Source organism: Streptococcus sp. A11 (assembly GCF_043674225.1).
Taxonomy (GTDB): Bacteria; Bacillota; Bacilli; order Lactobacillales; family Streptococcaceae; genus Streptococcus; species Streptococcus suis_V.
Map to the genome: position 1 here is coordinate 1 of NZ_JBIMJS010000010.1, position 91,003 is coordinate 91,003.

At 42.1% G+C, this 91,003-nt stretch carries 96 protein-coding genes, 1 other RNA gene and 4 pseudogenes; 18 read left to right on the forward strand and 83 right to left on the reverse strand.

The genetic code is table 11. The features are described from left to right. Nucleotides 1–30 precede the first annotated feature (30 nt). Both ACHBIF_RS06750 and ACHBIF_RS06755 read right to left on the reverse strand, forming a co-directional pair. Nucleotides 31–255, reverse strand: coding sequence for a PTS transporter subunit EIIB (locus tag ACHBIF_RS06750; RefSeq protein WP_394719455.1), 225 nt, complete (start codon nt 253–255; stop codon nt 31–33). 19 nt (nt 256–274) lie between these two features. Beyond that, complete coding sequence (locus ACHBIF_RS06755) at nt 275–1,390, reverse strand: vitamin B12 independent methionine synthase (RefSeq protein WP_394719457.1); 1,116 nt, start codon at nt 1,388–1,390, stop codon at nt 275–277. Nucleotides 1,391–1,655: 265 nt separating this feature from the next. On the opposite strand from ACHBIF_RS06755, the gene rpmF reads away from it, so the two are divergent. Together rpmF and rpmG are read left to right on the forward strand one after the other, a co-directional pair. Continuing rightward, the gene (gene rpmF / locus ACHBIF_RS06760) at nt 1,656–1,838 is read left to right on the forward strand and encodes a 50S ribosomal protein L32 (protein WP_002937589.1); all 183 of its coding nucleotides are present in this window, start codon (nt 1,656–1,658) and stop codon (nt 1,836–1,838) included. A gap of 15 nt (nt 1,839–1,853) precedes the next feature. Then, nucleotides 1,854–2,003: a 50S ribosomal protein L33 gene (rpmG, locus tag ACHBIF_RS06765; RefSeq protein ID WP_002262412.1), complete on the forward strand. Its 150-nt coding sequence runs from the start codon at nt 1,854–1,856 to the stop codon at nt 2,001–2,003. A 39-nt stretch (nt 2,004–2,042) separates the two neighbouring features. Here the strand turns inward: rpmG and ACHBIF_RS06770 are convergent. Continuing rightward, nucleotides 2,043–2,267, reverse strand: a pseudogene (locus tag ACHBIF_RS06770) (FanG protein). A gap of 28 nt (nt 2,268–2,295) precedes the next feature. Between ACHBIF_RS06770 and ACHBIF_RS06775 the strand changes: the two are divergent. Both ACHBIF_RS06775 and cadX read left to right on the forward strand, forming a co-directional pair. Then, nucleotides 2,296–2,910, forward strand: a complete 615-nt coding sequence (locus ACHBIF_RS06775) for a CadD family cadmium resistance transporter (RefSeq protein ID WP_330847470.1) — start codon at nt 2,296–2,298, stop codon at nt 2,908–2,910. A gap of 11 nt (nt 2,911–2,921) precedes the next feature. Continuing rightward, nucleotides 2,922–3,260 carry a Cd(II)/Zn(II)-sensing metalloregulatory transcriptional regulator CadX gene (gene cadX / locus ACHBIF_RS06780; RefSeq protein WP_000711078.1) on the forward strand — a complete coding sequence of 113 codons (339 nt, stop codon included), beginning with the start codon at nt 2,922–2,924 and terminating at the stop codon, nt 3,258–3,260. A 406-nt stretch (nt 3,261–3,666) separates the two neighbouring features. Here cadX and ACHBIF_RS06785 read toward each other — a convergent pair whose 3' ends face one another. The 14 genes from ACHBIF_RS06785 to ACHBIF_RS06850 all read right to left on the reverse strand — a co-directional run bounded on the left by ACHBIF_RS06785 (nt 3,667) and on the right by ACHBIF_RS06850 (nt 16,911). Beyond that, on the reverse strand, nt 3,667–4,506 hold the full coding sequence (locus ACHBIF_RS06785; protein ID WP_394719463.1) for a metallophosphoesterase: 840 nt from the start codon (nt 4,504–4,506) through the stop codon (nt 3,667–3,669). 51 nt (nt 4,507–4,557) lie between these two features. Continuing rightward, nucleotides 4,558–5,451, reverse strand: a complete 894-nt coding sequence (locus tag ACHBIF_RS06790; RefSeq protein WP_394719465.1) for an aldose 1-epimerase family protein — start codon at nt 5,449–5,451, stop codon at nt 4,558–4,560. A 64-nt stretch (nt 5,452–5,515) separates the two neighbouring features. Beyond that, nucleotides 5,516–6,922 (reverse strand): 6-phospho-beta-galactosidase, encoded by a 1,407-nt coding sequence (lacG, locus tag ACHBIF_RS06795; protein WP_027973567.1) that lies wholly within the window; start codon nt 6,920–6,922, stop codon nt 5,516–5,518. A 235-nt stretch (nt 6,923–7,157) separates the two neighbouring features. Continuing rightward, nucleotides 7,158–8,837 carry a lactose-specific PTS transporter subunit EIIC gene (locus tag ACHBIF_RS06800; protein WP_394719468.1) on the reverse strand — a complete coding sequence of 560 codons (1,680 nt, stop codon included), beginning with the start codon at nt 8,835–8,837 and terminating at the stop codon, nt 7,158–7,160. Further along, nucleotides 8,837–9,154 (reverse strand): PTS lactose/cellobiose transporter subunit IIA, encoded by a 318-nt coding sequence (locus ACHBIF_RS06805; protein WP_003048451.1) that lies wholly within the window; start codon nt 9,152–9,154, stop codon nt 8,837–8,839. Before ACHBIF_RS06805 ends, ACHBIF_RS06800 begins: the two co-directional genes overlap by 1 nt. Before the next feature lie 31 nt (nt 9,155–9,185). After that, complete coding sequence (locus ACHBIF_RS06810) at nt 9,186–10,019, reverse strand: PRD domain-containing protein (RefSeq protein WP_394719472.1); 834 nt, start codon at nt 10,017–10,019, stop codon at nt 9,186–9,188. A gap of 188 nt (nt 10,020–10,207) precedes the next feature. Then, complete coding sequence (gene lacD / locus ACHBIF_RS06815; RefSeq protein ID WP_125266185.1) at nt 10,208–11,185, reverse strand: tagatose-bisphosphate aldolase; 978 nt, start codon at nt 11,183–11,185, stop codon at nt 10,208–10,210. A 1-nt stretch (nt 11,186) separates the two neighbouring features. Beyond that, nucleotides 11,187–12,119 carry a tagatose-6-phosphate kinase gene (locus ACHBIF_RS06820; RefSeq protein ID WP_394719474.1) on the reverse strand — a complete coding sequence of 311 codons (933 nt, stop codon included), beginning with the start codon at nt 12,117–12,119 and terminating at the stop codon, nt 11,187–11,189. A 9-nt stretch (nt 12,120–12,128) separates the two neighbouring features. Further along, a complete protein-coding gene (lacB, locus tag ACHBIF_RS06825) occupies nt 12,129–12,644 on the reverse strand; it encodes a galactose-6-phosphate isomerase subunit LacB (protein ID WP_002941130.1) in 516 nt (171 codons plus the stop codon). A gap of 26 nt (nt 12,645–12,670) precedes the next feature. Beyond that, complete coding sequence (gene lacA, locus ACHBIF_RS06830) at nt 12,671–13,093, reverse strand: galactose-6-phosphate isomerase subunit LacA (protein WP_029180425.1); 423 nt, start codon at nt 13,091–13,093, stop codon at nt 12,671–12,673. A 204-nt stretch (nt 13,094–13,297) separates the two neighbouring features. After that, entirely contained in the window at nt 13,298–14,065 is a 768-nt protein-coding gene (locus tag ACHBIF_RS06835; protein WP_208546422.1) for a DeoR/GlpR family DNA-binding transcription regulator, read from the reverse strand. Between the two features lie 280 nt (nt 14,066–14,345). Beyond that, nucleotides 14,346–15,122: a type II toxin-antitoxin system toxin PezT gene (pezT, locus tag ACHBIF_RS06840; protein ID WP_172063017.1), complete on the reverse strand. Its 777-nt coding sequence runs from the start codon at nt 15,120–15,122 to the stop codon at nt 14,346–14,348. Continuing rightward, a complete protein-coding gene (gene pezA, locus ACHBIF_RS06845) occupies nt 15,122–15,598 on the reverse strand; it encodes a type II toxin-antitoxin system antitoxin PezA (RefSeq protein ID WP_105111094.1) in 477 nt (158 codons plus the stop codon). The genes pezT and pezA overlap by 1 nt, the downstream gene beginning before the upstream one ends. Nucleotides 15,599–15,714: 116 nt before the next feature. Beyond that, nucleotides 15,715–16,911: an iron-containing alcohol dehydrogenase gene (locus ACHBIF_RS06850; RefSeq protein ID WP_105111095.1), complete on the reverse strand. Its 1,197-nt coding sequence runs from the start codon at nt 16,909–16,911 to the stop codon at nt 15,715–15,717. A gap of 263 nt (nt 16,912–17,174) precedes the next feature. Here ACHBIF_RS06850 and ACHBIF_RS06855 point away from each other — a divergent pair, with 263 nt between their 5' ends. Then, a complete protein-coding gene (locus ACHBIF_RS06855; RefSeq protein WP_394719479.1) occupies nt 17,175–17,939 on the forward strand; it encodes an alpha/beta fold hydrolase in 765 nt (254 codons plus the stop codon). A gap of 103 nt (nt 17,940–18,042) precedes the next feature. Further along, nucleotides 18,043–19,194 (forward strand): glycerophosphodiester phosphodiesterase family protein, encoded by a 1,152-nt coding sequence (locus ACHBIF_RS06860; RefSeq protein ID WP_105111097.1) that lies wholly within the window; start codon nt 18,043–18,045, stop codon nt 19,192–19,194. Between the two features lie 97 nt (nt 19,195–19,291). On the opposite strand, the gene rpoC is transcribed toward ACHBIF_RS06860, so the two are convergent. From rpoC to pbp1b, 3 genes are all read right to left on the reverse strand, one after another. After that, entirely contained in the window at nt 19,292–22,939 is a 3,648-nt protein-coding gene (gene rpoC / locus ACHBIF_RS06865) for a DNA-directed RNA polymerase subunit beta' (RefSeq protein ID WP_394719482.1), read from the reverse strand. 177 nt (nt 22,940–23,116) lie between these two features. Then, a complete protein-coding gene (gene rpoB, locus ACHBIF_RS06870; protein ID WP_394719484.1) occupies nt 23,117–26,689 on the reverse strand; it encodes a DNA-directed RNA polymerase subunit beta in 3,573 nt (1,190 codons plus the stop codon). A 288-nt stretch (nt 26,690–26,977) separates the two neighbouring features. Further along, nucleotides 26,978–29,398 (reverse strand): penicillin-binding protein PBP1B, encoded by a 2,421-nt coding sequence (gene pbp1b / locus ACHBIF_RS06875; protein WP_394719486.1) that lies wholly within the window; start codon nt 29,396–29,398, stop codon nt 26,978–26,980. 95 nt (nt 29,399–29,493) lie between these two features. On the opposite strand from pbp1b, the gene tyrS reads away from it, so the two are divergent. The 3 genes from tyrS to ACHBIF_RS06890 all read left to right on the forward strand — a co-directional run bounded on the left by tyrS (nt 29,494) and on the right by ACHBIF_RS06890 (nt 32,012). Then, nucleotides 29,494–30,750: a tyrosine--tRNA ligase gene (gene tyrS, locus ACHBIF_RS06880; RefSeq protein WP_394719488.1), complete on the forward strand. Its 1,257-nt coding sequence runs from the start codon at nt 29,494–29,496 to the stop codon at nt 30,748–30,750. Nucleotides 30,751–30,806: 56 nt separating this feature from the next. Then, the gene (locus ACHBIF_RS06885; RefSeq protein ID WP_172074533.1) at nt 30,807–31,184 is read left to right on the forward strand and encodes an HIT domain-containing protein; all 378 of its coding nucleotides are present in this window, start codon (nt 30,807–30,809) and stop codon (nt 31,182–31,184) included. A gap of 111 nt (nt 31,185–31,295) precedes the next feature. Next, nucleotides 31,296–32,012: a PASTA domain-containing protein gene (locus ACHBIF_RS06890; protein WP_394719490.1), complete on the forward strand. Its 717-nt coding sequence runs from the start codon at nt 31,296–31,298 to the stop codon at nt 32,010–32,012. A gap of 48 nt (nt 32,013–32,060) precedes the next feature. Here the strand turns inward: ACHBIF_RS06890 and ACHBIF_RS06895 are convergent, their stop codons facing one another. From ACHBIF_RS06895 to ACHBIF_RS06965, 15 genes are all read right to left on the reverse strand, one after another. Further along, a complete protein-coding gene (locus ACHBIF_RS06895) occupies nt 32,061–32,270 on the reverse strand; it encodes a cation transporter (RefSeq protein ID WP_172020966.1) in 210 nt (69 codons plus the stop codon). Nucleotides 32,271–32,347: 77 nt separating this feature from the next. After that, on the reverse strand, nt 32,348–32,818 hold the full coding sequence (locus tag ACHBIF_RS06900) for a CopY/TcrY family copper transport repressor (RefSeq protein WP_172079886.1): 471 nt from the start codon (nt 32,816–32,818) through the stop codon (nt 32,348–32,350). Between the two features lie 102 nt (nt 32,819–32,920). Continuing rightward, nucleotides 32,921–34,429: a zinc ABC transporter substrate-binding protein AdcA gene (locus tag ACHBIF_RS06905; protein ID WP_394719494.1), complete on the reverse strand. Its 1,509-nt coding sequence runs from the start codon at nt 34,427–34,429 to the stop codon at nt 32,921–32,923. Between the two features lie 8 nt (nt 34,430–34,437). After that, nucleotides 34,438–35,250: a metal ABC transporter permease gene (locus ACHBIF_RS06910; RefSeq protein ID WP_394719496.1), complete on the reverse strand. Its 813-nt coding sequence runs from the start codon at nt 35,248–35,250 to the stop codon at nt 34,438–34,440. After that, the gene (locus ACHBIF_RS06915) at nt 35,243–35,947 is read right to left on the reverse strand and encodes an ATP-binding cassette domain-containing protein (RefSeq protein ID WP_172009769.1); all 705 of its coding nucleotides are present in this window, start codon (nt 35,945–35,947) and stop codon (nt 35,243–35,245) included. Before ACHBIF_RS06915 ends, ACHBIF_RS06910 begins: the two co-directional genes overlap by 8 nt. After that, complete coding sequence (locus ACHBIF_RS06920; RefSeq protein WP_125266202.1) at nt 35,947–36,390, reverse strand: zinc-dependent MarR family transcriptional regulator; 444 nt, start codon at nt 36,388–36,390, stop codon at nt 35,947–35,949. Before ACHBIF_RS06920 ends, ACHBIF_RS06915 begins: the two co-directional genes overlap by 1 nt. Before the next feature lie 229 nt (nt 36,391–36,619). Beyond that, on the reverse strand, nt 36,620–36,883 hold the full coding sequence (locus tag ACHBIF_RS06925; RefSeq protein ID WP_394719499.1) for a hypothetical protein: 264 nt from the start codon (nt 36,881–36,883) through the stop codon (nt 36,620–36,622). A gap of 73 nt (nt 36,884–36,956) precedes the next feature. Further along, nucleotides 36,957–37,991, reverse strand: a complete 1,035-nt coding sequence (locus tag ACHBIF_RS06930; protein ID WP_394719501.1) for an aldose epimerase family protein — start codon at nt 37,989–37,991, stop codon at nt 36,957–36,959. Nucleotides 37,992–38,017: 26 nt separating this feature from the next. Beyond that, nucleotides 38,018–39,442: an L-arabinose isomerase gene (gene araA, locus ACHBIF_RS06935; RefSeq protein WP_394719503.1), complete on the reverse strand. Its 1,425-nt coding sequence runs from the start codon at nt 39,440–39,442 to the stop codon at nt 38,018–38,020. Nucleotides 39,443–39,466: 24 nt separating this feature from the next. Further along, entirely contained in the window at nt 39,467–40,162 is a 696-nt protein-coding gene (locus tag ACHBIF_RS06940; RefSeq protein WP_318823935.1) for an L-ribulose-5-phosphate 4-epimerase, read from the reverse strand. 9 nt (nt 40,163–40,171) lie between these two features. Continuing rightward, complete coding sequence (locus ACHBIF_RS06945; RefSeq protein WP_318823936.1) at nt 40,172–41,761, reverse strand: FGGY-family carbohydrate kinase; 1,590 nt, start codon at nt 41,759–41,761, stop codon at nt 40,172–40,174. A gap of 195 nt (nt 41,762–41,956) precedes the next feature. Beyond that, nucleotides 41,957–42,178 (reverse strand): hypothetical protein, encoded by a 222-nt coding sequence (locus ACHBIF_RS06950; RefSeq protein WP_394719506.1) that lies wholly within the window; start codon nt 42,176–42,178, stop codon nt 41,957–41,959. A gap of 24 nt (nt 42,179–42,202) precedes the next feature. After that, complete coding sequence (gene mmsB / locus ACHBIF_RS06955) at nt 42,203–43,426, reverse strand: multiple monosaccharide ABC transporter permease (RefSeq protein ID WP_318823937.1); 1,224 nt, start codon at nt 43,424–43,426, stop codon at nt 42,203–42,205. Nucleotide 43,427: 1 nt separating this feature from the next. Further along, nucleotides 43,428–44,981, reverse strand: coding sequence for a sugar ABC transporter ATP-binding protein (locus ACHBIF_RS06960; protein WP_318823938.1), 1,554 nt, complete (start codon nt 44,979–44,981; stop codon nt 43,428–43,430). 122 nt (nt 44,982–45,103) lie between these two features. Beyond that, entirely contained in the window at nt 45,104–46,318 is a 1,215-nt protein-coding gene (locus ACHBIF_RS06965; protein ID WP_394719509.1) for a sugar-binding protein, read from the reverse strand. Between the two features lie 291 nt (nt 46,319–46,609). Between ACHBIF_RS06965 and ACHBIF_RS06970 the strand changes: the two genes are divergently transcribed. Beyond that, a complete protein-coding gene (locus ACHBIF_RS06970) occupies nt 46,610–47,692 on the forward strand; it encodes a GntR family transcriptional regulator (protein ID WP_318823940.1) in 1,083 nt (360 codons plus the stop codon). Nucleotides 47,693–47,837: 145 nt separating this feature from the next. Here the strand turns inward: ACHBIF_RS06970 and tkt are convergent, their stop codons facing one another. The 3 genes from tkt to ACHBIF_RS06985 form a co-directional block, all read right to left on the reverse strand. Next, nucleotides 47,838–49,808, reverse strand: coding sequence for a transketolase (gene tkt / locus ACHBIF_RS06975; RefSeq protein WP_394719511.1), 1,971 nt, complete (start codon nt 49,806–49,808; stop codon nt 47,838–47,840). Between the two features lie 305 nt (nt 49,809–50,113). Further along, on the reverse strand, nt 50,114–56,602 hold the full coding sequence (locus tag ACHBIF_RS06980) for a pullulanase (RefSeq protein ID WP_394719513.1): 6,489 nt from the start codon (nt 56,600–56,602) through the stop codon (nt 50,114–50,116). Nucleotides 56,603–56,795: 193 nt separating this feature from the next. Continuing rightward, nucleotides 56,796–57,743 carry a LacI family DNA-binding transcriptional regulator gene (locus ACHBIF_RS06985; protein WP_105111112.1) on the reverse strand — a complete coding sequence of 316 codons (948 nt, stop codon included), beginning with the start codon at nt 57,741–57,743 and terminating at the stop codon, nt 56,796–56,798. A 262-nt stretch (nt 57,744–58,005) separates the two neighbouring features. On the opposite strand from ACHBIF_RS06985, the pseudogene ACHBIF_RS06990 reads away from it, so the two are divergent. Further along, a pseudogene (locus tag ACHBIF_RS06990) lies at nt 58,006–58,251 on the forward strand (hypothetical protein); the annotation flags it as partial. Here ACHBIF_RS06990 and gap read toward each other — a convergent pair. Further along, nucleotides 58,197–59,207, reverse strand: coding sequence for a type I glyceraldehyde-3-phosphate dehydrogenase (gene gap / locus ACHBIF_RS06995; RefSeq protein WP_105123035.1), 1,011 nt, complete (start codon nt 59,205–59,207; stop codon nt 58,197–58,199). The pseudogene ACHBIF_RS06990 and the gene gap sit on opposite strands and share 55 nt — an antisense overlap. A 147-nt stretch (nt 59,208–59,354) precedes the next feature. On the opposite strand from gap, the gene ACHBIF_RS07000 reads away from it, so the two are divergent. Next, on the forward strand, nt 59,355–59,465 hold the full coding sequence (locus ACHBIF_RS07000; protein ID WP_238595493.1) for a helix-turn-helix domain-containing protein: 111 nt from the start codon (nt 59,355–59,357) through the stop codon (nt 59,463–59,465). A gap of 32 nt (nt 59,466–59,497) precedes the next feature. On the opposite strand, the gene ACHBIF_RS07005 is transcribed toward ACHBIF_RS07000, so the two are convergent. From ACHBIF_RS07005 to tsaB, 5 genes are read right to left on the reverse strand one after another with little or no spacing between them, the layout of a single operon-like run. Next, a complete protein-coding gene (locus ACHBIF_RS07005) occupies nt 59,498–59,824 on the reverse strand; it encodes an AzlD domain-containing protein (protein WP_105111114.1) in 327 nt (108 codons plus the stop codon). Further along, on the reverse strand, nt 59,814–60,512 hold the full coding sequence (locus tag ACHBIF_RS07010) for an AzlC family ABC transporter permease (protein ID WP_394719517.1): 699 nt from the start codon (nt 60,510–60,512) through the stop codon (nt 59,814–59,816). Before ACHBIF_RS07010 ends, ACHBIF_RS07005 begins: the two co-directional genes overlap by 11 nt. A gap of 56 nt (nt 60,513–60,568) precedes the next feature. Then, nucleotides 60,569–61,576: a tRNA (adenosine(37)-N6)-threonylcarbamoyltransferase complex transferase subunit TsaD gene (gene tsaD / locus ACHBIF_RS07015; protein WP_105111116.1), complete on the reverse strand. Its 1,008-nt coding sequence runs from the start codon at nt 61,574–61,576 to the stop codon at nt 60,569–60,571. After that, nucleotides 61,566–62,006 (reverse strand): ribosomal protein S18-alanine N-acetyltransferase, encoded by a 441-nt coding sequence (gene rimI / locus ACHBIF_RS07020; RefSeq protein ID WP_394719520.1) that lies wholly within the window; start codon nt 62,004–62,006, stop codon nt 61,566–61,568. Before rimI ends, tsaD begins: the two co-directional genes overlap by 11 nt. Further along, nucleotides 62,003–62,686, reverse strand: a complete 684-nt coding sequence (gene tsaB, locus ACHBIF_RS07025) for a tRNA (adenosine(37)-N6)-threonylcarbamoyltransferase complex dimerization subunit type 1 TsaB (protein ID WP_394719522.1) — start codon at nt 62,684–62,686, stop codon at nt 62,003–62,005. The genes rimI and tsaB overlap by 4 nt, the downstream gene beginning before the upstream one ends. Before the next feature lie 129 nt (nt 62,687–62,815). Here tsaB and ACHBIF_RS07030 point away from each other — a divergent pair. The 3 genes and pseudogenes from ACHBIF_RS07030 to rnjA form a co-directional block, all read left to right on the forward strand. Continuing rightward, nucleotides 62,816–63,196 (forward strand): annotated as a pseudogene (locus ACHBIF_RS07030) (IS30 family transposase); the annotation flags it as partial. Nucleotides 63,197–63,414: 218 nt separating this feature from the next. Continuing rightward, a complete protein-coding gene (locus ACHBIF_RS07035) occupies nt 63,415–63,645 on the forward strand; it encodes a DNA-dependent RNA polymerase subunit epsilon (protein WP_105111122.1) in 231 nt (76 codons plus the stop codon). A 3-nt stretch (nt 63,646–63,648) separates the two neighbouring features. Continuing rightward, nucleotides 63,649–65,328: a ribonuclease J1 gene (gene rnjA / locus ACHBIF_RS07040; RefSeq protein ID WP_394719525.1), complete on the forward strand. Its 1,680-nt coding sequence runs from the start codon at nt 63,649–63,651 to the stop codon at nt 65,326–65,328. A 391-nt stretch (nt 65,329–65,719) separates the two neighbouring features. Here the strand turns inward: rnjA and ACHBIF_RS07045 are convergent, their stop codons facing one another. The 8 genes from ACHBIF_RS07045 to gla all read right to left on the reverse strand — a co-directional run bounded on the left by ACHBIF_RS07045 (nt 65,720) and on the right by gla (nt 73,357). Further along, the gene (locus tag ACHBIF_RS07045) at nt 65,720–66,124 is read right to left on the reverse strand and encodes a GNAT family N-acetyltransferase (RefSeq protein ID WP_105111124.1); all 405 of its coding nucleotides are present in this window, start codon (nt 66,122–66,124) and stop codon (nt 65,720–65,722) included. 47 nt (nt 66,125–66,171) lie between these two features. Next, entirely contained in the window at nt 66,172–67,518 is a 1,347-nt protein-coding gene (gene glnA, locus ACHBIF_RS07050; RefSeq protein WP_105111125.1) for a type I glutamate--ammonia ligase, read from the reverse strand. A gap of 26 nt (nt 67,519–67,544) precedes the next feature. After that, the gene (locus tag ACHBIF_RS07055) at nt 67,545–67,916 is read right to left on the reverse strand and encodes a MerR family transcriptional regulator (RefSeq protein ID WP_105111126.1); all 372 of its coding nucleotides are present in this window, start codon (nt 67,914–67,916) and stop codon (nt 67,545–67,547) included. A gap of 79 nt (nt 67,917–67,995) precedes the next feature. Beyond that, a complete protein-coding gene (locus ACHBIF_RS07060; protein ID WP_105160182.1) occupies nt 67,996–68,511 on the reverse strand; it encodes an aromatic acid exporter family protein in 516 nt (171 codons plus the stop codon). Nucleotides 68,512–68,659: 148 nt separating this feature from the next. After that, complete coding sequence (locus ACHBIF_RS07065) at nt 68,660–69,859, reverse strand: phosphoglycerate kinase (RefSeq protein ID WP_394719529.1); 1,200 nt, start codon at nt 69,857–69,859, stop codon at nt 68,660–68,662. 244 nt (nt 69,860–70,103) lie between these two features. Further along, nucleotides 70,104–70,736: a CoA pyrophosphatase gene (locus tag ACHBIF_RS07070; RefSeq protein WP_105122151.1), complete on the reverse strand. Its 633-nt coding sequence runs from the start codon at nt 70,734–70,736 to the stop codon at nt 70,104–70,106. A 112-nt stretch (nt 70,737–70,848) separates the two neighbouring features. Beyond that, nucleotides 70,849–72,381: a helicase HerA-like domain-containing protein gene (locus ACHBIF_RS07075; protein ID WP_394719532.1), complete on the reverse strand. Its 1,533-nt coding sequence runs from the start codon at nt 72,379–72,381 to the stop codon at nt 70,849–70,851. 130 nt (nt 72,382–72,511) lie between these two features. Continuing rightward, nucleotides 72,512–73,357 (reverse strand): aquaglyceroporin Gla, encoded by an 846-nt coding sequence (gene gla / locus ACHBIF_RS07080; protein WP_170239530.1) that lies wholly within the window; start codon nt 73,355–73,357, stop codon nt 72,512–72,514. Between the two features lie 151 nt (nt 73,358–73,508). On the opposite strand from gla, the gene ACHBIF_RS07085 reads away from it, so the two are divergent. Then, nucleotides 73,509–74,315 (forward strand): formate/nitrite transporter family protein, encoded by an 807-nt coding sequence (locus ACHBIF_RS07085; RefSeq protein ID WP_125266214.1) that lies wholly within the window; start codon nt 73,509–73,511, stop codon nt 74,313–74,315. Between the two features lie 154 nt (nt 74,316–74,469). Here ACHBIF_RS07085 and ffs read toward each other — a convergent pair. Continuing rightward, nucleotides 74,470–74,559, reverse strand: an RNA gene (gene ffs / locus ACHBIF_RS07090) — signal recognition particle sRNA small type. A 315-nt stretch (nt 74,560–74,874) separates the two neighbouring features. On the opposite strand from ffs, the gene ACHBIF_RS07095 reads away from it, so the two are divergent. After that, entirely contained in the window at nt 74,875–75,054 is a 180-nt protein-coding gene (locus tag ACHBIF_RS07095; RefSeq protein WP_394719580.1) for a hypothetical protein, read from the forward strand. A gap of 203 nt (nt 75,055–75,257) precedes the next feature. On the opposite strand, the gene rplQ is transcribed toward ACHBIF_RS07095, so the two are convergent. The 29 genes from rplQ to rpsJ form a co-directional block, all read right to left on the reverse strand. Beyond that, complete coding sequence (gene rplQ, locus ACHBIF_RS07100) at nt 75,258–75,644, reverse strand: 50S ribosomal protein L17 (protein ID WP_024532345.1); 387 nt, start codon at nt 75,642–75,644, stop codon at nt 75,258–75,260. Nucleotides 75,645–75,659: 15 nt separating this feature from the next. Next, nucleotides 75,660–76,598: a DNA-directed RNA polymerase subunit alpha gene (locus ACHBIF_RS07105; RefSeq protein ID WP_105111778.1), complete on the reverse strand. Its 939-nt coding sequence runs from the start codon at nt 76,596–76,598 to the stop codon at nt 75,660–75,662. Nucleotides 76,599–76,642: 44 nt separating this feature from the next. After that, complete coding sequence (gene rpsK / locus ACHBIF_RS07110; RefSeq protein WP_004195509.1) at nt 76,643–77,026, reverse strand: 30S ribosomal protein S11; 384 nt, start codon at nt 77,024–77,026, stop codon at nt 76,643–76,645. 17 nt (nt 77,027–77,043) lie between these two features. Next, nucleotides 77,044–77,409: a 30S ribosomal protein S13 gene (rpsM, locus tag ACHBIF_RS07115; RefSeq protein ID WP_002936622.1), complete on the reverse strand. Its 366-nt coding sequence runs from the start codon at nt 77,407–77,409 to the stop codon at nt 77,044–77,046. Nucleotides 77,410–77,428: 19 nt separating this feature from the next. Next, entirely contained in the window at nt 77,429–77,545 is a 117-nt protein-coding gene (rpmJ, locus tag ACHBIF_RS07120; protein ID WP_001808836.1) for a 50S ribosomal protein L36, read from the reverse strand. A 24-nt stretch (nt 77,546–77,569) separates the two neighbouring features. After that, nucleotides 77,570–77,788, reverse strand: coding sequence for a translation initiation factor IF-1 (gene infA, locus ACHBIF_RS07125; protein WP_002936627.1), 219 nt, complete (start codon nt 77,786–77,788; stop codon nt 77,570–77,572). Nucleotides 77,789–77,909: 121 nt separating this feature from the next. Next, entirely contained in the window at nt 77,910–78,551 is a 642-nt protein-coding gene (locus ACHBIF_RS07130; protein WP_394719547.1) for an adenylate kinase, read from the reverse strand. Between the two features lie 93 nt (nt 78,552–78,644). Continuing rightward, nucleotides 78,645–79,955, reverse strand: a complete 1,311-nt coding sequence (gene secY / locus ACHBIF_RS07135) for a preprotein translocase subunit SecY (protein ID WP_105111776.1) — start codon at nt 79,953–79,955, stop codon at nt 78,645–78,647. 13 nt (nt 79,956–79,968) lie between these two features. Further along, nucleotides 79,969–80,409: a 50S ribosomal protein L15 gene (gene rplO, locus ACHBIF_RS07140; RefSeq protein ID WP_105107796.1), complete on the reverse strand. Its 441-nt coding sequence runs from the start codon at nt 80,407–80,409 to the stop codon at nt 79,969–79,971. Nucleotides 80,410–80,552: 143 nt separating this feature from the next. Continuing rightward, a complete protein-coding gene (rpmD, locus tag ACHBIF_RS07145; protein WP_002936638.1) occupies nt 80,553–80,735 on the reverse strand; it encodes a 50S ribosomal protein L30 in 183 nt (60 codons plus the stop codon). A 14-nt stretch (nt 80,736–80,749) separates the two neighbouring features. Beyond that, nucleotides 80,750–81,244: a 30S ribosomal protein S5 gene (rpsE, locus tag ACHBIF_RS07150; protein ID WP_105111775.1), complete on the reverse strand. Its 495-nt coding sequence runs from the start codon at nt 81,242–81,244 to the stop codon at nt 80,750–80,752. Nucleotides 81,245–81,262: 18 nt separating this feature from the next. Beyond that, the gene (gene rplR / locus ACHBIF_RS07155) at nt 81,263–81,619 is read right to left on the reverse strand and encodes a 50S ribosomal protein L18 (RefSeq protein ID WP_002936641.1); all 357 of its coding nucleotides are present in this window, start codon (nt 81,617–81,619) and stop codon (nt 81,263–81,265) included. Between the two features lie 88 nt (nt 81,620–81,707). Further along, nucleotides 81,708–82,244, reverse strand: a complete 537-nt coding sequence (rplF, locus tag ACHBIF_RS07160; protein ID WP_172074773.1) for a 50S ribosomal protein L6 — start codon at nt 82,242–82,244, stop codon at nt 81,708–81,710. 285 nt (nt 82,245–82,529) lie between these two features. After that, nucleotides 82,530–82,928, reverse strand: coding sequence for a 30S ribosomal protein S8 (rpsH, locus tag ACHBIF_RS07165; protein WP_024532337.1), 399 nt, complete (start codon nt 82,926–82,928; stop codon nt 82,530–82,532). 189 nt (nt 82,929–83,117) lie between these two features. Further along, nucleotides 83,118–83,303, reverse strand: coding sequence for a type Z 30S ribosomal protein S14 (locus ACHBIF_RS07170; protein WP_002936651.1), 186 nt, complete (start codon nt 83,301–83,303; stop codon nt 83,118–83,120). A 14-nt stretch (nt 83,304–83,317) separates the two neighbouring features. Next, a complete protein-coding gene (rplE, locus tag ACHBIF_RS07175; protein ID WP_002936653.1) occupies nt 83,318–83,860 on the reverse strand; it encodes a 50S ribosomal protein L5 in 543 nt (180 codons plus the stop codon). Nucleotides 83,861–83,883: 23 nt separating this feature from the next. Continuing rightward, nucleotides 83,884–84,189 (reverse strand): 50S ribosomal protein L24, encoded by a 306-nt coding sequence (gene rplX, locus ACHBIF_RS07180; RefSeq protein ID WP_002936656.1) that lies wholly within the window; start codon nt 84,187–84,189, stop codon nt 83,884–83,886. A gap of 84 nt (nt 84,190–84,273) precedes the next feature. Beyond that, on the reverse strand, nt 84,274–84,642 hold the full coding sequence (gene rplN, locus ACHBIF_RS07185) for a 50S ribosomal protein L14 (RefSeq protein ID WP_002936658.1): 369 nt from the start codon (nt 84,640–84,642) through the stop codon (nt 84,274–84,276). Nucleotides 84,643–84,666: 24 nt separating this feature from the next. Beyond that, complete coding sequence (gene rpsQ, locus ACHBIF_RS07190; RefSeq protein WP_000440801.1) at nt 84,667–84,927, reverse strand: 30S ribosomal protein S17; 261 nt, start codon at nt 84,925–84,927, stop codon at nt 84,667–84,669. Between the two features lie 23 nt (nt 84,928–84,950). Beyond that, entirely contained in the window at nt 84,951–85,157 is a 207-nt protein-coding gene (rpmC, locus tag ACHBIF_RS07195; protein ID WP_002936659.1) for a 50S ribosomal protein L29, read from the reverse strand. A 9-nt stretch (nt 85,158–85,166) separates the two neighbouring features. Next, nucleotides 85,167–85,580 (reverse strand): 50S ribosomal protein L16, encoded by a 414-nt coding sequence (rplP, locus tag ACHBIF_RS07200; RefSeq protein WP_002936660.1) that lies wholly within the window; start codon nt 85,578–85,580, stop codon nt 85,167–85,169. A gap of 3 nt (nt 85,581–85,583) precedes the next feature. After that, nucleotides 85,584–86,237: a 30S ribosomal protein S3 gene (rpsC, locus tag ACHBIF_RS07205; protein ID WP_002936661.1), complete on the reverse strand. Its 654-nt coding sequence runs from the start codon at nt 86,235–86,237 to the stop codon at nt 85,584–85,586. 12 nt (nt 86,238–86,249) lie between these two features. Continuing rightward, a complete protein-coding gene (gene rplV / locus ACHBIF_RS07210) occupies nt 86,250–86,594 on the reverse strand; it encodes a 50S ribosomal protein L22 (protein WP_002936662.1) in 345 nt (114 codons plus the stop codon). 17 nt (nt 86,595–86,611) lie between these two features. After that, on the reverse strand, nt 86,612–86,893 hold the full coding sequence (gene rpsS / locus ACHBIF_RS07215; protein WP_000533766.1) for a 30S ribosomal protein S19: 282 nt from the start codon (nt 86,891–86,893) through the stop codon (nt 86,612–86,614). Between the two features lie 101 nt (nt 86,894–86,994). Further along, entirely contained in the window at nt 86,995–87,828 is an 834-nt protein-coding gene (rplB, locus tag ACHBIF_RS07220) for a 50S ribosomal protein L2 (RefSeq protein ID WP_002936663.1), read from the reverse strand. Nucleotides 87,829–87,845: 17 nt separating this feature from the next. Next, nucleotides 87,846–88,145, reverse strand: coding sequence for a 50S ribosomal protein L23 (locus ACHBIF_RS07225; protein WP_004195491.1), 300 nt, complete (start codon nt 88,143–88,145; stop codon nt 87,846–87,848). Continuing rightward, on the reverse strand, nt 88,145–88,768 hold the full coding sequence (gene rplD, locus ACHBIF_RS07230; protein WP_004195490.1) for a 50S ribosomal protein L4: 624 nt from the start codon (nt 88,766–88,768) through the stop codon (nt 88,145–88,147). The genes ACHBIF_RS07225 and rplD overlap by 1 nt, the downstream gene beginning before the upstream one ends. Before the next feature lie 24 nt (nt 88,769–88,792). After that, on the reverse strand, nt 88,793–89,419 hold the full coding sequence (gene rplC / locus ACHBIF_RS07235) for a 50S ribosomal protein L3 (protein WP_011921686.1): 627 nt from the start codon (nt 89,417–89,419) through the stop codon (nt 88,793–88,795). Between the two features lie 79 nt (nt 89,420–89,498). Next, on the reverse strand, nt 89,499–89,807 hold the full coding sequence (rpsJ, locus tag ACHBIF_RS07240) for a 30S ribosomal protein S10 (RefSeq protein WP_002939332.1): 309 nt from the start codon (nt 89,805–89,807) through the stop codon (nt 89,499–89,501). Between the two features lie 292 nt (nt 89,808–90,099). On the opposite strand from rpsJ, the pseudogene ACHBIF_RS07245 reads away from it, so the two are divergent. Next, nucleotides 90,100–90,407 (forward strand): annotated as a pseudogene (locus tag ACHBIF_RS07245) (IS481 family transposase); the annotation flags it as partial. Here the strand turns inward: ACHBIF_RS07245 and ACHBIF_RS07250 are convergent. After that, nucleotides 90,367–90,738, reverse strand: coding sequence for a nucleotidyltransferase family protein (locus ACHBIF_RS07250; protein WP_394719578.1), 372 nt, complete (start codon nt 90,736–90,738; stop codon nt 90,367–90,369). The pseudogene ACHBIF_RS07245 and the gene ACHBIF_RS07250 sit on opposite strands and share 41 nt — an antisense overlap. Between the last annotated feature and the right edge of the window lie 265 nt (nt 90,739–91,003).

Here is a 91,003-nt window from a genome sequence, read left to right on the forward strand (position 1 = left end):
CATCGTCATTCCTCCTGCTATCTTTTTCTATTATTCTACCTTATTTGATAGTAGATTTAAAACTTTGCAACAGAACCGACCACCCTTATCAATCACACCCAAAACACCCTCTAACTGTTCCAGGCCAGCTTGGTCTGCCTTAGACTTATCCACCAAGGCAAAACGCAGGCGTGTCGCACAATGGGTCAGACTGGACACATTGGCCTTGCCTCCTACACCTTCTAAAATCGCTCTTCCTAAATCCCTATGACCCATCCTATCTCCTTTTTCTCTCCTAATTTCCCCAGACCTTGTCCGTAATCGTCTTAATCAATTGTAATTTTTTCCACTCGTCTTCCTCAGTCAGAATATTTCCTTCTTCCGTAGAAGCAAAGCCGCACTGGGTTGAGATGCCAATGTTCTTGAGTGGAATCAATTTCGCTGCTTCTTCAATACGGGCAACCACCGCATCAATATCCTCTAACTGAGGATCTTTAGATGTAATCACACCCAGCACCAATTCGACATTCTCACGGCCATTCCAGATGTCCACAATCGGTGAAAAATCGCCTGAACGCTCATCGTCATATTCTAAGAAGAAGATGTCATAGTTGAGTTGGCCTAGATACTTGGCAACCGTCTGGTAGCTTCCTTCAAAAAGGTAGGTTGACTTGAAGTTGCCTCGACAGATATGGGTCGCCACCGTCAAATCCTCTGGCAGGCCCTCCAAGGCCTTATTGATCACGTAGACATCATCTTCAGCAATCTGCTCAAATTCCGCCCGTTTTTCCTGTTGGTCATGATAGGTCTCCAATTGCTGAATCAAATAAGCCCAGGTTGTGTCGTCCAATTGAACATAGCGGGCACCCAGATCATAAAAATGCTGAATGGTATCATGATAGGCTTTTGCCAAACCGTCTAGGAAATCACTCCAATTTTCATAGTAATCCGCATAGAGATCGCTGCGATGGTCACGCTTGATAACCAGTGACGGGCTTGGAATAGTCACCTTTGGTGTAACTCCCTCAGGCACGATGGACTGAAGGTATTGGAAATCACGGTAAAACGGGTGGTCTGGATTTTCAGCTACCTTGCCATTGAGGCGGACATTGGTCGTGCGAGTCTTAGCCCCGTGAAACTTGTAAGAATCCTCCTGCAAGTAAGCTTCGAACCCTGTCAATTCCCAGAGGAAGTCCAGGTGCCACCAAGAACGGCCGAACTCGCCGTCAGAAACTACCTTGAGCCCATTGTCAACCTGGTGATGGACCAATTCAGCGACCAATTTGTCCTGAATAGCGAGCAGGGCTTCGTGGCTGATTTTGCCTTGGGCGAATTGCTCACGGGCATCCTTCAAAGCTTGTGGACGAAGATAAGAACCGACATGATCGAAATGGTAATGTGTTTTTGACATGATGAAAACTCCTTGAAAAATTTTGATAGTTTCATTTTATTCCCAAAAGCTATAATTGTAAAATATATATTTTCTATACATTTCGATAGTTTTTTGCTATATCTGACCATTCACCTTGCTTGATGGCAAAAAATAGAAAAAAATCTGTCAAGTAACTTTACTTTACAAAAAAGTTTTGATATACTGTTAAAGTTGGCGAAAGTCATACACTATATTTATGATAAGAGCCGAGCGTCAGCTCGCATTTTAATGGAGGAAAATCGAAATGGCAGTACCTGCACGTCGCACTTCAAAAGCGAAGAAAAACAAACGTCGTACTCACTATAAAGTAGCAGCTCCAACTGTGAAATTTGATGAAACTACTGGAGATTACTCACGTTCACACCGTGTATCTTTGAAAGGATACTATAAAGGACGTAAAATCGCTAAAGCTGCTTCAGCTGAATAATAGAAGGGAGATACCATGCGCGTAAATATTACACTTGAACACAAAGAATCTGGTGAGCGTTTGTACCTTACTTCAAAAAACAAACGTAACACTCCAGACCGTCTTCAATTGAAAAAATACTCACCAAAATTGCGTAAACACGTTATTTTTACTGAGGTTAAGTAAGGGGTTCACTACACGTCATTAGACGTCAAAACATTGATTTTAAGCGATTTTTGAATTTTTGAAGTTCATTACATTGCAATATAAATCAATAAGAACTCTACCTTTTACTCTACCTTTTTTAGATGAATATATCATTTGGATATTGAAGTTAAGCCCTGTTATCATTTGGATGGCAGGGCTTTTTTATATTTGGTACACTAACTTCTTATCTATATTTTGGTGGAGCTGAAGTTGACATCTACAAAGTTTAATGTTATAATTCATTCAAAAATATATTTGAATGAGGTGTTTTATGATTCAAAATGTTGTTACTTCAATAATCCTTTATTCTGGGACAGCCGTAGACTTACTTATTATCCTAATGTTATTTTTTGCCAAAAGAAAAAGCAGAAAAGACATTATTAACATCTATTTAGGACAATTTCTAGGCTCTGTTAGTCTAATATTGCTAAGTTTGCTTTTTGCATTTGTCTTAAATTATATTCCTAGTAAAGAGATTTTAGGTTTACTCGGTTTGATTCCAATTTTCCTAGGCCTCAAAGTTTTGCTTTTAGGAGATTCTGATGGAGAAGCTATTGCAAAAGATGGTTTGCGAAAAGACAATAAAAACCTGATTTTTCTAGTCGCTATGATTACTTTTGCAAGTTGTGGCGCTGACAATATTGGTGTCTTTGTCCCATATTTTACCACCTTAAATTTAGCGAATTTGATAGTGGCTTTACTTACCTTTCTAGTCATGATTTATCTCTTGGTTTTTTCTGCCCAAAAATTGGCACAAGTCCCTTCTGTTGGAGAAACTTTGGAAAAATATAGTAGATGGTTTATTGCCGTTGTCTATTTAGGATTGGGGATGTATATCCTGATTGAAAACAACAGCTTTGACATGCTATGGGCTGTGTTAGGCTAGGAGAAAAAATTATGAAAAAAGATAGTATCTGTCAAGTGGATGTTATTAATCAACAAAATGTTACAACCGCAACGAACTACCTTGAAAAGGAAAAAGTCCAAAAATCACTTCGCATTTTATCAAAATTTACCGATAATAAACAGATAAATATCATCTTTTATCTCCTTGCCGTCGAAGAACTCTGTGTCTGCGATATAGCCTGTTTACTAAATCTCAGTATGGCATCTGCCTCCCACCATCTTCGTAAACTAGCCAATCAAAACATCTTGGACACTAGAAGAGAGGGGAAAATTATATATTATTTTATAAAAGATGAGGAAATCAGAGATTTTTTTAATCAACTAGGATAACAATGGATACTTACGCTGAATTAGCACCTCAACGAATGTTAGAAGTTGTGGGTATTTATCTTGAAAAGATTGCTGAACTAACGCAATAACTACTCTACCATTCACTCTACCTTTTGCTAAGGAACATTACAAAAACGTTGATATATAAACGTTTCTAACAGCTAAAATAGACAATACTTAATCTTTACTGATGTGAAATAGGGATTCACTACACGTCAATTGGCGGTAGAAACCTTGATTTTAAGCGACTTTTGAAATTTTTATTTTCATTACATTGCAGTATAAATCAGTCGAATCACTATCTTTTTCTCTACCTTTTTTGAAATAAGTTTTTGATTCGGATAAGTAATAAAACCCACTGGCTAATTAAGTCAGTGGGTTTTTGAGTGATTTGAAAGAAGTGAAGTTACGGATTAACAAGATCTACAATGATAATTTCTGGGTGATTAAAGAATCTTGGTACTCGTGTAGATTCTTTGGCCAGACCCCTGCTTACAATAAAATGCGAATTTTCAACTTCATATAAACCACCTGCATATTTCGGAAGAAAACCTTGATTAGGCGCGAATACACCATTAATCAAATAAGGCACTCTCCATTGTCCTCCATGCGCATGACCAGATAACACTAAATCAAATCCATACTTTTGATATGTGTCAATTAGTTCTGGCCGGTGCGCTAGTAAAACTTGAAAGTCAGTGCTTATTTGCTTCCCTTTTATGTCTTCAAGTTGGTCTAGCAAATTCTCACTAGTATCATACTTTTGAAAATATTCAGGATCATCAATGCCTGAAATAGTGATGGACTGCCCCCTTACATCAACTCTACTACTATCTCCAGATAATACGACCACATTCTGTTGTCTTAGATGTTCCAGCATCTGATCATATCGATTACTCCATATTTCATGATTACCTGACACATAGTAAGTATGATTAAATTTTCCTATCCCGCTTAACAATTCTAGAGTTTTTCTGTCAGAAAGTTCATCATCAAAAATATCTCCACCCAATAAAATGATATCTGGCTTTTCTTTCTCTAATGTTTCCAAGATTTGTATCTGATTTTTACCGTAATTTGATGAGTGTAAATCAGTGATTAGAGCAAGTCTGATTGGCTGAGATATTTTGGGACTAGCAAGCCTGTAATGAGTTACTTGAAGCCGACTGTCAAAACCTAAAGCAAGAAAAATTAGGATACAAATAAAAACAAACCATCGTGGCTTAATATTTTTTAGTTTTTTCATTATTCGAACTATTTTAGCAAATTTCTGTAACGAACAAACATTTTCAAAAGGTTACTCAATAATAATATCAAAATATTTTGTATCAACCTCTTTTGGAGCAACGTAACTAATATTTCGTTTGGCATTGAAAATATCAGATTCATCCAATGAAGTAGAGAGTCCGCTCCATGGTTCTAATGCGATAAAGGGACTCTGATTTGTAGTTGACCAAATCACTAAATATGGAAAATCATCAAATGCAATCGAAAGTTTCTTCTGATGATTTTTTGATTTCAAGGTTACCTTTCGTGATGCTAATTGATCCAATGTTATCGCATCATGCTCAAACAGTTTATAGGACAAGTCCAAGGTCTTTTGATTTTCCAAGAATGGCCGGCGGTCTCGCAGATCAAGTAAGCCAGTTTCTGGAAAACTTCTAGGTACTGTACAAGATTCTACTTTTTCAAATTCTAAATAATAGTCTTCATAACTCTCACCATCCAACAAGGGACAATTAAAACCTGGGTGACCCCCAATAAAGTAAGGTAGCTTTCTATGTCCCTCAAGGTTTTTCACCCGATATTCAGTTCGAATTGTATTGCCAAGTAGTGAGTAAGTAATGGAAAGTTCAAATTCAAAAGGGTAATTTTTTACGGTTTCTTCGTTTGATGAAATAGAAAATTCCAAAGAGTTTTCAGTGCTATTTACATTTTTGAACAGCATTTTTCGCACAAGTCCATGCCTTGGAATTGTGCCTGTAAATGTCGGTCTTTCTGCAGGTTCATAGATAGCCCAGTCATTTCGTAAACTTCCACAAATCGGAAATAGAACTGGTGCTTGACCGCTCCAATAGGCCGGATCTCCTTGCCAAAGATATTCGATACCATCCTTGTCTTTAATAGAAATAATTTGACCACCTAATTCAGAAAATTGTACTGTTAAGTTCTCATTTTTTAATTCGAGCATAAAAACTGCCTCCCTTATATGAAAACAAGGATGCTAACTTGAGCTAGGCATCCTTGTATTAGTTTTATTCAATAACCTGTGTTTCCGCTACTTTTTTATACCAATAAGCACTTTTCTTTGGATAACGTTCTTGGGTCTCAAAGTCAACATAGAACAAACCATATCGTTTCTCGTATCCATTTGACCAAGAAAATACATCCATCAAGGACCAGATGAAATAACCTTTAACATTGGCACCATCTGAGATAGCATCTGAAATCACTTCTAAATGCTTTTTCACGTAATCGATTCGACCATCGTCATAGACTGTACCATCTACAAACTCATCTTTATAGCCTAGGCCGTTTTCAGTGATGTAGATTTTCTTATAGTTTGGATAGTCATTTTTCACACGCATGATTTGATCATAAAGGCCTTGCGGATAGATAATCCAATCCCAGTCCGTTTTTGGAATATCAACTGGGGACTCTCTACGACCAACTCCTTTGATTTGATATTTAGAACTTCCCTTTTCACCTTTACCATTATGGATAATTTCAGTCTCACCGTCATGAGCCCTCATCCAATCACTCATATAGTAATTGATGCCCAAGAAGTCGTTCAAATCTTTTGCGGCATCTAAGGCAGCGAAGTCTTCATCACGAAGGTCTAATTCCCCACCATTCACTTTCAGAATATGTCGAACACCTTCAAGCGTTTTTTCAGAATAGTAACCCAAGTATGTAGCATCGAGAATAAATTTATTATGGATAATATCTTCTAGTTCCGCTGCACGAACATCGTCAGGATTGCTTGGATCATAAGGATATTTCGTTGGCAATGCATGTACAACACCAATTTCTCCACTATAACCAGCATCCTTGTAGAGCTTAACTGCCTTGGCATGTGAAACCATCATATTGTGGTGAGATTGGAATACCTTAGCTAAGTCATACTGAATCCCTGGTGGGAACTTCCCAACTAGATATTGCCCATCACCAATTGGACCGATTTCATTAAAGGTTGTCCAGTAATTAACTTCGGGGAATTCTTTGAAGCAAAACGCTGCGTAATTGACGAAGTGCTCAATATTTTCTCGATTTAGAAAGTCACCATTAGAATGTAGCGTTTCTGGTGTATCAAAATGGTGAAGCGTTACAAATGGTTCTACATGACGTTTATGGCATTCCGCAAATAATTTATGGTAATACTCTACTCCTTTTGGATTCACTTCTCCAAAGCCTGTTGGGAAGATACGAGACCACGCAATCGAAATACGAATGCCATTCACACCAAACTGTTCACTTAGTTCTAAATCAACTGGATAACGATTATAAAAATCAGAAGCTGGTTCCGCAGTGTACCAGTAATTATCTTCTAGATACTTGTCCCACGCAACACGACCTTTTCCATCCGTCTGTGTAGCACCCTCTGCCTGATATGCAGCAGTTGCTCCACCAAATATAAAATCTTTCGGTAATGTTTTAACCATATGCCTACCTTCTTCTATCAAAAATAAATAAAGGGGTAGGAGTTGGAGATTTATTACTCCCTCCCCTTTTGATTAAGAACCTGTATTCACAAGTGAAGTGCTTGTATATAAGAGATAGTTTTTCGCTAATCAAGGCAGTTTTTTGAGGGAATACTGACTGTATTTTGAAAAAAACTAACGATGAGTAGCTGAAAAACTAGCCTTAGATGGGAGTGCTGAACTGTGAATACAGGTTCTAGAACTGTTGTTTGACAAAGTCAAGAGCACCTTGACCATCACGAGTGAGTTTAATGTATTGAGCCCCTTCAGTTTTGGCAAGTTTAATGCCCAATGCATCAGTTTCTTGTTTTATATCATCGTAGTTCGATGCCACTTGAGGTGCAAGGATAACTAATTGATATTCTGGCAAAATCTCACGGTGAGCACCATAGCTTCCTGCTGTCGCTGTGACTGGAACGCCGTATTCTTTGGCGGCTTTAGTTAGAGCGTTGGCAAGCAATCCACTTGTACCGCCCCCTGCACAAAGTACCAAAACATTTGTTTGTTCAGAAATTTCGGTATCGACTGCAGCTTTTTCAAGAATAGCATCCGCTTTGGCAGTATTAAAGTTAGCCGCCACTTTCTCTTTCAAGCTACTTTCAACTTTCCCTGATTGTTCTTCAGCGAGAATCTGCTCATCATAAACTTTCAAGAATGGATAATAGATAAGTACATCGACAACTACCAACAAGATAGCTAGTGCAAAGGCTAGTGGAGCAAAGTTTGTTCCCATTACAATCCCCAATGGTCCTGGAGTTGTCCATGGCAAGTTAACGCTGAAACTGTTCATTTTTAGCGTATCAACAAAGAATTTGAAAATCCATACGTTAGCAATTGGAGCTAAGATGAATGGAACAAAGAATACTGGGTTAAGTACAAGTGGTGCACCAAACAAGATTGGTTCGTTTACACCAAAGAATGTTGGAACAACTGAAGCACGTCCAATTGCTTTGTTTCGTTTAGACTTAGTCAACCACATAAACATGAATGGCACAACCAAGGTAGCACCAGTACCACCCATTGTCACGATAAACATTTGAGTACCTGAAGTCAGGATTTTATCCGCGTGTTGACCCGCCTGTAAAAGTTGGAAGTTGGTTTCAATATTGGCATAGGTAATGGCTGCAATTGCTGGTTCAACAATTGATGGACCATGAATCCCTACAAACCAGAACAAGGCATAGGCACCAAAGATAATGGTAATACCCACATAACCGTCTGCTGCTGTAAATAATGGCTCAAATAATTTTAGAATAGCCTCAGCAACGTTTGTTCCAAGGAATTGACGTGTTACAAGATCGATTCCATACAAGACAAAGATAGACAATGCATATGGAATCACATCTTTAAATGCCTGGGATACGTTCGGTGGAACTTCATCTGGCATACGAATGGTGACATTGTTTTTCACGCAGACCTTATAGATATTAACTGTAATGAAGGCGGCTAGAAAGGCTGTCAAAAGACCCTTAGTTCCCATGTAACCATTGGCAAACCCACCTTCAATACCGTCAGAAGCCAGTAATAGGAAACCTGAAATTGAGGCAATCATGGTTGAAATGAAGTTGATTTGATTGGTTTTTGGCAATTGACGGTTAAAAGCGTCTGTCAAAGATTTTGCAGTCGTTCCTGCAACTAGGACAGCTACAATCCCCATTGTGTAGCCGTAAGGTTTCATGATAGCCGCAACTGCTTCATCAGACCAAGTAAATCCAAAGATATTCGGCACGAAAGCTACCAATAGAAAGATACTTGAGAATAAGATAACTGGCATAGCTGCGATAAAACCATCACGGATAGCCCTTAAATAAGGGTTTCTCGAAATCTTTTCAAAGAAAGGCTTCCCTTTCTCAATAAATTCAATCAATTTATTCATTACTTATCACCTCGTTTGTACAGTTCAATCATATGACTCATCATGTCTTTCAATAACAATGTTGTCATGAGATGGTCTTGACCATGCATAAGTGTCACACTAAAGGCTAAATCCTCACCAGCCGCTTCTTTTTGCAACAAGCTAGTCTGAGCATGATGGGCTTCAACAATACAAGCATTGGCAGCTTCAACTAGTTCTTCTGCTTTTGCATAATCACCTTTTTGAGCAGCAGCCAGTGCCTCCATCAAACGAGAACGAGCATCACCAGCGAACGCAACAATCTCAAAACCTAATAACGTAATTTCTTCTCTGTTCATAATATGAACCTCCTTTTAAAATTGAATTGATTTACAATAACCGTTGAATATGTAACACAATATAGAACCTTTCACTGTCATTTACAGGTTCATCAACCAATGATGTAATCATCTCAAAAATCTGACTACCTATTTGATAAGCTCTTGGATTCTGGAGCTTGATATACTGTTCCAAACTAGCAATCGATTCATTTGACTGATGGGATCGATCTAAGTAATTCAGAAAATAGGACAAATGGATCATAAAACGATCATAAAAATTGCTATTTTCTTTTGTGCGTTTAATCCCATTCTCCGTTAGAATTTGTTCAACATCTGCTATCATTTTTTTGCTGATGTCCTGTTCTTCACTTGTGGGATGAATGGTTTCACCCTTTGCATTAATTAAGTGAAGTGCAATTCTACCAATCTCATCATTTGGAAAATCTTTTAGCAACTTTTCACGAAACATAGCTAAGGCTTCACGCGCCATTTTATATTCCAATGGATATTCGGCTGAAATATTGGGCAGTCTACTTTCTTGATAACTATTCTTTAAAACCGCCTGATATGCACAATAGATATGATCTGTCAGTGTCACATATAGATATTCTTGTACAGGATAATGATAAGTTTCTACCAGATGATTAATAACCGTGTAGGTTGCCGAAATAAAATCTAATGGTATATCTTTTAATAAGGTTAGAAAATTTTCTTTGGCCTCATCATTTTTTAGTGAAAAAATATTTTCTATCTTGTCCTTAACAATTAAATCCCCTTTTTTCTTTTGAAAGGTTATACCTAATCCCATCACGACTGCCTGTTCCCCATGTTCATTTTTCACCAGGGCAGCGTTATTATTTAGTGACTGTATAATCCTAAACATATATCCCTCCTATATTTTTAATCAAAAAAAGACTACAAACAAACCGAGAATATCCTACTCTCAAATCCATTTGTAGTCTTGCCTAATCGAATTAGTTACAATCCACTCTATTCTTGCTGATGAGATTATTATAGCATATTCTCAGAAAATGTAAACCCTTTCTTTTAAGAAAATGGTTATTTTTTCAATTATTTTTCTAGCCAAGAAGTTGCTGTTTGAGACAAGACTGCATCAAGTCCCTCAATATTTTCACGACCAACAGTACGTAACCATTCACGTGCAGCTTCTTCACCTTGTTCAATATAGACTGGCACAACACCTGCCCATGTTGCACGACCACAGAGAACACCGTTAAATTTAGCACCTGCTTCATGTGCAAACACCAAAGTATCTTGGAAAAGCTTAGCAGAAACACCTGCACTTAGATAAATGTATGGCAAATGAGTTGATGCTTCTTGTTGACGGAAATATTCAGCTGCTTCTTCTTTTGTATAGACGACTTCCCCTGTTCCAAAGCCTTCTACAAAATTCATGTTTACAGGTACTTCTACCTTGAGAACATCTACTCCAAAACGTTCATCCGAAAAGACTTTCATGGCTTCATTTACTTTTCGAGGTTTGACTTTTGCAAATTCCACACTGGCATTGTCTTCAATCGTTTCATCATAGCTCAAAATTTCCAAGAAGAATGGTAAACCTTCAGCCTGACATTCTGAACCCAAGCGTTCAATATAGGCATGTTTTTGAAGGTTGACATATGGATCACCATCAACGTCATAGTAGAGTAGAAACTTAATCGCATCTGCCCCTTCTTCTTTTAGTCGTTTTACAGACCACTCTACTAGGCAATCTGGTAATCGACTAGTAGAGCTGGTATCATAGCCAGTTTTTTCATAAGCCAAAAGCAAACCGCACTGTTCGTCACGGGCGCTTGATGCTGGCAAACCAAATTCAGGGTCTAACAGAATTGAGGAAGAAAACTGTGTTAATTCTTCTGAAACTAGTTTCTTTAGTTCTTCCATCTGCTCCACAGTAGGTTCTTCTGTCTGATGTTTTGCCATCATTTTTTTCAGGGCTCCACGTTGGTCAAAAGCTAAAGCTGAAATAATACCTGCTTCATTGCTTACCTTTTCCATGTATTTTCTTTTGTCTGCTGTTACTACCATATTATACCTCTTCGACTTCGATTTGAGAATACAACGATTCTGCATTATCTAAATTGACGTAACCTGTCTGTTCTTCCTGGGCATTTAACATGCCTAAAACATTAGCATTTTTTAATAATTCTGCATCAGGTAAAGCATGTACCAAACCTGCTGCAATACCTGCAACAGTTGAATCTCCTGATCCTACTGGATTGACGACTTTGATTTTTGGAATTCTGACACGATAGAACTTGTCATTGTGCTTAGCAAAAGCCCCCTTTGCTCCTAATGAGACGACTATCCACTCAATTCCTTGAAAAAGTTGACCAGACAAAACTGATTTCAACTCTTGAGTATCATCAGTAACTTCTTTACCAATCAGTTGTGATAACTCCTCTGTATTCGGCTTAATAACTGTCGGCTTCTGCTGGCTTTCTAAAACGTTTTTCAGCGCCTCACCAGAACAATCCAAAACAACAGCTACACCGTATTTTTTACAAAGTTCTACAATCTCGACATAATAATTGCTAGCAAGTCCCTTAGGCAAACTTCCTGAAATAACAACTACATCTACATTGTTCAGAATAATTTCGAGGTGTTCGATAAAATTCAAGGCTTCATGTTCTTGAATAGTTGGTCCTTGTTCTAAAATCTCCGTCTGTTGGCCATCATGAAGAACCGCAATGCAATTACGTGTCTCATTCCCAATTTCCACAAAGGAATTTTTAATATCATTTCGAGTGAGTTGTTTCTTTACATAATTTCCAAGTTCACCACCGATAAAGCCAGTTGCCACAACATCTTCACCGATTTGTTTCAAAACCCGTGTCACATTGAGCCCCTTGCCTCCAGCTGTTTTTTGGACTTTTTCTACTCTATTGACAGTATCCAAATGAAAGGTATCCAATTGATAGGCAATATCAACCGACGGATTTAATGTGATCGTCAAAATCATGTGAGCCTCCTAGTCGTGGTATTCTCCACGATCCCACTTTTCAAGAAATTCCGTAAAGAACTCTGGATTAGCCTGCTCTTGATTGAGCGTTTCAACTGCAGCAATCTTTTCGATTAAACGTTTGTTTGCTTCAGTTGGTTTGTATTCTGCTTTAATGAAGGCTTCAATGATGTCGCACATGAGCAACTCACCTGTAATCTTTCCTCCAAAACCAATGACGTTGGCGTTTAACTCTTCTTTTGCATAGAGTGCAGAGGTCATATCACGAACCAGGGCTGATCGAACACCAGGAACCTTGTTTACAGCATTGTTGATTCCAACACCTGTTCCACAAATACAAATTCCCAAATCTGCTTGTCCGCTTGCAACAGCTTCGCCAACTTTTTTACCAAAGATTGGGTAATGAGTACGAACATTGTCATAAGTCCCAAAGTCCAATACTTCATATCCTTGATTTTTCAAATAATCTACCACAGCGATTTTTTCATACGTTACAATGTGGTCACAACCGATTGCAATTTTCATCTCTTATTCTCCTTTATTTACAACAATTAGCACATTTTATTTAGCATATCAACACGAATTTGGTGACGGCCGCCATCATACTCACCTTCAACAAATCCTTTAACGATATTTTTGGCAATTCCTTCTCCTACAATCTCACTACCGATTGTAATAATACGCGAATTGTTGTGTCCTCTTGTCATATAGGCAGAACGTTCGTCTGAAACTTCTGCAGCGATCATGCCTTTGACTTTAGTTGCGGTCATAAATGGACCAACACCATAAGCATCAATCACAATACCAAGATTTCCTTCCTCTTGATTGACTGCTGCAACTACCGCCAAAGTAGTATCAACAAAATCACTTCCATCACTGACATCTTTAAAGTCATATGATTTTTCTTGTAAATAATCTTTAATAAGGTCTTTTAGTTTTGAGCCCGCTGGATCAGCACCGATAATGATTGTCATAACCTATCTCCTAACAAACATAGAAAGTTGTAGCCATATGTGGCAGAAAATCTTTGTTTTGCAAAACTTAGAAAAGCGTTTTCGCTTTTTATGTTTAAATTATACAACAAAACAAACATGAAGTCAACATATTTTGTTTAATTTTTGTTTATTTTTTTCGTATATAAACAAAAAACCAACATTTTACTGTTGGTTTTGATTATTTTATGATTTTGTAGAAATAATTTCAATGTGGTTATGTAATAATTGGTAATTTTCATCCTTTGCATTCATATCTGTCACTAGTGCAGTTACGTCATTCAAATCACAAAAGGAAGTAAAATCATCTTTTCCAATTTTCGAAGCATCTAGCAGTAGGTATTTTTCTAAAGAATGTTTAATGGCAATATTTTGCGTATAGGCTTCGGCTAGGGTAGAGGTCATGACATCAGTTCCCTTAAGTCCGTTACCTGAAAAGAAAATCTTGCTGAATCGCATTTTTTCTAAACTTGTATTGGTAATTTCTCCTACAAAAGATTCTGTCACTTGGCGATATTCTCCTCCTAAGAGAAAGACTTGAAAATCCTCTGTCTTCTTTTGAGATAAGATGGTAAAAACAGGCATACAGTTTGTGATGACAGTTAGACGAGGATTTTTAATGGCCTCAGCCAGAAAGGCCACTGTTGTTCCTGGACCTAAAAATACCGTGTCTCCATCTTCTATCAGTTGTGCTGCCCTTTCTGCTATCTCTTGCTTGGCTTCCTTATTTTGAATGTGTTTCTCAGAATGGGAAAATTCCCGGTATTGAAAAGCCTTATTACTTCTAGCACCGCCATGGATTTTGGTTAGAACTCCTTGCTCTTCCAATTCTATAAAATCACGTCGAACTGTCATATCAGTAACATTTAGCAATTCAACAATCTCAGAAATTCGTACCGTACCTTTTTTGTTTACCAAACGTGTAATTTCTTCTAGTCGTTCTCGTTTATTCATGTTTAATCCTTTGTTGTTTTTTTACATTATATCAAAAATCAACAAGAATATGTTGGAATTTTGAACATTTGTTCTAGGTGAATTGAAGCTTCTTATCAAAATCTCCGTTCAGAATTTTTTTACATCATTAAGATAGAGCCCAGCCATTCTTTGATAAAGGTTACTATTGATTAACAATTGATACATAGGGATTACCCGTTTTAGAAGCACCAACTATCTTTACTTTTAAAGCTTCGTATAAAGTAATCCTATGTTCTAGAATATAAGATACTGTATATAACTATACATCGTTTCCATTACTTTTACTCATCTCCCTCAACCGTTCCTGTCCAAACTTCATCATCTCTTCCTCTACCTTACTCCATTTTCCAAAGAGACACTCTTGTAACACTTCTGCTACGGAACCTTCATCTGATTCAGAATCATATATACAAGTTCTATCTCTTTGGTAAATTTGAATTCGTTCAAAGAGTTTCTCACTTTCTAACTCCCTCAAGTTATCCACCAAGTTCTCTACAATCCCATCATGGTGTTCTTTTGGTGTTGCTCTGGCCTGATTGGGATCGATGGCATAAAGTTCTTCGTAACGAATCAAGGTGCTGAGATAGGACAATTCTGGTTTGGTACCGATAATAGCTAAGGAAACTTGGTAGCCTTTTGATGCTAATAATTGAGCAGTCTGACGAGGAACTTGAGTAGTTCGCAAGGTTCCCTCAATCAGCAAATGATAGCCTTGCGTGCTGAGTTCATCAACCAACTGTTCTACCATTTTTCCTGCAAATCCCTTGGTATAGTCCACGCTGTCCTTGCCATACTCTTCTTGCAGGGCTAAGTAGTTGGGATGCTGAGAACGGCAGCTATCACCATCGATGATAATGATATTACCTTGAAATTCTTTTTGCTTGATACGATGAATAGTCGTCTTACCAGCCCCGCTTTGTCCTCCAAGCAAGATAGCTTTCGATCGATCTGGAATCATCTTTCCTCGGGTTAAAGCCCGAATGGTTCGCTGTAAAGCCTTCTGAAAGTCAGCCTCACTAAATTCTTCCAATCTCATTAAACCACCACCCGATGATGCACCATCTCTAACATCCGCTCAATACCATCTAAATAACCATTGTAACGCTCGATTTCATCGAAGGTATCGACAAGGTAAATTTTCGTATTGATCAATTCAGCCAAGTCATCACTCATCAAAATCCAAGGATTCGCTTCATCATCAAAAGCAATCTCTTGACTATCCTGGTATCTATAAAGCTGTGATAAAATGGCTGCTCCACGTTCTTTTATCACTTCTATTTTTAAAGTCAGTTGGTAATCTTCAACAGGTGTTAGCATCTTATCCTCCCCTACAATATCGACATAAGAGACGTTAAATTTCTGACAAATGCGGTCGATAAGCTCTGTTGATACGGTGCTGGTGCCATTTTCATAGCGACTCAGGCTATTGCGTGAAATCCCCACCATTTTCGCAAATTCTGGTTGTGTTAAATCGTGTGTATGGCGTAGTGATTTTATATTGTCTCCAATCATAGCCTTTCCCCCTATTCTTAGTTTTATTGTAACACAAAACGCACCAAATTTGGTGCGTTTTTAATCGATTTTTTTTCACAAAATAGCTCTCGTGCTCTTTTTAAACCTACTTAGGCCTAAAACTCCTCCATCTCCACAAAGGAGGCAAGAATAATCTCTTCCACATGGTCCACTGAAAGAGTCACAAAAACATTTCCATCCAAGCGACCATGCAACACAGCCTGCTCGCTCATTTCTCTCACCAAATCTTGGACTGGGATACCTACTTCAGGCAAGGTCATCGGAATTTCCATCTCATTTTTGAAGAAATGGTAGGTTTTCTCAATAGCCTGTCTAGCCAATTCTTCATCTGAACCGTCTGTCAGTCCCCAAACATTGCGGGCATAAGTTGCAAATTTCGCATGTGTCGTCGGATCAGTATCAACACAGAATTTCATCCAGCGCGGTGTCAAGACAGCCAAACCAATACCATGCGTAATATCATAATAGGCCGACAATTCATGCTCGATAGCATGGCAAGTCCAACCGCCCGCACGTCCACTAGCAACCAAGCCATTCAAAGCCAGGGTCGAGGTCCAAAGCAAGTTGGCACGCGCCTCATAATTTTCTGGTTCTGCAAGAGCCACCGGACCATGTTTGATGGCCGTCTTCAACAAGCCCTCTGCAATGCTATCCTGAACATCCACTCCAACTGTGCGATTAAAATATTGCTCAAAAAGATGGCTCATCATATCCGCCGTACCAGCTGCCGTCTGCCATTTTGAAACCGTGTAAGTCAAGGTCGGATCTAAGAAAGAGGCCCGCGGAATGAGCTCCCAGCCACCTGTACCCAATTTTTCATTGGTCTCCATATTGGAAATCACAGCCCCACGGTTCATTTCTGTACCAGTTGCCGCCAGCGTCAGAATATCTACAATCGGAACTGCCTGGCCAATCAGGCGAGGATTTTTGACCAAATCCCAGGCATCACCATCGTAATAAGCTGCCGCAGCCATAACCTTACTGGCATCAACGACTGAACCGCCACCGACAGCCAAAAGCATGTCTAGGCTATTTTCGCGAATCAACCTTCCACCTTCACGGACTGAATCAATCCGCGGATTGGGCTCGACACCTGCCAGCTCCACCCACTCAAAATCATTGTCTTTCAGCAAGGCCGTAACCTTATCATAGAGACCAGAGCGCTTGATGGAGCCACCACCGTAGACCAAAAGTACCTTCTTGCCGAATTGTTCCAAGACCTCTGGCAATTCAGCTAAGCGGTCACGTCCGAAACGGATGTCTGTCGGAATCTGTAAACGAAAATTATTCATCATGTCTCCTTTCAACGACGAGAAATGTATAAATTAGTGAAAACGCTACACTCTTAGTATATCATTCTTGGCTCCAAAAATCAGCTGCTGTAGATAGGAAAGCAAAAAGAGGCCAAGACCTCTTTCCTATCCCTTATCTAAGCATCCGCTGGTGGGTAGATATAGCTAACCGTACCTGCCCCGGTAGTCGTCGGGTTAAACCATCCACGGTAGTTTCCAATGACAAACATGTTATAATGGAAAAAATGATTGGAGGAAAGTCTATGAAACATATAATCTTGATTCACGGAACCTGGTGCGATGGGGCTGTCTGGGGAGAATTTGCCACAAAATTAGAAAAAATGGGAATCATTGTTCACACGCCTAGCCTGCGCTACCACGACTTACCCTTTGAGCAAGTGATGGAAAAGGTTGGTGCCGTCAGCCTGACTGACTACGCTGATGATTTGGTTGCCCTAGTCGAAAGTCTGGAAGAGCCTCCTCTACTACTAGGGCATTCTCTGGGCTGTCTCTTGGCACAAATGGTCGCCGAGCGCACAGAAATCGCCGGCATGATTCTCATGGGACCTGCCCCTACCGCCGACATCTTTGCCCTCTATCCAACCATGATTCGTTGTTTCATCCGCCACTTCCTGCGCTGGGGCTTCTGGAAAAAGCCCATGCCACCATACAAGGATGAGTTTTTCACCTATTGCCTCAACGTCCAGGACCCTAGCCTCAAGGAGGATATCTTCAAGACCCTGGTTCCTGAATCCGGCAAGGTTTACACTCAGATGGCCTTTCCTTTCTTTGACAAAAGCAGAGCAGGCTATGTGGATTTCAGCAAGATTTCGGGTCCAGTCCTGGTCATCACGGGCAGCGAAGACAAGATGACCGTATCCGCCATCGCCAGAAAAACAGCTCAGAACTACGCCGAATCAGTGCTCGTGTCCCTAACAGGAGCCGACCACATGTACGAATCCGGCAAATTCCAAGACAAAACCCTCTCTGTTATCCGCGCCTGGTTGACCGAGAAGAATTTCATCTGATTCCCCACACCAATTGCGCTTAGGTTTCTCAAAAATATAGTAGATTATTTGACGGTTTTAAAGTATAATAAGCTAGTACGTAAAATCAGAAAGTTCCGCAAGCATGAAGCAATCTATCAAATCAAACATCCGAAAACGAAAAATACAAAGACCCCTATGGAAAAAATTAGCCATTGGACTCCTGGTCCCCCTATTGGCCCTGGGACTTTGGTACTCTGTCAGTCTGGCCAATTACTATCTCCAAGCACATCTGACAGAAAGATTTCCCCAGCATGTGCAAGAAATTTACTTCATTCTCTTCGCCCTGCTCTATAGTGGCCTTGTTCTGGTCCTGTCTTTCTCGCTCTGGCTCTGGTGGAAAGTCATTTTTGACGAAAAATTCACCTGGTGGAAACCAGCTTCCTTACTGGTCGTCTGGCTACCCGTCTTTCCAGTCTTCTACCTTGTTAAACAAGAGGCCAGACAGATTATCCCAAAGTCTCCACAGGTCATTTCCCACCGGGCCCTCAACGGTCCTAGCGCAGTTGAAAATAGTCTCGAGGCCTTCCAAATTTCCAGCAAAAGCAAGTTTGACTACATTGAAATTGACATCTGGGAAACAGCAGATTTGGAATATGTGGTCTTTCACGACCCTAATCTATCCGGCTGGACAGGGCTCCACTATCGGCCACACGACCTGCCCTTAAGCACTCTAACCAACATTAGCTTGACCGATCAAGAGGGGCACACAGCCCATATCGCCAGCTTTGATCAGATTCTGACAGAGGCCGAAAAGTCTGGTCAAAAGCTCCTGATTGATTTCAAAACTTCTGAGCTAGACAGTCCACAGATTGTAGAAAACTTTCTAGGAAAATACCAACAGCGGTTAGAGCAAGGCCAGCATCAACTACAAACAGCTGACCAAGAATTTATGAAGAGAGTCCTCAGCCACTCACCTAAATTTGAAACAGTCTTGATTATGAATTCCATCCTTGAGGAGCAATTTCCAGGTCTGACTGGATTCAGCGTCCCTTTGAGCGACCTGTCTCCCGAATTACATGATTACATCAAAGCCTCCAAGAAATTTCTCTATGTATGGACAGTCAATGATGAAGCTGGCGTGACCCAGGCAGATGATTTAGCGGTTGATGGCATCATTTCAGACTTTCCTGGCAAGACCCAAGACCAACTAAACCACACCTTGGTGTATTCTAAGTACAAGGATTATTATCACAAGCAATTGGAGAACCTTCTCATCTTTCCAAGCTTAAAATAAAGACAGCATAGTAGCAATCAGGTGGACACCATCTGGTTGTTTTTTTTGAACAGGTTACACAAAAAGAGAAGACCAAACGGTCTTCCCTTAAAGCTTATTATTCAGTTACAGCTTCAAGCTCTGCTTCTGCTGCAAGTTCTTCAGCAACGGTGTCTTCAATGATTTCAACTTCATTGACTGCTTGTGGTTCAAGATTACGGTAGCGGGCCATACCAGTACCTGCTGGGATAATCTTACCGATAATAACGTTCTCTTTCAGACCGAGAAGGTTATCTCGTTTACCACGAATAGCAGCATCTGTAAGGACACGAGTTGTTTCTTGGAAGGATGCGGCAGACAAGAATGAGTTGGTTTCAAGGGAAGCCTTAGTGATACCCATTAGGACTGGACGAGCTGTTGCAGGAATGCCACCAGCAATAACCACGTCAGCATTGGCATCTGTAAAGTCAGTGATATCCATGAGGGTACCCATGAGAAGATCTGTGTCGCCTGGATCCATGACACGAACTTTACGAAGCATTTGACGAACCATTACCTCGATGTGCTTGTCGCCGATTTCTACACCCTGGCTACGGTAAACTTTTTGAACTTCAGAAAGAAGGTAAGTTTCAACCGCCAAGACATCACGGACTTCAAGCAAGCGTTTTGGTTGGATAGAACCTTCGGTAAGAGCTGCTCCACGTGCAACTTGGTCACCAACTTCAACCTTCATACGGGCTGTAAATGGAACCACATATTCGCCTTCGCCAGTTTTACCTTTAACAAAGACTTTCTTGGTACGAGTTGCTGCATCTTCTTGGATGTCAACAACCTCACCCTTAACCTCAGTGATGACCGCTTCCCCTTTCGGATTGCGGGCTTCAAAGATTTCTTGGACACGAGGAAGACCCTGCGTGATATCGCTGTTTGAGGCTACACCACCCGTGTGGAAGGTACGCATTGTAAGCTGTGTACCAGGCTCACCGATCGATTGGGCAGCGATTGTACCAACTGCTTCACCCACTTCAACCGCATCACCTGTTGCCAAGTTGATACCATAACAATGACGGCAGACACCGTGACGGGTGTTACATGTAAATACGCTACGGATAGTGACTTGTTCCACACCTGCATTGACAATTTCACGAGCAATGTCTTCGGTAATCAATTGGTTTGGACCAATGATAACGGCACCAGTTTCAGGGTGTTTAACAGTTTTCTTGCTGTAACGACCTTGTAAACGCTCTTCAAGTGGCTCGATCATTTCCTTGCCATCTGTGATTGAACGGATGTCAAGACCACGGTCTGTTCCACAGTCATCTTCACGAATGATGACATCTTGGGCAACGTCAACCAAACGACGAGTCAAGTAACCTGAATCGGCTGTCTTCAAGGCCGTATCCGTCATACCCTTACGGGCACCGTGAGTTGAGAAGAACATCTCGAGTACAGAGAGACCTTCACGGAAGTTAGACAAGATTGGCAATTCCATGATACGTCCGTTCGGAGCTGACATCAGACCACGCATACCGGCCAACTGGGAGAAGTTAGAGATGTTACCACGGGCACCAGAGTCCATCATCATAACGATTGGGTTCTTAGGATCTTGTTTTTCAACTAGGCGTTTCTCCAATTTTTCCTTAGCGGAACGCCACTCATCTGTAACAGCTGCGTAACGCTCATCATCGGTAATCATACCACGACGGAATTGTTTCTTGATTTGTTCGACACGCTCGTGAGATTCTTCAATGATTTCAGCCTTGTTGTCGATAACTGGGATATCGGCAATCCCCACTGTCAAACCAGCAAGTGTTGAGTGATAGTAACCCAAGTCTTTCAAACGGTCAAGGAGGGCTGATGTTTCAGTTGTACGGAAACGCTTGAAGATTTCAGCGATGATGTTACCAAGATTTTTCTTCTTGAATGGTGGGTTGATTGGCAATGCTGCAATGGCAGCCTTGATATCTGATCCTGGTTCCAAGAAGTATTTATCTGGAGTTCCTTCTGTCAAGTTTGCATTGTTTGGCTCTTGTAAGTATGGAAGACCTTCTGGCATAATCGCGTTAAACAAGATTTTTCCGACAGTTGTCATCATAATCTTGTGCTTTTGGTTGTCTTTCCATGGCTTGTCCAAGCTATCTGTTGCAATACCAACACGGGTATGCAAGTGAACATAGCCATTGCGGTAAGCCATAACCGCTTCATCCGCATCCTTGAAGACCATACCCTCGCCTTCGCGACCAGCATCTTCCATGGTCAAGTAGTAGTTACCCAAGACCATATCCTGAGACGGTGTTACGACTGGTTTACCATCTTTAGGGTTAAGGATGTGCTCAGCAGCCAGCATAAGGATACGCGCTTCTGCCTGCGCTTCTTCTGACAATGGAACGTGAATGGCCATCTGGTCACCGTCAAAGTCGGCGTTGTAGGCTTCACAGACAAGCGGGTGCAAGCGAAGAGCCTTACCGTCAATCAGAACTGGCTCAAAAGCCTGGATCCCCAAACGGTGAAGGGTAGGTGCGCGGTTCAAAAGAACTGGGTGTTCTTTGATCACTTCTTCCAAGATATCCCAAATACGGTCATCACCACGCTCAATCAAACGTTTTGCAGCTTTTACGTTACCAGCAATATCACGGGCAACGATTTCGCGCATGACAAACGGTTTGAAGAGCTCGATTGCCATTTCACGTGGCACACCACATTGGTACATTTTCAGCGTTGGACCAACAGCGATAACGGAACGTCCTGAGAAGTCAACACGCTTACCAAGCAAGTTTTGACGGAAACGTCCTTGCTTACCTTTAAGCATGTGGCTGAGTGATTTAAGTGGACGGCTACCTGGTCCAGTGATTGGACGACCACGGCGACCGTTGTCAATCAAAGCATCCACAGCTTCTTGGAGCATACGTTTTTCGTTTTGTACGATGATCCCTGGAGCATTGAGTTCCAAGAGGCGTGCCAAACGGTTGTTACGGTTGATAACACGTCGGTAGAGTTCGTTCAAGTCCGATGCGGCAAAACGGCCACCGTCCAACTGCACCATCGGACGTAAATCTGGTGGAATAACTGGAAGGATATTGAGAATCATCCACTCAGGCTTGTTACCAGATTTGTAGAAGGCATCGAGTACATCCAAGCGACGAACTGCTTTAATGCGTTTTTGACCAGAAGCTGTTTTCAATTCTTCTTTCAAGGCTGCAATTTCTTTTGGAAGATCGACTTGTTTCAAGAGGTCCTGGATTGCTTCTGCACCCATTTTGGCAACGAATGAACCATAGCCATATTCACGCAAGCGCTCACGGTACTCGCGCTCAGTCATGATGGACTTGTGCTCAAGCGGTGTATCTTTCGGATCGATGACCACATAAGCCGCGAAGTAGATAACTTCCTCAAGCGCACGTGGGCTCATATCCAAGGTCAAGCCCATACGACTTGGAATACCTTTGAAATACCAAATGTGTGAAATTGGTGCCTTCAACTCAATGTGTCCCATACGTTCACGACGTACTTTTGCACGAGTTACTTCAACACCACAGCGGTCACAAGTAATCCCTTTATAACGGATACGCTTGTATTTACCACATGAACACTCCCAGTCTTTTGTTGGACCGAAGATGACTTCGTCAAAGAGTCCATCACGTTCTGGTTTAAGTGTACGATAGTTGATTGTTTCAGGTTTTTTAACCTCACCGTAAGACCATGAACGAACCTTACTTGGTGAAGCTAACGTGATTTGCATACTTTTAAATCGATTTACGTCAACCACTAATAATCCCTTTCTTTTCTTGTGAGAGGCTGGATTCCCAGACCTCAAATTCTTGAACAATAATCAGCAGAATGGATAGCTAGTAAGCTATTTTTCTATAAATCAGATGGTGGAAGACCGTTGGTCCTTATCTCTTTCAGTTCTGAGATTTGGACCAACTTGTTCCATCCATTCTAATTATTCTTTGCCTTCTGCTTCTTCTGCTGCAAAGGCTGCAGCTGCGTCAGCTGCTGCTTTTGCACGTGCTTTTTCAAGATCATCTACGTGGATGATATCATCATCTTCACCTTCATCAAGGTCACGCAATTCTACTTCGTTATCATCTTCATCAAGGACACGCATATCCAAACCAAGTGATTGCAATTCTTTGACAAGAACGCGGAATGATTCTGGAACGCCTGGTTTTGGAATTGGTTTACCTTTGGTGATGGCTTCATAGGCTTTCAGACGGCCTGTCACATCATCTGACTTGTAGGTCAAGATTTCTTGTAGGACGTTTGAAGCACCGTAGGCTTCAAGGGCCCAAACCTCCATCTCACCGAAACGCTGACCACCAAACTGAGCCTTACCTCCGAGTGGCTGTTGGGTAACGAGTGAGTATGGTCCGACTGAGCGGGCATGAAGTTTATCATCAACCATGTGGTGAAGCTTGATCATGTACATGACACCGACAGACACACGGTTATCAAATGGCTCACCGGTACGTCCATCGTAAAGAATGGTCTTGGCATCTGAATCCATACCCGCTTCTTTAACGGTTGACCAAAGATCTTCTGAACTTGCACCATCGAAAACTGGTGTTGCAATATGGATACCCAAGTTACGAGCCGCCATACCCAAGTGGAGTTCCATAACCTGACCGATGTTCATACGAGATGGCACCCCGAGTGGGTTCAACATGATATCAACTGGCGTTCCATCTGGAAGATATGGCATATCTTCAACCGGTACAATACGTGAAACGACACCCTTGTTACCGTGACGACCGGCCATCTTATCTCCGACCTTGATCTTACGTTTTTGAGCGATGTAGACACGAACCAGCATGTTAACACCTGATTGCAATTCATCACCGTTGGCACGGGTAAAGATTTTCACATCACGAACGACACCATCGGCACCGTGAGGTACACGAAGAGAAGTATCACGTACTTCACGTGACTTGTCACCGAAGATTGCATGCAAGAGGCGCTCTTCAGCAGAAAGATCTTTTTCACCTTTTGGTGTGACTTTACCAACAAGAATGTCGCCTTCTTTAACTTCAGCACCGATACGGATAATCCCCATTTCATCCAAGTTGCGAAGAGCATCTTCACCAACGTTTGGAATTTCGCGAGTAATTTCTTCAGGGCCTAACTTAGTATCACGTGTTTCTGATTCGTATTCTTCCAAGTGAACAGATGTATAGACATCTTCTTTCACCAGACGCTCAGACATGATAACCGCATCCTCGAAGTTATAACCTTCCCACGTCATGTAGGCAACGATTGGGTTTTGACCGAGGGCCATTTCCCCACGTTCCATAGAAGGACCATCTGCGATGAAATCGCCTTTTTCAACGATATCACCTACTTTTACAAGGGTACGTTGGTTGTAGGCTGTACCAGAGTTTGAACGACGGAATTTCTGAATGCTGTAAACATCCAAGGAGCCATCTTCGCGACGAACTTCAACCTTATCCGCATCTGCGTAAACAACCTTACCATCATGTTGGGCAATAACTGCAGCTCCTGAGTCATGGGCAGCCTGGTATTCCATACCAGTACCAACGTAAGGTGCTTTTGGATCAATCAATGGAACAGCCTGACGTTGCATGTTGGCACCCATGAGGGCGCGGTTGGAGTCATCGTTTTCCAAGAAAGGAATACATGCTGTCGCAACAGCAACTACCTGTTTAGGAGAAACGTCCATGAAGTCCGCTGAATCTGCTGGGAACTCTTGGTTGTTACCTTGGTGACGTCCCATTACGATTTTATCAACGAAACGGTTGTTTTCATCAAGTGGTGAAGTTGATTGTGCTACGATGTAGGCATCTTCTTCATCCGCTGTCAACCAAACGATTTCGTTAGTAACTGTACCAGTTGCACGGTCAATCTTGCGGTATGGTGTTTGGATGAAACCATACTTGTTAAGGTGTCCGTAAGAAGACAAGTTGTTAATCAAACCGATGTTTGGTCCCTCAGGCGTTTCAATCGGACACATACGACCATAGTGAGTGTAGTGAACGTCTCGAACCTCATAACCAGCACGGTCACGAGTCAAACCACCAGGTCCCAAGGCTGATAAACGGCGTTTGTGAGACAACTCAGAAAGTGGGTTGTGTTGGTCCATGAACTGTGACAACTGAGATGAACCAAAGAATTCTTTGATGGCAGCTGTAACAGGACGGATATTGATGATTTGTTGTGGCGTCAATACTTCATTGTCTTGAACAGACATACGCTCACGCAAGTTACGTTCCATACGAGTCAAACCGATACGTACTTGGTTAGCAAGCAATTCACCAACGGCACGAATACGACGGTTCCCCAAGTGGTCAATATCGTCAACGCGACCAAGACCTTCTGCAAGGTTAAGGAAATAGCTCATCTCTGCCAAGATATCCGCTGGAGTGACAATACGCACATTTTCAGCTGGATTGGCATTACCAATCACCGTCACAACACGTTCTGGATCCTTAGGTGCCACAATCTTGAATTTCTGCAAGAGAACTGGCTCAAGAAGAACAGCATTGTCATTTGGAATATACTCTACCAAGTTGAGCTCATCGAATTGTGCTTCTACTTTTTCAAGCACATCGCGACTCAATACAGTACCAGCTTCCAAGACGATTTCGCCTGTCTCACCGTTAATCACATGCTCAGCAAGTGTTTGGTTGAGCAAACGAGTACGGAGGTTGAGTTTTTTATTAATCTTGTAACGACCAACAGGTGCTAGGTCGTAACGACGTGGGTCAAAGAAACGAGCTGTCAAAAGGCTACGAGAGCTTTCAGCTGTCTTTGGTTCTCCTGGACGAAGACGCTCATAGATTTCCTTGAGGGCTTCATCTGTACGTGAATCCGCTGGATTTTTATGAATATCTTTCTCAATAGTGTTGCGTACCAATTCGCTATCACCAAAAATATCGAAGATTTCATCATCACCTGAAAAACCAAGAGCACGCACAAGCGTTGTGAACGGAATCTTACGCGTACGGTCGATACGAGTATAAGCAATATCCTTAGAATCAGTTTCCAATTCTAACCAAGCTCCACGGTTAGGGATAACCGTTGAACCATAACCTACTTTACCGTTCTTATCTACTTTGTCATTAAAGTAAACACCCGGTGAACGCACCAACTGAGAAACGATAATCCGCTCTGCACCGTTGATGATGAAGGTACCCATTTCAGTCATGATTGGGAATTCGCCAAAGAAAACTTCCTGGGTCTTGATTTCACCCGTTTCCTTGTTGACCAAGCGGAAGGTCACATAGATAGGCGCAGAATAGTTGGCATCGTGCGAACGTGCCTCTTCCAAAGTGTATTTTGGAGTCTTCAATTCGTAGCCAACAAATTCCAATTCCATGGTATCTGTGAAGTTTGATACTGGAAGTACATCTTCAAAGACTTCCTTCAAACCAGAATCCAAGAAATCTTTGAAAGAATCTGTCTGGATTTCGATCAAATTTGGTAAATCAAGAACTTCCTTGATTCTTGAAAAACTACGACGGGTACGGTGCTTACCGTACTGAACTTCATGTCCTGCCAAAAGTTTTCTCCTTTGTAATAAGATACGAGACCGTCAAGCTACTCGCTATCTGGTCGAGTTTTATCTATCGCCAGCCCTAGCGAGCTAGCTTTTGTCCTTTTTCTGAATATTTAGAATCTTTAAGAATGGATAACAATCTTAAAAAATTCTGTCCATAGACACAAAAAGAGCAGCTAAATCTTCCTTTGAAAAGTGTGATTTAACTGCTGCAAGTCTTGTTTGGACAAGATTTCAAACAAGACAGACGACAAATTATTTATAAAATTATAACACAAGACCGCTTAAAAATCAAGGGTTATCTTCTTCACCAGAGTCCGAGCTTGGTTCGGAATCTCCGTCATTATTATTTGCTGAGGATGATGAGCTCGAACTGCTAGAAGAACCTGTCCTGCTGTTACTGCTTGAGGAGGTCGTCCTACGCTGCTGGTTGCCAAACAAACTATTCCAAGCTGTCTGATAATCAGCCTCTGTTCCACCTACCATAAATCGATAGTTGGTCACCGGCGCCCCATTCTTGGCCCAATAACTAGTCGTAGTAGCACCTGATACGTTAATCGTACGGCCATTGACCTGCACACTACCTGGCCGTTGCCCAGTAGAGGTGACTACATTAGATGCAATCACACTATCATCCAGTGTAAATCGTCCAGAGAATAATTCCGGTGCCACTTGATAGATGGCATTGGACAAATAAGCAACATAGTGAGAATTGTTATTCAAACCTGCATAAACACTCATGCTCCTATTATCATCATAGCCTGCCCAGGAGCCCAAGGTAACCTGAGGGGTCGAAAGCATGAGCCAAGCATCTGCAGCGTCATTACTCGTACCAGTCTTACCAGCTATATCTGTATTGGCCAATACTTGAGGGTTGATAGCCCTGATACGGTTTGCATAGGTTGTGGTCAAGCCAGAGGAAATAACCCCCTTGAGCAGGTTCATCATGATACTCGAAGTTGCCTTAGAGTAAACCTGAACAGGTGCCGCCTGGTGCTGGTAAACAACTGTCCCATCAGCCTTCTTGATATTCTCCACCATATAATGCTTGTTGTAGACGCCACCGTTTGCCAAGGTTTGATAGGCGTTGGTATTGGTAGCTACAGAAACATCAATCCCCCCTCCGAGAGGCAGACTTTCAATGTCATACATCGGAATGTGGTAGTCCATCTTCTCCATATAGGACTTGACATCCACACCAGACTGTTGCAGCATCTTATAGGTCCAAAAGACAGGTATATTGACCGAGCGATTGAGAGCAGTCTGCAAATCAATCATACCTGAACCTCGGTTATTGACGTGCATGATTTGCTCGCCACTGGAGAAACGAGCTGGGTAATCTGAGAAGATACTAGCCGATCCGATTAGGCCCTGGTCCATAGCAATACCGTAGGCCAAAATAGGCTTAATGGTTGATGCAGGAGAACGAACAGTATCGAAAGCATGATTGTTCTTGTTCTGTGAAAAATCACGGCCACCAACAAAGCCAAGCACTGCACCTGTCTTGTTATCTAGCAAGACCGAACCGGTCTCTACAACTCCGTTTCCTTCATCCAGCAAGTAGCCATTGTCACGCGCCACAGCATTCATGGCATTGTGAATAGCAGGATTGACCGTAGAAGTGATGGTATAGCCACCTTGGCTAATTTCTTGGGCAGCAAGCTCTCTGTATTCCTGAACGGTTTCATCATTTTTCAGCTTGGCATCTGAAACCTTATCCCGCTCCACCAGATAATCATACATGACGTCAATGGCTTCATCCAGAACAGCATAGTATAGAAAATCCTTGGTATCCTCTGTTACCGGACTAGGAGGAAGGAAGTCCTGGCGAATATCATAATCCTTATAGGTCTCGTACTCTTCCTTGGTCAGAAATTCTGCCCGGTACATATTATAGAGTACATCTTGGTGTCGAGCCAGGCCGTAAGACATATACTCATCCGACTTGAGACTACCGTCTGCCGCATAGGGCGAGTAGACAATGGGACTCTGTGGCAAACCTGCGATAAAGGCTGCCTGAGGAACTGTTAATTCCTTGGTTGATTTTCCGAAAATTCCCCGCGCCGCTTCTTCTACACCGGCAATATTTTTGCCCTGATTATTTCGACCAAAAGGCGAGACATTGAGATAAGTAGTCAAAATATCTTCCTTGGACATGTCCCGCTCCAGAGCCAAGGCTGTGATAATTTCATTGGCCTTACGTGTAAAAGTCGGAGCGTCGCCTACAATCTGCTGCTTAATCAACTGCTGAGTAATGGTCGAACCACCGCTGGAAGAACCAAAACCAACCGAACCCAGAGCCGCACGCAATACCGCCTTAGGCACAACACCATTGTGGCTTTCAAAGGTGACATCCTCCGTTGCAATCACAGCCTGCTTGATATAGTCAGAAATATCTGCATTTTCAATAGGGCTCCGCAACAAGTCTGAATTGATATCTGCTACAGGAGAACCATCCGAAAAGACAATATGAGAATTTCTACTAATATTGGTGATATTGGACAGCAGCTCTTCCTTACTAGGCGCCTCTACTTGGTCAAATAGGCTAAAGACATAGCCAACTCCAACCCCGGCACCCAGACTGCCCAAGACTAGGAAAATGACCGCCAAATAATCCACCAGTAATTTGATGCTTCTTAACAAGATGCCCAATCCATTGGTCAGACTAAAAGAAGCCAGCATCGTTTTGAATTTAGAATGTTTCGTCGTCATAGTAACTCCTTATTCCTTTTATTATACCAAACTTTGCCCACTTTCTACAATTTCATGGTATAATAGGGGGAAATTTTAAAAGGAGAAAGCCTCATATGAATATTTTTGAAGAACTAAAAGCTCGTGGCTTGGTCTTTCAAACGACAGACGAAGAAGCCTTGGTAAAAGCATTAACAGAAGGACAGGTTTCTTATTACACAGGCTACGATCCAACAGCAGATAGTTTACACTTGGGGCACTTGGTTGCGATTTTAACCAGCCGTCGCTTGCAGTTGGCAGGTCACAAGCCTTACGCCCTCGTTGGCGGTGCGACTGGTCTGATTGGCGACCCTTCCTTCAAGGATGCGGAGCGCAGCTTGCAGACAAAGGACACCGTGGACGGTTGGGTGACAAAAATCCAAGGTCAACTCTCTCGCTTCTTGGATTTTGAAAATGGTGACAACAAGGCCGAAATGGTCAACAACTACGACTGGTTCTCAGACATCAGCTTTATCGACTTCCTCCGTGATGTTGGTAAATACTACACGGTCAATTACATGATGAGCAAGGACTCTGTGAAAAAACGGATTGAAACAGGTATTTCCTACACCGAGTTTGCCTACCAAATCATGCAGGGCTATGACTTCTACGAGCTCAATGACAAGCACAATGTGACCCTACAAATCGGTGGTTCTGACCAGTGGGGTAACATGACAGCAGGTACCGAGTTGCTTCGCCGTAAGGCCGACAAGTCTGGTCACGTTATGACTGTACCACTTATCACTGACTCGACAGGTAAGAAGTTTGGTAAGTCAGAAGGCAACGCCGTTTGGTTGGATGCCGACAAGACTTCTCCGTATGAAATGTACCAATTCTGGCTCAATGTCATGGACGATGATGCCGTTCGTTTCTTGAAAATCTTTACCTTCTTGTCATTAGGTGAGATCGCTGAAATCGAGAAACAATTTGACGCTGCCCGTCACGAACGCCTAGCTCAGAAGATTTTGGCTAAGGAAGTCGTTACTTTGGTCCACGGTAAAGAAGCCTATAACCAAGCCCTTAACATTACCGAGCAATTGTTCGCTGGCAACATCAAAAACCTATCCGCAAATGAACTCAAGCAGGGCCTCAGCAACGTTCCAAACTACGCAGTCCAGACTGAAGACAACCTTAACATCGTTGAACTCTTGGTTACCTCTGGTATTGTCAACTCAAAACGCCAAGCTCGTGAAGACGTAGCAAATGGTGCGATTTATGTCAATGGTGAGCGTGTGCAAGACTTGGACTACACTCTTTCTGACAGCGACAAAATCGACGGCGAGTTGACCGTTATCCGTCGTGGTAAGAAAAAGTATTCTGTGTTGACGTATTAACATCTCCCAAGGAAATCCTATGTGATTTCCTTTTCTGCTAACCTAGGAGAAAAGACATGACCTGCATTTTTTGCCACCAGCTCAAAGAAGAAGATATTCTCTACCAGACGGAATATTTCAAGGTGGTCTGGGACATTGACCCTGTCCAAACGGGGCATCTACTGATTATCAGCAAAGACCACTATGACACGCTCAGCCAAGTCCCACCTGTTGTTCGCTATGAGCTATCGGACTTGGAAGTCTTTTTGACTGATAAACTCTGTCAAGCATTGATAATTGACGGTGTGACCATAGCTTGCAACGATCGCTTGTTTGATGTCGGCACCCATTTCCATGTCCACCTGATTCCACGCTTTCAAGAAGATGGCTTCTGGGATCAAATTAGGCTTAGGCAAGCCCAGATGGACCTGAACAAACTCCTCAAAGCATTATAAAAAGCAGCCCGACGAGGATATTATTCAGATAAAATATGTTGAGTTTATTGACAAAAAACTTAGTGATATTCTATAATAATGTATATATGGTATTAGACTGAGGAGAAAAAAATGGCGAAGAAAAAAAGTCCACTGGATAAATTCAATTTGAATAAGCTTGTTGATATTATCCCTGATACAACAAAAATAATCGGGGATACTGTACAAGCTGCCGCTCCTATTGTTGATAAAGCTTTGGACCGTCAACACGAAAAAAATTTAAGTCAAGTACAGGTTCCTAATGTTATTGACCTAGATGCCGAGGAAGCTAAACGCCATCTCGAAGAACTTGGGTTTCGGGTAACTCTTACTTTGGTAAAGCCAAATAAAAAATACCGTCAAGAGACAACCAGAGATAATGAAGTGGTTGATATGGTTCCAAAATCAGGAAAATTAGACAAAGGAAGTCTAATCAAGCTCTACTATATCAATCAAGAAATCATAGATGCAAGTAATCAAGAAGTTACAATTCCAAATCTCATCGGACTAACCATTCCTGAAGCGAGAGAACACTTGCAAGAACTAGGCTTCAAACCAGCAATGGAAATCCTCACGGCAGATGCAAAGTATGCTAAACAAAAAGTAAATGTTGTGATTGATATGGAACCTAAAGCAAACCTCTTTACAACAACTGCTGTGAAAGGTAGCCTCATCAAGTTAAAATATCTAGATGAAGAAACATTGGAACATAGCTTACAATTAGCTAGCCAAGCTGAAAAAAATCAATTAGATGTGGGACAATTATTCAAACAGCTGCCAAATATGTTTGGAAACAAGGATGTAGAATAAAGAATAAGGAGAGATCTTTTCAGAATCTCTCCTTATTTTTTATTTCATTTATATCAACTCTTCCACTTCATAGATTGTATCATCCAGCACCTCTTGGTACCGTTCCAAGTCATAGGCCACAGAGGTCTCCACCTCCGCCAACTGCTGATCCAGCTGGATGTTCACCTCTTCTACTCCGTCCAAATCCAAGAGGTGATTGGTCACGTGTTTGACACAGTTTTGGCACGATAAGTTTTTCAATTTCAAAGTTTGCTTCATGTTTTTTCTCCTTTTTTATACTCAATGAAAATCAGGTTCCGACTAGGCGACGCAGATGCAGATAGAACTGAAGTTCATCAAGTCAAGTCAACAACGTCTGAGGTTGATTTTCGAAGAGTATGATGATGCCCACAGGTACATTGACCTGCCAAGCATTGACAGGCGATTCGCTCAGGTGCAGTCTTTTGTAGTTGGGCTATTTTACTAGCTAGTTGTTCAAGGCTTTTTTGGGAAAATGTCCCTGTGTCTAGCAAGTTTTCAACTAACTGCCCCTGTTTTGTGGAACAGATGGTAGCTAGTAAGAGTTCCACCTGCGCCTGCAAATGTTCTTCCTCACTGATCAGCGGATAATAGTGATACTTGCTAGTTTCCTTAGCCATTCTCAGATAGTTTTTCTTCCGTAGCCGCCCCAAGAGTGTCTTAATGGTCGTCGCCTGCCAGTCAAAGCCTTCCTGCAAGGCCTGAATAATTTCCTGAGAAGTCGCACCAGGATGGGCCCACAGAACCCGCATGACCTGCCACTCCGCAGCAGAAATCATCTGCTCCATAAACTCACCTCCCGACAGTCATTTTCTAACATTAGTTTACATCTGTAGTCAAAAAATGTCAAGAAGAAAGACTGAACACCTTGCCCAGTCTTCTCATTTTTCTTAGTGAGCCAGCATTTCCTGACCAATTTCCAAACCAGTCAAACCAACTGGATAGTAGGTCGGCCAGTTTTCCAATTCTTCCAATAGTTTTTCTTGGCTCTCTCCACCAAAATAGATATGGAAATGACCTGTCTTAACAGGTGCGATATTGTGGTCGCTGAATTGTACATACTTGTAGTCGCCAGCATCGGCATCCGTTGCTTCAAATAAGAAACGAACACCACGGTTACCTTTTTTATAAGTCAAAATTTCATAACCCACGTACTTATAAGTATACTTGTAAGACTTGTCTCCCACTACAAACTCCATAGTATTGTCAGTAATGTTGATTTGATCAACGTCTGTCTTGTAACCTGTGTCGTAGTATGCCTTATACTCTTCAGCTGTCATATCACCTTTAATTTTCGCCTTGTAATCCCAAACTTGATTAAGCGTACCATCAAGCAAATATGGGTAAACAGACTGCCACTCCCCGGCATAATCTGACAAAGTGCGGTCTTTAACAGCAGCATCTTCAAAGTAGCCATTGTAAACCGTCTGAGCCGTCTCAGCACCCTCTTCTGGCAAGATTTCCACTCCTGCTTGACTGGTTGTTTTTTCCAAAGCCGCCAAGTTTGCTTCCATGATGGAAATATAATCCTCACCACTATCCATAGCTTCTGTCGTTACACTCTCAAGCGTATCCAAAACATCCAGTTCCACGCCAGTTTCTTTTGCCAAGGTTTCCGCTACTGCTGAAGACGCATTCTCTTCAAAATAGATATACTTGATGCCATAGGTCTTGATATACTCGGTCAATTCCGCCAAACGAGTTGCCGTAGGCTCTTGGTCTGCAGAGACACCTGTGATCGACACTTGGTGCAAACCATAATCCAAAGCCAAATAGGCAAAGGCAGTATGCTGGGTGACAAAATATTTTTGCTTAGCAGCTGACAAGGTTTCTGTATATTGAGAATGCAGAGCTTCTAACTTTTCAATGTAAGCAGCTGCATTTTCTTCAAAAACAGCTTTTTTATCAGGGTACTGGGCAATCAACCCATCCCGAATGGTTTCCACCAAGGTAATGGAACGTTCAGGTGACAACCATACGTGTGGGTCATAGGCGTGTTCGTGGTCTTCCCCTTCTTCGTGGTCATGTTCTTCTTCCTCACTACCAGGCAAGAGCAACATTCCCTCCGTCGCCTTGATAACACCGACCGCTTCAGTATCAATACTGTCTAAAACATCTGGCACCCAGGTTTCCATATTTTCATTTTCATAGACAAAGGTATCCGCTTCTTGAATCAAAGCGATATCTTTAGCAGACGGCTCAAAGTCATGAACTTCTGTTCCCGCTTCAATCAAAAGATCAACGGTTCCTTCCTCACCCACAACCTGCTTAGTAAACTCATATACTGGATAAAAAGTCGTCACAATGTTCAACTCATCATCCTGAGAAGCTGTGCTATTGCCGCAGGCCGACAAGGCTAAGAACGATAAACCCAAACCTAAAAGAGCTAATTTTTTCATAATTCCTCCTATTTTTTAAACTTGGTAACTAGATTCACCAATAAGAAAATACTAATAAAAATCAATGTAATGCTGGCACTTGCAGGTGTTTCAGCATAGTAAGATGTCAACAAACCAGTGACCATTCCAAAGAAGCCAATCAACATCCCGAACACAATCACCGACTTGAAATTTTTCCCAAGACGAAGCGCAATGGCTGCAGGCAAGACCATGATGGTCGATACCAAGAGGGCACCAGCCGCAGGAATCATCAGGGCAATGGCGACACCTGTCACCACATTAAATGCAATCGACATGGCACGTACTGGTAAACCGTCCACAAAAGCCGTATCCTCATCAAAAGTCAAGATATACATAGGACGTAGGAAGAGAAGGGTCGACAAGATAACCGCAACTGCAATGCCAAACAAAGCCCAGACCTGTTCCTGGCTAATAGTGACAATCGATCCAAATAGGTATTGATCTAAACTCAAACTCGACTTACCGCCAGACTTATTCATAACAATAAGGGAAATAGCCAGACCTGTAGACATCAAAATAGCCGTACCGATTTCCATAAAGTTTTTATAGATCGTACGCAAGTATTCAAGAAAGACTGCTGCAACAATCACAACAAGTAAGGTGGACACAGTCGGAGAAATCCCCAAAACCAAACCAAACGCCACACCTGCTAAGGAAACGTGACTAAGGGTATCTGACATCAAACTCTGTCTTCTGAGAATGAGAAAAACACCCAGGATTGGCGAAAACAAACTCATGGCAATAATTGCCAAAAAAGCCCGCTGCATGAAATCATACTGGAAAATAGACAGATCAAACATGGCCTACCTCCTCGTCGGGTTCGTGGACGTTGAAACAACGCCATGGTGACGCTTGGTCCCGCACCAGATGGATGTTACGGTCCGCATACTTGCTAAGCTCATCTGGATCATGGGTAATCATGAGGACTGACTTGCCGTGTTTCTTGGCCGCATGGTGCATAAGGCGGTAAAAATCGTCCTTGGTCCCACTATCCATTCCAGTGGTTGGCTCATCTAAGATGAAAATATCCGGATCAGATGCAAACATCCGAGCAATGACAGCCCGTTGCTTTTGTCCACCGCTCAGTGACCCCAGTTTTTTATCTCGATGCTCCCACATACCAACCGAATCCAAACTCTTCTTCACATGTTCCTCATCGTGAGCCGTCAACCGTCTAAACCACCCCTGTCTTGGATATCGACCAGAACGAACAAATTCTAAAACAGTACTTGGAAAACCAGCATTAAAGCTAGCAATCTGCTGCGGCAGATAAGCCATACGTAACTTTTTCCCCTTGGTGCTTTTTTCAGAAATAGTCACCTGACCAATTTTTGGTTTCAAAATCCCCAGGGTCGCCTTGATCAAGGTAGACTTGGCAGCCCCATTTTCACCCGTCAAGGTCACAAACTCCCCACTATCCAAGTGATAATGGATGTGCTCTAGGACCGGCTCCTTGTCATAATAGAAGGACAAATCCTCCACTGTGATGTATCTCATTATTTTTTAATCTTCTCCACTAAATCCTGCATAAATCGACCAATCAATTCTTGCTCATCAGTCGTGTAACCCTTTAGCAAGTCCTCGTAAGCCTCTAATGTGTGGACATGATGGTGGGCATGCTCCGCCGCAATGGGACGAGCCAGGTCCGTTAGACTAAAGCGAACAACACGGCCATCCTTGCTATCCCGCACTGCCTCCAAGAGGCCTTGCGCAACCAAAGACTTGGTGGCCTTAGTCACTGCAGCCTGACTGATATTGAGCTGCTTGGCAATCTCAGTATTGGTATAAGCATTCTTTTCAATCAACATAAGGATATGCTCCTGGGTATTGGTCAACTTGACCGAGCTCTGGCAATTACCAACTAGAATCTCCAGTTGATTTTCCGAACTCAGGACAATCTCATGCAAACATTTTTCAATTTCTAACGCAATCGGATTCATTTTATTTCCTTAACCTTTTAATTAACTCGTTAAGTATATCATATAAAAAAAGAAAAAACAAGAAAATGAGTCATATTTTCAGAAAAAGGCAAACCTCTGACTAAGAGCAGTTTGGACATAGGGCAACCAAGGTCCGTACCAACCTATGCCGTAAGGTATTTTTCTATTCAAATAGCAAAACAGGCACAACTGGCAACCTCGCACAGACATACCGAGATATTTACAAGATTCACTTTCTCAGCTTTAAGAGAAATACCAGAGGGGCAAAGAGATAGAGGGACGGGAAGGCGATTTTTTCTGCCAAGGCATTTTTAGGTATCTTTTCATACAAATCATCCGTGATAAACGAAAAGGCCAGCCAACAGAGAAATAAGTAGATGGCACCTAGAAAATTAGGCCAAGTAGGCAGACCATCCCAAAGTAAACTTAGGCCAACCCCAAACAACATCCCACCGACGACAAAGGCCAAAAAATCAAATTTCAAAGATTTCATAACAGCTCCTTTTGTTTATAGTATAACACAAAACAGCCCCTCGGCGAAGGGCTGCTTTGATAATCCGTTTAACTTATAGACTGGACACATATTCGTAGATAATGTGATAAGTCTGTTCTACGTTAGGAGCGAGAATAATGGAATCAAAATGTTCATGGTGAACTGCATCAGGAAGATTTTGCGGTTCAATTGCAATTCCTTCGTGAATGATACCCGCTTTTCCATCGTCACGCGCAAATGAAACTCCTTCTGTCAGCGAGTTCATGGTGTAGATAACTACCCCTTGACGCTCAGAATATACATTTAGCTGATCTCCACTCTCTCTATCACGCAAAACAACTATGGGCTGGTTCTCTGCTTGGTTGACAACAAATGCATCATCAAAGCCTACACTCTGCTCAATTGCTCGACTAAGATTAGTTAACTTTCTAAAATCGAATGGCGTATTATCGACCGGCAGAAATTGACCGGAGGGAATCAATTCGTCATCAGTCTCCAAAACATAATCTGCAGCAACCATCAATTCGTGTGTCTGTAGGTTTTGATAACGACTCAAATTAAAGTAGGGGTGGGTTGTAGGATTGAAAACTGTTGACTTAGTAGCATTTGCCCCTGAAAACTCAAATATAACCTGATTCTCATTTGTCAAACAAACAGCTACCGTTACATCCATATCAGCTGGAAATCCGTCATGTGCCTCTGTTATACTGTGTGAGAAAACCACCGTCACCCTATCCTCATCCTCGATTACTTGGTAATCCCAGTGTAGTTGATGAAAACCTTCTGGACCTCCGTGTAAGCAATTTTGATGATTATTTATTGGTAACTGGTAACTATTTCCACCTAGAATAAGCTCTCCTTTTGCAATACGACCGGCAACTCGTCCGATTGTTTGACCTGCAAAAAGATCATTTCGGTAATAGTCACTTGGCACATCAAAACCCAACAAAAGATTTTTATAAGAACCATCTGGTTGCGGAACTAAAAATTCTTGCCAAGTGGCCCCTAAAGTCAGAAAACTAACCACAAGACCATTCTTATTCTGTAGCCGAACCTGTGTGACTTCCTTATCATCTATCATCTCTAGTATTTTTGTTGTAACTGTCATCCTTGTCTCCTTAACAACTTAGAAAGCTACTTTATCAACACATACTCAAGCCCTACTAATTTAGCCCAATCAATAACCTGATCAGAGGTCGCATTCAACGAAACAACTGTATGGTGGCCTCCCCCAGCCTCAATCCAAGCTTTTACACCATCTTGGAAATTAGGTTTTACCTCCCAAAGTACACGTGCAACTGGTAAATGTGGAGCTAGCTCTGTTGGCTCAAACGCACTTACTTCATTGATAAGTAATTTGAAGTGTGTTCCAAAATCTGCTACTGATACGACGACACCTTCTCCCGCTTTTCCATCAAATACAAGACGAGCTGGATCTGCTTTTCCCCCAATTCCTAATGGAGAGACAAGTATTTTTGGTTTGTCTTTGGCCAGTGTAGGATCGACTTCAAGCATGTGAGATTGTAGGACAGATTCCTTACCGATAGCAAGTTCGTAAGTATAGTCTTCCATAAAACCAGTATTCTGATTATGTGCCATCACTTTCATAAAACGATCAAGGGCAGCAGTCTTCCAATCACCTTCCCCTGCAAAACCATAACCTTGCGCCATTAATCGTTGAACAGCTAAACCTGGCAACTGTTTCATGCCGTGCAAATCTTCAAAATTATCAGAGAAGGCCGTGTAGCCACCAGCATCAAGGAACCGTTTCAGTGCAATCTCATATTTAGCTTGTTCCTTCACGTGCTCTTCCCAGATTGCAACATCATAGTCACCATAGTCAAAGTCGTAAAGCTCCTTGTAATCTGCAAAGAGAGTATCTACCTCTTCATCAGTTACTTGATCAATTACTTCAACTAAATCACCTATTCCATAGTAATCAACAGTCCAACCTAACTGAATTTGTGCCTCAATCTTGTCACCATCAGTAACAGCAACATTACGCATGTTGTCCCCAAAACGAGCCACTTTTATATTAAACCCTTCATTGTAGGCAACTGCCACGTCCATCCATTGACCAATTTGGCTTTGAATAGATTCATTTTGCCAATAACCAACAACTACTTTGTTATTTTTCTTAAGACGAGCATTGATAAAACCATACTCTCTATCCCCATGAGCTGATTGATTGAGGTTCATAAAATCCATATCAATCGTCGACCACGGAATAGACTCATTATATTGGGTTGCTAAATGTAAGAGTGGTTTTTGTAACAATTTAGTGCCACGAATCCACATCTTAGCTGGCGAGAAAGTATGCATCCAAGTTACAACACCAGCGATCTCGTCTCGGTAATTAATTTCTTTCATCAACTTGGTAATAACATCAGCAGAAACAGCTAATTCTTCTTGAAATACTAATGGGTAAGGGAGTCGGCCACTTGCATTCAGACGATCTACCATCTCTCTCGCATGTTTTTTGACTTCCTCAAGCGTTTCTTCACCATATAAATGTTGTGATCCAACCACAAACCAAAATTCTTTTTTTGTTTCTAACATAATATAGCTCCTTTTAAATAGAAATTAATTCTGACCATAGTAAGCATTCTTACCATGTTTTCTTAAATAGTGTTTGTCTAAAATATATTGAGGCAACTCTGGTGCAAATGGATTTAGAAAACGAGTAATAGCATTCATTCGACAAACTTCTTCCAAAACCACGGCGTGCATAACAGCATCTTCTGCATTTTTTCCCCAAGTAAAAGGTCCATGTCCTTGGAGTAGAATACCTGGAACAGAGACTGGATCTAATCCGCGTTTTGTAAATGTCTCAACGATTACATTCCCTGTCTCATGTTCATAACCAGCATCAAGCTCTTCTTTCGTCAAAAATCGGGCACACGGAACTGTCCCGTAAAACGTATCTGCATGAGTTGTCCCCATTGCTGGCACATCTAGCCCAGATTGTGCCCAAGAAGCTGCCCAAGGCGAATGCGTGTGAACAACACCGCCTATTTCAGAATATGTCTTATATAATACTGCATGAGTTGGCATATCTGATGACGGACGAAGGTTGCCGTCAATTACATTACCATCAAAATCACAAACAACCATGTCATCAGCAGTCATCACATCATAATCAACACCTGACGGTTTAATAACAAAGAGACCGGATGCTCGATCAACTTGACTAACATTCCCCCAAGTATATTGAATTAAGTTACGTTTTGGCAATTCCAAATTTGCTTGGTATACAACTTTCTTTAGTTCTTCTAACATAGTATCTCCTTAAACTCTCTCGACTGCCACCTTTTCAATAGCTAGTCCTTTTTTATAATTTGCTAGAAATACCTTAAATCCCTCACTATCTTCTGAATTCGGCTCAATCGTCTCAACAGGAGCATCTACAAATACAATTTCTTCCAGATAGCTACTTAATGGTTGTTCAGTAGCATAATTCAAATAATCAGCCAAGAGTGCAATGCCCCAAGCACCTCCTTCTCCAGCCGTATCCATGACCGATACCGGTGTTTGAATAGCTGCAGCTAATAAACTTTGGGCAACTTGTGGAGTTTTAAAAATACCACCATGCCCTAAGATACTATCAATCTGAATTTGCTCTTCATCTACCAAAATTTCCATTCCAATTGCCAGGGTTGAAAATGCCGATAAAATATGACTCCGCATTAAGTTCGGTACTGAAAATCTACTTTCAGGAGTACGCACCAAGAGCGGCCTACCTTCGTTTATATTGGTGATACTTTCCCCAGAATAATAGCCATAGGATAACAAGCCACCACAATCTTTTTCACCCGATAAAGCCGCATTGAAAAGCAATGGGTAAATATCTGAACTGCTAATTGATTGACCAGACAAAACTGAAAACTCCTGAAATAGTTTGACCCAAGCATTTATGTCTGAACTGCAATTGTTCGCGTGTACCATTGCAACTGTATCACCAACCGGAGTTGTAACAATATCTATCTCTGAATGTCGGTGTTGCAAAGCGCGCTCTAAAACAATCATTGCAAAAATAGACGTTCCAGCTGAGACATTGCCTGTCCGTTGCGATACACTGTTTGTGGCTACCATTCCAGTTCCTGCATCCCCTTCTGGCGGACAGAGACGAGCTCCTGATTTTAACTGACCTGTTGGATCTAAACGATTAGCTCCTTCTGGCGTTAATACTCCAGCTAAACTTCCTGCCGGCAAAACCGCTGGTAAAATAGATCTTAAATTCCAAGAAAAATCATACTCCTTAATCAAGCTATCAAATGACGCAAGGAAATTTTCCTTATAATATCCAGTATCAGAGTCAATAGGGAACATGCCCGACGCATCTCCAACTCCCAAAACTTTTTGACCGGTCAACTGCCAATGAATGTATCCGGCTAAAGTGGTCAAAAATGAAATATTTGGTACATGTTCTTCCTTATTCAAAACCGCCTGATAAAGATGTGCTATGCTCCAACGTTCAGGAATGTTAAAATCGAACAGTTGGCTCAATTCTTCAGCAGCCTGTCCTGTAATTGTATTGCGCCATGTGCGAAAAGGGACTAATAGCTGATCTTTTTCATCAAAAGCCATATAGCCATGCATCATCGCACTAATACCGATTTGACCAATTTGGGTTAGATGAATACCATACTTAGATTGCACTTCCTCAACTAGCTGACGATAGGCAGACTGCAGACCAGTCCACACAGCATCCAATGAGTAGGTCCAAACACCATCTACCAATTGATTCTCCCAATCATAACTGCCCGAGACTATTGTTTGTTGATGACTATCAATTAAAATGGCCTTAATTCGTGTCGATCCAAATTCAATTCCTAAGGATGTACGTCCTTGAACTATGTCATCCATAATATGATGCATCTCATTTCCTCCTTTTTCTTACAGATACTCAATTACCACACTATCTAAACTTTATTGACTCTATAATTTATTATTAGAATTAAAAATTAAAAGTCATCATTAACCCGTCCAAAACTGGATTGATGATAACTTTCAAAATTCACAATCTGTAGGAGAATTTCCCTCCAATAATCAAGAAATGAATGGAAGCTATCACTACTTTTTCTTCTTAAGCGACTTTTTCATATCATATGCCGTATACGCGGTATAGACAATGACAAAAAGAAGTGATAGATAAAAAATAATATTCAATACTGTGAAGACAGCCTGCCCAGCCTGGAGAGTCTCATAGATACTTTGGACCAACCAAACGAAGCACACAAGTGCAGTCAAACCATACAGACGACACTTTGAAATATCATTTAATTCTTTGCCCATTTTCATTCCTCTTTTCAAAAAATATTAGTGTTTACGACGTTTTGAATAAATATCAATGGCTACTGCAAGCAACAGTACTAATCCTTTAATTGTTTGAATCAATGCCGAATCAACACCCATGATAGATAACCCTTGGTTAATAACCCCAATCACAGCTGCACCGACAACTACACCTGGAACTGTACCGATACCACCCGTTACTGCAGTACCACCAACAAAACAGGAGGCAATTGCATCCATTTCAAAGGAGTTACCTGTTGCTGCGGACGCCGAACTCAAGCGCGAAAGCATTGCAATAGCTGCAATCGCTGACAAGAATCCCATATGAACATACAACAGGAAATCTACTCGCTTAGTATTGATACCGGATAACATCGCAGCACGACGATTGCCTCCGACTGCATATACATGACGACCAAATACAGTTTTTGTCAAAATAAAGTTATATAGGGCAACCAAAACTCCGACAATGACTAACATGATAGGAATCCCACCTTGAACTGCATTACCAGAAGTTGCAAACAAATATGTTAATGCTCCTATGATAACTGCCGCTATCCCAATTTTAGTATAGGTAGCAGATAATGGTTCGACATCTAAACCTACTAAAAAGGCTTTCTTACGACTACGAAATTGACTATATGCAAAAAACAAAATCAATAGTAAACCAACTACTACTGTCAAACCATCAAATGGTCCCCAGAATCCTAAAACATTCGGAAGATAGTTTGCCGCAATGGCATTGAAAGATGAATCGTTTACTGGAATAGATGCATTAATCATGGTTGTTGCTAGACCACGAAATACTAACATTCCTGCTAACGTCGTGATGAAGCCTGGGATGCCAACATAAGCGACCCAAAATCCTTGCCAAATACCAATCAATAAGCCAATTAAAATACCAATAATAATTGATAAGAACCAATTAACATGCATATCTTGCATCAGCAACGCAACACATCCACCAATAAAACCAACTAGAGACCCTACTGATAAGTCGATATGAGTCGCGATAATGACCATTACCATACCAATAGCCAAGATAACAACATAAGCATTTTGTTGGATTAATTGCACAACTGTATTAGGCTGTAATAGTAATCCTCCTGTCAAAAATTGAAAGACTGCTATGATGACAATCAAGGCGCCGACAATCCCGTATTGACGACTATTTGCTAATAGTGACTCAAATAAGCCTTTTTCTTTTTGATTAGCTGATTTCACAGCTGTATTTGTTTGTGTACTCATTTTACGCATCCACCTTCGATTTTTCTTTTGTCATCCCTTTCATGAGATACTCTTGCGAGAATTTCTCTTTAGGCACATCTTCTGTGACAACACCTTGGCTTACTGTATAAATGCGATCACATATACCAATCAATTCAGGGAGCTCCGAAGAAATAACAATAATCGCTTTCCCTTCATTAGCCAATTTGTCGATGATTTCATAAATTTCATATTTTGCACCAACGTCAATTCCTCGTGTTGGTTCATCTAAAATCAAAATATCTGGATTTGAAATGACCCATTTGGCCAATACCACTTTTTGCTGATTCCCACCAGATAAATTTGAGACCTGCTCCTCAATAGAGGGAGTTTTTATATGAAATTCTTTCCGATAACGTTCAGCAACAACACGCTCAACATTTGAGTCCATAACGCCGTTTTTAGAATGTTCCCGTAGAGCAGCTAGCGAGGCATTCTCTCGAATACTTTGCAAAAGATTCAATCCGTAACCTTTCCTATCCTCTGTTGCATAGGCTAGTCCGGCAGCTATTGCTTTTTGAACAGTAGAAGTATCCGTCTCTTTTCCACGAATAAAAACTTTTCCAGAAATATTTGAACCATAGGATTGTCCAAAAATACTCATCGCTAACTCAGTTCGACCTGCCCCCATCAAACCTGCAATACCAACTATTTCTCCAGAACGTACTTCAATATTGGCATGATCAACTACGACACGTTGTTGATCTAATGGATGGTGAACTGTCCAATCCTCAATTCTCAAAATTTCATCACCTGGATGTGACTCATGTTCAGGATACAAATTGGTTAATTCACGTCCAACCATTGCTGCAATCAATCGATCTTGATTTAACGGTTCTTCTTCGGAGTTCGGCATATATCCAACTGTAGATCCATCACGAATAATAGTAACATTATCAGTGATCTCTTTAATCTCATTCAACTTGTGTGAGATAATAACAGATGTTACCCCTTGATTGTCACGTAAATCTCTAAGAATATCCAACAGATGAGCCGAATCTTCATCGTTCAACGCTGCTGTCGGTTCATCCAAAACTAATAACTTAACATTTTTGGATAGTGCTTTTGCAATTTCAACAAGTTGCTGTTTACCGACACCAATATCCATAATTTTGGTTTCTGGACTTTCCATCAATCCCACACGCCCCATAACTTTAATTGCATCCGAGCGTGTGCGCATCCAGTCTATCACCCCATTGTGTTGTTTTTCATTACCCATAAAAATATTTTCCGCAATAGACAGAAATGGGCTTAAAGCAAGCTCTTGTTGAATAACAACAATCCCTAACTCCTCCGAGTCAGAAATCTTTTTAAACTTACACTCTTTTCCATCATACAAAATCTTACCAGAATATGTCCCATGTGGGTAAACTCCCGAAAGTACATTCATTAGGGTGGATTTTCCAGCACCATTTTCCCCACAAATTCCATGAATTTCCCCACGTTTGATATTCAAATTTACATTAGACAGTGCTTTCACGGGACCAAATGTTTTGGTAATATCCTGCATCTGTAAAATCATTTCAGATTCATGCATACTATCTCCTTACTCATTCTATTCTATACTTTAGCTTTTCTGACAAATATTCTCTGCAAGGATATTTAAAATACCGGGCTAGTTCGCAATCCCAATCACAAACTAGCCCAACCTCTATGGTTTTATTCAATAATTGGAGCCTTAATATCTTTTTGATATTGGTCCTCAGTTATAAATCCTGTTTCCACTACATAATCGAGACCTTTTTGATCACCGGTAGGTTCTTTAACTAGCTCATCGGATTGCATCAACCATGTTGGCACATCCTTTTTGCCATTATTCATCGGTTTTTTATCAGAAGACGGTGTCTTCCCTTCTGAAATCTCTTTGATAAGAGTTGTAGTTTGTTTAGCGAGAAGTGAAACATCTTTAAAAACTGTTTGTTCTTGTGCACCATAGTAAATGTTTGTTATCGCAATATCCATACCATCTTGTCCTGTAATAATTGGCCAAGCAGATTTATTTGTTGGATTTTTTGCATCAAATGGAATAGACGGTGTCATATCTGGGCGGGCATTTTTGATTGATTTCATAACACCAAGCGAAATAGCATCATATGGTGAAAGAACAGCAGCCAGAGGTTGATCTCCTAATTTTGTCATAATTGCATCCATTTGTTTTTGAGCTTGAGATTGATCCCATGCATGGACAGATATTTTCTTCCAGTCTTCCACTGTAAAATCTTTTGTTACAATTCCAGATGGATCTACAAGTTGACCAGATTCAAAATACGGTTGGAGCAAGTCCCACGCTCCTTTGAAGAAGTACGGAGCATTGTTATCGTCATCAGATCCTGCAAATAACGCAATATTATAAGGTATATCTTTTCCTCCACCATTTTCTAAGTCCAACCTTCTGATAATCGTTTCAGCCTCCAAAATGCCCGTACGCTCCAGATCAAAAGTAACATAATAGTCAACCGCCTCAGTGTTCATGATAAGTCGGTCATAGGCAATAACCGTCGCACCACCGTCTTTCGCCTGCTGAACAGCTGGACCTACGGCTGTTCCATCTACAGAAGCCACAACCACAGCTTTCGCTCCAGCAGAAACTAAGTTATTAATATCTGTAGATTGTTGAGAAGGGGAGTTATTTGCATAAGCAAGTTTTGTTTTAAAACCAGCTGCTTCCAACTCTTTAACTAAGTTTCCACCATCGACATTCCAACGTTGATCAGCTTTCGTTGGCATCGAAATACCAATTAAATCTCCTTCTTGAAGAGCTCCTTCTGTGGTGCCTCCACCTCGTGTGGTTGAACTACACGCTGCTAAACCTGATAACAATGTAACTCCTGCGATCATAAATCCAGCTTTTTTTATTAACTTACTAATTTTCATTTTTGTAACACCTCTGTTTTTTCTGTATATAAGATATAGTTAGTCAAAATGTTAATTATGAGAACATTTTAATTTCTCCCTCACTTCTCCCTTCGTTAAGAATTTAATTATTAGAATATATTCTTCTTTGGTATGCGCTTACATTTAATATTATAACCTCTTCAAAAAATTTGTCAATACTTTTTTATTATTATTTTTATTTGTCTGCACAAAATTATGCAAATCTATTGAAAATTTGTACCAAATAATGTTATAATACAATAAATTAGTATAAAACAAGAGGTTCTTTATATGAAGCCTAAATATCAGATGATTGCTTCTGAAATCAGAGAAATGATTATTCACAAACAATTCGTTGAAGACCAACCATTACCTACAGAAATTGAATTGCAGAATACCTATAAAGTCAGTCGTCAAACAATTAGGAATGCACTGTCACTTCTAGTTTCCGAAGGATACCTATACAAAAAAAGAGGGTCTGGTACTTATATCAATACACAACGTTCTATACTCAATACACATAATACTCCAACTAAAACAATAGGAGTTATCACAACTTATATTTCAGACTATATCTTTCCGTCAATAATTCGTGGTATCGAAGAAGAATTGACGAAGCAAGGATATTCCCTAATATTATCTAGTACAAATAATAATGTTGAACAAGAACTTAAATGTCTTGAAAAAATGGTTACTCATAATGTAGATGGGCTTATTATTGAACCGACTAAAAGCAACTTGTACAACCCCAACATAGCAACTTATGTTACACTTAAAGAACTTGAAATTCCAATTCTGATGATCAATTCAACATACGAAGAATTAGAGGTTCCTTGCCTTCGAATTGATGATATAAAAATATGTTATGAGTCAACTAGTGAATTGATAAAAAATGGTCATAAAAACATCTTATTTATTACCAAAATTGATGACTTACAGGGTAAATATCGTATGAAAGGATTTATCAAGGCTTGTGAAGAAAACAAGTTAAATATAACCAATCATTCGATTATTACTTATACGACCGAAACTTCTGAGTCTATCTGTGAAATAGCTCTTAAGTCTATCCATGAAAATCCGGAAATAACTGGAATAGTTTGTTACAATGACGCTATTGCCAAAAAAATTATCGATATATTAATTAAAAATGGGTATTCCATTCCTAATGACCTTTCTATCGTAGGGCATGACAACTCGCATATCAACAATTTTGAGGAACTAACATTAACTACAATTGAACATCCTAAAGAATTACTTGGTATTGATGCAGCCAAAAGTATCATTTCAGCAATTGAGACCGGGAAACGACCAAAAGGAAAATTGTATCCTCCTCAGATTGTTAAAGGAAATACAGTGAAGCGCATACTACCTTAGCACTACAGTCTTGTACTCAAATTATGAGTAAACATAATTTAAAAGCACAATAGATAACAAACTGTTACTTATTGTGCTTTTTCATGTTTTCTGTCGATTCAAAAAAACAGCCCCGAAAACAAGGGCTGTTCCTAGTTAATCTGTTTTACAACTCATTAACCAATTTCACAACATTTTCTACTGTGAAGCCATAGTTGTCAATAACTGTTTGGGCTGGAGCGGATGCACCAAACGTATCGATACCAAGCACCTTACCGTCAAGGCCGACATACTTGTACCAGCCCTGAGTTGCACCCATTTCAATTGCCAAGCGACGACGAATGGCATTTGGAAGGATTTCTTCCTTGTAGGCAGCATCTTGTGCATCGAAGAGCTCAGTAGACGGTACAGAAACCACACGAACTTTAGTGCCTGCTGCTTCCAGTTCCTTAGCAGCTTTTACAGCCAAGTTCACTTCTGAACCAGATGCAAGAAGGATTGTATCAAAGCCTGCTGCTTCATAGACAACATAAGCCCCTTTTGCAACCTTATCAAAGTCTGTTCCTTCTTCAACTGTCAAGTTTTGACGAGTGAGAACAAGGGCTGATGGTGTTGATTTGCTGGTCAATGACAAGTACCAAGCCGCCTGTGTTTCACGCGCATCTGCTGGACGGAAAACGTTGAGGTTTGGCATTGCACGAAGACCAGCCAAATGCTCGATTGGTTCGTGGGTTGGTCCATCTTCACCAACTGCGATTGAGTCGTGGGTAAAGACGTAGGTCACTGGCAATCCTTGCAGAGCTGACAAGCGTACCGCCGCCTTGACGTAGTCTGAGAATACAAAGAATGTACCACCAAAGACACGAAGTCCACCATGAGCTGCCATACCGTTCAAGATCGTACCCATCGCAAATTCACGCACACCAAATTGGATGTTGCGATTGAGCGGATTTGCAGCATCTTGCAAGCCTTCGCCCTTGATGACGGTCATGTTTGAGTGAGCCAAGTCGGCTGAACCACCAAAGAAGTTTGGCAAAACAGCTGCTGCTGCGTTGATAGCGTCTTGTGATGAGTTACGAGTGGCTTGTGAAAATCCATTTTCATAAACTGGGAAGTCTTCTGGCTTGAGCTCTGCCAATTCACGGCCTTCCAAGATAGCTGTCACTTCATCTGCCAATTCTGGATAAGCAGCCTTGTAGTCTTCAACCAATTTAACCCAAGCGTCGTAAGCTGCTGCACCACGATCAGCCACATTTTCTTTGAAGTCAGCGTAGACTTCTTCTGGAATCTCAAATGGAGCATAGTTCCAATCCAAGGCCTTGCGAGTTGCTTCTGCTTCATCTGGTCCAAGTGGAGCACCATGAGCCGCATTGCTACCAGCCTTGTTTGGTGAACCATAACCAATCACTGTCTTGATTTCAATCAGAGATGGCTTTCCTGCTGTTTTTGCTTTTTCAATGGCCGCAAAAATCGCATCCACATCTGTACCATCGGTCACAAGGTCTGTATGCCAACCGTAGGCATCGTAGCGAGCACGGACATTTTCCGTAAAGGCATCCTTGGTCTCACCGTCCAAGTTAATATCGTTTGAATCGTAAAGAACGATGAGTTTTTCAAGCTTCTGAAGACCTGCGTATGACGCTGCCTCAGCTGAAACACCTTCCATGAGGTCGCCGTCTCCACAGATAACATAGGTATAGTGGTCAAAAATTGGGAAACCGTCGCGATTGTACTTAGCCGCCAAGTAACGCTCTGCCTGCGCAAAACCTGTTGCAGTTGAAATACCTTGTCCAAGCGGACCAGTTGTCGCATCGACACCTGCTGTATGACCGAATTCTGGGTGCCCTGGTGTTTTAGAACCCCATTGACGGAAATTCTTGATTTCATCTATTGTGACATCTTCAAATCCTGACAAATGAAGGAGGCCATAAAGAAGCATGGAGCCATGGCCAGCTGATAAGATGAAACGGTCGCGGTTAATCCAGTTTGGTTGCGCTGGATTGACACGAAGTTCCTTAGTAAAGAGGCTGTAAGCCATTGGGGCTGCACCCATAACGATGCCAGGGTGACCTGATTTCGATTTCTCAATGGCATCAATACCAAGGAAACGAATCGCATTGACTGAAAGATTTGACATGTTTTTCTCCTTTTATAAAGTCATGTTTTCATTATACCATAAAGCGTTTTCTATGTCTGTCACAATATTCTTGTTTCTATATAACGAAATTTTTTGAGAGGAGGGGAATCAATAAATGTATGAAAGAAATTACAATTTTTGAGATCTAAAATCCAAGTAAATTCTTCATTAAAAAACGCATAAAATCAGTATGTCACTTGAACCGTTGATTCTATGCGTTTTATAATGTGGTCTATCTCAATAATTTTGCTACATTTTTAGTTTTTACCAAAAACTGTAAAAACTATTGTTACGACCGAAGAATACTATTCTTCTGATTTTTTGTTTCTTCCTTGTGCAGCAACTGTCAAACCAAGTCCAGCAAGTCCGAGACCTAGAAGTGCCAAATCAGTTTGGCGGTCACCTGTAGCTGGTAGGCTTTCTTTGTTTGATGCACTTGTAGTTTGTTCAGACACTTGAGCTGTTGGAGTAGAAAAACTTGGTTTTAATTCTTCTTGCTTAACAATTGGATCTGACTTAGCTACCTCTTGTGTTATTTCCTTACTACCTTGGACAAGAATGCGTGCTTCACCATCTACAACTGTTTCTGATAACAAGTTAGTAGCGGTCACCTTGCCGTCAACCAAGACATCTTGATAAACCAAGACTCTCTTACCTGCCTTACCTTCTTGAAGCACATAAGATTGACCTTTTGCGAGAGTTGCATCATAGCGAACTTCCTCTGCAATCGGAAGGACAGATTCTTCTGTACGTTCTTTCGTAGTAAAGTCTAAGGTTGGTTTTTCTTCAGCAGTAGGTGCTGTATCTGGAACTTCTGTGATGATATAAGGCAAACGAATCACTGTTGCAGTCAAAGGTGCAAGTACAACTGCATCATCTGTCAATGTCACACCTACCAAATCAGTCAGCGCTGCTATTCCAGCCCGCTTACCATCGACCAGCACTTGACCCTTCAGCAATTCTTTGTAACTATCTGAAAGAACAAAGCTGCGCTCCTTGTTATCTGCGTTAACAAAGACAGCATAGCGGTCCCCATTGCTTGCTATGGTTTGATAGGCAATGACCACATCATTTTTGGCAATGCCATTTTGACCTGGAATTGAAATCAAGCTAACCTTCTGTTCAACTTCTTCTTTTGTTCCCAAACGGAAGGCATCTGTAGATTTGCGCAAGGCAATCAATCCTTTTGTAAAGGCCTGAGTACGGGTATTCTCTGGATAGAGCGCCTCATCTGTCGCTTTGGTCCAGTCAAACTTGTTGACGGCATCAGATGAATCGTAAGAATCATGAATGTAGTATGGATAGTCAAATGGCGTTCCATCTGCATTGGTCAACAAATGCGCCTTGTTTGGTAGCTTGTCCTCTGTAACTGGCTCCTTGTAATCAGGATGGCGGAACTGTTTGGTCCGTCCATACTCCTGACCAGAATGGATAAACGGTGTCCCTTGAGCAGTCAAAACTAGCAAGTTACCCAAACGTTGACGTTGGTGAATTTCCGTGTAATTTTCAGCGATTGATGGATCCTTCTTGATGGACTGAGCAATGATATCAAAGAGCGTCAAGTTATCATGCGCAGCAATATATTGGATCACATCACCTGGATCATCTGCCAAGAAGTTGCCTGGTTGTGCCTTGATGTTATTGAAGACAGATTCTACACTCTTAGCACCGCCTGTGATAAAGGCTGGCTGACCTTCGTTTGGATAACCAGATTTGAGTGTGTTACGAATCTCATCTGAGAATACCGCAACCGTATCTGTTGAACTCATCCAGTCTTGGTCCGCTGGCTGAACAGGCTGATTGGCATCACCTGTAAAGGTTCTCCATCCTTCACCAAGCATAATAATGTTTGGATTGAGTTTTTGAGCCTCTGTAAAGGCCAGCTCAATTGCTTCGGCATCATGATCCCCCATCATATCGAAACGGAAACCATCTACCTTAAACTCGTCCACAAGATACTTGATGGAATCGACTAAGACACGACGGCTCATGTAGTGAGTGGTTCCCAGACGACCACCACCAAAGCTTGATTTAGCCGTACCATCTGCCTCCATAAAGTGATAATAGTTTGGCTCCAAATCTTCAAACAAGAAGGTCTTAGAAGTGTGGTTATAGACCACATCCAAAATCACACCCATACCTTGTTTGTGAATTTCATTGACCAGGTTTTTGAATTCCTCGATGCGTTTCATTGGATCGGTCGGATCTGTAGAATACATACCTGTAAAGGCAAAGTAGCTCTGTGGATCATAGCCCCAGTTGTAGTTGCTGTTGCTAGAAGCGTACTCGCTCATCCGCTCTGCATTTTTCAATTCATTGACATAATAGTAGCTCATAACTGGGAGCAGTTGAATATGGGTCACACCCAAGTCCTTAAGGTAGCTGAGACGCTCTGCAAAGGCCGCAAAAGTACCAAACTGAGCTGTCAATTCATCAGAAATAGCAGGGTCTGATGTGAAGTCACGAACATGGGCTTCATAGATAATCGCATCTTCACGCTGATTGAAGTTAGGAATTGTGGCATAGCCCAAGCCACTTGGACCAACTTCTGATGGATCCACAATCGCAGCTTTTGCAATACGATAAGATGGATCTGTATCTGCCAAATCACTATTCCACTCAGCTAAAGACTTAGCATATGGGTCCAAGACCAGAACAGCTTGATCCCCACGAGTGATTTCATAATGGTAGTAGTAACCACGATAGTCCGAAATACCAAGACCTGATTGACTGTTCAATTCGAGGTCCCATTGTCCCTTATCGCCCTTGGTCATGGCCAATTTACCGACCACCTTAGACTGGTCATCCTTATCATAAAGAACAACTGCTACACTGTCTGCACTTGGAGACCAGAGAGTCATATCAACGGCACTACCAGCCTGACGCACACGCGCACCAAGCTCCCCATCATAAGCATAGAGCTCATCCTTCAATTGCCAGCTCATAGTCGTTGTGAAGCTATCATTGCCATATTTGAGGGTATAGCCCGCATTTTCTTGGTTGAAATCCCCAAGGACTCGCACCTTGTTGCTAGTAGCATCCAAGACAAGGTCCGTCACAGCAACTGTTTGACCATTCTTATCTGTTACAGACAATTTCTCCAAGATGCTATCCTTATCCGCACCTTCAAGCGTTGTAAAGGCTGCTTCTAGAGCTGTCAGGCCAACATGAGAAACGCCTGTTACACGGACATTATTGACAAAATAAGGGTTGGTGTAAATAGTCGCATCATCATCCTTGAGGAAGATTTGTGTCTGATTTTTCAAATCTGTAAAGCTATAATCTTTCTGCTGAATCTTCACATCATCTCCTGACTTGCTTTCATCCAATAGCAAGAAGCCAATGGAACTTGGTAAATCTGTCAATTTGACATCAATATAGGCACCGTACTTGCCTTGGTTTTCAAAATCAATACCATTTGGCCAGTCACCCAAGGCAACATCAGTCACGTCTCCCCAGATCCAGAGACCTTTTTGGTCATAATCGCCATCTGTACGGAAGTAATTGATACGGATATAGCCTTCTTTGAGTGGTTGATAGAGGCTGAGTTGATAGTTTTCATCAAACCAAACTTCATTCATCTTGGTGCTAATCCGTTCAATGATCTTATCACCTGTGATGTTCTCACCAGAAGTGTTATTAATCAAAAGACTAATCTTGCTAGCTGTTTCGTCTTTCATCTTGATATCCAGATAATAGCCATAGTCATCCTGTTTAGCGGTACTGAAATTGGTTGCACCTGTTGGCCAAGCCCCAACATCTGACGATGGTTTTTCGACATCATCCCATGTCCATAGACCTAGACTAGATAGATTATCAGATGGTAGAGTTTTAAAGTGAACACGTAAGTAGCCTGCTTCAATTGGCTCTTCAGTCGCTCCTTGCACACTTGCATTGACAATGTCACCTGCTTGAGTCTGAAGGAGCATGGTGCCACCTTGACCGATCGTTGGAAGTTCGACTTGAACAACCCATTTACCGTCTTTCTCGATAGCTTGATACGTTTTTCCTGTGTAGGCATCTGTGACCACTACATCCTTGCCAGATACTTCAAGCGCCATTTCCTTGCTCTCAGTATTGGTTGAGAAGACAAGATAGGCAGCTTGATCTTGGTAACTGCGTTTGCTGATAAGCCAACCTTGGCTATCATTTCCAGCAAGTGTGCTTGTATCACCACGTGAGAGTAGTGTTGAATTGGCATTACGGAAAGCCAACAATTTTTGGTAATGGTCCTCTATGTCACTTGTTTCTACCTTACTCCAATCGAAATCGTACCGGTTGTCATAAACTGGCCAGTTGTTTTGCCCAGATTGGCCTAATTCTTCACCGTAGTAGATGACAGGCTGACCTTTAGCAGTAATCAAGAGACTAGCAGCCAATTTCAGTTTGTCCAGATTTCCTTCTTTTTCTGCGCCACCGAGACTGTAGAGAAAACCATCTTCGTCATGACTGCCCAAGAATTGACCCAGAGAAGCTGCACTAGTCAGAACCTTGCTACGTTCTTCCAGTTCTTGTCCAGCTGCTTTTAGTTGACCATTGACCAGATATTTGGCAATATCCTTGAAGCCAAAGTCCAACAAGCTGTCCATAGTACCGATACCCAAGTCACCCTTGGTATCTTTATAGTTAGCTCCCCAAGTTTCCCCAATCAAGTGGAAGTCAGGGTCTCTATCCACCAACTCATTTTTGAAATGTTGCCATGTGGTATCATCAACGTGTTTGACTGTATCGACACGGAAAGCATAGATAGAGTTGCCCTTGGCAGTTGTTGAGCGTTCCAACCAAGATGCCTGCCAAGCAACCAACTGATTGCGAACAGCTGCTTCTTCTGTCTTGAAGTCTGGTAATCCAGATAATGAGCCTAATTGGTCATCCCCCTGCTTATCTTCTTCCTTAGTCCGTACCATACCTGCAAAGGTTTCTTCTGTACCATAGCCAGCATGGTTAAGCACTACGTCAACAATAATATTGATGCCTTTTTCGGCTGCGGCATCAATCAATTCATGGAAATCAGCTAAACTTCCCAAATGTGGATTAAGTTTCTCAAAATTGGATGCCCAATAACCATGGTAAGCATAGTACTCTCCATCTGTTTCGCTACCAACATTCTGTGGAATATTTTCCACAATCGGAGTCAACCAGATAGAGTCCACACCCAGTTCTTTCAAGTAGTCCAGCTTAGCTGTCACTCCTTTGAAGTCACCACCCTGGTAAAGACCACGTGGGTTGGTGACCGTTCCTTCCGCCAGCTTATCATTGCTGGTGTCTCCATTATAGAAACGGTCTGTCATCATGAAGTAGATAACTTGCTCGTCCCAGTCTTTTTCACCATCTGCCTTGATACGCTCTGTAATGGTCACATCTAATTTTGTTTCATAGTAGCCGTTGTCCTTGTCATAGACCTTTACAGGAAGACTATATGTACCTGGCGCTGTGCTAGACGTCGCTTTAATGGTCACACGATTGAGCTCAGTAGAGATTGGCACAAGGCCTCCGCCGATGGCACTTGTATCGACTTCCATTTTGACTATTTCAGCATTTTCAGGGTTGGTGACGGTTACAGATACCAAGCCACTTTCATTGTAGTTGAATGGTGCTTTGCTACTTGCCTCAAGGGTCACATTTTTTGTACCCGGAGTAGCTTTACTTGTATCGAGTTCTACTTTCTCTTCAATAAAATATGGATTGGTATAGACTTTGTCGTCACCGTTTCGAAGGAAAATTTGGCTATGCTGTTTACGATCTGCAAAGGCTAAATCAATGGTTTTATTGCCTGCTAGATCTGGATTACTCTGATTGATGAGTAGAAATCCAAGCTTGGAATCTAAACCATTCGATAGAGGAATGTCAACATAAGCGCCGTATTTGCCAAGTTTAAAGTCAAGGGCGCCCGTTGGCCAGTCGCTACTTGCTTCAGTCGTATCGCCCCAAGTCCAAACGCCCCAACCTTCATAATTGTTGTCTTCACGTGTGTAATTGATACGGAGGACATTTTCATCTTTTAGGGGCTCATAGCTAGACACGCTATAATCGCTCGCAACCCAAGCTTCATTCTGCTCTGGGACCAGAAGCTCCACTTTTTGGTCCGATTCTGTTATTTTTTCCCCATCTTTAAGGACCAAATAACCGATTGTGCCTGGTGTCTCAGATTTTTTAATATCAACATAATGGCCGTAGTCATCTACCTGACTGCTTGAAAAATTCGCTGTATCCGTTGGCCATTGATTCCCATCGGACGGCTCTGCCACTCCTCCCCAAGTCCACAGTCCTTGATTTTCTGGCGCTGTTTCATCTACATTTTCAAAGTGCAGACGAATGCTGCCTTCTTCAATCGGTGCTTCTGCCGGGGTGGATAATGTAGCTGTTTCTGCTGCAGCTCTTTCTACCACAGCTGTTTCAGTAGTTGCCAGCGGTTCTGCTGATGCATTATCTACTGTTTCAACAACCTCCGTTACTGCTGGAGTCTCAACTGTTTCTGATACTCCAGTTGAATTTGATGTAGACTCAGTCACCGTTTCTTCTGAACTTGGTGCTGTATCCAAGGCTGTAGGCGTAGTCTCTGCAACTGGGGCTGGCTTAACTGTTTCGACAGGCTGCTCAGAAACATCGGTTATAATAGCTTCCACAGGAGTAGCCACTTCCTCAGCATGAACTGTTTGACCAGGTCCAGACATTAAAAAGGCTGTCGCTATACCGACGGACGCAACTCCTATCGTAAACTTACGAATTCCGAAAATAACTTTTTTTTCAAACATTGGTGATTTTTTTACTAAACGCAAACGTTTTCTATTCATGCCGTACTCCTTTGGTATGTATAATATGATAATAGTATATAAAAAATATTTTCTTTTGCAAACGTTTTCTTAATTGTTATCGGTAACAGCTTTCTTAATCAAAAAAGGGATTGTACTCTTTATTTACCCAGTCATCGTACCCATCAACACTGGATTTAACAACCCCTCTATTAGTTATGTAGCATCATTCATTTTATGCTCTAGTACTTTCTCTCACTACCAAGCTAGCTTGGCAAAATCGCTTTTGTTCCTTTAATTCACAGCCCTCCACCAGAGTCATTAACTGATTAACAGTAATTCTCCCCATTTTTCGGAACGGTTGCCGCATAGTGGTTAATTGAGGACGAGAAACGCGGTCAATAAAGATTCCATCAAATCCAATAATCCCATAATCTTCTGGGACTCTCTTTGATGAAAACAATAACCCCCGCTCAATACCAAGCGCTATGCGATCAGAAGCACATATAAAGCAAGTATTGGGTGATAACAAGTCCAATTGTCTTACAAAGTCTTCTGATACCCTAGACCTGTTTTCTAGACGATAAATTTTAGGGGGATGTCCCAATTCCTCCATTGCCTCTACATACCCAGCTTCCCTAGATTGTGCAAAGGCATCTGGCAAATCTATCCCAACAAATACGACCTGTTCATAGCTTTTCTCAAAGGCAAAGCGACTTGCTTGGTAGGTTGCTTCCTTATTGTGTGTATCTACAAACGGAAGTCCCACCATATTTTCGCCAAATAAGACTACGGGTTTCAACAAACTCCGCAACCAGCCATAATCTTCTATACGCGCGCCCGTGACAATGTAGCCGTCACATTGTTCTGTCACTTGATTCCGATCCGTCACAATTTGCATTGTATAGTTTTTTTCGCTCAGTCCGAGTGAAATTCCTGCTATCAACTCAGCATAATAGGGCTCGACAGTCTCCATTTCCTCTAAGATAATGACCTGGACTGTCAGAGTTCGTTGTTGTGCAAGGGCTTTTGCCACAACATTCGGTTGATAATCTAACTCTTTCATTGCTAACAAGACCATCTGTTTTAACTCTTCCGTAACGAGTTCTGGATGATTCAGAACCCTGGAAACTGTCATCTTTGAAACATTGGCCCTTTTCGCCACATCTGCCAACGTCGTCATATATCTCCTCTCTTATTTTCTAGCCAAAATATGCAAACGTTTTCTTGGTGTTATTATATATTATTTACTACTAAAAAGTAAAGCACTTTCATCACATTATTTTACAAGAATTTTCTGAATAATCCGCGAATCTGTTTTTTTAATTATAAAAAGGCCTATTTATTAGACCTTTTAACTGTATTTAAAAAGACGGTGTTGACATAACCCTTGAGAAGATACGTTGAACTTAATCCTAGTCAAGTCTTCTTGTTTTAGATAGAACTCTTTGGCGTGCTTAAATCTCAAAAAACTTGTCAAAAGGATGGCGGGAGAGCCTTTTTATTTTGTCCAGATGAGGTGGTTTAAGCACCAAAACAGACACTTTTCTCTAAAAACAGTAAAAAAGACAAATACCGAAACGATATTTGTCTGCAATCTGAAGAGGCCGAAGCCTCTTTTCATTTTCACTAAGGATTATTTAGCGATTTTTGCGAAGTACTCAAGAGTACGAACAAGTTGTGAAGTGTAAGACATTTCGTTGTCGTACCATGAAACAACTTTCACCAATTGTTTGCCGTCAACGTCAAGAACTTTAGTTTGAGTTGCGTCGAACAATGAACCGTATGAGATACCTACGATATCTGAAGATACGATTTGGTCTTCAGTGTAACCGTAAGACTCGTTAGCAGCAGCTTTCATTGCAGCGTTGATTTCGTCAACAGTTACGTTTTTCTCAAGAACAGCAACCAATTCAGTTACAGAACCTGTTGGAGTAGGTACGCGTTGTGCAGCACCGTCCAATTTACCGTTCAATTCTGGGATTACCAAGCCGATAGCTTTAGCAGCACCAGTTGAGTTAGGAACGATGTTTGCAGCACCAGCGCGCGCACGACGAAGGTCACCACCACGGTGTGGTCCGTCAAGGATCATTTGGTCACCAGTGTAAGCGTGGATAGTTGTCATCAAACCTTCAACAACACCGAAGTTGTCTTGAAGAGCTTTAGCCATTGGAGCCAAACAGTTTGTAGTACATGAAGCACCAGAGATAACTGTTTCAGTACCATCAAGGATATCGTGGTTAGTGTTGAAAACGATTGTTTTAACGTCGTTACCGCCAGGTGCAGTGATAACAACTTTCTTAGCACCATTTTCATGGATGTGTTGCTCAGCAGCAGACTTAGATGCAAAGAAACCAGTTGCTTCAAGAACGATTTCTACACCGTCAGTAGCCCAGTCAATGTTAGCTGGTTCGCGTTCTGCAGAAACTTTAACGAATTTACCGTTAACTTCGAAACCACCATCTTTAACTTCAACAGTACCGTCGAAACGACCTTGAGTTGTGTCGTATTTCAACAAGTGTGCAAGCATTGCTGGATCTGTAAGGTCGTTGATACGAGTAACTTCAACACCTTCAACGTTTTGGATACGACGGAATGCAAGACGACCGATACGACCGAAACCGTTAATACCAACTTTAACTACCATTTATGATTTCCTCCTTATGAAAATCGAGTTGTATTTTTAAAAGGCAAGCCTTTTAATCCTTTTTGTGAAAAATATAACTTGTAGATTTGCAAGTTAATTTTCAACGTCCTTATTATATAACTTATTTTATAAAAATGCAAGAGATTCATGAGCATTAAGAAATTAAACCAACAGACCTATCTTCAAACCAATTATTCCACTGCTTTCAAACGTCACTATCACCAATCGCCGTCTAAGTGGAGGCAAGAAAATCGCTAAGCCAAGGAAGAGTCCCAGCCCTTCCTTTTTTTCTATATAGATACCAATCTTAGCAGCGCTGTCGTCAGAACACCAACCAGGACCGCAAGCAAGATGTTTTTCGTCTTGAGAACCACCAAAAAAGTTGGAAGTAAAGCTAGGCTTTCTACCGGCAAGAAGCTCGGCAACCGTCCAACCTCCTCGTCCATAATACTAGATAAGGTCAAGGCAAAGATAATGGTCAGCGGCAAAAAGCTGAGAAACTTGACCAGTCTATCAGGCAAACCTTTTTTTTGAGTCAAGACAAACGGGAGAATCCGCGGAAACCAAGTCACCGCAGCCGCAGCTAGAATAATCAAAAATATAGTTTTATTGACCATCAACCATCACCCCCACTGTACATCCAACAAGCGTCGCCAACAAGACCGCCAAATAAGACGAGACTAGGCTTGCCAAGCCAACATAAACCACCAAAACCGAAAGCAAAATCAAACCAATCTTCTTCATAGGAAGTTGCCGAGCCATAGCCTCCAATTGGCCAGAAAAAATCCCAACAAACATGGCGATCAAAGCAAAATCCAAGCCCAAAGCCTCAGGATTAGCAATCAAACCGCCCAGCACATTTCCCAAAACTGTAAAGACAAACCAAGAGGCATAGCTGGCTAGATTATTGCCATACATCCAGCTGGGCGCAATCTGCTTTTCCTCAACATGCTTTCGCAAAAGCACCGCATAAGATTCATCCGTCAAGAGGGAACCTATCAAAACATTAGAACCCAGGCTATTGCCTTGAAAAATCGTTGTCGTGTGCAAACTCATCAAAAAAAGGCGGATATTAACAAAAAATACCGTCACCGCAATGGACAAAAGCGGTGCCCCAGCTAAAATCATAGCACACATGACAAACTGGGCACTCCCCGCGTAAACCAAGAGACTCATCAGCCCCATCTCAACGGCCGTAATCCCTGAATTGACCGAGACCACCCCGCAAGCAAAACCGATGCTAGCATAACCCAAAACCGTCGGCAGAGCTGCTTCCATGCCCGACCGAAAATTCATATCCTTCATATCTTCTCCTATTGATAACGAGAGGCTGGGCAAACGTCCAACCTCTCACAAAACTCTTACAAATTATCAAACGCCAAACTCGGCTTGGCATTGAGCTCCCAACTCGCAAAGTTACCCTTGTTGTACTCGGACACAGCCGCAAGAGCAATCATCCCGGCATTGTCACCACAAAGACGAAGAGGTGGGATAATCACATCCACATCGGTGATTTCAGCCGCCAGACGCTCACGCAAGCCTTGATTGGCTGCTACACCGCCCGCCACAACCAAGGTCTTGACAGGGTATTGCTCCAAGGCCTTCTTGGTTTTAGCCATGAGAATGTCCATAACACAAGCTTGGAAAGAGGCTGACAGGTCCGCATTGGACAAGGTCTCCCCTTTTTGCTGGGCATTATGGTAGAGGTTGATAAAGGCCGACTTGAGACCCGAAAATGAAAACTCCAGATTATCTTCCTTGATCATAGCCCGCGGGAAATTGTAAATGTCCTCACCTTGATGAGCCAATTCATCAATGACCCGACCAGCCGGATAAGGCAAGCCCATAACGCGACCGACCTTGTCATAAGCCTCACCGACCGCATCATCGCGCGTCTCACCGACAATTTTGTAATCGCCCGCCTCAGACACATAGACCAACTCCGTGTGCCCGCCGCTGACCAAGAGCGCCAGCAAGGGAAATTCCAATTCCTTAACCGCACGCGCCGCCATCAAATGCCCCGCCATATGATTAACAGGAATTAAAGGCAAACCATGTGCCCAGGCAAAAGCCTTGGCCGCCGAAATCCCGACCAAGAGTGCCCCGACCAAGCCTGGACCGTAGGTTACCGCAACCGCTGACAAGTCCTCAGCCGTTACCTGAGCCGCAAGCAAAGCCTCCTCGATGCAAGCCGTGATAACCTCCACATGGTGGCGGCTAGCCACCTCGGGCACCACACCCCCAAAACGCTGGTGGCTGGCAACCTGACTGGCAATCACATTGGACAAAAGCTCCGCTTCACCTCGTAAAACCGCCACTGACGTCTCATCACAGGATGTCTCGATGGCCAAAATCAATCTATCTTCCATTCCACTCTCTCTTCATTAGCACCGCGTCCTCGACAGGATGGCGGTAGTAGTCTTTTCGTTTTCCTATTTTGGTAAAATGCTGGCGTGTATAGAGGTCTTGAGCTGCACTATTAGACTCCCTCACTTCGAGGAAGATGTCACCATCCCAGTCCATCACAGCAGCCATCAGTTGACTGGCGATTCCCAGCCTCTGAAAATCAGCCTTGACAGCAATCTGCAAGATTTCCATCTCATCCAGCACCGTCTGCACCGCTAAAAATCCGACCACTTCCTGCCCATCATAGGCCAGATAATAGGTCGTATCCGCTCCAGCCATATCCGCAGCCACTTGACTTTCCGTCCAAGGCGACAGCTCATACACATCCGTCAAAACGGCATATACAGCCGGAACCAAGTCCGCCTGCCCCTCGTATTTCCTAATTTCAATCATACACGTTTGATATAGTTTTCATCACCAGCAGCATGGTCCTTGAGCCAATTTTCCTCAGCCTCGACACGTTTGAGGTAGGCTGGCTCAAAACTGGTCACTTCCACCACAGACAAGTCCTGACCAATCACCGCCAGCTGATAGGCTGACGGCAGGCTGGTTTGAATAGCCGCCTCTGGAAAAGCTTGATTTATCTGCTCGACAAAGTTTGTTACTTCCCCGACAAAAGTCAGGTTTTCCTGACCAGACAGGCTAGCCAATAATTCCTCAAATACCCAGTATTGGTCAGCTTGAGTAGCTCTGCCATTTTCATAAACCCCAGCATAGACCGAATTGCGGCGCGCATCAATGAGCGGAACCACCCGACCAGAGAGGCCAGCTGGCACCAGCGACTGCAGGCTAGAAACCCCAATCAAATCAATCTGCAGAGTATAAGCCAGAGTCTTGGCTGTCGCCACCGCTACCCGCAAGCCCGTGTAAGAACCAGGCCCCTGAGCCACGACAATTCGCTCCAAATCCTTGGGTGTCCAACCGACCTGAGCCACTAAAAAATCCACTGTCGGCATGAGGCTGATACTGTGATTTTTCTTGATGGCCAAGAGCATCTCCGCCAGCAGGCGGCCATCTTCCACCAGCGCCACCGAAAGAGCCTGATTGGAACTATCTAATGCTAAAATTTTCATGATTTTCTTCCTTTGAACTGCTATCTCTCTATTGTAAGCTATTTGAGAGAGAAATTCAAATTGAAAAGGCTAGGTTGTCTCACCCAGCCTCCTTCAGCTCTGTCAGGTCAATGACCTGGTCATAAACAATGCCTTTTGGTCTTGACGGACAGGAGAAGTCGCCACCAAATCATTCGATTGATTCCAAATAAATCGGCTAAGGCTGTGAATCAGGCCTTGAAACTCGTCTTGAAGGAGTTCCAAATCAAATCCATTACTACAGATAATGGAACCGAGTTTAGTCTCTTGTCAGAAGTGTTTCCGGAGGAACATATCTACTACGCTCACCCTTATTCCTCTTGGGAAAGAAGCACGAACGAGAATCACAATAGGCTTATCCGACGGTGGTTGTCGAAAGGAACCACAAAAACGACCCCGAAAGAAGTCGCTTTTATCGAAATTTGGATCAATAACTATCCCCAAAAATGTTTGGGCTATAAGTCCCCGAGAGAATTTCTTATAGGTGGCTAACTCGGAATTTAAATTTGCCCAACAAATTGAAAACTATATCATTTTCAATTCTCCGTCAATTCAATTTACCAAGGCTTTATTTTATGGTATAATGAAGAGTAATATACCGGCTGTGAAACCTAATAACTCAAAAAAATTGAATAGACCCAACAAATAGCATCCCTATTTGTATCTTTTTCATAGACACAGTCAAAAGGAGAAAGGAAACTATACTACACATGATTTTTAAAGTATTTTACCAAGAAACCAAAGTCAGCCCACGCCGTGAGCAGACCCAAGTTCTCTATGTTCAAGTAGATGCTGCTGACGAATTGCAAGGTCGTATCAAGGTCAAGGAATTGGTTGAAAACAAGTTCCCAGCCTACAACGTCGAATTTGTCGACCTCCTATCTGACAAGCACCTCGAATACGAGAAAGAGCACGCAGATTTCAAACTTACGGAGTTCTAATTTATGTCATCAGTCAATCTAAAACCTCATGAAGTTGGCGTCTTCGCCATCGGTGGTTTGGGAGAAATCGGGAAGAACACCTACGGTATCGAGTACCAGGACGACATCCTCATCGTTGATGCCGGTATCAAGTTCCCCGAAGATGACCTATTGGGTATCGACTACGTTATCCCAGACTACTCCTATATTGTTGAAAATATCGACCGCGTCAAAGGATTGGTCATTACCCACGGGCACGAGGACCACATCGGAGGGATTCCTTTCCTACTCAAACAAGCCAATGTCCCTATCTACGCAGGTCCCCTAGCCCTTGCCCTTATTCGTGGCAAATTAGAAGAGCACGGTCTCCTTCGTGATGCCAAACTGTTTGAAATTAACCACAATACAGAATTGACTTTTAAATACCTCAAGGTCAGCTTCTTCCGCACCACCCACTCCATTCCAGAACCCCTGGGTGTTGTGGTCGATACACCGCAAGGAAAAATCGTCTGTACCGGTGACTTCAAGTTTGACTTTACCCCAGTTGGTGAGCCAGCTGATTTGCACCGTATGGCAGCCCTGGGAGAAGAAGGCGTTCTCTGCCTCCTCTCTGACTCGACTAACGCTGAAGTTCCGACCTTTACCAACTCTGAAAAAGTGGTCGGTCAGTCCATCATGAAGCTGATTGAAGGCATCCACGGGCGCATTATCTTCGCATCCTTTGCCTCCAACATCTTCCGCCTCCAGCAGGCTGCAGATGCTGCTGTCAAGACCGGTCGTAAGATTGCTGTCTTTGGCCGCTCCATGGAAAAAGCTATTGTCAACGGTATTGAGCTGGGCTACATCAAGGTGCCGAAAGATACCTTTATCGAGCCAAATGAAATCAAGGAATACCCTGCCAACGAGATAATGATTCTCTGTACAGGTAGTCAAGGAGAGCCAATGGCGGCCCTCTCGCGGATTGCCCACGGTACCCACCGTCAGGTTCAACTCCAGCCAGGCGATACGGTTATCTTCTCATCTTCGCCGATTCCGGGAAATACCACAGGTGTTAACAAGCTCATCAATATCTTGATTGAGGCCGGTGTCGATGTCATCCACGGTAAGATTAACAACATCCATACCTCCGGACACGGTGGCCAGCAGGAACAAAAACTCATGCTCCGCTTGATTAAGCCAAAATTCTTCATGCCTGTGCATGGTGAATACCGCATGCAAAAAATCCATGCCAGTCTAGCTGTTGATACTGGAGTTCCTAAGGATAACATCTTCATCATGGAAAACGGAGATGTCCTGGCTCTGACCAAGGACAGAGCCCGCATGGCCGGTCAATTCAACGCCCAAGATATCTACGTTGACGGAAACCGTATCGGTGAAATCGGAGCCGCTGTCCTCAAAGATCGTCGTGATTTATCTGAAGACGGTGTAGTCCTTGCAGTCGCAACCGTAGACTTCAAGACCAAGATGATTTTGGCTGGACCAGATGTCCTCAGCCGAGGTTTCATCTACATGCGTGAATCAGGCGACCTGATTCGTGAGAGCCAGCGCGTTCTCTTCAACGCCATCCGTATCGCCATGCGCAACAAGGATGCCAATATCCAAACGGTCAACGGCGCTATTGTCAACGCCCTGCGACCATTCCTTTATGAAAAAACAGAACGGGAGCCAATCATCATTCCAATGATTCTGACCCCCGATCGCTAAACAAACTAAATCGAAGCAGGATTCCTCTTCGATTTTTTTATTTGAAAAAATTGGGAGCGGGAAAGAACTCGACTAATGAAAAGAGAGTTCGTCAACAAGTCCTTATTTCCAGTTGTTGAGCTGAAACAGTCTATCCCCAGACTGTTTCACTCCCGCCCCCGAACAGCTCCAACAGTCAGAGTAGTGACTGTTGGAGGTTGGAAATTGAACGAACGGAGTTCGTATCATTCGTTAGATCAGGTTCGGAGCGTCAAACGCGAAGGAAATGAGGCTTTCTACGCAACCCTTATTTCCAACTTTAAAAGGTTCCCCGAACCTTATGAACAATCAACCCCTGCGTCAATATGTTTTTACTAATTAATGAGGTTGAGGTTGGATTTTATGCCCTACCTCAACATTTTCCTATTCTCCTTATGAAGTGATATTTTGTGACACCTTTGAGGGGAACGTCCTCTAAACTCGCGTATAGTTCATAGCCATTTTTCAAGTAGAAATCCTTAGCTTGGTAGGATTTGGTGGATAGGGTAATACTGGTCACTTCCAGTTCTCTGGCCTGCTCCTCCAATTCTGACAACAATTGACTACCCAGCCCCAAACCTTGCGCTTCTTTAGCCACTACCAAAGCTTTGACATGAATAGTTTCCAATGTCTTCACCGCCTGCAGGACACCGACCAACTGACCGTCCTGTTCTTTGGTCAATACAAGCTCAGTCGGCGACAGTTTCTCTAAAGACTCCGGACCAAATTCCTCTACAAATTGCTGGTCAAACACCTGATTTACAAACTCATCAATCATTTTCCACCTCCATCGATAGAAAAAGAAACCCGAAGGCTTCTTTCCTCTTAATATAAATCCAAGTAGTTATCAATTTCCCACTTAGAAACGTAGGTTGCGTAGCTTGCCCACTCGATTTTCTTAGCTTCAATGAAGTTGGTGTAGATGTGCTCACCTAGGGCTGCACGCACCACTTCGTCCTTGCGGAGAGCCTTGAGGGCATTGTGCAGAGTTGAAGGAAGATCAGTGATGCCTGCTTCACGACGCTCTTCATCAGACATGGCATAAATATTTGACTCTACAGGAGCTGGGGCTTCAATCTTATTTTTGATTCCTTCTAAACCAACTTCCAACAGAACGGCCATAGCCAAGTAAGGGTTAGCAGTTGGGTCTACAGAACGCAATTCCAAGCGAGTTCCCATTCCACGAGATGCAGGTACGCGCACCAATGGCGAGCGGTTCTTACCAGCCCAAGCAATGTAAACTGGCGCCTCGAAACCTGGAACCAAACGCTTGTAAGAGTTAACCGTTGGGTTGGTAATAGCAGTATAGTTATAGGCATGCTTGATCAAACCACCAAGGAAATAGTAGGCTGTTTCAGACAATTGCATACCATTCGGATCTTCTGGATCATAGAAAGCATTGTTTCCATCCTTATCAAACAAGGACATGTTACAGTGCATACCAGAGCCTGCGATACCAAACTTAGGTTTGGCCATAAAGGTCGCATACATCCCGTGCTTACGGGCAATGGTCTTAACAACCAACTTAAAGATTTGGATATTGTCACAAGCTTTTAAGACATCCTCATATTTGAAGTCGATTTCGTGCTGACCTACTGCCACTTCGTGGTGACTCGCTTCCACTTCAAAGCCCATTTCTGTCAAGACGTTTACGATTTCACGACGTGTATTATCAGCAAGGTCTGTTGGAGCAAGGTCAAAATAACCACCCTTATCATTCACTTCAAGTGTTGGGTTTCCGTGTTCATCCATCTTAAAGAGGAAGAACTCTGGTTCTGGACCAAGGTTGAATGATGAGAAACCTGCTTCTTCCATATGGCGAAGAGATTTCTTCAAATTTCCACGTGGGTCACCCGCAAAAGGCTTGCCATCAGTTGTATAAATATCACAAATCAAACCAGCTACACGACCATTTTCATCTCCCCAAGGGAAAATAGTCCAGGTATTCAAGTCAGGGTAGAGATACATATCTGATTCATTGATACGAACAAAACCTTCGATAGAAGATCCATCAAACATAACCTTGTTTGACAAAACCTTATCCACCTGCTCATCTGTTGCAGGAATTTCCACGTTCTTCATAATCCCCATAATATCTGTAAACATGAGACGTAGGAAGGTAACGTTTTTCTCTTTAATATCGCGTTTAATATCCGCTACTGTAATTGACATTGCTTTCTCCTCTATATTTGTGCTCTTTAAGATGACCGAAAAATGGAACTCGGACTTGAAAATCGTCCTTGTCGACTGAATTCATCATGCAAGATACGGCGAACATCCTCGTCCGTCAAGGTCTTGGTTTCCTGTTTGAATTTTTCTTTTACCTGACGATTAGCATATTCCTTCTTAATCGCAGCAATATTCAAACCCTCATCCAAGAAATCCTTGATTTCCAAGAGCAAGTCCATATCATTTAGAGAATACAAGCGACGGTTTCCTTCATTACGCTCAGGCTTAATCAAGCCCTGGTCCTCATAATAGCGAATCTGTCGGGCCGTCAGGTCAGTCAACTTCATCACACTACCAATCGGAAAAATGGCTAAGGAACGACGGAACTCTTTTTCTCTCATAATGAACTCCTTTCTGCACACTATTATAGGGGAAATTTTTCTGGGCGTCAATATGTGATGTCACAATTTGTGACATGTTTTATCTCAAAAAGCGCTTTTTCAGCTTTTCCAGGTCATAATTAACCAGAATTGCTACAAAAACTCCTACAAATGTCTCAAAAACCCTTGTCAAAGCATAGACAATAGTCGAATCCCCTGCAGGTACCGACAAAGCAATGATTAGTAGAGTAGCAACACCACTGACAACCCCGGCAGTATTATTGAAGGCCACATTGGTCATAATGGTCAACATGGTAAAAATCGGTATGGCAATCAAGGTTACCCAAAAACTCTGTGAAAAGAAATCACTGAGGATGAAAAAGAGCAAGGCATAAAAACCACCGATAGAATTGCTGAGGACACGAGAAGAGCCAAAATGCACACTCTTGCCAAAATCCTCCCGCAGACTAAAGACCGCAGACAGAGCTGCTATCTGGAACCCATCCCATTTTAAGAGGTGAAACAGTAATATAACAAAGAAAACTGCCAGTCCCGACTTAAGGGTCCGCATCCCTAACTTAAACTTCTTGGGGTCAAATCGATATCTCTTAAACATACTACTATTCTAACATGATTTAGCAAAAATGTTTATCAAATGCCTGCAAAGATTGTGACAAATGGATGATATTGGCTGAACTAAATACTTTTCAAAGACTAGATAAACTAGCAAAAAACGACGGTCACCCGTCGTTTGATTGATTAGCTTATTTCTCAGTCAATGCTGCAAGTCCTGGCAATACTTTACCTTCAAGCAATTCCATTGATGCACCACCACCAGTAGAGATCCATGAGAACTTGTCTGCACGGCCAAGGTTGATAGCTGCTGCTGCTGAGTCACCACCACCGATGATTGATTTCACGCCTGGTTGTTTCACGATAGCATCCATTACACCGATTGTACCAGCTTGGAAGTCTGGGTTTTCAAATACACCCATAGGACCGTTCCAAACAACTGTTTTGGCACCAGTCAAGGCTTCGTCAAACTTAGCGATTGACTTAGGACCGATGTCAAGACCAAGGAAGCCTTCTGAAACAGCTTCGCCTTCAGTGTCGCGAACTTCAGTGTAACCTGCAAATGCGTTTGCTTCTTTTGAGTCAACTGGCAAGATCAATTTACCATTTGATTTTTCAAGCAATTCTTTTGCGACATCCAATTTGTCTTCTTCTACAAGTGAGTTACCGATTTCGATACCTTGAGCTTTGTAGAATGTGTACGTCATACCACCACCGATAAGAACTTTGTCAGCTTTTTCAAGAAGGTTCTCGATAACACCGATCTTATCAGATACTTTTGAACCACCAAGAATTGCCACGAATGGACGCTCTGGAGTTTCAACAGCTTCTTGGATATATGCAATTTCGTTTTCCAAAAGGAAACCAGCTACTGCTTTTTCTACGTTTGCTGAGATACCAACGTTTGATGCGTGTGCACGGTGTGCAGTACCAAATGCATCGTTAACGAAGATACCATCACCAAGTGAAGCCCAGTATTTACCAAGTTCTTCGTCGTTTTTAGATTCTTTCTTACCATCAACATCTTCGAAACGAGTGTTTTCAACAAGGAGAACTTGTCCATCTTCCAAAGAATTGATAGCTGCTTCCAATTCAGCACCACGAGTAGCGCCAGCGATGAAAGCAACGTCTTGACCCAATTTAGCCGCCAAGTCAGCTGCTACAGGAGCCAATGATTTACCTTCTTTGTCAGCTTCTTCTTTCACACGACCAAGGTGAGAGAAAAGAATTGCACGTCCACCTTGCTCAAGAATATACTTGATAGTTGGAAGAGCTGCTGTAATACGGTTATCGTTAGTGATAACGCCATCTTTCAAAGGAACGTTAAAGTCCACACGGACAAGGACTTTTTTGCCCTTCAATTCAACGTCTTTAACAGTCAATTTAGCCATTTGTTAGACTCCTTAAAAAATTTTTACCTTTCAATTGTACCATATTTTTAACATTTTTCCCATTCAAAGAAAAATTTTTCACAAGATAATGATCAATCTAAGACCAAGTACGAACAATCAGCTGCAGCAACCAAAAGAAACTGGCACAAAGTCCAGTTTCCATTAGCATTTTTTGGTAACATTTTCCAGATAGCCTAGAGAATCCAGAGCAACAGAGCTATACTTCACTCTGCTCTAGTCAACTTTACCTTGACTCTCCCATTTCTAAATCAATCTGGCTTGTCCTGATGATTTCTGTAAAGCAATGGGTAAATTGAGCCGTGATTCCCCAAACTGTTTCTGGCAGGTTATCATAAAAGGGGATAGACCGTTTGTGGTGCTTGAAAGGATAGTCCCGACCACCACGAATTCGCTCGAAGGGAAAATCTTGCTCCGGATCCAGACGAAGATAGAGGGGATAGTAGATTGGGTCCTGCTCAAGGAGTGTTGCCAGAGGCACGGTGAACAAGCGGGCCACCTCTTCATTGGGTACAATCTCTTTCCAGTCTATGTTTAAGCGACCGACAAAACAGCGGATAGTTGATTTGCCAAAGACCAGATAGTCAATTTCCCCTAAGATTTCTATAGATTCCTCTGCAAGATTCAGTTCTTCTACTACCTCACGGACCACCGCCGTCTCAGCCGATTCCCCCTCTTCGATACCTCCTCCAGGAAAAGAGACCTCCCCAGGTTGAGAAATAGACTCCGATCGGACTTCATACAAAACCTGCCACTGATCATCTGACCAGACTAGAGGCAGAAAAACCGCAAAAGACCTTTTCTCACCTAGAGGCTGAGGCTTGTAGTTGTCGAGAATTTCCTGAATCTGACGAGGCATAGAACCAACTCCTTACTAACTAGTGATAAAATCATTTTAATCTATTTCCAGCCAAATAGCAAGTGAAATAGCAAAGAAAAACTGAGACGGTGTGTTCTCAGTTTTAGCAGACTTACTTCCCTTTCAGCATGCCCATAATACCTCTGGTCACCACGCGCCCGACTTCCCGGCCGACTTGGCTCATGAGATTTTTGGTAAAGCGGTCCATCATCGAATCGGAACGTTTGGCAGCTGGTTTGCTGGCCTTGGCCTCTGCTTTTGCTCTTTCCTTGGCAGCCTTTTCTTCCAATTTTGCTGTTTCTTTGGCGGCTTTTTCTGCTGCTTTTTTCGCCTCCGCCTGCTCTGCTTGCTTGATCAACTGCGCCTCTTTTTCTTGGGTCAGCGCTAGAATTTGCTCATGGGCAGATTCTCGGTCAACCGCGTCCGCATATTTGTCCATCAGAGAAGAATTATTGATGGCAGACAAGACCAGAGTCGCATCAGCTGTTCCCAACTGACTCTTCGGCGGATAAATCATCACCCGGTCTGCAAAGCTTGGTGTTCCATCCGCCTGCAAGGTCGAGACAACTGCCTCTCCGACCTGCAATTCTTGAATGACCTTGGCCAAGTCCTCAGCTCCTTCTTGACGGAAGGTATCAGCCACTGTCGCCACCGTTTTCAGTTCCTTAGGCGTGAAAGCACGGAGCCCATGCTGGATACGGTTGCCCAGCTGGCTAGCGATGCTATCAGGAATATCGGTCGGATTTTGCGTAACGAAAAAGACACCAACACCTTTTGAACGAATCAGGCGAACAATCAACTCAATCTTCTCCAGCAAGACCTTCGGTGCATCCTTGAAGAGCACATGGGCCTCGTCAAAGAAGAAGATCATCTTGGGCTTATCTAGGTCGCCTACTTCCGGTAAAACTTCGTAGAGTTCCGACAAAAGACTGAGCAGAACGGTCGAATAAAGCGTCGGCTGATTGAAAAGTTCTGTCGCCTGCAAGACATTGATAACCCCTTGTCCATCAGCAGTTGTCCGCATCAAATCCGCAATCTCCAAGCTGGGCTCACCGAAGAACAGTTTCCCGCTCTGCTGTTCCAAGACCACCAAACTCCGCAAGATGGCACCGACCGAACGAGCTGGAATATTGCCGTAATATTGACTAAGCTCTTGAGCATTTTCAGCCACAAAATTGAGCATGGCCCGCAAGTCCATAAGGTCCAGCAACAGCAGACCACGTTCATCCGCCACACTAAAGACTATATTGAGAATGGATTCCTGCGTATCATTGAGCCCCAGCAAACGGGTCAAAAGCACCGGCCCCATCTCAGAAATAGTCATCCGTACTGGAATCCCATTTTCACCGAAAACATCCCACAGCTCAACGGGATAACTCCTCGGCAAATAATCTGCATACTGAGTCCGCTCCAAACGACTTGGGTCAATTTCCTTGGTATTTGACTGGACCAAACTATTGAGGTCACCCTTGATGTCCGATAGAAAGACAGGAATGCCCGCCTCACTCAGTTGCTCCGCCAAAACCTTGAGCGTCACCGTCTTACCTGTCCCCGTCGCCCCGGCAATCACACCGTGCCGATTGAGGCGCTTGAGCTGGATTTCCGCCCGCGCACGTCCGTACCCAAATGCAATAACTTCTGACATAATCTGCCCTCTTTTCCGATTGTTCTGTCTATATTCTAGCATAGTTTTTAGGAAAATAGCAGAGCAGACAGCTTGCAAGTTCACCGCAACAAGAAAAAAAAGAAAAGCCTGACGAGCAGACTTTTTCATATTACAAATACAAATATTTAAACAGGGCAACTGCAGCGATTGACGCAAGGATTGGAGCAACAACGCCGACCCAAGCATACCACCATTTTGAATCAGCCTTGGCTTGACCAAGAATTGATTTTGGCAAGAAGTGGTGAACGATACGCGGACCAAGGTCACGCGCTGGGTTGAGACCAGGACCAGTTGGACCACCGACCGCTGCAACAAGTGCCATAACAAGGAAACCGATACCGACATGGGCTACTGCAATGGAACCGGCAGTATATGGCGCAACCATTGTTTCAGCAGCAGTCTTATCATAGCCTTGCTCAATCAACTTACCAACCAACTCTGCACCGAAGAAGTTCTTTGTCAAAGCAAGCGCACCGAAGAACAAGACGAATGACCCAACAAACTCATTCAAGAAACCATTGATGGTTGCTGCTTTACGGCTTTCCGCTTTGCCATTGTCCAAAGCATTGATAGTAGAGAAAGAACCCAAGACATGGTTTGAATTCTCTGTTTTCAAGAAATATGGTTTGTAAACGGTGACAACGACCAATTGACCAAACATTGCACCCAATACCTGAGCGATAATGTATTGAGCCACATGTGCCCAAGGGAATAGACCTGAAACAGCCAAACCAAGTGTGAAGGCTGGGTTGATATGGTTACCAGAAACATTACCAAACATAAGGGCTGGCATCATAACAGCCAATCCGTAGCCGATAGCGATCAAAATCCAACCTGAGTTGTTCCCTTTGGTACCTTTGAGGTCGACGTTAGCAACTGTACCATTACCGATAATAATAAGCAAGGCAGTCGCAAGAAATTCAGTGATATATTTCACTGTCCATGTGATATCCATGAGTGTATCCTTCCAATTTATGAATAGTATTGATATTCTCTATTTTATCAAGTATAATATACAAAGTAAAGCATTAACTGGAAAGTGAAACGTTTACTTTCTGAAAATATATGATTACTTACACTATTTTCAAGCGCCAAAGGAGATTTATATGGCTTCCCAAAATGACACGCTCATTTACAATATTGACAAAAGTATCAAGAAAAAAGCAGACTTGATTGAAAACAACTTCTTCGCCTATGCAATTCGCTCAGCTATGGCCAGTGTTTACCTAGCAATTGGTTTGGCTATCTCAGTTTATACAGCTGATAAGCTCAATCATATTGTAGATGGCCTCGGTAAATTCAGCTACGGACTCATGTTCGGCTGGTGCTTGGTCATGATTCTTTATATGAACGCTGAACTAGGCACTTCTAATATGATGTACATGACCTCTGCTATCCACCGTAAAGTGATCCCTACCAAAACAGCCCTCAAGATTCTAGCTACTTGTATCTTTTTCAACTTTGTTGGGGCAGTCATTGTAGCCTATATGCTCTCCTTCACAACTCCTTACCAGGTTGGACATTTGGAACATGATAGTTACCTGATTGAAGCTGTTGTCGCAAAACTGGAAAAAACACCTCTGACACAGTTTGTCGAGGGCATCTTTGCCAACATCGTAGTAAACATCGCTGTCTTTATCTCTATGCGCATGAAAGACGATGCGGGCCGTGTTATTTCCCTCATCTTTATCATCTTTATCTTTGCCTTCCTAGGCTTTGAGCACGTTATTGCCAACTTCTCTACCTTCTCCTTGGCCCTTTTCTCAAATGGTGGTCCAGTCGAGGGCATGACTATCCTCAGTGTCCTAAGGAATTTCCTCTTCTCAGGACTTGGAAACTACGTCGGCGGTGGTCTCCTTATCGGTCTCCTTTACAGCTGGCTCAGCGATAAATCAAAACTCTATGTCGACTAATCTAGAGAATGCGGTTTGGAAATCCAGCCGTATTTTTTGTACTCACCAATAGCCCGATAGGCCGAATATGATGCGAATAATCTAATTGCCCCTATTTCTAAAAATCAGACAGATAAAACCCTCTGAAAGCTCGATTTCAAAGGGTTTTTAGACTGTACGCAAAAAGAGCACAGACTCGACATCGCTTAGGGCTGCTGGATTCCTCCCCTGACCCGCTTCACGCACGAACCTTGCTCCATTTATTATTATATCACAAATTCACTAAAATTCAATATTTTTCTCAACTTCAAGCTTCCTGAAAATGAGAAATAAGTTCATACTCAGAGATAGATTTTCTTCATCAACATCCTATCATCAACTAACCCCACTCTCAGTGTCACTTAACTAATAGACCTAAAATTCATTATCCAGGCCATCTGATAGCTTTGATTCCCCCTCATCACTTAAACTGGTCACCGTATTGGGCAAACAGATGAGTCTAACGTAACCGCCCAATAATGGAGTATCTTTTCAGCTTCCCTATTATCCAGTATACTGTTAGAGAAAACAGAACTGGAGGATTTTTTACGTCACACCCCATCGTCGCTTTGAGAAGAAAGGCAGAAACGATATTCTAATGAAAATTCATCTCGGAAAAGTGGAACTCACATTCTTTCAAGCAATCCACCAAGAGACACTAGAAACATTCTTGGATAAGGTACTGCACTATGACGATTTAGGACAAGTGCAGACTTATTGAATCATAAGAATTCTCCGACTTTCATAGTTAACAAGAGCTAAAAAACGCCTGCTTACGGAATTATTCTAGCTTAGAGTAATTTCGTAAACAAGCGTCAAATCAATATGATGAGTGTTACCGCTGGGGCAGGCCCAGCGGTAGACCAGAGCTAGACTAAGAAGATTTCTCTTCCATCATCATAACACTCAACAAAATTGATGATCTTATACAAGTTCGATAATTGCCATTGGGGCAGCATCACCACGACGTGGTTCAGTTTTAAGGATACGAGTGTATCCACCATTGCGCTCAGCATAACGAGGTGCGATTTCTGAGAACAATTTTTGAAGAGCTGTAGTAGCTGTGTACTTATCAGTTGCTTCATCGTAGTTTTCAGATGCAATTTCGTTACGAACAAATGCAGCAGCTTGACGACGTGCGTGCAAGTCACCACGTTTACCAAGTGTGATCATTTTTTCAACTGTTTTACGGATTTCTTTAGCACGAGCTTCAGTTGTAACGATTGATTCGTTGATCAAAAGGTCAGTTGTCAAATCGCGCAACATTGCTTTACGTTGTGAGCTAGTGCGTCCTAGTTTACGGTATGCCATGATTTCCTCCTATATTTATTTATCATTTTTCAATCCAAGACCGAGTTCAGCAAGTTTAATCTTCACTTCCTCAAGACTCTTACGGCCCAGATTGCGCACTTTCATCATTTCTGGCTCAGTTTTCTCTGTCAAGTCAAACACAGTATTGATGCCTGCACGTTTAAGACAGTTGTATGAGCGAACAGAAAGGTCCAATTCTTCAATCGTACGATCAAGCATACGGTCATCAGATGCTGTTTCAGATTCTTTCATCACTTCAGCTGATTTTGCAACTTCAGTCAAATCTGTAAAGAGACCCAAGTGCTCCATCAAGATACGAGCAGAAAGCCCAAGTGCATCTTCAGGAATAATTGTACCGTTTGTACTGATTTCAAGTGTCAATTTGTCAAATCCATCGTTGCTACCAACACGAGCTGGCTCAACTTGATAATTGACTTTTGTAACTGGCGTATAGATTGAATCTACCGCAAGTGTACCTACTGGTGCATCATCTTTCTTATTGCCTTCAGCTGGTACATAACCGCGACCTGCATTTACAGTTAAAATCGCTTTAAATGTTGCACCTTCAGCAATTGTGAAGAGATAATGATCAGGATTTACAATTTCAATATCACTATCTGTAAGAATGTCACCTGCTGTTACCGCAGCTGGACCTACTACATCAAGTTCAATTTTCTTTTCGTCTTCGACATAAGATTTTACAGCAATGCCTTTGATGTTAAGAATGATTTGCATAACATCTTCACGGACACCTGGAACTGTGTCGAATTCGTGGAGTACACCATCAATCTTAATTGATGTTACTGCAGCACCCGGAAGTGAAGCAAGAAGTACACGACGAAGAGAGTTACCAAGAGTTGTTCCGTAACCACGTTCAAGCGGTTCGACTACAAATCTGCCGTAATCTTTATTTTCATCAATTTTTGTTATTGTTGGTTTTTCAAACTCAATCATTTCTTACTCCCTCTTAAACGAAAAGCTGTGTATGGTTGGTATGATTATACACGGCGACGTTTTGGAGGACGAGCACCATTGTGTGGTACAGGAGTCACATCACGAATTGCTGTTACTTCAAGACCAGCGGCAGCAAGAGCGCGGATAGCAGACTCACGACCTGAACCTGGGCCTTTAACGGTAACTTCAACTGTTTTAAGACCGTGTTCTTGTGCAGATTTAGCAGCTGCTTCTGAAGCCATTTGAGCTGCGAATGGTGTAGATTTACGAGAACCTTTGAAACCAAGAGCACCAGCTGATGACCAAGCAATAGCGTTACCATGCACATCAGTAATCATAACAATAGTGTTATTAAATGTAGCGTGAATATGTGCAATACCAGATTCGATATTCTTTTTCACACGACGTTTACGTGTTGGTTTAGCCAATTTTTCTACCTCCTATATTATTTTTTCTTACCTGCGATCGCAACAGCTTTACCTTTACGAGTGCGGGCATTGTTCTTAGTGTTTTGTCCACGGACAGGAAGTCCACGACGGTGACGGATACCACGGTATGAACCGATTTCCATCAAACGTTTAATGTTCAAGTTAACTTCACGACGGAGGTCACCTTCAACTTTGATTGCATCAACTTCACGACGAATAGCATCTTCTTGATCTGATGTCAAATCTTTCACGCGTACATCTTCTGAAATGCCTGCAGCTGCAAGAATTTTTTTAGATGTTGCAAGACCGATACCGTATACGTATGTCAATGAAATAACTACACGTTTGTCATTTGGAATGTCAACTCCAGCAATACGAGCCATGTTTTCTCCTTTCTATATTTTAACCTTGACGTTGCTTGTGTTTAGGGTTTGCTGGGCAAATCACCATAACACGACCATTACGACGAATAACTTTGCAGTATTCGCAAATTGGTTTGACCGATGGTCTTACTTTCATGTTTTATCCCTCCAAGTATTTCGACTATTTAAAGCGGTATGTGATACGTCCACGAGTCAAGTCATACGGACTCAGCTCAACAGTTACGCGGTCTCCGACCAAAATACGAATGTAGTTCTTACGGATTTTACCAGAAACAGTTGCAAGGACTTGGTGTCCATTTTCCAACTCAACAGTAAACATAGCATTTGGCATTGTATCAACTACTTTGCCTTCAATTTCAATCACATCTTCTTTTGCCATGCAAAAGTATCCCCTCTCTAAATATCGATTTGATGCCCTCTGAATACAGAGGTAACAATTATAAGTCAGACTAGGCTATTTTATCACTTTCACAAGAAAAATGCAAGCCAAATCCATTAGATTATTTTAAATTTGACAAGACTGTGTCAATTGCTTGGAAAACAAGTTCGATGTCTTGGTCTCCCTCAATATCATGGACCAAACCTTTGGCACGATAGTGGTCAATAATTGGTTGACCTTGGGCAATATTGACCTCCAAACGGCGTTGAACAGATTCAGGCTTATCATCTTCACGCTGATAGAAATCTTCTTCTTTATAATCTCCAACAGGTGGGTTAAAGATTTTATGGAAGGTTTCACCGGTTTCTTTATGGATGATTCGACCGCTAAGACGCTCAACCAATTTAGATGGATCGATTTCAATGTTGATAACACCCTGCAGTTCAATTCCTAGATCTGCTAGGTTGGCATCTAAGGCATGTGCTTGTTCAATTGTTCGTGGGTATCCATCTAGCAAGAAACCTTTTTCTTTGATGTCGTCTTGCACCAAGCGCTCTTTGACGATACCATTGGTTACTTCGTCCGGAACCAAGTCGCCTTTGTCGATATACGATTTAGCAAGTATCCCCATTTCCGTTTGATTAGCCATAGCAGCACGGAACATATCGCCTGTAGAAATGTGAGCAACATTAAATTTTTCAACAATCTTAGCTGCTTGAGTCCCTTTACCAGCACCTGGCAAACCCATAATTAAAAGATTCATGACAAACTCCTTATTTTGTTTTCACATAAATTTGCCACAATTGACAAACTTATCTAAAAACAAAATAGAAGGTTGACTAGGTCAACCTATATTCTATTCTGTTACGTTCATAAAGCCTACATATTTTCTCTTGAGAAGGTATCCCTCCAATTGCTTGATACCCTCGATACTTGTCATAATCAAGATAATCAAACTAGTACCCAGGAAGGCAATATTGGAAGAAAGACCAAAAATATTTTGAGCAAGAATTGGTAACAAGGCTACAAAACTCAAGAACAAGGCACCAACTGTCGCCAGACGTTTCAACAGGACAGAGAAATACTTCTCCGTTCCATTACCTGGACGAACACCGTGGATATATGCCGCACTTTTTTGAAGACTCTCTGCCGTTTTCTCAGGATTTACCTGTACAAATGTATAGAAAAAGGTAAAAATGATAATCAATCCAGCATATACCAGCATCCCTTTAACAGTGGAATAATCAAAATACTCTTGAATACCTAGTAACCAACCCGCACTTCTGTTTTGACTAGCAAAAAATTGAATCAAAGAACTTGGTAGTGCAGTGATAGACCCGGCAAAGATAACGGGGATAACGCCTGCAGGATTCAATTTTAAGGGAAGATATGAGCTAGATGGCGCACCTTGAGCACGTTTTGTATATTGAATCGGAATCTTGTATTCAGCTTGTTGAATGTAGGTTGTAAAGTAGACTACAAACAAGATGAGTACAATCAAAAGTCCAACATAAATGATGGATTCTGTAATCCGACTAGCCTCAATATTGACAAAGCGGTCGATATAAATTTCTCTAAAAGTATCTGGCAAGGATGAAATGATACCCGCAAAGATAATCATTGATGTTCCGTTACCATAGCCCTTATCAGAAATTTGTTCTCCCAACCAAGTCACAATGACAGAACCGGTTGCCAAGATAGACCCCAGCAAAAGATAGGTCTGCCAAGTCATTGGCATATTGGTCAGTTGTGCTCCTGATAGGGCATTAAAGCTGGCGATAATCCCCATGGATTGGACAAAGGCCAAAACCAAGGAAATATAGCGAGTCGCCTGGTTTAATTTCCGACGACCAACCTCGCCCTGCTTGCCCCATTCTACAAACTTCGGCAAAATGTCCATCTGAAGCAGTTGAACAATAATCGAAGCCGTGATATAAGGGCTGACACCCAGTGCAAAAACAGAGAAATTTTTCAAAGCGTTACCCGAAACCAAACTCATCATGTTTAGGAAGGGAACGTTTGACAATGCTTCTAAGCTTTTGGCATTGACACCAGGAACGGTGATATGTGTACCAATCCTGAACACCAAAAGGATAAAAATTGTAAATAAGATTTTCTTACGAACAGCTTTTACTTTTAGAGCATCTGTTAAAAGTTTAAAAAACATAGGCGGTCACCTCTTAGATGACTTCTACTGAGCCACCTTTAGAAGTGATTGCTTCTTCAGCTGATTTAGAGAATTTAGCAGCTTTCACTGTCAATTTCTTCGTCAATTCGCCGTTACCAAGGATTTTAACACCTGATTTTTCAGCTTTAACGATTCCAGCTTCAATAAGTACAACTGGTGTTACTTCTGCACCATCTTCAAAAGCGTTCAATTGATCAAGGTTAACGATTGCGTATTCTTTAGCGTTGATGTTAGTGAAACCGCGTTTTGGAAGACGACGGAACAATGGAGTTTGTCCACCTTCAAAACCTGGGCGAACACCGCCACCGCTACGAGCTTTTTGACCTTTTTGACCACGGCCAGAAGTTTTACCGTTACCTGATGAAGTACCACGACCTACACGGTTGCGAACTTTACGTGAACCTGTTGCAGGTTGCAATTCATGAAGTTTCATTATATATTTCTCCTCTTTTATATGCTAGCGCCTGTGGGGAGTTAGAGTAAGCCGCCCACAAACTCGCTTCTATCAAAATTGACTAGAAGTCGCAAAGATTTCTCCATGCGACCTAGTCTGTTTATTGTTAACTTTAGTATAAGTTACTTAACTTCTTCAACAGTTACCAAGTGAGAGATAGCGTTCACCATTCCAAGAATAGCTGGGTTATCTTCCTTAACAACTGAAGAGTTCAATTTACCAAGTCCAAGTGCAACAACTGTTTTACGTTGCTCTGGTTTGCGACCGATTGGAGACTTAGTCAAAGTAATTTTAATTTGAGCCATGAGTATCTCCTTTCTTATGCTAAATCAGAAACTGAGATGCCACGAAGTGCAGCCACTTCTTCAGCACGTTTCAATTGTTTCAAACCTTCAACAGTTGCACGAACGATGTTGATTGGTGTGTTTGAACCGAGTGACTTAGATGTCACATCAGCGATACCAGCCAATTCGATTACGGCACGAGTTGCACCACCGGCAGCAACCCCAGAACCTTCTGAAGCTGGTTTCAACATAACACGAGCTCCACCGAATTCTGAACGAACTTCGTGAGGAATAGTTGTACCAACCATTGGTACCTCGATCATGTTTTTCTTAGCAGATTCAACTGCTTTGCGGATAGCTTCTGGTACTTCTTGAGCTTTACCAGTACCGAAACCTACGCGACCGTTACGGTCACCAACAACCACAAGAGCTGCGAAGCGAAGACGACGTCCACCCTTAACAACTTTTGTAACACGGTTGATGGCTACTACGCGTTCTTCAATTTCAACTGCGTTATCTTTGAATGCCATTTCTTAGTGTCCTCCCTATTAGAATTTCAATCCGTTTTCACGAGCTGATTCAGCCAAAGCTTTCACACGTCCGTGATAGAGATATCCACCGCGGTCAAAGACCACTTCAGAAATACCTTTAGCTACCGCGCGTTCAGCAACGAGTTTACCTACAACAACAGCTTGTTCTGTCTTAGTACCTTTTGAAACTTCTTTATCAAGAGTAGAAGCGCTTGCGAGCGTTACACCCGCTACGTCATCAATCACTTGAGCGTAGATGCCTGTATTAGAACGGAAAATGTTCAAACGTGGGCGAGCAGCAGTTCCAGAGATTTTACCGCGAACGCGACGGTGGCGTTTTTGGCGGATTTTGTTTTTATCTGGTTTTGAAATCACAATATTCACCTCTTAATGTATGATTCTGTTTCTTACGAAACAATTTGAGAAATAGTTAGCCAGGTGGGCTAGCCACCCCAGCAAGCTATTATTTACCTGTTTTACCTTCTTTACGGCGAACGAATTCACCAACGTAGCGGATACCTTTACCTTTGTATGGCTCAGGAGCGCGAAGGCTACGGATGTAAGCTGCTGTTTGACCAACAACTTCTTTGTTGATACCAGACACGACGATTTGTGTTGGTGTTGGAACTTCAAATGTAATACCTTCTGGTGCAACCACTTCATCTGGATGCGATTTACCAACAGCAAGTGTCAATTTGTTACCAGCCAATTGAGCACGGTAACCGACACCACGCATTTCAAGTTCTTTTTTGAAGCCTTCAGAAACACCAACAACCATGTTGTTGAGGTTAGCACGGCTAGTACCGTGAATAGTCTTCATTTCTTTTGAATCGTTTGGACGGTGAAGAGTTACTTCTGCACCTTCCACACGGATTTCAATTGCAGTTGGGAATTCACGAGTCAATTCCCCTTTAGGTCCTTTTACAGTTACCACACCGTTGTCTTGAGTAAGCTCAACTCCAGCAGGCAATGTAATTACTTTATTACCAATACGTGACATGTTTTTTATTTCTCCTGTTAAATTATCAGGCCGTCAAGCGACCAGTTTTCACGGGGGCTCATTTAAACACGGACAATAGACCGTGTTCGATTGAGCATGGTTACATGATACTAAATAATCAGTAAGTCTGATTTGAACACGCACGAAAAACTGGTTCTCCCGCGTTTTTGTATCATCCTTTTAGGTTTCAATTTCTAAATGTGGCAAGGCAGAGCGACGCAGACCATACTTGAGTATGTCAAGACGCTCTAACACAGGCACATGACGAAATTGGAAGCTAAAAGATTACCAAACGTAGGCGACAACCTCTCCACCAACGTTCTTTTGACGAGCTTGTTTGTCAGTCAAAAGACCTTCTGATGTTGAGATGATTGCGATACCAAGTCCGTTAAGAACTTTTGGAATATCTTCACGTTTTGAGTAAACACGAAGACCTGGTTTTGAAACGCGTTTCAAGTTAGTGATAACTTTTTCACCGTTTGGTCCGTATTTCAAGAATACACGGATGATGCCTTGTTTGTCATCTTCGATGAATTCAACGTTTTTTACAAAACCTTCGTTTTTAAGGATTGTAGCAATGCCTTTTTTAATGTTTGATGCAGGAACTTCAAGCACTTCGTGTTTAGCTTGGTTAGCGTTACGAATACGTGTCAAAAAATCTGCAATTGGGTCAGTCATAACCATTTGTTGTTTCTCCTCTTACTAGCAGTTTGATCTAGTCACTTGCTAGTTAATGATGTCCTTGCGGACTAGTGATAAGTGTATATAGAATAAGTTGCTAGTCCGAAACAAGACTAGAAGGCACTTTGTAGGCAGTACTAGCGTACAGCAAGAAGTGCTGACGACGATTCGCAACGGAATAGCAAGTTATTCTTACCAAGAAGCTTTTGTTACGCCAGGAATTTGTCCAAGGTAAGCCAAGTCGCGGAAGCATACACGGCACAATTTGAATTTGCGGTAAACTGAGTGTGGACGTCCACATTTTTCACAGCGTGTGTAAGCTTGTGTAGAGAACTTAGCTGGGCGTTTGTTCTTAGCGATCATTGATTTTTTAGCCATTTATTCTCTCCCTCTTATTTTGCAAACGGCATACCAAGGCCAGTAAGCAATGCACGTGATTCTTCGTCAGTGTTAGCAGTTGTAACGATAACGATATCCATACCGCGAGTTTTATCAACATCGTCGAAGTTGATTTCTGGGAAGATCAATTGCTCTTTCACACCAAGTGTGTAGTTACCACGTCCGTCAAATGACTTAGTTGGTACACCGTGGAAGTCACGTACACGCGGAAGTGAAACTGTAACCAATTTGTCCAAGAATTCATACATACGTTCGCCACGAAGAGTTACTTTCGCACCGATCGCAACACCCTCACGAAGACGGAAGCCGGCGATTGATTTCTTAGCTTTAGTGATAAGTGGTTTTTGACCTGAGATCAAAGCCAATTCTTGAGCAGCTTTCTCAAGGTTTTTAGCGTTAGAAACAGCGTCACCAACACCCATGTTCAAAACGATCTTATCAACTTTTGGCACAGCCATAACTGAAGAATAGTTGAATTGTTCAGTCAAAGCAGGAACTACTTCATTAAGATATTTTTCTTTTAAACGATTTGCCATTATACTTCTCCTTTCCTTCGTGATTAATCAAGCACTTCGCCTGATTTTTTGTTGTAGCGAACTTTTTTGCCGTCTACAAACTTGTAACCAACGCGTCCTGCAACACCATTTTTGTCAAGAACTTGAACGTTTGACACATGGATTGGAGCTTCTTTTTCAACGATAGCGCCTTGAGGGTTTTCGCTGTTTGGTTTTTGGTGTTTCTTAACGATGTTAACACCTTCAACAATAACTTTGTTTACTTTTGGAAGTGCTGTTACGACAACTGCTTCAACGCCTTTGTCTTTACCAGCGATTACGCGAACTTTATCGCCTTTTTTTACAAACATTTGATTTCTCCTATGATTTCTTACGCCCTAATGGGCACCCTGGTTAGTGATTTAACCAGGGGACTTAGTTTGTTAGATTCTAAATTAAAGTACTTCTGGTGCCAATGAAACGATTTTCATGAAACCGCCATCACGCAATTCGCGTGCCACTGGGCCAAAGATACGAGTTCCGCGAGGGTTTTTGTCTTCACGGATGATAACTGCTGCATTCTCATCGAATTTGATGTATGAACCATCAGCACGACGAGCACCTGTCTTAGTACGAACGATAACGGCTTTAACAACGTCACCTTTTTTAACCGCACCACCAGGAGTAGCTTGTTTTACTGAAGCAACGATGATGTCGCCGATGTTCGCGAATTTACGTCCTGAACCACCAAGAACTTTGATTGTCAAGATTTCACGTGCGCCACTGTTATCAGCAACTTTCAAACGAGTTTCTGTTTGAATCATGTCAATTTTCTCCTTTCAGGTTGATTAAATGATAACTGCCTCTTCCACAACTTCTACAAGACGGAAACGTTTTGTAGCTGAAAGTGGGCGAGTTTCCATGATACGAACGATATCGCCTTCTTTAGCAACATTGTTTTCATCATGAGCTTTGTACTTTTTAGAGTAGTTAATACGTTTACCATAGACTGGGTGGTTACGTTTAGTTTCAACTACAACTGTGATTGTTTTGTCCATTTTGTCAGATACTACGCGTCCAACAAGAACTTTACGATTATTGCGTTCCATTGAAATTCTCCTTTCCCAATCTATTATTTAGTTTCAGATTGCACAGTTTTGATACGTGCAATTTGTTTCTTCACTTCGTTCAAACGAGCAGTTTGCTCAAGTTGACCAGCAGCAGCTTGGAAACGAAGTTCGAAGAGTTCTTTCTTCAATTCGTTTTCTTTCTTAGCAAGTTCTTCTTGAGAAAGGCCACGAAGTTCTTTTACAAAATCTTTAATTTCTTGAAGTTTCATGTCTTCTCCTTATTCTGCTTCACGTTTTACGAATTTAACTTTAACTGGCAATTTGTGACCAGCAAGGCGGAATGCTTCACGTGCGATTTCTTCAGAAACGCCAGCTACTTCAAACATAACCTTACCGCGTTTAACTGGAGCTACCCAACCTTCAGGAGCACCTTTACCAGAACCCATACGTACACCGATAGCTTTAGCAGTGTATGATTTGTGTGGGAAGATCTTAATCCAAACTTTACCACCACGTTTCATGTAACGCGTCATAGCGATACGGGCAGCTTCGATTTGGCGGTTTGTAATCCATGAGCTAGTAGTTGCTTGAAGACCGTATTGACCAAAGTCTACTTGTTTTCCACCTTTAGCTTCACCGCGCATTTTTCCACGGAATTCACGACGGTGTTTTACACGTTTAGGTACTAACATTTGTTATTTACCTCCTTTAGTGTTTTTACGAGCTGGAAGAACTTCACCACGGTAGATCCATACTTTAACACCAAGTTTACCGTAAGTTGTCAAAGCTTCTTCCCAAGCGTAGTCGATATCCGCACGAAGTGTATGAAGAGGAACAGTTCCTTCTGAGTAGCCTTCTGCACGGGCAATATCAGCACCGTTCAAACGACCAGAAACTTGTGTTTTGATACCTTTTGCACCAGCGCGCATTGCACGTTGGATAGCTTGTTTTTGAGCACGGCGGAATGCCACACGTTGCTCCAATTGACGAGCGATTGACTCACCAACAAGGTGTGCATCCAAATCAGGTTGTTTGATTTCGATGATGTTGATGTGTACTTGCTTACCAGTCAATTTGTTCAATTGAGCACGAAGTGCATCAACGTTGCTACCAGCTTTACCGATAACCATACCTGGTTTAGCAGTGTGGATAGAAACGATAACTTTGTTTACAGCACGTTCGATTTCGATTGTTGATGTTGACGCATCAGCCAATTCTTTTTTGATAAAGTTGCGGATTGCAAGATCTTCATGAAGGTAATCCGCGTATTCTTTTTCAGCATACCATTTAGCATCCCAATCACGGATGATGCCAACACGCATACCAATTGGATGTACTTTTTGACCCACGTTTTTACCTCCTTATTTCTCTGCCACAACTACAGTGATGTGAGCTGTGCGTTTGTTGATTGGTGAAGCAGAACCTTTCGCACGTGGACGGAAACGTTTCAACGTTGGCCCTTCGTTTGCGAATGCTTCGCTGACTACCAAGTTAGCTTTTTCCAAACCAAAGTTGTTTTCAGCGTTAGCGATTGCTGAGTTCAAAACTCCCTCGATAATGCCTGCAGCTTTGTTTGGTGTGAATTTCAAGATTGCGATTGCGTCTGCTACGCTTTTGCCACGGATGTTATCCAAGACAAGACGTGATTTACGAGGTGAAACACGTACTGTGCGAGCAGTTGCTTTAGCTGAAGTAATTTCTGCCATTGTGTTTTCCTCCTAAATTATTTACGACGAGTTTTCTTGTCGTCAGCAGCATGACCTTTGTAAGTACGAGTTGGTGCAAATTCCCCAAGTTTGTGACCTACCATGTCTTCTTGAATGTATACAGGTACATGTTTACGTCCATCGTAAACTGCGATTGTATAACCGATGAAACTTGGGAAGATCGTTGAACGACGTGACCAAGTTTTAATTACTTTTTTCTTTTCGTCATTTGCTTGAGCTTCAACTTTTTTCATCAAATGCTCATCGACGAAAGGTCCTTTTTTAAGACTACGTCCCATTTTAGTATTTTCTCCTTTAAAATATGTACCACAGCGGCTTGCCCGCTTTGCGGGCTACCGAGTTGGCGGATGATATAGAATGCTATGCAACTAAGAATATATTATTTTTGGTTGCGACGACGAACGATAAGTTTGTCAGATTTAGCTTTCTTGTTACGAGTTTTCAAACCAAGAGCTGGTTTACCCCATGGTGTAGATGGTGCTTTACGACCAACTGGTGCTTTACCTTCACCACCACCGTGTGGGTGATCGTTAGGGTTCATCACAGAACCGCGAACTGTTGGACGGATACCTTTCCAACGGCTACGACCTGCTTTACCAAGGTTAACAAGGCCATGTTGTTCGTTACCTACAGTACCAACAGTAGCACGGCAAGTACCAAGGATCATACGAACTTCACCTGATTGAAGGCGAACAAGAACGTATTTACCTTCTTGACCAAGAACCTGTGCAGATGCACCGGCAGCACGAACCAACTCACCACCGCGACCTGGTTTCAACTCGATGTTGTGAACAACAGTACCGACTGGGATGTTTGCAAGTGGAAGTGCGTTACCAACTTTGATATCTGCTTCTGGGCCTGAAACGATGCGTTGACCAACTTCAAGTCCTTTAGGAGCAATGATATAAGCTTTAACACCGTCTGTGTAGTGTACAAGAGCGATGTTTGCTGAACGGTTTGGATCGTATTCGATCGTTTTAACGATTGCTTCAACGCCATCTTTGTTACGTTTGAAGTCTACCAAACGGTAGAAACGTTTGTGACCGCCACCTTGGTGACGAACAGTGATGCGACCGTTGTTGTTACGACCAGCTTTGCTCTTCAAAGCAACAAGCAAGCTTTTTTCTGGAGTGCTTGTTGTGATTTCAGCGAAGTCCAAAGAAGTCATGTTACGACGGCCATTTGTCGTTGGTTTATAAACTTTAATACCCACGTTAATTCCTCCTTTGATTATTCAGCGTCAGCTGTAGCGAACAATTCGATCGCTTTTGAATCAGCAGCCAATGTGATGATTGCTTTTTTCACTTTATTTGTGCGACCTACATAACGACCTACGCGTTTTGTTTTAGGTTTCACGTTGATTGTGTTAACATTTGCAACTTTAACTCCCTCGAATGCAGCTTCAACAGCTTGCTTGATCAAGAGTTTGTGTGCACGAGTGTCAACTTCAAATACATACTTGCCTGCTTCGAGTTGGCCCATTGAGCTTTCTGTGATGACAGGTTTTTTGATAACATCATACAAATTCATTATGCAAGAACCTCCTCAATTTTAGAGATAGCTGCTTGAGTTACAAGAAGTTTGTCTGCATTTGCGATGTCAAGTACGCTTGCAGTTGTTGCAGTTGCAACTTTAACTCCTGGGATGTTACGAGCAGAAAGAGCTGCGAATTCGTTGCCTTCTTCAAGAATAACAAGGACTTTAGAATCAATGCTCAATGCTGCAAGTACTTTTGCAAATTCAGCAGTTTTTGGAGCTGTGAATTCAAGTGAGTTAACAGCTACAAATTTGTTTTCAGCAACTTTTTCTGAGTAAACAGATTTAAGTGCCAAGCGACGAACTTTTTGTGGAAGTTTGTACGCGTATGAACGTGGAGTTGGTCCGAAGACTACGCCACCACCACGCCATTGTGGTGAACGGATAGAACCTTGACGAGCACGTCCAGTTCCTTTTTGACGCCATGGTTTGCGTCCGCCACCTGAGACTGCTGAACGGTTTTTAACTGCGTGAGTACCTTGACGAAGGCTAGCACGTTGGCTGATGATCACATCAAATACAACTGCTTGGTTTGGCTCGATACCAAAGATCGCATCGTTAAGAACTACTTCACCAGCTTGTTTACCAGTTTGGTCAAATAATGTTACGTTTGCCATTTCGACTGATTTCCCCTTTCCTTATTATTTACCAGCTTTAACTGCTGACTTGATAGTGATAAGAGATTTCTTAGCACCTGGTACGTTACCTTTGATAAGGATAACGTTCTTTTCTGGAACAACTTGTACAACTTCAAGGTTTTGAATTGTTACACGGTTGCCGCCCATGCGACCTGCAAGGTTTTTACCTTTGAATACACGGTTAGGTGCAACAGGACCCATAGAACCTGGACGACGGTGGTAACGAGAACCGTGAGCCATAGGACCACGTGATTGACCATGGCGTTTGATAACACCTTGGAAACCTTTACCTTTAGATGTACCAGTTACATCAACAACATCACCAGCTGCGAAAGTTTCAACTGTAATTTCTTGTCCAACTTCCAAGCCTTCAATGTTTTTGAATTCACGAATGAAGCGCTTAGGAGCTGTGTTAGCTTTAGCTACATGGCCTTTGGCAGGTTTGTTGCTCAATACTTCACGTTTGTCATCAAAACCAACTTGAACTGCTGCATAACCATCAGTTTCAACTGTTTTCACTTGAAGAACAACGTTTGGAGTTGCTTCGATGACAGTAACAGGGATAAATTCACCAGATTCAGTGAAGATTTGAGTCATTCCCACTTTTTTCCCTAAGATTCCTTTTGTCATGAGAAAAATATTCCTTTTCTTATTTTTATAGTTAAAAAGTTTTTAACGAGCGTTTTTCATGCTCTAGATTGAAATCAGATTACAATTTGATTTCTACGTTTACACCACTTGGAAGATCCAATTTCATCAAAGCGTCAACTGTTTTTTGAGTTGGGTTGATGATATCGATCAAACGTTTGTGTGTACGCATTTCGAACTGCTCACGAGAATCTTTGTACTTGTGAGTCGCACGGATGATGGTGTAGAGGCTACGTTCTGTTGGAAGTGGAACTGGACCTGCTACTTGAGCACCTGTACGAGTTGCAGTTTCAACGATTTTTGCAGCTGCTGTATCAAGTGTACGGTGTTCGTACGCTTTCAAGCGGATGCGGATTTTTTTGTTTGCCATCTTTTTCTCCTTTTCGTCTATTTAAGATAATAGGCTAGCTCCACAAGAAAACCAACACGTGTTGCGTGGCAATGCAACCGAGCGTGTCGCAACCTCTTGCATCAAAGCTACAGCCGTAATTTTTACGGCACTAGAACATTCTATCAAATTATATTGTGCATTGCAAGAGTTTTTACTTAAAAATTTAAAAAGCAAATGTAGCGTTACAATAGATGTGAAACTTCTAGAAGTCAAAAAGAAGATTCCTTGATATGATAAGAGTACCACCACTCATCAAAAAAGGAATCTTCTCATGACTAGTATATCACAAAATCTTCGCTATTTACCACATACTCTAGAAACACGTTACCACGCTGTTAAAACCTACCAAAATGGTGCCTCTGTCGCCTTCATCTGTCGACGTTACAAAGTTTCAAAAGCCTCTCTTATGCGCTGAAAGACCGTTCTCATCGTCCTCTAACACCGCATCCAAAGGCTCATACCGAGAAAGAGCTGACATGGATTAAAAACTGCATCAAAAGAAATCCAAACGCAACCCTAATCGAAATCTTCTACAAGCTCAAAACCAACAAGGGATATGATAGGCACCCTTTGACGATTGATAAGGAGAGGTATCCGGGCTACGAATGTGCATAAATACTTGATTCTTAATTTCCCACTGATATTCCGGATATCTTTGTCGCAAATTTGCTTCTAATTCTTTTGTTGCTTGATGCGATATTTTCTCATCGTAAAAGATTAAATCAACATCTGTATTTTTATCAAAACGATAGTGATTCCAGATAAAATTACGAATTGTTCCTGCACAAATCCACGAGTCCGCTAAGTCTAAATCCTTTACAATCCCCAAAATCCTAATGATATCAGGGTCTTTTAACAAATATCTTTCTAACTCATCTTTCATACAATCCTCTACCTTCAAGTTGTTCATTGATTTTAGTGTTATTTTTACTAGCTTCCATAAGAAAAAATCGTTAGAAATATCATTCTAACGACGGGGAGCAGATCAAAATATTCACCGGACCTTAATTCGTTCTTTGGTTTTCAAATTCATGATAAAAAGGGCCACCCGGACCTAGTTTTGCTCTCCTGTTTTTCAAGCAAAAGATAAAAAGGTCCCCCGGACCTAGTTTTGCTCTCCTGTTTTTCAAGCAAAAGATAAAAAGGTCCCCCGGACCTAGTTTTGCTCTCCTGTT

What these genes read in the sequence shown, in the direction of transcription:
- ACHBIF_RS07170 (WP_002936651.1), bottom strand. Translation starts at nt 83,303, where the DNA reads ATGGCTAAAAAATCAATGATCGCTAAGAACAAACGCCCAGCTAAGTTC.
- rplN (WP_002936658.1), bottom strand. Translation starts at nt 84,642, where the DNA reads ATGATTCAAACAGAAACTCGTTTGAAAGTTGCTGATAACAGTGGCGCA.
- rpsJ (WP_002939332.1), bottom strand. Translation starts at nt 89,807, where the DNA reads ATGGCAAACAAAAAAATCCGCATCCGCTTGAAAGCGTACGAACACCGT.
- rplD (WP_004195490.1), bottom strand. Translation starts at nt 88,768, where the DNA reads ATGGCAAACGTAACATTATTTGACCAAACTGGTAAACAAGCTGGTGAA.
- ACHBIF_RS06835 (WP_208546422.1), bottom strand. Translation starts at nt 14,065, where the DNA reads ATGAATAAACGAGAACGACTAGAAGAAATTACACGTTTGGTAAACAAA.
- ACHBIF_RS06920 (WP_125266202.1), bottom strand. Translation starts at nt 36,390, where the DNA reads ATGAATCCGATTGCGTTAGAAATTGAAAAATGTTTGCATGAGATTGTC.
- pezT (WP_172063017.1), bottom strand. Translation starts at nt 15,122, where the DNA reads ATGAGATTGGAAGAATTTAGTGAGGCTGACTTTCAGAAGGCTTTACAG.
- ACHBIF_RS07060 (WP_105160182.1), bottom strand. Translation starts at nt 68,511, where the DNA reads ATGTTTAAGAGATATCGATTTGACCCCAAGAAGTTTAAGTTAGGGATG.
- ACHBIF_RS07035 (WP_105111122.1), top strand. Translation starts at nt 63,415, where the DNA reads ATGATTTTTAAAGTATTTTACCAAGAAACCAAAGTCAGCCCACGCCGT.
- ACHBIF_RS07055 (WP_105111126.1), bottom strand. Translation starts at nt 67,916, where the DNA reads ATGAGAGAAAAAGAGTTCCGTCGTTCCTTAGCCATTTTTCCGATTGGT.
- ACHBIF_RS07005 (WP_105111114.1), bottom strand. Translation starts at nt 59,824, where the DNA reads ATGGTCAATAAAACTATATTTTTGATTATTCTAGCTGCGGCTGCGGTG.
- tkt (WP_394719511.1), bottom strand. Translation starts at nt 49,808, where the DNA reads ATGTCAAATCTTTCAGTCAATGCGATTCGTTTCCTTGGTATTGATGCC.
- infA (WP_002936627.1), bottom strand. Translation starts at nt 77,788, where the DNA reads ATGGCAAAAGAAGATGTGATTGAAATTGAAGGCAAAGTAGTTGATACA.
- rplF (WP_172074773.1), bottom strand. Translation starts at nt 82,244, where the DNA reads ATGTCACGTATTGGTAATAAAGTAATTACATTGCCTGCTGGAGTTGAG.
- ACHBIF_RS06775 (WP_330847470.1), top strand. Translation starts at nt 2,296, where the DNA reads ATGATTCAAAATGTTGTTACTTCAATAATCCTTTATTCTGGGACAGCC.
- araA (WP_394719503.1), bottom strand. Translation starts at nt 39,442, where the DNA reads ATGTTAGAAACAAAAAAAGAATTTTGGTTTGTGGTTGGATCACAACAT.
- ACHBIF_RS06750 (WP_394719455.1), bottom strand. Translation starts at nt 255, where the DNA reads ATGGGTCATAGGGATTTAGGAAGAGCGATTTTAGAAGGTGTAGGAGGC.
- ACHBIF_RS06805 (WP_003048451.1), bottom strand. Translation starts at nt 9,154, where the DNA reads ATGAACAGAGAAGAAATTACGTTATTAGGTTTTGAGATTGTTGCGTTC.
- ACHBIF_RS06965 (WP_394719509.1), bottom strand. Translation starts at nt 46,318, where the DNA reads ATGAAAATTAGTAAGTTAATAAAAAAAGCTGGATTTATGATCGCAGGA.
- ACHBIF_RS06970 (WP_318823940.1), top strand. Translation starts at nt 46,610, where the DNA reads ATGAAGCCTAAATATCAGATGATTGCTTCTGAAATCAGAGAAATGATT.
- ACHBIF_RS06785 (WP_394719463.1), bottom strand. Translation starts at nt 4,506, where the DNA reads ATGAAAAAACTAAAAAATATTAAGCCACGATGGTTTGTTTTTATTTGT.
- ACHBIF_RS07250 (WP_394719578.1), bottom strand. Translation starts at nt 90,738, where the DNA reads ATGAACAACTTGAAGGTAGAGGATTGTATGAAAGATGAGTTAGAAAGA.
- ACHBIF_RS07045 (WP_105111124.1), bottom strand. Translation starts at nt 66,124, where the DNA reads ATGATTGATGAGTTTGTAAATCAGGTGTTTGACCAGCAATTTGTAGAG.
- ACHBIF_RS06800 (WP_394719468.1), bottom strand. Translation starts at nt 8,837, where the DNA reads ATGAATAAATTGATTGAATTTATTGAGAAAGGGAAGCCTTTCTTTGAA.
- glnA (WP_105111125.1), bottom strand. Translation starts at nt 67,518, where the DNA reads ATGTCAATTACAGTAGCGGATATTAAACGCGATATTAAAGAGAAAAAC.
- rpmD (WP_002936638.1), bottom strand. Translation starts at nt 80,735, where the DNA reads ATGGCTCAAATTAAAATTACTTTGACTAAGTCTCCAATCGGTCGCAAA.
- ACHBIF_RS06900 (WP_172079886.1), bottom strand. Translation starts at nt 32,818, where the DNA reads ATGGAGCAGATGATTTCTGCTGCGGAGTGGCAGGTCATGCGGGTTCTG.
- rpsM (WP_002936622.1), bottom strand. Translation starts at nt 77,409, where the DNA reads ATGGCTCGTATTGCTGGAGTTGACATTCCAAATGACAAACGTGTAGTT.
- rpmJ (WP_001808836.1), bottom strand. Translation starts at nt 77,545, where the DNA reads ATGAAAGTAAGACCATCGGTCAAACCAATTTGCGAATACTGCAAAGTT.
- gap (WP_105123035.1), bottom strand. Translation starts at nt 59,207, where the DNA reads ATGGTAGTTAAAGTTGGTATTAACGGTTTCGGTCGTATCGGTCGTCTT.
- rpsQ (WP_000440801.1), bottom strand. Translation starts at nt 84,927, where the DNA reads ATGGAACGCAATAATCGTAAAGTTCTTGTTGGACGCGTAGTATCTGAC.
- lacD (WP_125266185.1), bottom strand. Translation starts at nt 11,185, where the DNA reads ATGGTAGTAACAGCAGACAAAAGAAAATACATGGAAAAGGTAAGCAAT.
- ACHBIF_RS06855 (WP_394719479.1), top strand. Translation starts at nt 17,175, where the DNA reads ATGAAACATATAATCTTGATTCACGGAACCTGGTGCGATGGGGCTGTC.
- ACHBIF_RS06755 (WP_394719457.1), bottom strand. Translation starts at nt 1,390, where the DNA reads ATGTCAAAAACACATTACCATTTCGATCATGTCGGTTCTTATCTTCGT.
- ACHBIF_RS06930 (WP_394719501.1), bottom strand. Translation starts at nt 37,991, where the DNA reads ATGACAGTTACAACAAAAATACTAGAGATGATAGATGATAAGGAAGTC.
- ACHBIF_RS06810 (WP_394719472.1), bottom strand. Translation starts at nt 10,019, where the DNA reads ATGTTTAGGATTATACAGTCACTAAATAATAACGCTGCCCTGGTGAAA.
- ACHBIF_RS07075 (WP_394719532.1), bottom strand. Translation starts at nt 72,381, where the DNA reads ATGTCAGAAGTTATTGCATTTGGGTACGGACGTGCGCGGGCGGAAATC.
- rimI (WP_394719520.1), bottom strand. Translation starts at nt 62,006, where the DNA reads ATGATTGAAATTAGGAAATACGAGGGGCAGGCGGACTTGGTTCCGGCT.
- rpsE (WP_105111775.1), bottom strand. Translation starts at nt 81,244, where the DNA reads ATGGCATTCAAAGATAACGCAGTTGAAATTGAAGAACGCGTAGTAGCC.
- ACHBIF_RS06895 (WP_172020966.1), bottom strand. Translation starts at nt 32,270, where the DNA reads ATGAAGCAAACTTTGAAATTGAAAAACTTATCGTGCCAAAACTGTGTC.
- ACHBIF_RS06890 (WP_394719490.1), top strand. Translation starts at nt 31,296, where the DNA reads ATGGCGAAGAAAAAAAGTCCACTGGATAAATTCAATTTGAATAAGCTT.
- ACHBIF_RS06925 (WP_394719499.1), bottom strand. Translation starts at nt 36,883, where the DNA reads ATGAAATCTTTGAAATTTGATTTTTTGGCCTTTGTCGTCGGTGGGATG.
- mmsB (WP_318823937.1), bottom strand. Translation starts at nt 43,426, where the DNA reads ATGAGTACACAAACAAATACAGCTGTGAAATCAGCTAATCAAAAAGAA.
- secY (WP_105111776.1), bottom strand. Translation starts at nt 79,955, where the DNA reads ATGTTTTTTAAACTTTTAACAGATGCTCTAAAAGTAAAAGCTGTTCGT.
- ACHBIF_RS06860 (WP_105111097.1), top strand. Translation starts at nt 18,043, where the DNA reads ATGAAGCAATCTATCAAATCAAACATCCGAAAACGAAAAATACAAAGA.
- rplQ (WP_024532345.1), bottom strand. Translation starts at nt 75,644, where the DNA reads ATGGCATACCGTAAACTAGGACGCACTAGCTCACAACGTAAAGCAATG.
- ACHBIF_RS07010 (WP_394719517.1), bottom strand. Translation starts at nt 60,512, where the DNA reads ATGAAGGATATGAATTTTCGGTCGGGCATGGAAGCAGCTCTGCCGACG.
- rpsH (WP_024532337.1), bottom strand. Translation starts at nt 82,928, where the DNA reads ATGGTTATGACTGACCCAATTGCAGATTTTTTGACACGTATTCGTAAC.
- ACHBIF_RS06960 (WP_318823938.1), bottom strand. Translation starts at nt 44,981, where the DNA reads ATGCATGAATCTGAAATGATTTTACAGATGCAGGATATTACCAAAACA.
- rplP (WP_002936660.1), bottom strand. Translation starts at nt 85,580, where the DNA reads ATGTTAGTACCTAAACGTGTAAAACACCGTCGTGAATTCCGTGGAAAA.
- ACHBIF_RS06850 (WP_105111095.1), bottom strand. Translation starts at nt 16,911, where the DNA reads ATGAATAATTTTCGTTTACAGATTCCGACAGACATCCGTTTCGGACGT.
- ACHBIF_RS06915 (WP_172009769.1), bottom strand. Translation starts at nt 35,947, where the DNA reads ATGAGATACATCACAGTGGAGGATTTGTCCTTCTATTATGACAAGGAG.
- pbp1b (WP_394719486.1), bottom strand. Translation starts at nt 29,398, where the DNA reads ATGACGACGAAACATTCTAAATTCAAAACGATGCTGGCTTCTTTTAGT.
- cadX (WP_000711078.1), top strand. Translation starts at nt 2,922, where the DNA reads ATGAAAAAAGATAGTATCTGTCAAGTGGATGTTATTAATCAACAAAAT.
- ACHBIF_RS07065 (WP_394719529.1), bottom strand. Translation starts at nt 69,859, where the DNA reads ATGGCTAAATTGACTGTTAAAGACGTTGAATTGAAGGGCAAAAAAGTC.
- rplE (WP_002936653.1), bottom strand. Translation starts at nt 83,860, where the DNA reads ATGGCAAATCGTTTAAAAGAAAAATATCTTAATGAAGTAGTTCCTGCT.
- rplV (WP_002936662.1), bottom strand. Translation starts at nt 86,594, where the DNA reads ATGGCAGAAATTACTTCAGCTAAAGCAACTGCTCGCACAGTACGTGTT.
- rpmC (WP_002936659.1), bottom strand. Translation starts at nt 85,157, where the DNA reads ATGAAACTTCAAGAAATTAAAGATTTTGTAAAAGAACTTCGTGGCCTT.
- ACHBIF_RS06985 (WP_105111112.1), bottom strand. Translation starts at nt 57,743, where the DNA reads ATGACGACGTTGGCAGATGTGGCGAAAAGGGCCAATGTTTCAAAGATG.
- rpmF (WP_002937589.1), top strand. Translation starts at nt 1,656, where the DNA reads ATGGCAGTACCTGCACGTCGCACTTCAAAAGCGAAGAAAAACAAACGT.
- lacA (WP_029180425.1), bottom strand. Translation starts at nt 13,093, where the DNA reads ATGACAATCATTATCGGTGCTGATCCAGCGGGCTCAAAACTAAAAGAC.
- ACHBIF_RS06790 (WP_394719465.1), bottom strand. Translation starts at nt 5,451, where the DNA reads ATGCTCGAATTAAAAAATGAGAACTTAACAGTACAATTTTCTGAATTA.
- rplC (WP_011921686.1), bottom strand. Translation starts at nt 89,419, where the DNA reads ATGACAAAAGGAATCTTAGGGAAAAAAGTGGGAATGACTCAAATCTTC.
- ACHBIF_RS06980 (WP_394719513.1), bottom strand. Translation starts at nt 56,602, where the DNA reads ATGAATAGAAAACGTTTGCGTTTAGTAAAAAAATCACCAATGTTTGAA.
- tyrS (WP_394719488.1), top strand. Translation starts at nt 29,494, where the DNA reads ATGAATATTTTTGAAGAACTAAAAGCTCGTGGCTTGGTCTTTCAAACG.
- ACHBIF_RS07225 (WP_004195491.1), bottom strand. Translation starts at nt 88,145, where the DNA reads ATGAATTTGTATGATGTTATCAAAAAACCTGTCATCACAGAAAGCTCA.
- ACHBIF_RS07070 (WP_105122151.1), bottom strand. Translation starts at nt 70,736, where the DNA reads ATGCCTCGTCAGATTCAGGAAATTCTCGACAACTACAAGCCTCAGCCT.
- lacB (WP_002941130.1), bottom strand. Translation starts at nt 12,644, where the DNA reads ATGAAAATTGCAATCGGTTGTGACCACATTGTAACGTATGAAAAAATC.
- ACHBIF_RS07130 (WP_394719547.1), bottom strand. Translation starts at nt 78,551, where the DNA reads ATGAATCTTTTAATTATGGGTTTGCCAGGTGCTGGTAAAGGGACTCAA.
- rpsS (WP_000533766.1), bottom strand. Translation starts at nt 86,893, where the DNA reads ATGGGACGTAGTCTTAAAAAAGGACCTTTCGTCGATGAGCATTTGATG.
- ACHBIF_RS07085 (WP_125266214.1), top strand. Translation starts at nt 73,509, where the DNA reads ATGGCTTCCCAAAATGACACGCTCATTTACAATATTGACAAAAGTATC.
- tsaB (WP_394719522.1), bottom strand. Translation starts at nt 62,686, where the DNA reads ATGAAAATTTTAGCATTAGATAGTTCCAATCAGGCTCTTTCGGTGGCG.
- ACHBIF_RS06910 (WP_394719496.1), bottom strand. Translation starts at nt 35,250, where the DNA reads ATGTTTGATCTGTCTATTTTCCAGTATGATTTCATGCAGCGGGCTTTT.
- ACHBIF_RS06820 (WP_394719474.1), bottom strand. Translation starts at nt 12,119, where the DNA reads ATGATTTTGACGATCACATTAAATCCGTCGGTTGATATTGCCTATCAA.
- ACHBIF_RS06950 (WP_394719506.1), bottom strand. Translation starts at nt 42,178, where the DNA reads ATGGGCAAAGAATTAAATGATATTTCAAAGTGTCGTCTGTATGGTTTG.
- ACHBIF_RS07000 (WP_238595493.1), top strand. Translation starts at nt 59,355, where the DNA reads ATGAGCATTAAGAAATTAAACCAACAGACCTATCTTCAAACCAATTAT.
- rplO (WP_105107796.1), bottom strand. Translation starts at nt 80,409, where the DNA reads ATGAAACTTCATGAATTGCAACCTGCAACAGGTTCACGTAAAGTTCGC.
- tsaD (WP_105111116.1), bottom strand. Translation starts at nt 61,576, where the DNA reads ATGGAAGATAGATTGATTTTGGCCATCGAGACATCCTGTGATGAGACG.
- ACHBIF_RS06885 (WP_172074533.1), top strand. Translation starts at nt 30,807, where the DNA reads ATGACCTGCATTTTTTGCCACCAGCTCAAAGAAGAAGATATTCTCTAC.
- rnjA (WP_394719525.1), top strand. Translation starts at nt 63,649, where the DNA reads ATGTCATCAGTCAATCTAAAACCTCATGAAGTTGGCGTCTTCGCCATC.
- lacG (WP_027973567.1), bottom strand. Translation starts at nt 6,922, where the DNA reads ATGGTTAAAACATTACCGAAAGATTTTATATTTGGTGGAGCAACTGCT.
- ACHBIF_RS07105 (WP_105111778.1), bottom strand. Translation starts at nt 76,598, where the DNA reads ATGATTGAGTTTGAAAAACCAACAATAACAAAAATTGATGAAAATAAA.
- ACHBIF_RS06940 (WP_318823935.1), bottom strand. Translation starts at nt 40,162, where the DNA reads ATGTTAGAAGAACTAAAGAAAGTTGTATACCAAGCAAATTTGGAATTG.
- pezA (WP_105111094.1), bottom strand. Translation starts at nt 15,598, where the DNA reads ATGATTGGAGACAATATAAAATCACTACGCCATACACACGATTTAACA.
- rpmG (WP_002262412.1), top strand. Translation starts at nt 1,854, where the DNA reads ATGCGCGTAAATATTACACTTGAACACAAAGAATCTGGTGAGCGTTTG.
- ACHBIF_RS06945 (WP_318823936.1), bottom strand. Translation starts at nt 41,761, where the DNA reads ATGCATCATATTATGGATGACATAGTTCAAGGACGTACATCCTTAGGA.
- ACHBIF_RS06905 (WP_394719494.1), bottom strand. Translation starts at nt 34,429, where the DNA reads ATGAAAAAATTAGCTCTTTTAGGTTTGGGTTTATCGTTCTTAGCCTTG.
- rplX (WP_002936656.1), bottom strand. Translation starts at nt 84,189, where the DNA reads ATGTTTGTAAAAAAAGGCGATAAAGTTCGCGTAATCGCTGGTAAAGAC.
- gla (WP_170239530.1), bottom strand. Translation starts at nt 73,357, where the DNA reads ATGGATATCACATGGACAGTGAAATATATCACTGAATTTCTTGCGACT.